Source organism: Bryobacter aggregatus MPL3, from assembly GCF_000702445.1.
GTDB lineage: Bacteria > Acidobacteriota > Terriglobia > Bryobacterales > Bryobacteraceae > Bryobacter > Bryobacter aggregatus.
The window spans coordinates 1-112,767 of the sequence record NZ_JNIF01000003.1 but is presented as its reverse complement, the minus strand read 5'-3'; the positions used below and the strand labels follow the sequence as shown (position 1 = coordinate 112,767).

Sequence of the window (112,767 nt, the reverse complement as noted above, 5' to 3'; positions counted from 1 at the left end):
GCCTTGAGCGCCGCGCGGCGCGCGATGGCATCGTCGTCAAGAAGTTCTCCTACCCCACGCCGCCCAAGTCTCCCAAACAACTCACCGAACTTTTCTTCGCCAACGTCACCCCGCGCACCAAAGCGATCCTCGTCTCGCACATGACCTACACCACGGGGCAAATCTTTCCCCTCGCCGAGATCTGTCGCGAAGCCCGCAAGCGTGGCATTCTGACCATCGTTGACGGAGCACACGGCTTCGCCCACCTCGTCTTCAAGCGCGACGACATCGATTGCGATTTCTACGCCACCAGCCTCCACAAATGGCTCACCGCGCCGCTCGGCACCGGCTTCCTCTATGTCCGCCGGGAACACATCCCCAAGGTCTGGCCGCTCGTCGGAACCCCGGCCGGCATGGCCAACAGCATTCGCAAGTTCGACAGCTTCGGCACCCAACCGGTCGCAATGCGCAACGCGATTGCTGACGCGCTCGCCTTCCACCGTGCCATCGGCGCGCACCGCAAGCAGGAGCGGCTACGCTACCTCCGGCGCCGCTGGGAAGCAGCGGTCCGCAATATCCCCCGCGTCAAACTCCTCAACGCCGATACCCCCGAACAATCCTGCGGCATCGGCGCGCTCAGCATCGACGGACTCACTGGGCCTGCAATCACAGACACGCTATACCGCAAGTACAAGATCCACGTCCGTGCCCGCACCCAGCCGAATGAATTCGATTGCATCCGCGTCAGTCCAAACGTCTATTCCTCGCTCGAAGACATCGATCGCTTCGGCCGCGCGATCGAAGCGATCGCCAAGTCCTAGCGCTTCTCTACCTCACCGGCAAAACCCCCAACGCCAAACTCCCCACTCCTCCCACGGACAAGCTCACCGGATAATCTCCCGGCGGCAGTGTTGGCACGGTCAGGTTCGCCTGAAACAGTCCCGTCCCCACCAGTCCGCTAAAGCTCACCCGCGCCGCTTGGTTCCCCACGCGAATCACTGTCTCCGCGACGGGCACAACGCTCGTCACCACCTGTCCGGCAGGTGCCACTGCAAAGCCAGTTCCAAAGATCTGCAATGTCTCTCCCGCCTGCGCCGCACGCAGCCCTGGAATCAGTGCCGGATCGGCCACTACGCTTCCATTGAGATGCACGGCCGCAACAAAGTTCAGGCCTCCCGCTGCATAGCGAAAGAACTCCGGTGAACTTGCGCGAATCTCCATCGGCTCCGGCTGGCTCGCCACCCCATTCCGAATCACCTGCAGCGTCGCTGTCCCCGTTACAGCCAACTCCGGAACCTGCGCATTGATCTGGGTCGGGCTGATGTAATAGACAGCGGCCGCCTTTCCGTTGATCTTCACTTCCACCCCATCGAGCACCGTCGGCAACCGATCCTCCTGAAAATCGGCTCCCGTCCACAACCGCGTCGTTGTGGCCAGATTCCAACCCAGAATCGTCACCCAGGATCCTGGCGTCACCCCTGCTTCAAACGAAGCCCCATGAACCACTCCCCGCTGCGCCCGAACCCGCGGACTCCCGATCGCCCCATCACTATACTTTGCACTCGCAAACAAGTCCCCAGCCTGCGCTGCTTGCTGTGACAGCACCGGAAAAGCGGCAGTCGACACTGCCGTCCCCGCATTCGGATCGGCCGGCGTCGAATTCACGATATAGGCAAAGCTAACGCCGTTCGGCAAGTAATAAACTTCCGAAAGCGTCCCCCGCAACTCTCCGGCAAATCGATAACGATATCCGGCCGCCACCGGAATCACCTGCCACCCCAATCCATACCAGTCTGTTGCACTCGCACTCTCATAGCCCGGCCTCGCCTGCAACTCTGCCAGCGTTGCTGCCTTGAAAAATGCCGGAATCCCGCTCCGTCCAAACACTCGGTCAATGAACCGCACCAATGCCGGCGCCGTCGCCACCCATCCTCCCGAACCCTCCAGCCCCTCCTGATACCACTCCCCATAAGGCCGTGGCGCCGGGTTCGTCAAATAAGGAAAGACGTTCACCGCCAAGCCCAACGAAGGATCGCTGCGATAAACACCCTCGGCGGCACGTGCATCCTCCGGATAGAGGCGGCCTTCCGGCAAGGTTCGTCCCACCCGCATCGACGTCCGAATCCCCATCGGCTCCAGCACCTTCTCTAAGACATACTGCTCATACGGCAGCCCACCCGCGCGTTCGACAAGCAGCGACAGCAGCCCATAGGCCACTCCCGTATAGCTCCCCTTGGTCCCGGGATCAAAATGCAACTTCTGCTGTAGAATCCAGCGCGCAACATCGCTTGTCGTCGCCGGTCCCCGAATGCCCAAGGCTTTTGAGATCGCGATGCTGTTCTGCGCCGGCTCTCCCCCGATCGCCCGGTCCCACCCCATCGAATGCTGTAACATCTGCCGAATGGTCACTGCATTCCAGCGGGCATCCCCCACACCCGCAGCCGGAATCAGATCCCGCAGATGCTGCACCAGCTTGTCATCGAGTCCAAGTTTTCCATCCTCATACAGCTTCAGAATCGCCATGGCGGTGATCGTTTTCGAGATACTCCCCACCCGGAGTAGGGTTCCTGAAGTCATCGCCCGTTGTGTCGACGCATCTGCATATCCCAGAGCCCCGGCACAAGCCAATCTCCCATTGGTGGCATAAGCAATCTGGATCCCATCGAGGCCTTGTTGGGTGCGCAGCGTCCCGGCCAACTCTTGGACCGCTGCCGGACAAGTATCGAACTCCGCTGGTGCCTGTGAAGCAGCAAAGGCTGGGAGTAGAAACAAAGCGAAAAGTTGTTTCATCTTGAAAGAGCTTAGCCGAAATCAAATCGGATCGATTGTCTCTCTGCAAAGAAGCCGGAAGATTTCATCTTCCGGCTTGGAGATCAACGCTAGATGCACCACAGTTAGTGTGCGAAGTTCACGCCCAATCCCGTTGTGTATAGCAGATCATTTGTCTTGCGCCCTGGTGCCGGATTGGTCAGATAGCGATCGCTGAAGGACACATTCCAGTTCAACCATTTCGCAATCTTCGTTGTCATTCCGATATCGAAATTGACACGGTAGTCGCCGAGGGAATTCAGATCGTTAAACATGCGGTAGGACTGCACGATCGAAGTCGATCCCTTGAGCTTATAAGTGAAGTCGTCGCCCCAATAGAGTTCCGCATTATTTCGGGTAAAAGTGCTGAACTTCGAGTAATTGTAATCGGCGCCCCCCAGCAGATCCAACATCATCCGATCCGTCTTGATCGCATGGAATCCGATGCCGCCGCCAAAGACAGCGCGCAGATCGAGATTCTGAAAACGATCGTATTCATAGTCATTGAAGACATTTAAAAACACTCGCGGCCGGATGTTTCGTGAGTACCCCACACCCCCACGAACAGCTTCTGCCGTGTCAGAGTTTTGCCCATTCACGAATGCAGAGGCGCGAATCGTATTGAAGTAGATCGAGGTCTTATCTGTGCGGGTGGCGCGTGCGGCTGTCACCGCGGTCGTAAAAGTGCTGGTCCGCGCGTTGCCGGCCGTGCCCGCAAAGCCAATTGTGGCCGTGCCCGCCCACAATTGAAGCCAGCCCGGATGATCCAGGCGTTGAAACGCCTTCTGCTCGTCGGCGTCACGCAGCGCCGTAATGTCTGCCGGCGCCACGGTCACTGTCCCGGTACCCGTCGCAATCTGTACTCTGCCGTTTTCTTCCCGCAGCGTTCCTGAAACCGTCTTGTCTGGCAGCACAACGGTGAGCGGCTTGTCCGCGATAATGGAGGCCACCTCATCCCACGCCGTCGTTACTAATCCGAACTTATCGGTCTTGATTGTGATTTCTTTCGCGTCCTTCTTGACGATACTACCTGTCACCCGGTCGCCATTTTTGAGTACCACCTGATCTGCGCAAAGCGCCGTCGTAAATGCCAGGATCAGCGCACCTTTCCGGCTTGCCCCCTGCTTCCCATAAACTGCTTTCAGCAGATGTAACATCTTCAAACTCCTGAGTCCGGAACCCGGGTCGCAAATGGAAATTCGACCGCTAGAAAGAGATTCCCGAAAAAATAAATACAATCGCTTTCACCGCGCGCAACAGAGCGAGCACAGAAAGACACGCTACCTGAAGATTCTTACGTCGCAAAAATGTTTCAACAACATAAATAGCGACACACCAAGCTCAAAAGGACAGCGTCACGCGTGCCCAATTTGGGCCACAAAGGCGATACAAATCATTGACGCGTGGAATATTCGTACGCGACTTTCCCATCGTGATTGAGATAAGTGAGCCAAACCTGACGCAAACGCGTTGCGATCGAGAAATTGCGTCCGAAGAGCTGTTTTCCATCAAAGTGGACGGCGGCAAGTCCTTCTTGGAACGGATTGACCCTCTCATCCCTTTCGGGAATCGTCTTTGCAAGGAATCCTCATTCGTGATCCAACGGATCAGGCCTCACCACTGTGCATAGCCACCCCAGCATCCAAGAGCAAACGGGAATAGCCGGCAGAGCTGAGTCATACGAACAAACGGAGACTCGGTCGGGGCGACGGGATTCGAATGCACCGCCCTGGCCCCAATTTGTTTTGATACCGTATCAGCGCTGCTTGTAACCCCCCCCGAATTTGTTCGAATGCGGCATTCAACTCACGCATCTTCCGCTCGGCAAGCTCCCGGAACTCTGGAGCCATGTGCGCTACTTTGTCAGGATGACTCTGCGCCGCCATGTTCTTGTACGCGGCTGAGGCTTCCTCGAAGGACGCTCCGGGTTGGAGACCCAATTTCGAGAGCGCTGAAGTGAAACTTGTTGGTGGCGTCGCGGTCTTGGGCGGCGGTGCCTCGGCCCGATCTGTGTGAGTCTCATGGGACTGGTCTTTCATTGCGGACTGGAGTGCCGTTGCGAACTCAGCCGCCGCATCAGCGCGCGACAAACAGAGCCGGATTCTCCATCTGCCACAGCGAATCTCTAGTTGTCCGTAGAGGTGTATCGGAATCTGGTGGTTGTGGTTGAAGCGGCGGTCGGGACCGCCAGACTGATTCACGTAGCGCCACGTTCGACCGATCACCTGCGCATCTCTCGGGGAAAACTCTTCCTCTCGAAAGTTCGTTTTGCTCGCGTTCACCTCAAGGTTTTTTCCAAGGGACTGGTAGTGCTCTCCAGTCCGAAGCACAACGCCGTCCGGAAGTAGAAAGAGAATCGGGCCTCCGAAGGAGAAGCCAAATGCCACGTTTGAATCGAACTCTGCAGATTGATCTACAAGCGCCGGAGATATCCGGGATCGGGTAATTAGTGCCCCGGCTCCTGCGTTGCGCTTCCAATCTTCTGCGCGCTCTTCACCCACATACCGCCAGACGCAATCGCACTGCTCAATAATCGAGAACGCCTCGCGAAGAGCCTGGAGCCGTCTGAAGCCTGATGGGTCCAAGTTGTAGAAGAGCGGTACACATGCGTCGAAATTCGTGTAAAGCGCCTCCTTTTCGTCTGCCGTTCCAGCCGGTTCCGGGCTGCCCGTTACCGCCTGCATTTGGGCCACGAACTCTTCAGCGCTTTCAACGCGCGATGTCATCAACCGCACCTCCAGGCCGGAGGCGGCAAGCTCCACAAGACCGTAGTAGAGCACCGGGATTGTGCTGCCTCCCGAGGGGGAGCGCCGCATTTGGCTTTTGACGATTGCATCCGGCGGCTGTCTCTCTCGCTCCAGAAAATGAATGCGCCTGAATCGCAGTTTGAGATCGTGGTAATCGATTGCGGCGAACCGGCCAGCATGCCAAATGAAAAGCTGGTCGGGAAAGAAGTAAAGAGTGCCGTCGCTCAGTTGCAGGGTTGCGGGCACGATATTTGTCCGAAGGTATTTCGGCAAAGGCGAAACGTTGCCGTCAATTCTTAACCGGCCCAAGGTCGGAGGGTGCGCAGTGAGTCCATTTGCGTGATTCACCTCTCGGATTGACCACAGAGAATCAGCGGAGCGCAAACCGGCGATTGCCCTGTGGACGGCCGCGAGCCGTTGAGTCGTTTCTTCCTCGCCACCATACAAGAGGGTGCTGTACCTGGACCGGCTATGCTGTAGCGCAACGAGAATCGTTACGAAGAGACCAACCACGGCAACAACCAGCCAGGGCGCGGAGGCTGCGAGTAACCCGCCGGAAACGACAACGCCAGCAGGTAGCGCGTAGTTCCGTCGATGAATCCGCCGGTTCATTGCGTCGACGACAGCATCCCGCCGGAATATCACCGAAGATCTCGGGGGTGGGAACCACAGTGGGCGCTTCTACTGACGGGCAGGGCGTTCAGTTGGTTCCTGTTGCCTCGGCGTGGGCTGCGAAGCTATGGGGTTCCGCCCTGGTGTGTCCACGCGCGTCCGGTAGGAAAAGCCTCCCTTTGAGAAGGAGACGTGTGTACCGCGCGGCCCTGCCGTGAGGCGCGTGCCTCCAGCGCCTGCTGAGAGACTGATGCCCGATTTCGAGAACGTCATCCGAAACGGACCGGAGCTGAAACTCTTGCGGAAACCAAAACTCATGGTGTACGGGATATCACATTGTGTTTCCGCGCGCACCGGTACAGGGGAAGAGGGGTTTTCGACGGATTGCCTAAAAACTCGATTCGGAGGCTCTAGCAAGCCTTCATTTTGAGCTTAGGTGTTGTAAGTTCAGGAATTGGTCGGGGCGGCGGGATTCGAACTCGCGACCCCCTGCGCCCAAGGCAGGTGCGCTACCAGGCTGCGCTACGCCCCGACTTTGCTGGTTCTTTGATTTTAAACCACTTTCTAAATTTCCGATACCGCTAGCCCCACCAAATTGGCATCAAATGGCTCAGTCTGTGTCAAACTCCCATCAGTTGGACCCTAATGTTGCATGCCAGATTGTCTTTGGCGTCTTCTGACCTGCTGCGGGCCTGGCCGTTTCGCTCTGGGCGAGCGTAACGGCGCGTCTGTGAGAGCGCGGCGGAAGGTCGAGGAGTGCAATAATAGCTCCGGTCGACGTTTACTCTCATTTGTGTGAGGTGTGCCGAGCAATGGTTGTAAAATCCCCGCTGTCCGATCCCGTACTGGCAAATCTCGATGGCTTGCTTGCAGAACTGGAGATGATCTATCAAGACATCCATTCTCATCCCGAACTCTCGATGCAGGAGAAGAGGACAGCCGGCCTAGCCGCGGACCACTTGCGGACCGCAGGCTATGAAGTGACCACCGGAGTTGGCAAGACCGGCGTCGTTGGTTTGCTGCGCAACGGCGAGGGGCCCACCGTGATGCTCCGCGCCGACATGGATGCGCTGCCGGTTCTGGAAGCCACCGGCCTCCCCTATGCCAGCAAGATCACTACGACGGATAGCAATGGGAAGAGTGTGCCGGTGATGCATGCCTGTGGTCACGACATGCACGTCACCTGGCTGATCGGTGCGGCCAGACTCTTTGCGAAGTCTCGCGATTCCTGGAAGGGAACGCTGCTCGCCGTCTTTCAACCGGCGGAGGAGACGGCCCAGGGCGCGCAGGCCATGATTGACGATGGACTGTTCCAACGATTCCCCAAGCCGGATGTCATCCTCGGCCAGCATGTGATGTGCATGCCCGCTGGCGTGATTGGCGGCCGCATCGGCGTGACGACCTCAGCGGCGGACAGTCTGCAAATCAAATTATTCGGGCGTGGCGCTCACGGCTCCATGCCCGAGGCGAGCGTCGATCCTGTTGTGATGGCCGCTGCAACAGTGCTGCGGCTGCAAGGCATTGTCTCGCGTGAAGTACCACCCACGGAGTCCGCCGTCGTTACGATCGGCGTCTTACAGGCAGGCACAAAGGAAAACGTCATCCCGGACGAGGCCATCATCAAGCTGAATGTACGCACTTTCGATGAGGGCGTGCGCAAGCTGGTGCTTGCTGCCATCGAGAGGATTGTGAATGCGGAAGCGGAGGCCTCAGGTGCGCCGAGGAAGCCCGAGATCACGCCACTGGACCACTATTCCCTGACAAAGAATGATCCGGATGCGGCCAGGCGAGTGCGGGATGCGCTGCGCGCGCATTTTCCGGCCGATAGCGTCGAGGAGACCAATCCCACGATGGCAAGCGAGGATTTTGGATGTTTTGGAGCCGAGTGGCAGGTTCCGTCGGTCTTCTGGTTCGTTGGGGGTGTGGATCGTGACGTGTACGCGAAGGCAGAGAAGGCTGGCACGCTTGGTGCACTGCCAACGAATCACAGCCCGTATTTCGCCCCGGTCCTCCATCCCACTCTGGAGGTTGGCGTCGAAACTCTGGTTGTCGCCACGCTGGCCTGGCTGGGAAAGTAAGGCGTTAGCGAAAAAGAATGGCGGAGCCTTTTCCCTTTGGAATCCGGATGGACACGTTTCAAGTCATCCTCGATCTCAGCGGCACCTTCGTATTTGCCCTCAGCGGAGGCATGGCTGGAGTCAAGCACAGGCTGGATCTCTTTGGCGTGCTCGTGTTGTCCTTCGCGGCAGCCAATGCGGGGGGAATCGCACGCGACATCATGATTGGGGCCACTCCGGTGGCAGCGCTCAGCGATTGGCGGTATATTGCGGTTTCGCTGCCAGCGGGGCTACTGACCTTCTATTGCTATCCGTTGATGGATCGTTTGAGTAGCTCGGTCCTGATCTTCGATGCTGCCGGTTTGGCTCTTTTCGCTGTCACGGGCGCGACAAAGGCCCTGGCCTATCATTTGGATCCGATCGCGGCGGCGCTGCTGGGGATGCTGACGGGAGTCGGCGGCGGCATGATGCGTGACATCCTCATCACAGAGGTTCCGGTGGTGTTACGCGCGGACCTGTACGCCGTTGCTGCTCTGGCTGGCGCTGCGGTTGTAGTGACCGGACAGATGTTACATCTTCCGTCCTCTGCCGCGGCGACGATTGGCGCACTGCTCTGTTTTGGTCTCCGTTTTATGGCAATCCGGTATCGCTGGAGGCTTCCGGTTGCCGCCGGAGGAGGACATCAATAAGGCAGAATTCCCTGAAATGATCCGCCGCCCCTCATGCGGAAAAGCGAAGAATGTTGCCTCAAGGTCGAATTGAGGAAACGACCTTGAGGCGAGAAACTTTGGAATCGACTCTCCTGCGCTCAAGGCAGGACGATCCTTCTTATTTCTGTACGATCGAAGACTTCAGCGGACCCAGAATCCCCAGCAGCTCGGCCTTCTCCTTCGCCGGAACCTTGTGATGATTGAGCACCCCAATCAGATCCTCCACCACGGCATCGAATGCTTCTCCGGTCACTGCCCGCCCCGTATGAGCCGACACCATATCGCTCCCTTTATACTTGCAAGGCCCGCCCGTATTCTGACAAATGAAATCCGCCAGTTTGGCCTTATAGGCGGCGGTATTGGCTGCACTCGAAGCCGCATGGGCAAACCAGCGGTTCACTCGATTGTCGGCCAGAATAGCATCGACAAGTCCGCCCGCCACGGCGCGCACCGCAGGCTCTCCTCCCAATCTCTGATATAGCGACTTCTCGCCATCTGCAGCCGAAAGACAAAATGCCATACTGGCACTAAGGATCAAGGCGACGCCAGTGGCGCGCCACGTTTTGTTATACATAACTGGACCCAATTCCACCCCGCGTCTGCAAATGCCGCATCGGAAGCGTTAAAGTGGAATATAGAATACCAGTTATCTCATCTGGCAAATGAAACTGTCAACTAAAATGCCACTTTAAATTGGAGTCTGGTTGCGTCTTTCTCTTCATTCCGAATACGCTTACCGCATGCTGATCCATGCGGCTCTCCGGGCGCCTGCCCTCACCACCGTCGGCGAGATCGCCGAAGACTTCGGACTCTCTTCCACACACCTCAATAAGGTGGCCCAAACCCTTGCCGCACACGGCTATCTCCGCACCCATCGTGGCCGTTCCGGTGGTCTCGAACTCGCCTGCGACCCCGAAACCATTCGGCTCGGCGCCATTGCCCGCGTCACGGAGCCAGACTTCTACATGGCCCCCTGCATGTCCCCCACAAGCGACGCCTGTCCCATCTACGATCCCTGCCTGCTGCGCGGCGCGCTCTCCCGGGCGACCGAAGCCTTCCTGACACAGCTCGACCAATGGACCCTCGCCGATCTGCTCCGCAAGCCCGAGCCCATGCTCATTGCAATCGAGAAGGCCCGCTCCTGATTTACGGAATCGTCACGACCTCGATCAAATCCAGATTCTTCCCCTTCTCAGCCCCACCCATCACATAAATCCGTGTCCCATCGGAAGCCATGCGATGCGCAATCCGCGGCGTCGTCTCCGCAACTTTCTCCCACTGCTTCCCCAGCCGATACAGCGCCCCATTCGCAATGCTCACAAACAAGCGTTGCCCATGCTCGACAGCGGCTGGCGCAAACGCTTCCTCTTTCCCTCCCGGCATCTCTGGACCCTTGCTCCACTCCCCCGTCTTCGGATCATAAATATTCACCTCGGCGCTAATGCTGGACCGGTCCGTGAAGCCACCCATTACATACACCTTGCCCTCATGCGCCGCGGCAATCAATGCCCGGCGGAGAAACGGCTGCTTCACGCTCTTCCAGGCCAGCGTTTTCGCCGACAGATCCATCACTTCCATCGTCTGCGGCCACTTCTGCCCGGCCTTCCCCTGCAGCTCCCATCCCCCTACGACATACAACTGATTCCCGATCACCACCACGTCATGCGACGAGCGTGGCTGCGGCAGCGGCGGCAAACTCTCCCATCGCTTCTTTGCAGGATCAAAGCGAGCACAATCGGCAGTTGAATAGAGGTCCGAAGGCGTCCCCGGCGCATTGCGTGGCTCCATCCCGCCGATGCGATAAATCTTCCCCTGATGTGCCGCCAGATTCATCCCCTGCAGTCCCGGACCCGCCTCCAGCCTCTCCCACGTCTCCGGTTGCGACAGCTGCAAACGATGAAACTGCCCCGACACAGCAGCGGTTGAATAGGAATGTGTCGGTGAGATATGGCCGCCATACACATACAACCAGCCCTCGCTCACCACTGCGCCAAAGCTCGAAGTCGCCTCGGGCAGGGAAGGGAGCTTCGCAACATTCTGCGGCGTATCAAAAACCAGCGTTGCGTAATGCCGCAACTGTACATACTGCTTCCCGTCCTGCTCGCCGCTCTTCGTCTCCCAATAACGGGACCACGCTCCATAGCGGCCCTTCTGGGTCAACACCTCGCTCAAGCCCTGCGCATTGGTGCGAATCTTCCGCTGCATTCCGTCCGGTTCAATCACTTGGATCTCAGCATCGGCGAGCGGCTTACCCAGCGCGAGCATCTGCAATTGCAACCCGCCCGTTGCTGGCACCGGAACCAGTTCCACCGGCACCGCAGCTGCCAGCCGGCTCGACGGATCAAAAGCATCGCCGACAATCGCCTTCGGGTAATAGATCAGAACATGCTCCGGAGAATTCCCCCGTTGCATCACTCCCAGATTCACCACCCCATGAATCACGCGCTGGCCGTGCCCACTCAGGCTCGCAACATACGAGTCGCCCGCCTTGGTGAGCTGCAAAGGGTTCTCCACCCCCTTCGCATCCCGAACGCTAAGTTTCGCGCCCTGAATGAGTGCGACATCCACTTCTGCAGTGGTCTTCAGATCCTCACTGAGGATCACCTTCGCGCGGGTCCCTCCTGCCTCAGATAACACCCAAACAAAATGCGCCTGCGCGAGGCTGATAGCGCAAAGCAGAGAGAGCACGAACAGAAGGCGATTCTTCATAGTTTCCTCGGAGCTGCGATCTTGGCGATGATCGATTAAAGTTGCAATCCACTTGCAACAGAAAGTCGTAGCGTAGCAGATTCCCAACCGCTCCGAAACCCAACCCGTCTACTCCCGCAGGCTCACATCTGCCTCCCTCGCCTGCGGATCACCCAGCCGGACAGCTGCGCTCTTCCCGTCAAGCGGCAGGCGAAACAATCGCAACTCGCAAGGCGGCAGAATCTGGCCAGTCGACGAGGGGCCGCCGCACCCCACCGGGCCCGCTGAGCAACTCGCCACCAGATGCCTCGCATCCGGCGTCCAGGCCGTGCTCCTGCACAACCAGCCTCGCGGCATCGGCACCGCTTTGCGTCCCCTGCCATCCTCTCGAATCACAAAAATCTTGCCCTCAGTCTGCGCACTGATCCACGCCCCATCTGGCGACCAGGCCACATTTCCAAGATCCGGTTCCGGCGCCGTCAATCGCAGATCTCCCGTCCCATCGGCAAGCGAAACCCAAACTGACCACTGCCCTCGTGGCCCCTCCTTCGCAAACGCGATCTTCTTCCCATCTGGCGACCAGGACGCTGTGGCAACAGAAGGAAACAGCAGTCGCAGCTTCCCCTTGCCGTTAGCAGGCAAAAGATACAACCCAGACCAGATCGGATCTTGCGAAAGTGTGGCCAGCGATGGCGTCCGTGCCACCATGGCGAAACTGCTTCCGTCGGGCGACCAGGTCGCGCTTCCGATCCAGGACATCCTCGCCAGCACCTGTCGCTTCTTCCCATCCGCATCCATCACCACCAGCTGAGAGGAATCCATCGCAAACGACTGTACAAAGACAATCCGTTTCCCATCTGGCGACCAGCGTGGGTTCCGGCTCTGCCCGTCCCGGGTCAGCGCGACACGTTCCGATCCATCGCCATTCATACGATAAAGATCGCTGTGCCACGGAGGCAGCCCATCGAACTTCGTGTACACAATCCGGCCTTCTTGCGCGATCGCTGTGGCAGTTACGACAATGGAGAGCAGAAACGAAATGCGGCCCATTCCCCTCCGACACCAGGCTGCTGCACCTTGTTCCCACAAGCAAGAGAGGCGGAAATATTTGCACCGGGCTCCTCGCCTCCAGTTGTTCCTCAGTTTCGCTGCTGTTTCCTTGCTGGCCGTCGCACTCGGCGCGATGACGATGGCGCTGTCCGGGCTGCCGCTTTCCTTATGGGTGCGCAACGGAGTCGCCTGGCTCCTCGGCCTCGTACTCGCCTTTGCTCTTTCAAGAATGCGCTCCAATTCGTTGCATGCGACGGCCCTGCTCGTTCTCGCCATGGCAACACTGGCAGCCACTCTCCATGAGGAAGGTATCTCTGGTGTCAGACGCTGGCTCGATTGCGGCCCCATCCAGCTCAATGCCGCCGCGCTGCTCCTGCCTACTGCGATCTTGATTCTGGACAGCACCCAAGTCCCTGGCCTCGGCAGGGTACTCAGTGCCGCGGTCATCGCGACAATCCTCCTGCTCCAGCCAGACGCCTCGCAAGCCAGCGGTTTCACGCTCGGCATGGGCATCCTTCTTTGGAGCAAGCGACTGCTGCTAGTCCACAAACTGCTCGGCACAGGAGCCCTCCTGGCTTACCTCGCCTGGGTCTGGATGCGACCCGATCCCTTGCTGCCGGTGCCGGCCGTAGAAGGCATCATCCAACTAGCCTGGGCAACCTACCCCGCAATGGCAATCCTGCTAGTCCTGGCGCTGGTGGCCTGCATGGCGGCGCCGCTACTCGACGCCCAACGGCCCGGAGCCGTCGCGTTGACAGGCTATTTTGCAGGCATCGGATGCTCTTGTTTCTTTGGCGCCTTTCCGGTGCCGCTCGCTGGCTATGGTGTCAGTTTTGTCTTAGGAGCCTGGCTCGCCATAGGCTGGCTTAGCCAGGTGGAAGGATCCAGTCAGGCTGAGGCCTAAACCAGAACTCATGAATCTCTCCCTCGCAGTGGACAGACGAAGCCTTGGTGGACTCACGCTGTTTGCCCGTTCCAGTTCCGAATTCTAGGCAAGAGTGAGTTCTGAAACGAGCCCCGAACTGGCTACGCTCGCGCCGTTTTCTGTGTTGCTCTGGAATCGTTCGCCGCAGCCGCTGATCGGATTTACGGTGGTGTGGGTCAGCACGGCCAAGGATGGAATGGTCAAACGTAGCTTTCAGATCTTTGCCGACACGAGCGACCTTAAGTCAGTGGTTGCAGCCGACGCAACAGAATTCATATCACTGGTGGGCGCGCTCTCTCAGTACAATGGCTCACTGGTCATGCCTGCGCAAAGTCGAGTGGAGAGCGCAATGGAATGGCTCTCAGAAATGGTTTCGGTCTCGATCCAGATAGACGCAGTAGTTTTTGAGGACGGCTCAGCCTTGGGGCAAGACGCTGGTCAGCTATTGGTCCGGATGAAATCTGCGGCCGCTGCGGAGCGGGCGTCTACAAGAGCCTAAGTCTTCTAAGCCACACTGCGAATGCATGGCTTGCGGTGCTCGACGCAATTTGCGGCAGAAGGCTGTCCATTGCAAAGGATCGTTCAATGGATGTGTATGAAAAGAGGTTTGAGTGGGCTCGTCCGACCGTGGTGTCCGACCTGACCACCTTGCTGGATGCTCGTGGGATCGAATATGCCACAACTACAGGCAAAGACCGATCCAAAGAACTTTCTTTCTTCTGAAAAATCATAAGTAGTTTGCCGTTGCGCATCAGGCGCAATGCGACCTACTCCCGCAAGCTCACCGCCGGAGCCGTCGCATCATGTTCCCCAAGTTGCCGAACTTCCCGCACTCCGGCAACCGTAGCGATCCCAAACAGCCGCCGCTCGCAATCCGGTAACACGGTGCCGGTGGACGATACGTTTCCCAGAAACCCGCACGGTTTGGAAGACGAATAGCAACCCAGCACCAGGCCATCTCCTTCGCCGCTCCAAGCGATGCGCTGGCAACTCCAGCCAGACGGCGGCGCCACCTCGCGCCTCTCTGTCCCATCCGGGCGCGACACAAACACTTGCCTGTCTGAAGCAAAAGCCAGCCACTCCCCATCTGGCGACCAGGCAGGCAAACCCGCATAGCGAGGCAGATCTTGCATCGGCACCGCGTCCGACCCATCCGCATTCCCAACATAGATCGACCACTCGCCTCGTGGTCGCTCCACCGTGAAGGCCAGCCGCTTCCCGTCCGGTGACCATGCTGCGCTCCAACCATTGGCATACAGCAACTTCGGTGTCCCCCCACTGGCCGGAATCAGGTACAGCCCGCCCCGCATCTCCTCGCCACTCTCACTCCTTTGCTGCAGCGCTGCACTCACCGCAATCGCCTTCCCATCTGGCGACCACCTCGCCGAGTAAATCGGCGCCTCGGTCCGCAGTAGCAGGCGGCGATTCTTGCCGTCCGCATCCATCACCTGCAACTCCACCGGATGATGAGTCGACGGCGGACCCTGCCGTGGTTCGCGCAGCGCCGCATCATGGACAAACAGAATCTGCTTCCCGTCTGGCGACCAACTCGGCGTATGGCTATGTCCATCTGTAGTCAGCGCCGTATCTCCCGACCCATCCGCATTCATCCGGTATACATCCCGCGCCGGCCAGACGGGTTTTCCGTCCGGGGCACGTTCATAAGCGATCCTTCCAGGCTGAGCAAATCCAATTGCCGAAGCAAGCAGCAACCAAACCGAGTAAGTGGAGAACCATGATCGAAGCATGTCTCCTACGATGCCTTCCGCCGCGCCTCGGTTACGGCAATCACACCCAACCCCAGCGTCGAACACAAGTAACTGAACCAAAGCAGTCCCACTGTTCTTGTGCCCACGCCGTTTGCCTCATGTACGGCGAACCTCTGGCAAATCTCCCCCCCCCATTGGCCCAATAGTGTCTTAAGATAAAACGGCTCTAAGCCGCCGGTACTGCGATGCGCAATCATTCCCCAGTAATAAGGTGCCAGTAGAAAGTGCATCACATACAGTCAAGAGCAACAAACAGCCAGCAGAGGCCAGGTACCCGGCGTCTGCCCACGAGTTCGTACAATCCCAATTCCACCAGGGCGGCCTCCGCCGCAATCACTGAGCACAGATACCAGCCAATCCCTGTTGTCACATGCTGTGGGAGAGCAATCACCAGCGAATGATAGGCCACCGGCGCGCTCAGCAGAATGCGCAACTCCAGGCTCACGCCGCGCCGCCAGGCCAAACGCAGCAATCCCAAGATCGCCAGAATCGCCGCCAGCCACATCCCCGGTACATCCAGCTCCGCACCAGCAGTCGCCGAGCCAATCAGATTCGTGGCGGGGGCCAATCGCGCAAGCCTCGCAGTGCCTCTTCGCGCCGCAAGCTTTCCTCTGGCGCAAGCTTCCAATAGGAGTCATGCGTGACCGTTTCGGCAGAGAAGGCTGCGCGCGAAGCGGCAGGCGGCAGGAGCAGCTGTGATTCCTGGATCTGGTTCGAAATTAGCGCATCCCGGGCAGGGAAGCATCCTGTTGCGGCAACTCCTGGGTGACGGCAAAATGCCCCACTCATCAAGGTCTTCCCAAAGCGGCTGTTCGACGCAATAGAAGAAGTCGTGCCAGCAGAACGCAAGCCAAACCAAAACCAGCATGCTGCAATTCTCGCCATGCCATCACTCGGTCACGGGCTAACAAAAATTAATAATACCGGGCTAAGCCCTGTGTTTCGAACAAAGAGAGCGGCCGGCAAATCCCAATGCGCAGCCGTCCCCTTTCTTCCGGCTGCTACTGTAATGGCGAGATCCCGCAAGCAATTGCGGGCTTTTCTATTTTGGACAACGAGAGGAAGCCCATGCCCACCCAAGAACAAAACGAAGCGAATCCAGGTTTCTTGGCCGAACAGGAACAGGCCTACCAGGCCTACGCGCTTGCACTGCGCAAAGATTGCCAACCCGATTCCGCCATCGAAGAAGAGGCCTTCGAGCGCTACGCTTGGGCCAGTTTCCAGGCCAAGCGGGCGAGAAAACTGGAGCTGCTGGCCGAAAGCCGTTCCTGTTCCAATCCCGGCGACGCGTCCCTCTTCTCCCACTGGGAGCGAACCCTCAAAATTGCCAACCTGCAGGAACGCCGCGCCGGCAGAGCCTTCAAGGAATTGCGCCAACTCCAAAAAGACCGTTTCGCCGCCTACGAAGTTTACGCGGAGCTCTGCGCCATGGGCCGCGAGGTTGAAATCCCGAAGAGCCTCCCCATCACCGAACTGCGCAAATCAAATTTGCAACGAACGAACCCAAATTACCTCGCTCAGTTCCTCCTCTACCAAACCGAGGAAGTCCAAGAGGCCGCCGAGCAAATGCGAAAAGACAGCGAAGCGGCCAGCAAACCGTTCTAGAGCTTCTTCGGCAACGCCTTCGCCGGAACCCCCGCCTCCATCCGCAAATATCCGGCTGCTGCCCGCAATCTTACTTTTTCTTTCTTATCGTTGAGCAACACGGCGAGCTGGCCTTTCAGCGCCGTCAGGTTCCGGGTCGCCGCCACATGCACGGCCGCCGCGCGCACCGTCCAATCCTCGTCGCTAAAGGCAGCGCCCAGCATCTCATTGCAGGCCTTGCCTCGATCGCCGCACAGCATCAGCAGGCTCACCGCCCGCGCGCTGAACTCCGCATCGCCAAAGATGCCCATCATCGCGTTGTAGCCGGCCCCAATGCCCGGCACCGGAACGAAGCCAATGCCCTGTTGCACCGTAAACAGAAACGCGCTCTTCGGCGACTTCAAGCGCCGCCAACTGTTCATCATCTCTTTCTTGACATAGTTGCTCTTCGCCTTGAGATCACCCTCATAGACAGACTGCAAGGCCTCGCGGCCCTCTGGGGTCTTCAATGCGTACAGCGCCTTTGCGGCCGCAAAGGCCACCTCCGGCACATCGTCCGAGAGCGCGGTCTTCAGCAAGCCAAGACGGCTCTTATCGTTCAGCTCCCCCAGCGTGTCCACTGCGGCTACGCGCACCAGATAATCCTTATCCCGCAGCATCTCGTCGAGCAGAGAGGCGGCGGGATCCTTCGCATATACAAGACTCAAGGCAAGTGCCGTTTCGCGTCGCTCGTCGCCATCCTTCCCATGTGCGGCGTCGCTCAACACCTTCCGGGCATCCTCAACGGTCCCAGCCCAGAGGCAGGCTCCAAGAAGAAAAAGGCAAAGACTTCTCATACGGACATCATCGCGTATACAGTCAAAGGAATGCTCCTTGCTTTCGCCCTTGCGGTGTCCTCCCTTGTCCCATCTCACCTCCAGACGGAGTACCGCGAGAATCCCATCGGGATCGATACCCCCAAGCCTCGTTTTTCCTGGTGGGCGCCCCATCCCCAAAGCAGCTACCGCCTCACCCTCTGCCGCGACCCCAAGTGCCAGGCCACCATCTGGGATTCCGGCAAGCAGGCCTCCGCCTCGAGTGTCCACATCGAATATTCCGGTCCCGCGCTCCGTCCATACACCCAATACTCCTGGCGCGTCCAGCTCTGGAATCAGGACGACGAACCCTCCACCCAATCCCCGGTCGCGCACTTTGAAACCGCCGCCCTTCCCGGCTCCACCTGGCAAGCCCAATGGATCTCCGGCGGCCGCATCCTCAAAGCAAATCTCCCGCTCGAGCGCATCCCCCGCAACGCCCGCGCCTACATCTCGGGCATCGGCTATTACGAGCTCCGCATCAATGGCCAACGGGTTGGCAAGAGCGTGCTCGATCCCGGCTTCACCAATTACGACAAGCGCGTCCTCTACTCCACCTACGACATCGCGCCCTACCTTCGCACCGGCGGCAACGAAGTCGAGATTACGCTCGGCAATGGCTGGTACGGGCAAGCTTGGGCAGGCCAGCCTGCGGCCATCGCCGAGTTCCGCATCGACGGAGCAGTGGCTTTAAAAACCGGCAACGGCTGGCAAGCCTTCGACGGCCCCCATGTCAGCGACTCGGTCTACGCCGGCGAAGACTACGACGCCACCCGCCCCCTCACGGCCAAGACTCTCACCCTGCCCAAGCTCAGCCCCATCCTGAGCGCGCAGCCCATGGACCCGATCGAGGTCCAGCAGATCCGCCCCGCGCTGTCCCTCAACCAACCCAGCCCTGGCGCCTATGTCTTCGACTTCGGCCAGAACCTCACCGGTTGGGCAAAGATCCACTTGCAAGCTCCCCGAGGCACGAAGCTCCGCATCCGCTACGCCGAAAGCCTCTACCCCGACGGCAACCTGAATGTCGAGAATCTGCGCTACGCCCGCTGCACTGACACCTACGTCTTCGCTGGCAATGCCGATGGCGAAGACTGGCAACCCCGCTTCACCTACCACGGCTTCCGCTACGCCGAAGTCTCCATTCCCGACGCCCCCCACCGTCTCACCCCTCCCACCCTCGACTCTGTGCAAGCCATCCTCATCCACTCGCAAATGGCCCCGGCCGCCACCTTCACCAGTTCAAACGCCCTCTTCAACCAGATCCACAGCGCCGCCCTCTGGACGCTCAAGGGCAACCTCATGTCGATCCCCACCGATGGCGCGCAGCGGGACGAGCGCATGGGCTGGCTTGCCGACGCGCACCTGGCCAGCGCCGCCTCGATGATGCACTTTGCCGCCGTGCCTCTCTATGAGAATTTCCTCCGCCTCATCGCCGACGAACTCGGCCCCAACGGCGAAGTCCCCGACGTCGCCCCGCACCGCACCTTCGGCCAGAAGTCCGGCGACCCCGCCTGGGCCGCCGCCTACCCCGTCATCGCCTGGAACCTCTACACCCGCCACGCCGACAAGCGCGCCCTATCCGATCACTACGCAAACATCAAGCGCTGGGTCGACTTCCTCTCCACTCGCGCGAAGGACAACCTCGTAGCCGATTCGCTGTACGGCGACTGGATGGCGCTCGAGAACACCCCCGGTGAACTCGTCTCCTCCTGTTACTACTACCTCGCCACCTCCATCGTCGCGAAGTCCGCTGCGATCCTCGGCAACGATAGCGATGCGAAGCTCTACAGCCAAAGGGCTGAGTCCATCGCCGCCGCTATCAACGCAAAGTACAGCGGCGGCTCCCAAGCCGCGAAGGTCCTCCCGCTCGCCTTCGGTATCACCCCTGCTGACCAACGCAAGCGCATTATGGATGAGACCAACAAGAGCATCATTTACTACCACAACACCCACCTCACCACCGGCATCCACGCTACGCGTTATCTCTTCCCGCTGCTGACAGAGATGTCTCACCCCGAGCTAGCCCACGACCTGCTCAACACCCGCGAATACCCCAGCTACGGCTACATGATCGACAAAGGAGCTACTACCATCTGGGAGATCTGGCAGTACAAAGTCGGCTCGCGCACCAACTCGCACAACCACCCGGCCTTCGCCGCCATCGCCGCCTTCTTTGTCGAATCCACCGCCGGCATCCAGCTCGACGAATCCAAGCCCGGCTACACCCACTTCACCCTCGCCCCACAAATCACCCGCGAACTGAAGCACGCCTCCGGCTCGCTCGACACGCCGCAAGGCCGCATCCAGATCAACTGGCATCGCACTGCAAGAGGCTACGAGATCGAGGCCCAAGTGCCACCGAACGCAACTGCAACGATGATCCTCCCCAAGATCAATCGCGACTCGCCGAAGGTTCTGCACAACGGAAATGAAGAGGCCGCCAGGCGATTCCTCCCCTACCCGAAGAACGGGCTGGAGTATGAACTCTCTGGCGGCCACCACCACTTCGTGGTCCAGCTCGACTAGTACTTGGCGAAGATCTTCTTCAGGCCCTTGATCGCCTTATCGACATGCTTCTCCTTGAGGATGTAAGCAGGCAGGAAGCGCAGCACCGTGTCGTGCGTGACGTTGAACAAGAGGCCCTGCTCAAAGCCGTCGGTCACCATCTTCTTGCACTCCATATCGAGTTCCACGCCGATGATGAGACCCGCGCCGCGCACCTCTTTGACAAAGCTATGCTTCTTCCCCAACTCGCGCAGCTCCTCACGGAAGTACTCGCCAGTCTTGCGGATATGCGGCAACAGGTCATCGAGGATGTCGAAGAACTCAAGTGCCACCCGGCAAACCAGCGGCCCGCCGCCAAAGGTCGTTCCATGCATGCCCGCGCCGAGCGAATCGGCTGCGCGCTGCTTCATGAGAATGCCGCCCATCGGCAAGCCGCAAGAGATTGGCTTCGCAAAGGCGACCACGTCTGGAAACACCGGACGCTCGAGGTTCTGATAGGAGAAGTAAGTCCCCGGACGCCCGACGCCGCACTGGATGCCGTCATGGATCAGGATCGCGTCAAACTGGTCGCAAAGCGCGCGCGCCTTCTCAAGGAAGCTGTTCGACACCGGCAACACGCCGCCTTCGCCTTGGATCCCTTCAAGGATGATGCCCGCCGTGTTCTCATGGAAGGCCGCCTCGAGTGCCGCCTCATCGTCGCGTTGGATGAAGGTCACGCCCGGCAACAGCGGTTCAAAGTCATGCCGATACTTCGGTTGCCCCGTCACGCTGAGCGCGCCAAAGGTGCGCCCATGGAAGGAGTTCTCAAGGGCAATCAGATGAAACTTCTCAGGACGGATCTTGCGCCCATGGGAACGGGCAATCTTGAGAGCGCCCTCCACGGCCTCGGTTCCGGAGTTGCAAAAGAAGGCGCGGTCCATGCCGCTCACTTCCGTCAATTTCTTGGCCAGCTTACCCTGATACTCGTGGTAGTAGAGGTTCGAGGTATGCAGCAGCTTTGCGCTCTGCTCCCGGATCACCTTGGTGATACGTGGGTGATTGTGCCCAAGGGAATTGACGCCAATTCCGGAGAGAAGGTCGAGGTACTTGTTGCCTTCGACGTCATAAACATACACGCCCTTACCGCTTGCCAAAGCCAGCGGATAGCGGGCGTAGTTTTGTAAGAGGTAGGATTTCTCTAGCTCTTGGATCTCATCCAGCTTCATTCTTTCACTGTAGCGAACCCCAGGTCGATGATCCGCTTGGGGAACGCCGGTTCGTCAAATTGATTGATCGCCGCCTTCTGCCGGCCGTTCTCAAGCAGCACCAGGAACGGCGGATCGCCAAACGGGAAAGCCTTCTTCAACTTGTCCGTATCATTGGAGATCTGGGCGACGCTGAACTTGGTGTCGGTTAGAAACTGTCCGGCAAACTGCTTCACTTCCGTTGGGACGGCCAGCACTTTCGTCCCATTAAAATCGAGCTTCGACATGGCCTGCGCCGCATGGAAGCAGTGCATGCACTGCGGATCGAAGAAGTAGATTGCCTGCCGGCCTTCGCGCAGATTGTGCGTCTCGCCATTCACCATCTGGACGCTCTCGGGCGCAACCGCGCCGCTCTGTTTGCTCAGAGCATAGACATAGCTCGATACCCCAAACACACTCAGCGCCACCAGCAGCACCGCAGGCAGCTTCCACTCTGTATTCCACCGCGCCCACCACCCGGCCGCTACCGCGCCTGCCAGCATGATGCCGTCGCCGATGAAGAAACCAGGACCCACCGCCCGCTTGATCCAGGGGAAGCAACTGCACTCCTTGCCCTGCAACTCCTGATAGAAGTAGCCGACCCAGATCATGAAGGCGACCAGCATCAAACCGATCAGATAAGCGCCGAGTTTGCGATAGCGCGGGATCAGGATCAGGATGGCGGCAAAGGTCTCGGCGATGCCAAAAGAGACGGCGGCAAACTCACTCAACATTCCTGGGACGCGGGCCTGTGCAAGGCGTGCTCCGGCCTCGATCGGATCGGTCATTTTCCAGATTCCAGCCAATAAAAACAGGGCTGCCGCGAGCACCGCACCCGTCCAGGCCACAGCTCCTTTCCATTTTTGGGGCTGTGGCATACTGTGTTCCATGTTTCTTATTCTAGTCCTCGTCGCCTTTTCGGCATTCGGTCAGGTAGCTGATCTTGTGATCGAAAATGCCACCGTCTACACAGTAGATCAGACGAAGCCTGGCGCGAAGAGTCTTGCCATCAAGGACGGGAAATTCCTCGCTGTTGGCGGAGACATGAAGAAGCATATCGGCCCGAAAACACAGCGCATCGATGCCCATGGCGCCGCGATCATCCCCGGCTTGATCGATGCTCACGTCCACCTTCGCGGGCTCGGCGATTTGCTCGAAACCTTCGACATGCGCTTTACCAAAACAAAGGAAGAAGTCGCGCAACAAGTGAAGCAGGCTGCGGCGAAACTGCCTGCCGGGGAATGGGTGCGCGGCCGCAATTGGGACCAGACAAACTGGGGCGGGGAGTTTCCCAACGCGGACGACATCAGTAAAGTGGTCAACGACCGCCCGGTCTATCTCACCCGCGTCGATGGGCATGCCGGTTGGGCAAACCGCCGCGCGCTCGAACTGGCTGGCGTCAGTAAGGCGACGCCAGATCCTCCAGGAGGCCAAATTGTCCGCGACAAAGACGGCAACCCGACCGGAGTCTTTGTCGACGCGGCGCAAGGCCTGGTCACTCGCAAGATTCCAGATCTCAGTTTCGAACAGGTAAAGCGCCGGCTGAAGCTGGCTGCTGAAGCCAGCGTGAAACTCGGGCTCACCAGCGTTCATGACGCAGGCATCGGCACGCCGGAGCGCGATGCCTACCGCGAACTGATCCGCGAGAATGCTCTCCCCTTACGTGTCTACGCCATGATCGGCGGCACGGGCAGCCTTTGGCAGGAGTACGCAAAGAGCGGCCCTGAGATTGGCGATCACCTGACCGTCCGTAGCGTGAAGCTCTATGCGGACGGCGCGCTCGGCTCGCGCGGCGCGGCTTTGTGGCAGCCTTATTCCGACGACAAATCGACGAACGGACTACTGGTCACCACCCAAGAGACCCTCGAAGACCAGATTGCCGAAGTGGCCGCGAAGCAGTTTCAAGTTTGCACGCACGCCATTGGCGACCGCGCGAACCGCATTGTACTGGACAGCTATGCGAAGGTCTTAGCGGGTAAGAATGACCGCCGTTTCCGCGTCGAGCATGCGCAGGTGATCTCGCTGCCGGACTTCCAACGCTTCAAGGACTTCGACATCATTCCTTCGATGCAGGCGACGCATGCTACGAGTGACATGCGCTGGGCCGCACAGCGTTTGGGCCCAGATCGTATGGCCGGAGCCTATGCCTGGAGGCGTTTTTTGAAGATGGGCATCAAGATTGCGAACGGCAGCGATTTCCCGGTGGAAGACCCGAATCCGCTTTGGGGCTTCTATGCCACCTTCACTCGCCAGGATCACAATGGAGAACCGAAGGGCGGCTGGATTCCCGAGGAGGCGCTCACCCGGGCCGAAGCTTTAGAGAGCTTTACGCTGACGCCCGCCCGGGCTGCTTTTGAGGAGAATCAGAAGGGTTCGATCACGGTTGGAAAGCTGGCAGACTTCCTCATCCTCGACCGCGACATCATGACGATTGCCCCGAAGGATGTCCTTGGCACCAAGATCCGTGCGACCTATGTCGGCGGCAAGCGGGTCTACGCGCTGAACTGAGCGGCAGCCTGCTTGGTGGCTTCGATGTCTTCCGCCGAGTGAGCGTAGCCGACAAAGCCCGCTTCAAACTGCGAAGGCGCCAGATAGACACCGCGTTCGAGCATGTGATGGAAGAATTGGCCAAAACGAACAGTGTTGCTCTTCTTTGCCGAGTCGTAGTCAAAGACCGGCTCGTTCGTAAAGAAGAAGGTGAACATCGACCCAACGCGGTTGACCGTTACTCCCGGGAGCGGATCGGCGCAGAGAGCCGCTGTGCGCTCTTCGATTGTCGTATACACTTCCGGATGCGCCTTCAGGTATTGCAGCATCGCGATGCCAGCCGAGACGGCGAGCGGGTTGCCCGATAAGGTTCCGGCCTGGTAGATGGGGCCGGTGGGCGAGACATGACTCATCACATCGGCGCGGCCACCGTAGGCGGCAATCGGCAGACCACCGCCGATGATTTTGCCGAGCGCGGTGAGGTCGGGCTTGACGCCAAAGCGGGCTTGCGCACCGCCATAGGCAACCCGGAAGCCAGTCATGACTTCATCGAAAATCAGCAGAGCGCCGTGACGGGTGCACAGTGTGCGTAGCCCTTCGAGAAAGCCGGGCGCGGGTGGGATGCAACCCATGTTGCCAGCCACGGGCTCGACAATGATCGAGGCGATCTGGCCGTCGTAATTGTCAAAAGCCTGCTCGACAGCGGCGAGGTTGTTGAAGGGGACAGAGATGGTGGTGGCGGCGAAGGCGGCGGGGACGCCAGCGCTATCGCTGAGGCCAAAGGTGGCCAGACCCGAGCCTGCTTTGACGAGCAGGGAATCGACGTGGCCGTGGTAGCAACCCTCGAACTTGATGCAGAGGTCGCGGCCGGTGAAGCCACGCGCGACACGCAGGGCGCTCATTGTCGCCTCAGTGCCGCTGTTGACCAGGCGGAGCATCTCCATCGACGGCACTGCATCGCGAATCGCTTCGGCGAGTACGATTTCCCGCTCGGTTGGCGCGCCAAAGCTGGTGCCGATCTCGAGCACCGCTTCGAGCGCTTCGATGACACACTTCGGCTTGTGTCCGAGGATCAGTGGCCCCCAACTGCCGACATAGTCGATGAAGGAGTTGCCGTCTTCGTCCGTCATGCGGCAGCCGTCGCCGCGCTTGATAAAGAGGGGCCCGCCGCCGACACTGCGGAAGGCGCGGACCGGCGAATTGACGCCACCAGGGATGATCTGCCTTGCTCGTTCGAGCAGGCTTGTGGAACGGGATTTATTCATGGCTAACGGGCTGGAACTCGAGCGCCCACCGGCGGCTCCGGAATGATGCGTTGGAAGATAAAGTTGACGACGGCCTCATTGACCGTGCCATTCAGATTGCGGAAGAGACGGTTGCGCAGGCTCAGATAGTCCTGCGTGCCGGAGAAGATGTCCTGCATCAACTCATAGAGCTTCGGACTGCGCTGCATGTACTGCACGATGCAATCGGGGATGCTCTTGAAGAAGAAGCGGCCTAAGTAGAGCTTCTGCGCGAAGCTGGCGCCAAACTCGAGGTCGTGCATGAAGTCTTCTTCGATGCGCGACCGGTAGGCGGCTCCTGCGGTAACGGGATCAAACGTGGCCGCGCAGACCACCTGGCTGGCGAGGTCGCCGGAACGGATCGCGTAGTAGATGCCTTCGCCGGTGATCGGGTCGACAAAGCCGGCTGCGTCGCCGACGGCCATCCAACGCTTTCCGGCCACGCGGTTGTTGCGCCAGTGGGCGCGCGACAGCGAGGGAAGCATGTGGGCGTAGAGTTGGCCCTGCTTCCAGTTGATTCCCTTTTCGTCGAGATAGCGTTCGAGGCGGGCACGCAGTTGGTGCGCCGTTTCTCCCCGTCCGCAAATGCCTGCCGAGAGATGGCCCTGGCGGGGGAACACCCAGATATAGCCTTCGAGACGATCGAGAAACTGGATGTCGATATGGGGCTGCGTGGTGGGGATGTAGTAGCCGAGGGCGACCATCGTATCGTCCGGCGTCCATTGGGTGCCGACATCGCGCAATGGATTGCGCGCGCCGGTGGCGACGATGACGTAATCGGCTTCAATCGAGCCTGAGCGAGTCTTCAGACTCCAGCCCTTCTCACGTTCCTCGATAGCGGTGACCCGTTCTTGTTCGATCTGCGCACCGGCGCGGTCTGCGCGTTCGAGCAGTAACTTGTTCAACTCCAGCCGCGAATAGATGAGGATCGGCTGGTTCAGATTCATCTTGATGCTGGGGGATTTGTGCGCCCCAATGTAGGTTTCAGTGACGACCTTTTTGGCCGTCTCGTTCTCAAACAGATAAGGGTACTTTTCGTAAGCCTTATAGGTGATGCCGCCGCCGCAGGGTTTTTCCCAAGCCAGTTTCTCGTCGATCAGGATCGTATTGACCCCGGCCGCAGAAAGCATTTCCGCTGCTTGCGCACCGGCAGGGCCGCCACCCAATACGGCGACTTTCTTCACTTCTGTCCGCCTGCAGCGGGAGGATGGCCTGCCGGCAGTTGGGAGGCTCCGCCCATGCCGCCACTGGAGGATTTCACTTCCCAGAGGTCGCCCTTGCGTTCGAGCTTGTAGCTCATGTTCAACATGGCTTCGCCGGAACCCTTTGCCTTGAAGGCTACCTTCGCATCGGCGCTATTGCCGCTGAAGCTGACACTCGTGATGTCGACATCCATATTGGCGAGGTTCAATCCGCTGACGCTTTCGAGACGTTTCAGCACTGCCTCTTTTACAGCTTCTTTATTGTTGATGTCCTTCGCACAGCTCTGTGTCAAAAGCGTGAACACGCAAAGGCAGAGCAGGGCAGTGAGTCGAAAAGCGAATCGCACAAAGGAATTATACATTCGGAGGGTGGCAGCTCAAGTTTTCTTTAGTTTGCAGCAAGGGTCATGAGCCCGCCGGTGGCGGCGAGCAGGGAAACACGAGCCCGATCGTAGAGATATTGGGCATCCCAGTAGGCCAGCCATTTCTCTGCTTCCAGAAAGCGAGACTCCTCCACCTGGCGGCGGCTGGCTTTGCCTTCTTCGAGTTGGACGAGGTAGATGTTGATCTGTTCACGGGCGACATCGAGATCGAGCTTCGCCAGTTCGCGGCCTTCGCGTTGGAGTTGGAGGTCGTCGAAGAGCTTACGGGTATCGATTTCAATGCGGTTGCGGACATTGGCCACCTGGAGGCGTAGCCGCGATACCTCGTTCAATGCCTGCTGGGCCTGGGCGCGTGGCGCGGTGCCGGGGATGAGCGGGAACTTGAAGCTGACGCCGAGCTGGGTGTTGTTCTGCTGGAAGTGTTTGAAGTAGACGTCGTAGTTGTTGAACCTTGAAAACAGGCCGTACTGCGCCACGAGATCCATCTGGGGGAGCCATGCCGCCTTGTTGGACTGCACTTCCAGATTTTTGGCCTGCAGATCGCTCTGCAGCTTCTTCAACTCGCGGCTGTTCTCGAGCGCTTCTCGAACCGCGATGTCCGGTTCCGGGGCGAGAGACATGTCCATCGCCACTTGCGAATTGGCTTCGACGGAATCCTGCGCGTCGTAGCCGAGCACATAGGCAAGGGCGTGTTCGGTCTGTTTCAGTTCCGTGGCCAGCACGCGCTGGCGCTGGCGCGACCGTTTGAGATTGATGTCGGCGCGTTGGACCTCGATTGCGAGCGCGCGGCCTTCGTCGCGGCGCGCGGTGACGCTGGCGAGGACGTTCTCCATATTCTCAATCTGCCCGCTGATGATCTTGAGGTTGCGGGCGGCGCGGTCGGCGTCGAGGTAGAGCTTGGCCGTCTTTTCGAGAACCTCATCCCGTTTCATCTGCACGAGCTGCTGCGCGCTCTTGGCATCGACCTTTGCCTTGGCCAGCAAATAGCTCTGCGGCCGGTTGATCAGGCTCTGGATGGCTTTGATCTGGACGATGGACGGGGCGCTGCCCTCGATGCTCATCGGGAAGCCGTTCGTGTACGCGAGGCCACTGCCGAGGATTACTTTCGGGAAGAACGGGTCGCGGGCGATCTGGACGCTTTGCTGTGAGTTCGCCTCGTCGATGCGGCTGAGAATCACTTCGGGGGACTGCTGGAGCGCGCGCTGGAGCGCGGACTTCATGTCCATCTTGTGGGTTTCGGCGGAGAGCGAGACGGCGAGAAATACGAGGAATGCGTTGGACTTCATGGTGCGATGGCCTACTCAGGCCATGCTAGCAAGCCCTTAGTTCGAAATTCTCCGGATCCAGATGTTCTTGAACTGGATGATGCTGAACTGGTCATGCAATTGCAAGCCGATGGGGCCGCTGGTGGCGCGCTTGGGGTCGGGGCGGTCTTGGCGACTTCGCGTCCGTTCAGCTTGACGGTGATCGAATCGCGGCGGACGGCGATGTCCATGCTGTTCCATTGGTTCTCGCGGAGCGCATCCTTGGGCGCGTCCATGAAGCTGTAGATGCTGCCGGTGGGGTGGGGATCGGGGTAGTTGTTGTTGATCTGGATTTCGTAGGCGATGCGCGCCGGAGTCTTAGTGAAGTCCGGGGTGGGGGCGATGGCGCCGGCGGCGCGGGAGGGGTCGTGCAGGCTGATGCCGCTGTTGCCGTGTTCCTTGGTCCAGAACTCGACGTGGAGGTCGAAGTTCTCAAAACTATCCCTGGTATAGAGCCAGGCCTGGGTGTTCAGCCAGGTGAGGTATTCCTTTTCGGTGGTGAAGCGCTTGCCGGGGGCGATGCTTTTCGGATCGACATCCCGCTGGCCGACAAGGATGCCGCCGTCGATGACATTCCAGATTCCATCGCCGCGGCTCTCCCATCCATTCAGGGTTTTGCCGTCGAACAGGGCCGTGTAACCCTTGGGCTGGCCGAGGAGGGAAAGCGCGAAAGAAAAGAGCAGCAGAATTCTCATGCACCCGACAGTTTATCCTTAGGGGGAAGCTGATTATTGATGCCAACAGGCAAACTGCAAGTTATCCCCCTCGGAGGCCTTGGCGAGTTCGGTATGAACTCCATGGCTCTCCGCTATGAAGACGACATTATCGTCATAGACGCTGGCATGATGTTCCCCGACTCCGAGTTGCTCGGCGTCGACATCGTCACGCCCGATTTCTCCTACCTTAAGGACCATCGAGAGAAGGTCCGAGCCCTGATTCTGACCCACGGTCATGAAGACCATATCGGTGGCGTACCTTATCTCATTTCTCAGGTCAACATTCCGGTTTACGGCACGCCCTTCACCTTGGCGATGGCCGAGCGGCGTCTTGAGGAGCACCACCTTCTCAAGCAGACCGATCTGCGCGAAGTGGAGGCGGGCGGCAAGTTCGAGATCGGGCCGTTCAAGATCCATTTCATCCGGGTGACCCACTCGATTCCGTCGACTGTCGCGCTGGCGATCACGACGCCGCTCGGCGTGGTGTTGCATACGGCGGACTTCAAGATCGACCAGACCCCGATCGATGACGAGCATTTTGACCTGCATGCTTTTGCCGAATACGGCAAGCGCGGTGTCCTGCTGCTGATGAGCGATTCGACGAACGTCGAGCGCACGGGGTATTCGGAATCGGAGCGTGCGGTTCGTCCGCGCCTCGAACAGATCTTTGCGACGGCAACCAAACGGCTGATCTTTTCGACCTTCTCCAGTTCGATCCATCGTCTGCAGCAAATCATGGATGTCGCCAAGAAGTATGACCGCAAGGTCGCCTTCCTGGGCCGGAGCATGCTGGCAACGACTGAGTTGTCGCACGAACTCGGGTTGCTGCACATTCCGGATAACATCCTGCTACGGCCGCAAGACATCATGGACACGCCGGCGCACCGGCTGTGCTGTGTCGTCTCTGGCACGCAGGGCGAGCCGATGTCGAGCCTGTCCCGCGTGGCCGTTGATAACCACAAGAGCTTGTCGGTGAAGCAGGGCGATACGGTTGTGTTGTCGAGCCGCATTATCCCGGGCAATGAGAAACCGATTGGCCGCTTGATGAATCACTTTGCCCGCCGTGGCGCCGAGATCATCTATGGCGGCGGATCGCCGCCGATCCATGTCTCCGGCCATGGGTATCGCGAAGAATTGAAGCTGATCCTGAACCTGGTGCGGCCGAAGTATTTCATGCCGGTTCATGGCGAGTACTTACAGTTGATCCGCCATGCGCAGTTGGCCAGCCATCTGGTGGGCCAGGGCCTGGAATCGACCTTTATCGTCGAAGACGGCGAGAGTCTGATGATCGATGAGCGCGGCGCGCGCAAGGGCGAGAAGATCAACGCGGGGCGTATCTGTATTGATTCCGGATCGCTTGGCGATGTGGTCGAAGACATGATCATCCGCGATCGCCGGCATCTGTCGGAAGATGGTTTCGTCATTATTGTGATTGGCATCGATCAGGGAACAGGCCAGATGCAGGGACCGCCTGAATTGATCAGCCGCGGCTTTGTTTCGCTGGAGGAATCGAGCGAACTGCTGCCCTTTGCCAAGCAGGTGGTGATCAAGACGATTGAAGCTTCGAACGCGGAAGAGCGCAAGGACTGGGGCGTCATGAAGGAGAAGATCCGGAATGACCTCAAGCGCTTCCTCAATCGAGAGACAAAACGCCGGCCGATGATCGTGCCGGTTGTATTGGAGGTTTAACGCCATGTGGGATTACCTCGAGGACGCCTCGAACTATAAGGGTTTCGCGGAGAAGATTCAAATTCCGCAAAACGAAGCGGAACTGATCGCGATGCTGACTGAGGCGCAGGCGAGCGGGATTCCCGTGACGATTGCCGGAGCCGGGTCCGGGCTGACCGGAGGACGGGTGCCGGAAGGCGGCTGGTCGATTTCGCTCGAGAAGTTGAACTCGATCGAGATCCGGGACGGCTCTGCCGTGTGTGGCGCCGGTGCGATTCTGCGGGATCTGCATGCGGCGGCGCGCAAGACGGGGCAGTTCTATCCGCCGGACCCGACCGAGACGATGGCCGCGATTGGCGGCACGATCTCGTGCAACTCTTCTGGGTCGCGGAGCTTTCTTTATGGAGCGACGCGGCGCTGGATCCTGCGGTTGCGGGTGGCGCTGATGGATGGGCGGGTGATCGATGTCCGGCGTGGCGAAGCGATCGATTTTGAGGTGCCGGCCGTCTACAAGCCGGCATCGAGCAAGCATTCGGCAGGCTACCCGCTCGCACCGGGCATGGATTGGATCGATCTGTTTACCGGAAGTGAGGGAACACTGGGCGTCGTCATCGAGGCGGAACTGAAGCTGTTGCCCTTGCCGAAGGAATTGTTGAACGGGATTGTGTTTTTCTCGAGCGACGAAGATGCGATCAACGCGGTGGAAGCCTGGCGGCATGTGCCGGGGCTGCGGATGCTCGAGTATGCCGATCAGGCTTCGCTTGAGTTGATTCGTGCAAAGTATGACGATCTGCCGCGCCAAGCCGCTGCTTGTGTGATCGTCGAGCAGATCCTGGAAGATGATTCCGCGCTCGATGCCTGGGAGGAGCGGCTGACGGCGCAGAAGGCCTTGGCTGAGCAGAGCTGGTTCGGTTCGACGGAGGCAGACCGGGAGCGTTTCCGGTTGTTCCGGCATTCGCTCGCCGAGCATGTGATTGCGCTGGTGCGGCAGTTGGGCTTTCCGAAATTAGGGTCTGACTTCTCAGTGCCGGTGGAAAAGAATCGCGAGATGATGGCGTATTACCGGAACCGGATTGCTTCGGGCTTCGGCGGCCGCTCGGTGATTTTCGGACATATCGGTGATGCGCATGTGCATGTGAATCTGTTTCCAGGCAATGACGAGCAAGTGGCCGAAGGCAAGAAGCTGATGCAGGACTTTGCGGCGAAGAGCGTGGAACTCGGCGGCACGATTGCGGCCGAGCACGGGCTGGGCAAACGCAAGCGCGACTTTCTGCCACTGATGTTTTCGCCGGCCGAGATTGCGGCGATGCAGGCCGTTAAGCTTCGCTTGGACCCGAAGTGGCTTTTGGGCCGCGGGAATCTATTCCCCACGTCTCCAGTGCATCCCGCAGCTTAACGAAGTCGATCGGCTTGGTGAGATAGGAATCCATGCCGCTGGAGATGCACCGTTCGAGGTCGCTCTCCATGGCGTTGGCGGTGATCGCGACAATCGGCATGTGCTGGCTGCCGCGTTCACTGGCCCGGATGCGCCGCGTGGTCTCGTAGCCGTCCATTTCGGGCATCTGGCAATCCATCAGGATCAGGTTGTAATCGTGTTTGGCCAGTTGGGCCAGTGCTTCCACGCCGCTATTGGCCACCGCGACGGTGCAGCCCAGGCGCTCCAGCAGGCGCACGGCCAGCTTCTGGTTCACGGTGTTGTCTTCGACAAGCAGAACGGCCAGGGATTCGGGCAACGGGCGGAGCGCCTGGCGTGAGGCGTCCTGCCGCTCGAGCGCGCTTTCTGGGGCGATGTCCATCGGCAGGTCCAGGCGGAATTCGCTCCCCTTTCCGATGCCGCTCGAGGCTTGAATCGTTCCTCCCATCAGTTCAGTGAGGCGGCGGCAGATCGAGAGGCCCAAGCCACTGCCCCCATAACGGCGGGTGGTGGAGAGATCGGCCTGGGTAAACTTGTCAAACACCAGCGGCAGCTTCTCGGGCGCAATGCCGATGCCGGTGTCGCTGACACGGATGCAGACGTTGTACTGGCTGCCTTCCTGATAGCTGATCTCCACCTCCATGCGCACCTCGCCCTCGTGAGTGAACTTGACGGCATTGCCCACCAGGTTGATGAGTACCTGGCGGATGCGCAGTGCATCGCCGTAGAAGCCGCGCGGGGCATCCTCCGGATAGCGTGTGATGAGGCGCAGGCGTTTCTGATCGGCGCGGACCCGCATCAGTTGCGCTACCTCTTCGACGAGCGCTTTGGCGTCGATGGGCGCGCGCTCAATGCTCAGCTTACCGGCTTCGATGCGGGAGAAGTCGAGCACGTCGTTGATCAGCGCGAGGAGGGACTGTGCCGAGTGGGCGATGGTTTCGGCGTATTCCTGCTGCTCTTTATTGAGCGTGGTATCGAGCAACAGATGACACATCCCTGTGATGCCATTCATCGGCGTACGGATCTCATGGCTGATCATGGCCAGAAAGTCGCTCTTAGCCTGATTGGCCTGCTCGGCACGGGAGCGCGCTTCGGCGGCTGCAAACTCGGCGCGGGTGGAATCGGTGACGTCGCGGAAGTTCGTCACAATCGCAGCGACCGCCGAGTTCTGCAGGAGATTGCGGTCTGTGATCTCAATCCAGCGGTATTCGCCGTTCTTGTGCCGCATGCGGACGCGTGAGCGCAAGGTCTGTCCGGGAATATCCACCAGGCTGCGAGAGCGGCTGTCGGCGCTATCGACGTCGTCCGGATGCAGAATATCATCGCGGTAGTCGCCAATCAGTTCTTCGGGCTCGTATCCCAAGATGGCGCTGACGGCGGGACTGACATAGAAAACCCTGTGATTGCGGTCCCGCAAGGTAATCCCGACCGAGCTGTATTCAATGAGCGCCCGGAAGCGCTCTTCCTTCTCGGCCAACTGCCGGTTGTGTTCGACCTTGCGTGCGATGAAGGCGAGGATCGCGATCAACGTAGCGGCAATGCTGATGCCCACCGGGACCAGGAAGATGGATTGTTGGTAGAACGGAGCGGGTACGGTGAACTCGAACAGTTCCGGGCGGTTGCTGCGGAGTCCGAACTGATCTTTCGCTTCGACTTCGAGACGATGTGATCCGGCGCCTAACGAAGGAAAGGTCACCTTGCCAGCCGAGATCCACTCGGACCAGGGCCCGTTGTCGAGCCGGTAGCGCGAAAAGCTGCGTTCCGTCGTCGCCGAGTCCCCAAACGTGAAGACGTGCCAACTGGTGGTGGCCGAGGTGCCATCCATGTGGAGAGGATCGAACTGGATGCGCGGCGGATGGCCGGAGGCCATTTTGTCATTCAGACAGAAAAGGCCATTGCCATCGGAACCGGTGCAGACGCGATTGTTCCAAAAGGCGACGGGCCAAAGTTCCTGATTGTCGAGACCCGCCGGTTGGCCGATCCAACTCCACTCGCCGTCTCTGCGGACGAAGAGCCCGCCGCGAGTGGAGACCCAGAGATTGCCGGACGGGGCGATGCGTAGTTCCCAGGCGGAGTTGGTGGCTGCCGTGGTCCCGATGGCGGTGTACCGGATCTGGTCCTTGCCGTCGATTTCACCAAGTCCGTTGGTGCGATCCAGAAAGTAAACGCCCCCGCCGGGGCGCTCCGTGATGAAGAACAAATAGGGCGATTTGATGCCTTGGCCGGTGCCCCAATGTTTCCATTGCCCATTTTTCAGGCGGCTGATTGCGGTGTGTGCGGCAAACCAAAGCGCACCGTCCGCAGTTCTGGTGACAGAGTAGACGTGTGGGTCGATCAAACTGGAGGTTCCAGACCACGGCTCAAAGCGCACGCCATTCCAGAGATAGGGGCCGGCAACCTCGTTGGCCCGGCCACCGCCAGTGGACAAGGCCCAGAGCGCCGCATGGGAATCGACCACCAGCTTATGGATGTGAGAGTCGGGGAGCCCCTCCTGGGGGCCATAGTGTCTCCACTGGCCCGCTGTCCGCCGGTAGACTCCAGTGAAGCTGGAACCGCTACTGAGCCAGACATCACGATTCGAGGTGTGGGCCAGTCCGGTGACAATGCCGAGACGCTGGCTACCGATCGTTGCCAATTCCTCTCGCGTGCCATCCGGCCGGAGAACAATCACCCCGTCGGCGGTTCCCATCCAAAGCGCCGCATCCCGATCGACCGCAAGCGACTCGAAATGATTCTTGAGGTCCGGGAAGGGATAGATCATCTTGAGCCAGCGCTGGTCATCGCCGCGCAGCAGCCGGAGTCCGTTGGTGCTGGTGGCCCAGAGCCGGTGGTGGCTGTCGAAATAGATGCCGGTGGCCGTGCGCAGCGCCATCGGAATCGGCTTGAGTGAAGTCCAGTTGCCTCCCTCACGCACCCAAACCTGATTCGAGTTATAGACGGCAACGGCGTCGCCGTTTTCGGCGATGGCGAGCAGCCGCGCGACCTGTGCGTTCGATCGCCGCACCAGTTGGAGGGGTTTGCCGGGGCTCCACTCCCAGATGCCGATCCAATCCTGAGGGAAGGAGAGTGACAGCAGCCCATCGCCTTTTGAATTCTCGGATAAGGCGCGTAGAGTTGTGCTCGAGAGCTGCATGGGGTGTTTCAGCGTGTCGCGGTTGAGCGCGACCTCAAACCCGGCAGGAGTCGAACGGATGAGTCCGTCGCGGGAGATGGCAAAGGCCGTGCCCCCATTTCCTCTCATTGTTCCAACGCTCGCCGTGAAATCGCCGGAGAGCACCGGAGGGCCCAGATCCAGACTGCCGCCGTTCCATTCGTAGAAATTGTGCGCGGTATCTTCAACGAGAGTTTTACTCTCACTGGCCTTGGTGAGCGGGCCGATCGAATAGACCTTGATCTTTTCTCCCGCCGCGGAAAGGGAGAGTTCGGAGCATTGTGCCGGCGTGACCACGAAGAGCCGCTCTGACCAGACCACGAAAATACGGTCCTCGCCATAGGGCTGGATCTGCCGGGGGGCGCGTCCGGAATGATTGAAGGGGCAGGCCTCTACTCCCTTCACCGGAAACCAGCGATAGCCGTCGTACCAAACAGGACCAGCGGCCGTGGAGGCCCAGATGGTGCCATTGCCGGTTTCGATGATCTGCAGGATGTCGACACTGGGCAGGCCGTCGGCCTTTGTGAACTCCACCCAGCGCCAGGACTCGAGGAGGGCCTCACTCAGGCTGACTTCCGAGCGGATGAGGGGCGCGCGCGTAGAAGCCGCAAACGCACCAACGCCCCCACCAGGCTGAGCCAGAGCAGGGGCGAGGAGCGCGAAGAATATCCAGTTGCGAATCGTGGCGGACAATCCTATAGAGGGCTTATCGACAGGTCAGCTATTCTCGATGATAAAACGTTAGCCAGTTTGCCGCCGCTGTTCATGAATCAGAACGAGAATTAATTCCCTTTACGGATATATATATTACCGTTGAAATTCTTAAAGCTATAATCGGGGCCGCCGCCGTTGATGGCTCCCGAGGTGAGCGACTCCATACGCACACGGTTCCGGTCCCGGTCGCTGGAGGCGGGCTCTGATTTTTCCATCTTGACCGTGTTGGGTTTCATCTGGACATCAAAGTCGGTGAAGACATCGCCATTATTGGTCTGCATCTTCAGATTTGCTTTGATTGAGGCTGGAAATGTGACGTCAATGGTGCCGTTCATGGAACTGAAGCTCATTGGCTTGTCCGAGTCGACGCGTTTGAACTTCGCATTGATCTTGCCATTGAGTGCATGGGCGACGACGCTGCCGGAGACATCTGTGAGGGTGATGCCGCCGTTGGTGGCGTTGAGTTCCATCTCGCCGTCCACTCCTTCGACGGTGATCATTCTGCCGTTGGTCGCCGAGAGTTTCAGCGAGGTCTTGGCGGGGACGAGGATGACGAAGTTTTCGCTCCGGGCGCGGATGCCAGTTGAGATGGTGACGACATTGTTTTCTTCCTCAAGCGTGATGGAGAGGCCGGTGGAGTTGAGGCGCCGGAGCCCACGAGCCGACTCTGGGACTTCACGCTCCCGCTCCTTTTCAGTACGCGCCTCGGTCTCGACGATGATGTCTTTGCCCGCGTGGACTTTGACGAGGATCGAGCCATGGATGGTGTTCATTTTGACGGTGCCGGGCCGGGACGGATCGCGCAACGCGATAGAAAGTTTTTCTCCGCCTTGAGCGGCGAGCGTTGCAGCGGCGATCAGAATTGCAAGCAGTGTATTTTTCATTGTGTTTTTGTTTTATGCCTTTCGTTCGAGGATGCGGATGTCGCCGTTGAGTCCTTCGATCTGGACCTCAATTCCCCCTCGGCCAACTCGTCCGCCCGCATAGCGGTTCCTGCTCACAATACGCTTCATGCCTCGCTCTGTTACCTGTGTTTCCGGCTCGATTGGCAAGTCGGACATGTCGAATGCCGAATAGATGTGGCCGTTCATTGTCTTCATCTTGAAGTCGGCGTTGAGGGGGCGAGGGAACTGGATCTCGATCTCTCCGTTCACGTTCTTGATGAAGATGTTGGTGGAGGGCGCGGCCTCATAGACCACCTGAACTTTGCCGTTGACCCCGCGCAGAATCAGCCGCGTGGCGGCAGGCATTTCGACCTGCACGTTGCTGCGGTAGTTGTAGTGCGACCAGCGCGAATCGGGCTTCTCCACTCCCACACGGAAGACATCGTTGTCGGGGCGGGGTTCAAAGCGGACTTCGCGTTTGGCGAGTTCGAGGTCCTCTGGAATGGAGGCGGAAAGTTCAATGTCGGCGGCGACCCGGAAGCTTTTCCGGTTGGTGGCCCGGACCGCAATTGTGCCATTGGGAACTTCGATGTCGATGGCGCGGGTTGCGGGGAACTCGCGGTCGACGCGATAGCTGTGGGTCTGTACGCCAAGCGCGGCCAGCGGGGTGAGCAGGATGCCACGACGGGTCATTGGACTTTCAACTCCTTGAGTGCTTTTTCGATGCGCTGCTTGACGGTGGGATCGATGCCGCCTTCGCTTGCGAGACGTTCGAGCTGGGGTTCGGCGCGGCGTTCGCGGAAGTCGACCAGCGCATCAATGAGCGCGAGTTGCATGAGCGGCGAATCCTGCATGGTCAGCGAGTCCACGATGGCCGAGCGGACCTTGGGACGGCCGCTGTATTTGCGGAGCGCGTCGGCGGCGGCCAGGCGTACGTCGACGCTCGAGTCGCCCCGGAGGGTCTGAATGAGCGCAGTGACGACCTCGTCGTCGGGGTTGTCGAGGCGGACGGAATAATTGACGCCGCGCAGCCGGTCGACTGCACTCTGCTGTTGGAGAAGGCTCATCGCCACCATACTGCGCATTCCTCGCATCTCCTCTCTGAGTTCGCCCAATTCCGATTTGGGCTTTTGACCGCCGAAGTAAGTGCCGGAGAAGAAGCCGCCAATCGCAAAGGCTGCCGCAGCGGCCCAGGCGATCATTGGCTGCTTCCAGAAGGGAATGGATTGGACGGCCACACGGCCGGTTTCCCGCGTCATCATGGCGTCGAAATCGCGGCGGAAATAAGGGCTGGGCGACGGAGTGGGGAGCGCCGACAGCTTTTCCCACAGCTCGATCTCTGCCTGGCAGATGCTGCAGGCAGCCGCGTGACTGGCGTATGCGTCACGGTCTCGCGGGCTCAAACGCTTCTCGAGATAGGCAGCCAACTGGCGTTCGCCTGTCGGACAAAACGACATTTCTTTCATGAGCTGCTTTTCCTTTCGTTCAACAGATTCAGATAGGTTTCGCGCAGGCTGGCAATGGCCCGGTGCAGGCGAACTCTCGCCGAACCAGGTTCGCAGCCGAGGATCTCGGCGATCTTCTCGTGTGGCATCTCTTCAAAGCGAGCCATGATGAGAATTTCTCTCTTGGACGGGGACAGGCGGCTCAACGCCTCATGCAGCAAGGCTGCTTCCTGTTTGCCCTCGAACAGATCGCCCGGAGGAGCCGGGGCATCGTAGCCCTCTTCCCACTCCGCTTCAAAACGCTTCTTGCGCCAATGATCCATCTGGAGATTGCGCGTGATCGAATACATCCAAGCCTGGAAACCGTGGCCCTCTTTGAAGCTGGAACGGAAGCGCAGCATGCGGCAGAAGGCCTCCTGGACGAGGTCTTCACTGAGACGGGAATCCTGGTTCATCCGCCAGCAGTAGCGATAAAGACGCTCTCCATGGCGTTCAAAGAGGATGCTCAGTTGCGCGCTATCGCCATCGCGCACCCGGGCCATGATCGATTCGTCCGATTCGATCGACTCAGATTGCGGAAGCTGGCGTTGTGGATTCAATCATTTGTGGTACGCGCCATGGCACGCTTCGTTACAAACTATTTGCCGCTGACGATTTTGTAGGCGTTGCGGGAAACCGGGAGCCGGTTGTCGAGCGCTTCGAGGTTGGCCAGCCAGACGAAGGCAAAGTTCTGATCCGGGCGCAAATAGAGAATCGTGCTGGCGCCTTGCTGGCCGCCGGTGTGATAGATTTCACGGTCGCCTTCCGGGCTGCGGGAGAGGCTCCAGCCCAGGCCATAGCCGGTGAGTTTTCCAGTCTTCAGCCGTCCGGAGGTCCACATCAGGTCGATGGTCTCGGGTTTTAAGAGGTGATGCTTTAGGATACCGTCGACAAAGAGCAGTAAGTCATCGACGGTCGAGACCAGGCCACCGCCGGGGATCTTCGCGCTATTGTCACTGAGCGCACAATCTTCGATTTTCCCTTTGGCGACTTTGCGATAGCCGAGGCAACGGCGGGAGGAGATGCCTTTCCCGTTGTCCGGGGCCGTGTTCTTCATCCCAGTGGGGAGCAGGATGTGTTCTTCGATCCACTTCTCGTAGGGCATTCCCGAGGCGCCTTCGATCGCACAACCGACCAGGCTATAGCCATAGGTGGTGTAAATGTATTTTGTGCCCGGTTCACTGGCGAGCGGGTCGCCGGCGAACTTGCGCAGGGAATCGGTGACGGAATTGTAGTGGACTCTATTGTCCATGTCAGAGGGGTCGGCGGTGTTGTAGTGGCGGATGCCGCCGATGTGGCCGAGCAGTTGGGCCAGCGTGATCGGATAGTCTTTGGGAGGAAAGGCCGGGCAATACTTGCGAACGTCGTCGCTGAGCGCAAGCTTTTTTGCCTCATAGAGTTCCAGCATCGCGACGGCGGAAATCGATTTTGAGATGGAAGCAAGCCGGAAGGGGGTGTCGCGCTTGACCGGGCGTTTGGCCTTCAGATCGGCGAAACCCCCTACACTCCCCCAGACGATCTCGCCTTTGTAATAAGCCGCCGCCGCATAGCCAGGAATCTTGTCTTTTACCTGCTCGGTCTCCAGCATGGCGTTCAGCCGGGAGTAATCACTTGCAGCGAGGAGGATCGGAATAACATTAAGAAAACAAAAGATATTCCTGAATAAAGGCATTGGCTTCGACTAAGAATTTTATCTTAGCCGCTAGCTTTTGCTTTCGCCATCAGAAACTGTTGCAAATTTAGAAGTTGAGAAGCGGAAGAGGTCTGCAAAACCTTTGGACTCCTTCTTCTTTTTCTCGGGCTCGGCGGCGGGACGCCGCTCAAGCATGGCGTTTGCCAATTGTGCGAAGTGTTTGCCGAGTTCGGAGTTCTGTTCCACTTCTGTGCCAACGGTCAGTGCGCGATGGACCCCGGCATAGTCATTGGGCATCGACATCGCGATGGGCAGGCCGAGGAGTTGCTCAATCTGCGCGGGTGCAATCACCGGACGTTTGGTCATGCGGTTGAGCAGAATACTGACTTTGTCGCCGAGATCCATTTGCTGCAGGAACAGATATTTCTCCCGGGCGAGGTGCAGGGAGGGAATCTCCGGCGTGCAGACGAGAAAGATGCGCTTGGATTCCTGCATGATCTCCATCGAGTATTTCTCCATGTTGCCGGAGAGATCGACGCAGATGGCCTTGTAGTGCTTGCGGGCATACTCCACCATGTGGTGGACCTGTGCCCCCTCCATGCGTACGCCGGGATTGATCTTGCCGGAATGCAGGACATCGAGGCGGCCACGGTGGGTGACCAACTGGGGCCAGAGATTGTCGTCCATGCTGAGCGCATGTTCCGCGGCATCGAGCACGGAATAACTGTTCTCAATCTTCAACATGAAGCGAACTAAACCGCTGTTCAAGTCCATGTCCATCAGGAGCGCGTTGGTGTCGGGCTGGCGGGCGATCGCAAGCGCGGTATTGACGGCAATCGTGGTGGTGCCCGAACCCGGCTTGGACGGCAGGAACGAGAACAACATATCGGTCATCGCTGAGACCGGCGGATGTTTCTCCGCATTGTCGCGAATGCGAATGAGAACGTCGGAAAGGGACCCATGGTGGAAGGGAGGCGCGATGAATTCGCGGATGCCCAATTGCATCAGCCGCAATAGCGCCTTGTTATCGACTTGTTGGTCAAAAACAGCAATCTGGACGCCGGGAGCTTCCTTTTCGAGCCACTGGACTACACCGATGCTGCGTTCAAAGTCGCTGATCCCCAGGAAAACGACGTGGGGAGAGTTTGTGCGGATGAGCCGCGAAAGTTCCTGCTCGTGAGGGTAGTGATCGATATCTTTCAGAATGACAATGCCGCCTATGTCCTGAAAGGCGAGGTCGAGTTGGTTGACCAGATCCCCATCCGGACTAATTACAATGCTTTTTAGAATCACAGGCACGCCTCCAAAATCAGATATTCCCCTGGAGTATTGGCCCTCCGGAATACCGCAAAAGTACTAAGAACATGCCCGAAGGCATTCTTCTGCACAGCCCTTTATCGGCGGTGCGATAGGATTTCTTTATGGCGAAACTATTGGAGCTGAGCTGCCCCTGCTGCGAGGCGAAGCTGAAGGTGGATATCGTCACCGAGAGCGTGATCACCTGGGAAGAAAAGAAGAAGGCCCCGCCGATCGAAGACTTTGCCAAAGCAGTGCAAAATCTGAAGGGCGAGGCCGCCAAACGGGAAGAAGCCTTCCAGAAGAGCTTCGAGGCGAACAAGAATCAGTCGAGTGTGCTGAATCGTAAATTCGACGAATTGCTCAAACAGGCACAGGCCGATCCGGACAAGAACAAGCCGAAGAAGCCTTTTGACTTCGACTAGCTAGCTGAGCGCCTGTTCGAGGTCCCAGAGCAGGTCTTCGATACTCTCCAAGCCCACAGAAAGCCGGACCATGTCGGGGCTCACGCCGGCGCTCAACTGCTGCTCGGTGGTGAGTTGCTGGTGCGTGGTGGCCGCCGGCTGGATCACCAGGCTGCGTGCGTCGCCCACATTGGCCAGGTGCGAGAAGATTTGCAGTTTGTCGACAAACGCGCGACCGGCTTCATACCCCTCTTTCAATCCAAAGCTGAAGACGGCTCCGGGACCTTTCGGGAGATATTTCTTGGCGGCGGCGTGGTAGGGGCTGGAGCTGAGGCCGGGATACTTCACCCAGGCCACCTTGGGATGAGCTTCGAGGTATTGCGCGACGGCGAGCGCATTGCTGACATGGCGATCCATGCGCAGGCTCAGCGTTTCGATGCCCTGGAGGAAGAGAAACGCATTAAAAGGACTGAGCGCGGGACCGAGATCGCGCAAGCCTTCGACACGGGCCTTGATGATGTAGGCGATGGGGCCGAGCGCTTCTGAGAAGACCATCCCGTGATAGGCCTTGGAGGGCTCATTCAATTGCGGGAAGTTGCCTTCTTTCCAGGGGAACTTGCCGGAATCGACAATGATGCCGCCGATCGAGTTGCCGTGGCCTCCCAGGAACTTGGTCAGGCTGTGCAGCACAATGTCGGCGCCGTGATCGATGGGGCGGCAAAGGTAGGGGGTGGCAAAGGTGTTGTCGATGATGAGGGGCAGCTTGGCTTCGTGGGCGACCTTGGCAACTGCTTCGATATCGAGAATATTGCCGCGCGGATTGGAGATCGTCTCGCCAAAGATGAGCTTTGTGTTCGGTTGGATGGCCTTGCGGAAGTTTTCGGGATCATCCGGTTCGACGAAGGTGGTTTCGATGCCGAGCTTGCGGAAGCTGACGTCGAATTGCGTATAGGTGCCGCCGTAGAGGGTGCTGGACGCCACTATGTGGTCGCCGGCCTGGCAGATGTTGAGCACGGCGATCATCTGGGCAGACTGGCCGGAGGCGACGGCGAGCGCGGCGACACCGTTTTCCAGCGAGGCGACACGCTGTTCGAGCACGTCCGTTGTCGGGTTCATGATGCGCGTGTAGATGTTGCCGAATTTCTGGAGCCCAAAGAGCTCAGCGGCATCCTGCGAGTCTTCAAACGCAAATGAGGTGGTCTGGTAGATCGGAACCGCCCGGGCATGCGTGGTGGCATCCGGGTCATAGCCTTTATGGAGAGCGCGGGTGTCGAAGCCGAGCGGCTTCTCAATCTTGGCAGTTTTCATGCTCTCCCATGCTATCGGAAGCGCTACTCTACCGGGATGGACGCACTCCCTGCATTACTGGCACTGGGAGCGGTGCAACTCGCCGCTGTGATGAGCCCAGGACCAACCTTCTTTCTTATCAGCCAGACTGCGGCGCGCCATGGCCGCGGCGCCGGAATGAGCGCCGTGTTTGGCGCGAGCGCAGCCGCGCTGCTGTGGGCTGGCGCTGCCATGCTCGGCCTGGAATTGCTGTTTGAGAAGGCGCGTTGGCTGCAACAGGCGATGCAACTCTTTGGAGGCCTGTATCTGGTCTGGATCGGGATCCGGCTTTGGCGCAAGAAGGGATTGGACGAAGACGTTGCTGTTGACACCAAGCATTCTGGCTTCTGGCAAGGCTTTACTACCAGCGTGGGCAACCCGAAGGTGATTCTATTTTTCGGCAGTATCCTGTCGGCTGTCTTTGACCCCGCACTGCCTGGTTGGGTGAAGCTGGCGGCGATGGGCGTGATTGCGACGAACGAACTCCTCTGGTATTCAACCGTTGCGACTCTGTTCTCGACGGAAACCGTGCGCCGGAACTACCGGCGGGCCGGACGCAAACTGGACCGAATTTTCGGCACGCTCCTGATCGGCTTTGGGACGCGACTGGCCTGGGGCTCCCGCAACTAGCGCTTGTATCCGAATTTCCGCAGCAGACCGTGGCGCCAGGCGATGCCGTCTGCCCCTTCGACACCGAGCGGGCTACCACCGTCGATCACGCCAAGCACGCCACGGCCCTGCGCCGATTGGGCGACGATGACTTCGACGGGATTCGCGGTTGCGCAGAATAGGGTGACCACCTCGGGCACTTCCTTGACACGGGTGAGGATATTGATGGGGAAGCCTTTGCGCAAAAAAATGAAGAAGGTATGACCCGCGCCGACCGCTTCGGCATTGAGGATTGCGGCCTCTTTCATGGTCTCGTTGTTGCCTTCGACGCGAATGAGCCGGTCTCCGGAAGCCTCGCAGAAAGCGATGCCAAATTCCATGTTGGGATTGGTGTTGATGATCGCTTCGTAGAGGTCCTCGACGGTTTTGACGAAGTGGCTTTGCCCGAAGATGAGGTTGGCGCCTTCGGGGATTTGGAGTGGAACGTTGAAGATCTCCATGATGATGGTCCTCTCTTTTATCCCATATCCACTATCCTGAAGGATCATGGTTGGTTTACCCGGCTTCGGCTTTTTGCGGAATTTGATCGAACGCCGCAGTCTTCTCTACCAGATGGTGCGGCGCGATTTTGAGCGGCGCTATGTCGGCTCGATGGGGGGCTGGCTTTGGGGGCTGCTGCAACCGCTGATTCTGCTGCTCAGCTGGACCTTTGTTTTTCACTGGTGCATGCAGATGGAGGTGCCGCCGGGGCAGGGAACCCGCAACTATACGGTGTTTCTGTTCACCGGATATCTGCCTTGGATGCTCTTTAATGAGACGGTGCTGCGGAGTTCGATGTCGCTACTGGAGAACGCAAACCTGATCACGAAGACCGTGTTTCCGAGCGAGATCATTCCGGTGAGCGTCTTTCTGTCCTCGCTGATCAACCACGCGCTGACTTTTCTGATTGCCGTGGCTGCCTGCATTTATTTCGATGGCGGCGTGAGCCTCTTTACCTGGATGCTACCGATCTATGTGGTGCTGCTGGGCCTGTTTGCGATCGGGATCTCGTGGATGGTGGCTGCGTTTCAGGTGTACCTGCGCGATACTGCGCAGGTGGTCACTGTCTTATTGACGTTCTGGTTTTGGATCACGCCGATCTTCATTGATCTGGAACGAGTGCCGGAGCGCTTCCGTTTTCTGCTGGTGTTCAATCCCCTCTCTTTCCTGGTCCGGGCTTACCGGGATCGCATGCTCACCTCACGCACTCCGGATTGGGGCGAACTGGCTTTGCTGACGCTGTGGGCCGCAACCGCTTTCCTCGCCGGTGGGCTCATCTTTAAGCAATTGAAAAAGGGTTTTGCAGACGTCTTATGAAGATCGCTTTCTTCGGTGCACATCAGTTTGAGCGCGAGTTTTTCGATCGCTATAACGCTCGCAAAGGCCATGAAATCACCTTTCTTGAGGAACATCTCCGGCCGGAAACCGCAGTGCTTGCCGCCGGACATGATTGTGTCTGCGTCTTTGTGAATGACACGGTGGATGCCACCGTGCTTGGTTTATTGGCAGAGCAGGGAATCCAATTGATTGCGGCACGCAGCGCAGGCTTCAATCACATCGATCTCGATGCCGCTAAGCGGCTGGGAATTCCTGTGGTCCGCGTTCCGGCTTACTCGCCCTTTGCCGTGGCGGAGCATGCAGTGGCGCTGATCCTCACCTTGAATCGCAAGACGCACCGGGCTTTCAACCGGGTGCGGGACGGTAATTTTTCGCTGGATGGCCTGCTCGGATTCGATCTGCATGGGAAAACGGTGGGCGTGATCGGTACGGGGAAAATCGGACAGGTCTTCGCCAAAATCATGATCGGCTTTGGCTGTGAAGTGCTGGCCTATGACATTGCGCCGAACTACAGCGTCCGCGAAATGGGTGTGCAATACCAGCCGCTGGGGGACGTGTTACGGAAGAGCGATATTGTGAGTCTGCATTGTCCGCTGGTGACTGCCACGCATCATCTGATCAACGGCGACAGTCTGGCCCGGATGAAGCCGGGGGCGATGCTGATCAATACCTCGCGTGGCGGTCTGGTGGATGCGAAAGCCCTGATCGATGCTTTGAAGTCCGGCCACATTGGAGCGGTGGGCCTGGATGTCTATGAGGAAGAGGCCGATCTGTTCTTTGAAGACCTGAGTGGCCAGGTGATTGAAGACGATGTCTTCGCACGGCTGTTGTCGTTCCCCAACGTTCTCATTACTGGGCACCAAGCCTTTTTCACAAAAGAAGCCCTGCAGGGGATCGCCATGACAACTCTTGATAACGTGAGTGAGTTTGAGGCGACCGGGGATTCCAAAAATAAGATTCGCGGCCGCTAATGGTTGCGTTATTGGAGGATCGCTTGTTGTTCACAGCCCGTATCGCGAATTACTTCCCGCACCACTGTTCCCACCTTTAAAAATTCATCCATGTTGATTGGCTTCCGAAAGTATCTGGCGATACCGAGAGCGGCCACCTGTGCACGATCCTCAATCGAGTCGGACGAAGTGACGATAATGACCGGGACATCGGCGCAGTTATGATTTTGGCGGAAAGCCCGTAATACCTGCGGTCCGTCGACTTTAGGAAGATTCAGGTCGAGGAGCATCACGTCCGGGCGAGGCGCTTCTTCTTGGGACCCAATGGATGCAATGTATCGAAGCGCCTCTTCTCCATCCCGGACGACGTGCAACTCGTGCCGGAGTTGATTTTCTGCCAATGCGTATCGTACGAGATACACATCGCCACTATTGTCTTCGGCTAAAAGTATATGCAACATAGTGTTGTCTACTGGTGAGAACGTATTTGGGCAAAATTGTTCCGAAGCTCGATTGATTTGTGTAAAGCTGCATACGTTTTCTATTGCCGATCTCGCCTTGCGCGGCATGGGAATCGATCATTCTTGTGCGGATCTGTCCGGAAATCGCCAGTGAAAACCGCTCACCTGTTACCCTCAAACCTGGATGGCTCAAGTCTCACCAGCGCGCCGTGTCGCCTATGAAGTTCTCCGCCGCGTGCATGGTGGCGGCTTCTCGGACGCGCTTCTTCTCGATATGGCCCGGCCTCTCGCTGCCCGCGATGCCGGTCTTGCACATGAAATTGTTTACGGCGTTCTGCGGCATCAGAATCAATTGGACTGGCTGGCACAGCATTTCTCGGGACGCCAGATCCTGACGGTTGATGAACCGACGGCAATCCTGCTGCGGATGGGCATCTATCAGATGCGCTATCTCACCAAGATTCCGCCCCATGCGGCGGTGATGGAAGCTGTGGAACTGGCCAAGCGCGCCTCGAAACGGGCTGCTGCGGGCCTGGTGAACGCGGTGCTGCGCAAGGTGCACAAGAAGGAACTGAAGTTTCCCGATCCGGCGATCGAGCTTTGCCTGCCCGAATGGTTATACCGGCGCTGGCTGCAGCACTACGGCAAGGAACAGACCCGGCTGATCGCGAAATCGTTTATGCAGGCTCCCGAGAAAGTGAATCGTGCCGGCTACCGCATGGATTCCGGCGCGCAGACGATCGTGCCGCTGCTTGATCCCAAGCCGGGACAGAGCTTTCTCGATCTGTGCGCGGCGCCGGGCAATAAGACGCGCCAGGCCGTCGATCTGGGCGTCAAAGCCATTGCCTGCGACCGAAGCTTCAAGCGTCTGCTGCCGCTCCAGCAGATCGGCATTCCGCTGGTGCATCTCGATGCGGCGGCACCTTTGCCCTTCCGCCGTCCTTTTGATTGCGTCCTGGCCGATGCGCCTTGCTCGGGGACGGGGACGCTGGGACGGAACCCGGAGATCAAATGGCGTCTGACTCCCGAGGATCTGCTGCGCCAGCAGGCTCGGCAGATCGGCATCCTCAAGCATGGTCTCGAAGCGGTTGCGCCCGGCGGCACGCTGGTGTACTCGACATGCTCGCTTGAAAAAGAGGAAAATGAAGATGTCGTTCGAGCCGTATGCGGGGAGTCGAGTGAAACGGCGATTCCCATGCATTACCGCATCCCCGGGCGCGACCCCGGCGACGGATTTTTTGCAGCCGTCATTCACAAGCCAGCATGAGCCACCCGATCCAAATTCTCCCCAGCCTTCTTTCCTGCGACTTCTCCCGAATGGGGGAAGACATCGCGATGCTCGAGTCCGCCGGAACCCATATGCTGCATTTCGACGTCATGGATGGTCGATTTGTGCCAAATATCTCAATGGGACTGCCGATTCTCGAGGCGGTGCGCAAGGCGACCAGTTGTCATATCGACGCGCACCTGATGATTGTGGAGCCGGAACGGTATGTTGAGGCGTTTCGCGACGCCGGTGCCGATTCGATCTCGATCCATCAGGAGGCGAGCCCTCATTTGCATCGCACTCTATCGCTGATCAAGTCGACCGGGGCGCAGGCCGGAGTGGTGCTGAATCCAGGAACTCCGGTGTCGACGCTCGAAGACGTTCTTGATTTGGCAGACTTCGTGCTTGTGATGAGTGTGAATCCCGGTTTCGGGGGCCAGAAGTTTATTCCCGGTGCACTGCATAAGGTGCGCCAACTGGACCAACTGAGGAGCCAGCGGAACCTGACCTATGCTATTGAAATCGATGGCGGAGTGGACCATACAAACATTGCGGATATCGCTACGGCCGGCTGCGACTGGTTTGTCGCCGGAAGTTCGGTATTCCGGAGTGAATCTCCCGCCACAGCCGTGCGTGGTTTGCACGCTCGCGCTTGCTCCGGCCGCCAGATCCTCGCATGAGCCCGTCGCCGCGAGTTAAACTACGAGAGGTAAATTGATGAGTTCTTTCTACGTCGTCCGCCTGAGTTGTCTTGTGCTGCTCACGGCACTTCTCACCTTCTCGACTGGTTGCCGCAAGCGCAAGTACGAGAATCCCATCACGAAGGATACGCAGCAACCCGATAAGGTTCTCTACGATAAGGCCGTTGCCGACATTGAGCGCGGACGCTTTGAAGTAGCACGCCTGACTCTGCAGACCCTCATCAATACTTACGACACCAGCGAATTTCTTGCCAAGGCGAAGCTTGCCATTGCCGATAGCTGGTTCCGCGAAGGCGGCACCAATGGTCTGGCGCAGGCGGAGGCCGAGTACAAGGACTTTATTCTGTTCTACCCGACTATGGAAGAGGCTGCCGAATCGCAAGAAAAGGTGTGCACCATCCACTATCGTCAGATGGAAAAGGCTGATCGCGACAACAACCATGCCTTGCGTGCGGAAGAAGAGTGCCGCCAGTTGTTGATCCAGTTTCCGAATTCGAAGTTTGCCCCGCGTGCCACCCAACTGGTGCGGAACATCCAGGAAGCACTTGCCGAAGGCGAGATGCGCGTCAGTGATTTTTATTACAAGAAGCAGTCCTGGGCATCCAGTTCCAATCGCTACCAGGCGCTCGCCGATCAGTATCCGCTGTATTCGCGTGCGGATGAGGCGAATTTCAAGCTGGGCGATGCTTATCAGAAGATGGGCGCCCGCTTTAAGGACCGTGCCGGCAAAGCTTTTGCAAAAGTCGTACGCGAGTTTCCGCTGAGTGCCTATGCCGATGACGCGAAGAAGCGGTTGCAAGAAATGGAACTGGTGGTTCCGGATGCTGACCCGACTGCCGTGGCGCGGATGAAGTATGAGCTCGAGAATCGCACCAAGCCCGGCCTCACCGCGCCGGTGATGAACATGTTGAAGCGCGGTCCGGACGTGCATCTGGCGGCCAAGTCGGGGACGCCTTCGATGACGCCGATTCGCCCGACGATTCCGGTGAATGTGCCAATTCCGGCTGCTGTGACGGCTGGAACGACTGATGTGACGGTGTCAACGGTGAACGATTCATCGACGCTTGACCAGAGCCCGGATGCGCGCCGCAATGCTCCTGGCGCGGCTGCTCCCGATGCAGCGGCTCCTGGCGCGGCCAGCGCGGAAACCCCTGCCTCGCAGGCCGCTCCGGCTGCGGAAACGCCTGCCGCCACGGACGCGAATGCGCCGATTATTTCGAAGGGCACGCTGATCAAGCCGAAGAAGCAGAAGAAGGCAAAGGCGCCGAAGACGCCCAAGGCCCAACAGGAAACCAAGAAGTCCAATTGATCGCTCGAGTCCTTCTAGCCGACGATAGCCCACACGCGCAGCGTATGGGCGCCCGCATCCTGACCGAAGAAGGCTTTGATGTGGAATTGATCGCCGATGGACAGCTTGTCTATCAGGCGCTTGATCATTTTGTGCCCGATGTGGTGCTGGTGGATGTCTTTCTCCCGACGCGCTCGGGCTATGAGATTTGCCACTGGATCAAGAGCAACTATCGCTATCAGGGGATGGGCGTGGTGCTCACAGCCGGCCTGCTGGAGCCCTTCAATGAAGAAGAAGCCCGTAACGCTGGCTGCGATGCATTCATCAAGAAGCCATTCGAGGCAAGCGAAGTCTTAAACACAATCCGCCCTCTTGCCGAGGCGGCACAATATTCCCGCGGGCTTTTTGCCGAAGAGTTCGACGATCAAATTCCTCCGATTTCCCGCCCCAATCAGCCTGTTCCTCCGGTGGCGAAACCAGAAGTGGATCCCGAACGCATTCGCGCTGCTGTATCCTTGGCGCTGAAGACAAGTATGCCCGCCATCATCAAGGAGGTCACCGAGCGAGTGCTCCTCGCTTTGGGTCATTAATCATGGCATCTGACAATTCATTCGACGTTGTTTCGAAAATCGAAATGCCTGAGGTGGTAAACGCCATCTCCCAGGCGCTCAAAGAAGTGATCGCCCGTTACGATCTGAAAGATTCGAAGTCTTCGATCGAGCTGAACGAGAAGGATCTGAAGATCACGCTGGCTTCTGCCGACGACTACAAGCTGAAGGCCGTCAACGATATTCTGCAGACGAAGATGCTGAAGCGCGGTGTGCCGATTGGCAACCTCGAATATGGTCCACTGATCCCGAGCGCCGGCTCGACGGTGAAGCAGGAGATCAAGCTGAAGCAGGGTTTGGAAACCGAGAAGGCCAAAGAAGTGGTGAAGATGATCAAGGATTCAAAGCTGAAAGTTGTTCCTTCGATCATGGGCGACTATGTCCGTGTCGCCAGCAAAGATCGCGACACGCTGCAGCAAGTGATTGCATTGTTGCGCGGTCATGATTTCGGCGTCGAACTGCAGTTCACCAACTACCGCTAAGCCATGCCGCGCCGCATCGAAACACTGCTCTTAGAGGGGCCGACAGGCAAGCTCGAAGCAATTCTCGAAGAGCCCGATGACATCGAGCCGATTGCGGCCGCGCTGGTGTGCCATCCGCACCCGCAGCACGGGGGCACGATGCACACGAAAGTGGTTTATCGCACCGCGCGAGCGCTCCGCAAGGCGGGGGCAGCGGTGCTTCGTTTTCACTATCGCGGGGTGAATCTGAGCGAAGGGGTTTATGATCATGGCCATGGAGAGATCGAGGACGGGCGGGCCTGTCTCAATTGGCTCCGTGGCCGTTATCCGAATCTGCCCTTTTGCCTGGCCGGATTTAGCTTTGGCTCCCGCATTGCCTTAAAGCTTGCCGTGGATTTTCCGCAGGCGACTAAGGTGATTCCGATCGGGTATCCGACCAGTTATCCGAATCGCGAATACATCCACGAGATCACGGTGCCGAAGGTCTTTATCCAGTCCACACACGATGAGTTTGGGCCGCGTCCGGAACTGGAAGCTTTCTATGAGACGTTGCCGGAACCGAAGCAGATCAAGTGGGTGGAGGCGAAGGATCATTTCTTTGTGGACAACCTCGATGGCTTTGAGCAGGCAGTTCTCGAAACGAAACCCATCTGACCCCGTCTGCGATAATGAGAGCTAGTTTATGACGGCAACCCACGCAGGCAACTCAGTCACTTCCTTGATTGAGAGCGCGCGCCGGCGGCTTCACCTTCAGATTCTTTCCACGCAGGCCCTGGTTGCCCTGTCGATTGGCGCCGGTGGTCTTGTGCTGCTCCTCATTCTGGGCACGCAGGTGCTCAATTGGTATTGGCCCTTGCTGCTCGGAGGCCTCTCTTTTGGCGTGCTGGCCTGGCGGGTGTGGAATCAACTTCCGAACTCGTATCGCAGCGCCCAGATTGTAGACCAGCGTCTGCAGACGGCGGACCTGTTCTCCTCGGCACATTACTTTCTGTCACAAGCGGATACCCCACAAACGCAGGAACTGATCGCGACCGCGGATGCCGCCGCGGCCAGTGTGAGCGCCTCTGCTGCCGTGCCTTTTCGGATGCCTTCGGGATGGGCCCGTGCCTCCGCCATTTCTGCTGTGGCATTGAGCCTGTTGGTCTTCCGTTACGCCTTCCAATCGAGCCTGGATCTGGAGCAGCCGATCGCTCCTGGTCTGTTCCAATTGCTAGCCTCGGGGGAGAAGCCAACGGCGCTTGCCAAGGGTAATCGGAAGGACCCGAACGCACCGCCGCTGGAAGGTTTCGGGATGACCGAGACAGCGCAACAGCGGAGCGATGAGAAACGCGCCGAGGCGAGTCAGGATCTCGAATCGCAGACGCCGAATTCAAACGAGTCTGCTGCCAGCGGGCAGAAGCCGGGGCAGTTCCAACAGGCGATGTCGCCCAGCGAAGATGGCGAGAAGATGCAGGGTGCTGAAAAGGGCGAAAAAGGCGATAGCGGCGCGGCTGGCGAGAAGGGCGATCAGGCGGGCAAGGACGGCGAGAAAAAAGATGCCGCCTCACAAGATAAGAAGTCTGGCGGGAAAGAGCAGCAGGGCAACCCGCAAGGTGACAAGAGCTCGCTCATGGACAAGTTCAAAGATGCCATGGCGAACATGATGAATAAGATGAAGTCCGAGGACAAGGGCCAGCAAGGCAAGCAGGATCAGCAAAAGGGCCAGCAGGACCAGCAGCAAGGCAACGGACAGCAACAGCAGGCACAGAAGGGCCAGCAACAGCAGCAACAAGGCAAGCAGCAGTCGGGGCAGCAGCAAGCCGATCCGAATGGACAGCAACAGGGCGAGGGCAGTGAGAAGTCCCAGCAGCAACAGGCCAAGGGCGGCGATCAGTCAAATCAGCCTTCGAGCGCCGATGCGAAAGCAGGGATGGGCAAGCAGGACGGGGCGAAGAACATCGAACTGGCCGAGCAGGAAAAGGCGATGGGTAAGATCAGCGAAGTGTTCGGGAAGCGCGCGCAGAATCTGCAGGGCGAGATCATGATCGAAGTCTCAAGCTCGAAGTCGCAATCGCTGAAGACGAGCTACTCCGGCAAAAATGCGGGCCATTCCGACACGAGCGGGGTGATCCAGCGTGACGAGGTCCCGCTGATTTTCCAGAACTATGTGCAGCGTTATTTTGAAGAGCTGCGCAAATCTCCCGCGCCTACGGCGCCACCCGCGAAATAACGCCAGTCAGAATCGCCACGCCGAGCAGTGCTACCGCGATTCCTGTTGCCACCCAGATTCGTTTGTCGCCAAACTCCACGCTGGTCTCCTTCGAACAGTGAAACGGTGGATGCGGTGCACCCACTCTTTCTCTGAATTTAGCAGTCTTCACTCGCTACTGACGATTTGGCTCTTCAACAAGGCAACGAGGGTGAGCGTCTCGTTGCGGACGCCAGGCTCAACGCCGAGATCCTCGAGCGTTATTCCCAGGTGTTCGGCCACGCGGTCAAAGTGCACTGCACGGATGCCGAGCTGTGCGTGAGCCTCTTTCATGCCACGTCCCTGATAGTGCGCCGCACCGCCGAGCGCCATTGCAAAGAAGGCCTTCTGGTGGGTCTTGATCCGTTCTACGCTCATCGGTGCAAAGAACGGGTTGAGTTCCGGATCTGCAATCACACGCTGGTAGAAGAGTTCGACTGCGGCATCGATCGCGGGCTTGCCGCCGATCCGGTCATAGAGAGTGAGGGTGGAAGCTGTCATAGAGTCGTCTTGTCATGCGTAGAAAACTGCGCGAGTCGATCAAGCTGCGCCACAATAAATACAAATGGATCGCCGTCACTTTTTACTTGCAGCCGCTGCTGCCAATCAGAGTTGGGCGCAGGCGAACGACCGGGTACGTGTCGCTATCGTCGGAGTGGGCTCGCGTGGAACCGCGCATATCAAAGAGATGCTGCCGGTGCCGAATCTTGAGATCGCTGCGCTCTGCGATGTGGATGGGGCACGCGCCGAAGCCGCTTCGCAGACGATCTTTGCCAAGACGGGAAAGCGGCCAATTCTTGAGACCGACATGCGCCGGATTTTCGATGACAAGAGCATCGACGCGGTGAGCATTGCCACCACCAATCACTGGCATGCGCTGACCGCCATCTGGGCCATGCAGGCCGGAAAGGACGTCTATGTCGAGAAGCCGGTCTCGCACAATATTTTTGAAGGAACCAAAGTGGTGGAGGCAGCCCGCAAGTACAAGCGAATGGCGGCCGGTGGGACGCAGCGCCGCTGGTGGGGCAAGTACCGCAAGGCGATTGAGGTGATTCATAGCGGCGCGATTGGAGAGATTTATCAGGGGAATTTCACCTTCCCGGGCAATCGCGATTCGCTGGGCTTCAAGCCGTTCAAGGAACCGCCGGCCAATCTGAATTGGGATCTGTGGGTGGGCCCGGCTCCAATGCAGAAGTACCACGAGAATCTGGTGCCCTATAACTGGCATTGGTTCTGGGACTTCGGCAATGGCGAACTGGGCAATAACGGCATCCACATGATCGACGTGTTGCGCTGGGGCATGAAGCAGAAGATGGCCGTATCGGTGCGTTCCACCGGTGGGCGCTTTGGCTACAAGGACCAGGGCGAAACTCCGAACTCGCAGAATGTCACCTGGACCTTTGCCGACGGTTCGAGTATTGTTGGGCAGTTGCGCGGACTCTATACGGATGAGCCAATGTCCTGGGACTTCTTTGGAAGCAAAGGCCATATGCACATGTTCAGCGATGGGCGCTTCCGGATCACGATGGGCCGCAGCAAGAAGCCGGAGCCGGAGATGGAATACTATTCCGACATCGACCACTTTGCGAAGTTCACGGAAGCGGTGCGGACGCGCAATTCGAAATTGATTGAAGCCGAGATTGAAGAGACGGCGATTTCGACGGCGCTCTGCCATCAGGGCAACATTTCCTATCGCCTGAAGCGCGAATTGAAGTTTGACCCGGCGACGATGCTGTTTGTGAACGACAAGGAAGCCAATGCGTTGGTAACGCGCAAGTACCGCGCGCCTTATGTGGTTCCGGAGCGGGTCTGAGCTTCGAGCGTTAGTTGGGTGAAGTATTTTCCGGAGGGCAGCTCGATGTTTTGTTCATCGACTGCCCTCCATCCTGTTTGGGTCGCCGCTGCGAGCAAGACTTCTTTTGAGACAGTCCGGTACTCCGCTCCGACCGGGGCGAGCGCCGCGCGGTAGGGCGAAGGAAGAATGTCTGGCGCGTTGGCGCGCACCCCGAGTAAGAGGAAGACGATCTTGCCTTGCGGCGACAGCACCGCCTGGAGCGCCTGTAGGAGTTGCTCGAGGGACACAATGTATTCGAGGATGAGCGCACCAAAGATGAGATCGGCGGGTGGAAGTTGTGGCACTCCAGTATTGAGATCCCAGGTGAGGAAGTCGGCATCGGGAAAGCGTTCGGACGCCAGGGCCAGATAGTTGGGATTCAGATCGAGGCCCAGGATGCGCGGGACCCTGGAGGCGGCTTCAAGACCATTGCCTCCCGCACAGCCCAGATAGAGCAGACTCGTTGGTTGATGGCGGGCGATGCCCGTTGCGAGCGCCGCGCGGATGGCGGCGGCCTGGCCAACGGAATCGAGCTCAACGTGGCGCTCGTAGTCGTTCAGCGCCACGCCGAGCCAGGCGCTAGCCACGAGGCGGAGCCGCTGGGCGCACGGGCGCCACGGGCGTGCCCGTCTGTTGGATGATGGTCATCGCACTGGCCAGCATGCCGCTGACATCGGCGACGTTGCTCGGCACGATCATGGTGTTGCCGACCTTGGCCAGATTGCCAAACTGTTCGATGTACTTCTCTGCGACGCGGAGTTGTACGGCTTCCATGCCACCGGCCATCTGGATGGTGTCGGCGACTTCGCGGATGCCTTCTGCTGTTGCCTTGGCGATGGAGAGGATGGCCGCGGCTTGGCCTTCGGCTTCGTTGATCTGCCGCTGCTTGTGCGCCTCGGACTTCTTGATGGTCTGCTGCTTCTCGCCTTCAGCGGTGTTGATCGCCGCGTCGCGCGTGGCCTCGGAGGTGAGGATCGTGGCTCGCTTTTCGCGCTCGGCACGCATCTGCTTTTCCATCGCGCCGAGGATGTCGGCGGGAGGGGTGATGTTCTTGATCTCGTAACGGAAGACCTTGATGCCCCAGGGCTCGGTCGCCTTGTCGAGCTCGCTGACGATGTTCGTGTTGATGTTGGTGCGCTCCTCAAAGGTGCGGTCGAGTTCGATCTTGCCGAGCTCACTGCGGAGCGTGGTTTGGGCGAGCTGCGAGATGGCGAAGCCGAAGTTCGAGATGCCGTAGGAGGCGCGTTCGGGGTCGATGATCTTCATATAGAGAACGCCGTCGACGCCGACCTGGACGTTGTCGCGCGTGATGCAGATTTGCTCGGGGATGTCGATCGCCTGCTCTTTGAGGATGTGCTTGTAGCGGATGACGTCGATGAAGGGGACGAGAATGTGGAAGCCAGCCGGGAGGATGCCTGAGAAGCGGCCGAGTCTCTCGACGATGTAGGCGTTCTGCTGCGGTACGACAACGGCAGTCTTGGCCAGGATGATGAAGAAGAGAACTGTGAGAGCAAGTACTGCAATGAGAGCGCCGGACATAGGTCCAATTCTACATGGCCCGGACGTAGAGAGTGAGACCTTCCATCCGTTCTACTTTGCAGCGCTGGGCTTTGACGATGGCGCTTTCGCCCAGATTCAAGGCACTCCAGCTGGTGCCGCGGAGCTCTGCCTTGCCTCGTTGCTGCGGGAGGATATCTTCGAGTGCGGTGGCCGTCTCACCGGCGATCGAATCGACGACTTTCGAAGGGCTTCGCCGTTCCATGTAGGCGATGAGACGTTTGCGAAAGAGGGCGAGCCAGAGACTGGACACGCTCAAGAAAATCAGGAGCTCCATCCAGAGATCGACGCCGGGAATGAGCAACTGGAAGAAGCCCATGAACACGGCGCCGAATCCAAAGAAGAGCAAAAAGAAACCTGGCACGACGGCTTCCGTGGCGAGCATCGCGAAGCCCGCCACCATCCACATCCACCAGGTGACCATGACTAAGCCTTTTTCGCGGGAGCCTTTGCGTCAGCCTTGCCCATATTGTCGATCTCGCTGAACAGGACCTTGCGCTCTTCGTACATGCAGCGGTTGGCGAGCATCACCGCGGAAGAGTCGTGGAGACCCACTTCGAGATCGGCCTTGGGCCGCGTGTTGTTGCGAACGTCGTTGAAGAAGCTCTCGAGTTCGATGTCGACAGGATTGCGGTCTTCTTCGGGAACGAGCACGCCCTTGCGGTACAGCCACTGGCGGGCGAACTTCATTTCACGATCGACAAAGCTGTCGTTGGAGGTGACGGTGTCCTTCTCAAACAGGATCGGCAGTGCCTTGCCACCCTTGCCGGTGGAGGCGAGCGAAGCGGAAGCCTGGAAGGTGGCCGATTTCTTTTCGGCGGCGTCGACCTTGGGGAGCGGCGGTTCCATGTACCACATGCCGAGGGCGGGCTCTGAGTCCGTGCCGACGGTGATGTGGATGGTGCCCTGGGTGCCCATGATGCACTCGCCAAACTCGGTGCGCTCTGCGTTGAACAGCGGGCAGTGGCGGTTGGTGGTGATCGAAGAGTAGTGCAGCTTCTGACCCTTGGGGTACTTGAAGATGAGCTGGATGTTGTCGAAGATGTCGCGGCCGTCTTTGATGTAATCGGTGCCGCCGACGCCGACGACGTATTCCGGCCCGGAGCCGAACATCCAGTCGGCAATGTCGATCTGGTGCGAGGCGAGTTCGGCGGTGAGACCACCGGAGAATTCGCGGTACTTGCGCCAGTTGACGTCCTTATCGGTACGGTCCTTGGGGAGTGGCTTGTTCCAGGGGTCCTTGGCAAAGGTGTTGCGATGCCACTGGCCACGGATGTGAGTGACGGTGCCGAGCATTCCCTTGTCGATCATCTGCTTGGCGGTCTGGTAGAACTTCGAATAGCGGCGCTGGAGGCCGACCTGCAGGGTCTGTTTCGGCTTCGAGTTGGCGAGCGCGCGGAGGGCGTGGATTTCTTCTGGCTTGAAGACCAGGCTCTTTTCGCAGAAGACATGCTTGCCGGCGTCCAGGGCGTCCTTGGTGACCGGGAAGTGCATGTACAAGGGGGTTGCGATGAGAACCGCGTCCACACTCTTGTCCGCGAGGAGCTCACGATAGTCCTTGAACTGCTTCGGTTTGTTGCCGATCAGTTCCGCGCCTTTGCGCATGTTGGGCTCGTAGACGTCGCACACGGCGACGCAAGTGCCGTTATCCAATCCCTTCAAGTGCTGCAGCAGGTATTGCCCACGGCTGCCGGTGCCGATAAAGCCGAATTGTACGGTGTTATTGGCGGCTTTCACTTTCGAGATGAACGGAGCACCTGTGATGCTCAACGCGGCGGCTGCTCCAACCGCGACTTTCGACGCCTCACGGCGCGTCAGGTCCTGCTTCTGACTCATGATGATCCTAGTCTATCAAGGGAATTAGTGCACGAATGCGGGGGCTACGAAAGAAGAGTCCTCCCCAGAGCATGGCTCCAAGGATGACAGGCGCGATGAAGGGGTCCCCAACCCGGACATGGGTGGCCGTTGCGCCACCGAGATAGCCGGTGAGGAGCACCGCTCCCAGAATTGCGGTTCGCGGAGTGAGGAAGACTGCCGTACACGCCAGTTCGAGGACGCCGAGGGGGATTGCAAGCGAAAGCGGCCAGCCCAAGTGAGCAAAGCCCTCTTCCAACTGCGTGCCACCCATAAACTTCAATGCGGCGCTGACGAGCAACATCAGAACTGGAATTACGGTCAGGAGCCAGCCCACGACCATCTGCCATTTGGGAATCAGTACGTTTGTCATGATTCTGTTGCTTCGAGGATATCAATCAATGGATGAAACGGTGAGATTCATTTCACGCGCCTTGCGCGCACTCCAATCCGCACCACCCAGAACCAACATGCTGAAGATGAAACTCCAGATGATGATGGTGACGGAGTGGGCAAAGGGCGCATATTCCCGCATCATCTTTTCGTTGAGCCAGGGCCAGATCAGCCAGTTCAGGAGTTTCATCGCTTCAATCGAAACTCCGACAAAAATGGCGGCGATGAAGACCAGCAAGGGCGGCACTCTTCCGTTGGGCAAGAGCCAGTAGGTGAGGAAGACGATTCCGATCGTCACCGGGAGGGAGGCGAGTTTGTACACAATCGCACTGAGCCAGCCGATTTTGACCACGGGCGAAGCCGCGACGCTGGTGGCCAGCCAGAGGAATCCGCAGCCGAGAATGAGTCCCTGGCTGACGAGCTGATTCTTGAGGAAGCTGCGGTTCTTTGAGATGCCCCAGATCCGGTTCAGCGCGACCTCGAGCGGCATGAAGATGCCATTGGCGGTGAAGAGCAGCAGGATCATGCTGAACATGCTGAGCGCCTGGCCGTGCTTGTAGATGGTAGCTTGCAGGTTGCGAACGATAAAGGCTCCGGTTTCGCCAGGGAAATAATCACGGAGCGCCAGATAGATGCCTTGCTCGACGCCGAACCAGTGCAGCGCGTAGCGGATGATGCTGGTGGCCACAACCAGGAAGGGAAAGAAGCTGAGCAGCACGTTGGCGGCGACGCTGAACGAATAGACATGGACTTCGGTTTCGGTCCAAAACAGAAGAGTGGGCTTGATGTCCGGCCAGAGACGTTTCAGTCTGTCCATGTGTTGTTCTGCATCAGGCGGACCATGCGCTCACTGGAGCGGAGCGCGAAGGCGAGGATGGTGAGTGTGGGGTTCTGATTGCCTGCGGTGACAAAAGGGGCTCCATCATTGACGAACAGATTGGGGACGTCGTGCGATTGGTTCCAGGGGTTGGTTACGCTGTTGCGTGGGTCCTTGCCCATGCGCGCGGTGCCGACGTCGTGGATGGAGTGGCCGTATTCATGGGGATTGCGATTGGGGAGCATTTCGGCGCCTGCCTTGTGGAGGATCTCGTTGCCGACTTCGATCATGTCTTTGAACATAGCGCGCTCGTTGCCATGCCACTCATAGAAGTATGTCGGAGCCGGAATTCCGGCGTCATCTTTGAGGACGGGATCGAGCTCAATCCGGTTGTCGCGGTAGCGGAGCACTTCGCCCTGGAACATGAGGCTGACACCAGCTGTGGAATAGTTGCGAATGGCTTCCATCCAATCCGTGCCATTGCCGGGGATCTGGTTGCCGACCAGCGTGAACTCACCGGCGCCGCCCATGGGGAAGATCTGGTAGCCGCGGATGAACTTCGTGCCGCGCCAGTTCTTGGTGCAGTCGGGGATGAAGGAATACAGGCCGCTGCCGTCTTCATTGGCGATCTTGCGGCCCATCAGTTGCGGGAGGTGGGCGCTGACGCTGGCATAGAGGTGTTCGCTGAGATAGCGTCCCACCAGGCCGCTTGAGTTTGCCATCTTCGAGTTGAGCAGGATGTGCGCGCTCTCGATGGCGCCGGGGCACAGCACGAAGGCCTTGGCCCGGAGCTCCTGCCATGCGCGCTTCTCGGTACCGAAATAGTGGACGGTCTTGAGCTGGCCGTCGGGGCCCGCTTCAAGATGGCGCACGCGTGCGTTGGGGATCAGGTGGAGGCGGCCGGTGTTCTGCGCGGCGAGGACGAAGACGCGCAGCGAGTCAAACTTTGAGCCGGAATCGCAGCCCTGCCAGCAGGGGCCGCAGTAGTGGCAGGCGGGACGCCCGTGGTGGTCCGCAGTGAGGACCGCTTTGGGGATCGGAATCACCTTGAGACCGCGCCCGATGCCTTCGCAGGCCTTGGGCGTGAAGGGCGCAAGGCCTTTGTTCCGGGGGAAGGCCCCAACTGCCTGGACGGTCGAAGAGACGCCAATTCTCTCTTCGACACGGTCATATACGGCGCGATCTCCTCGTAGCGGACCGGCCATTTTGCATTGTAGTCGTCGAGGGGTTGGAATTCTTCGGGACCAAAGCGGGGCGCGACGCCAACCCAGAACAGGCTTTTGCCACCGACAGCGCGTACCCGCCAGAAGGCGAAGTGATCTTGACCTGCAACCGTATAGGGCTCTTTCTTTTCGTCGGCGAGGAAGCCGGTTTCACTGAGCCATTCCTGAAAATAGTGGCCGTGGAGTCCGCGGCCGGGCAGATTCCAGCGCCGGATGCGATGGATGGGGAATTGCGAGACGGGCCGCATGGGGCCGGCTTCGAGCATCACGCAATCGAGACCGGCCTCGGTGAGGACCTGCGCCGTCATGCCACCGGAGGCGCCAGAGCCGATGATGCAGACGTCGTAGGTTTTCATCGGGACCTCAACAGCGGTTTGTCGTTGGCGGGTGTCTCGAAGGGCTGTCCATCGGGGGCGGGGAAGTGGTGGAGGTGGGCGAGGCCCTGGTATCCGAGCTCCTTGGTGATGCCTTCTTCTGAGGTATAAAAGGCGCTCACGAGCGCAGTCTTGAAGAGGATAAAGAACTGGTCGGCTTGGGTCTTGGGGGAGAATTCGTTGGCGGTCAGGGTGTGGAGTGTCGCCGCGTGGTCTTTCGATTGAGCCCATGCGGCGAGGCCGCGGCGCCAGGTGCGCTGCAGCGAGGGCGAGGCGGCAACTGCGGCTCCGCCGCTATGCGGGGAGGCGGGGATGATGAGGGCGGCGTAGCGATTCAGGGTTTCGAGTTCGTTGCGATTGAGGATTCCGCTGGGCGCGGATTGGCCCTGCACTTCCGCATCGGTCCAACGGGAAAGTGCCAGAGTAACGGCTGCACGACGGGTGCATTCCAATGAGGCTACTTTAGCGTGAGAAAGTTCTAAGGTTTTTTCATTTTTTTGCCGATAGCTCCTATTACGCATGAGTGAAGAACTGGAGTCTTACGCGTTTCTGGGGACGGAGGAACGTCAAGAAGCTGCGCCCTTTGTTATTCCAATTGGAACTCAGCCCGAGAAACGTGGCGATGGGCTGCCGACCCCAACGCCGCCCGGGACAATGGAAGAGACGGGCATCGCTGAGAGCACCGTCGAGCAATTGATTCTGAAGCAGCTCTATTTCAAGGGCGAGGCGCTGGGGCGGGACATCTCGAATGCGCTGGGATTCAAGTACAGCGTGATCGAGTCGCTGATGGAGACCCTGAAGCGCAACCATTTGATCCAGGCCAAGCGTTCGATGGGCATGGGCAACATGTCGAGCGTCTTTATCCTCTCTGAGGCGGGGCGCAAGCTCGCCCTGCAGTATCTTGAGGTCAATACCTACGCGGGCACGGCTCCGGTGAGTCTGGATGAATACTGTGAGCTGGTTCGCTTGCAGCGTCTGGAACCGGGCTGGCTGAATCGCGAAGCATTGAATCTGGCTTACCGGCACATGGTGGTGAGCGATGACATTCTGAGCCAGATCGGGCCAGCCGTCAACTCCGGCAAGAGCTTCCTCATCTATGGACAACCTGGGAATGGAAAGACCTTCCTGGCCGAGGCACTGTTCAATATCCAGACGACGCCGATCTATCTGCCCTATGCGATCGAATGCCAGGGACAGATCATCCAGGTCTACGATCCGCTGTATCACCAGCCGCTGGACCAGGCGACGGATAGCCTGTCGATTCTTGCTTCTGCGGTGAGCGATAGCTTCAGTTATGACAAGCGCTACTTCCGGACCAAGCGGCCTTTCATCACCACCGGAGGCGAACTGGCGCTGGAGAATCTCGATTTGAGTTTCAACAAGGCCAGCAAAATCTATGATGCCCCGTTCCAGATCAAAGCGAACAATGGCATCTACCTGATCGATGACTTTGGGCGGCAGCGCGTGACTCCCGCCGAAGTGCTGAACCGCTGGATTGTGCCGATGGAACGGCGCATCGACTATTTGAACTTTCAGCAGGGTGGCAAGATCACCGTGCCGTTTGAGTGCTTCCTGGTGTTCTCGACGAATCTGAATCCGGATCAGTTGGGAGATGAAGCCTTCCTGCGCCGCATCCAGTACAAGATGTACCTGAAGAGCCCGAGCGAGGCGGAATACGCCGAGATCTTCGAGCAGTTCTGTAAGAAGATCGAGATTCCATTTGGTCCAAACCTGATTGGGAAGTTCTTGACGAAGTACTACCGCAGTGGACGGAAGAAGATGCGGCGCTGCCACCCGCGAGATGTGATCACGCACGCAGCGGATCACATCAAGTTCGAGCGGCTGCCCTGGGTGTTGACCGAGGAAGTGCTCGATCATGCTTTCGCCAGTTGCTTTACGACCGTGAACGCGTTTGAAGACTAATCTTCACGGAAACGTTTGATCATTGCGGCTTCGATTTCTGCCCAGGACATTCCGGCAGAAGATGGGGACGCTTGTTGGCGGAGCTGCACGTGGACGGTGTCCTTCATCGTTTTCCAGTTGGCTCCGGCGTCAAGGCCCAGTTTCACCGCCTCTTCGGCATAGACCCGGTACCCCGGGTGCTTCGCGTCCCAAATGGCTTCGTTTTGGGAACCGGTGACATAGCAATCGACGGCTTCGCCCCACTGGTGCCAGCTCTGGCCCGGGAGCGCATTGGTGAGCAGCGGACCTGCCTTGGGGGGCGCCTGTAACAGACTGGCCAGCCAGGGGGCGCCGGCGGCGCGGAGTTTCGATGCCTCGGCGGCGATTGTCGGTGCGGAGCGGCTTTGGCACCAGAGTTGGGCTTGGATGAAGGGGGAACGGATCGTGAAAAAGGGTTGCATCCGGACGCCCCGTGCCTCGCAGGCGGCGAGGAGCGCGTCGATTTTGGATCGAAATTCGGGTGTCAGATCGTCAAGGTTTCTCGAGTCGGCTGTACTTTTCAACGGATTGGCTTCGTTTCGTCTGAACTAAAAGCGCCGGACATTCTCCGTGGGACACGGGTGCTGGCTCATAGAATTGAAGCTATTTTCTGTGCGAGTGCTCTTGTCGGTGTGTGGCCTCTATGTTGCTGAGAATGGGGGAGAAATAAAAATAAAAATACTGTGACTGTATTTTGTTGAATTGCTGTCACTGATTTTTAGGATTTATTTCTCTTTTGTTTTCAGGGCGATCCGTTTTGAGTGGGGCGGAATCGGCTTTTCGGGTGGGTAGCTTGGGATCGGAGATTTTGTTGACCCAAGGAAAGCGCCATGCCCGAAACCATCTATAAGCTGCAGCCGAACCGCACCATGCACCTGCGGGGCTTTGATTCCTTTGGAGCGGCGGCCGCCATGCACCATGCCACGGCCAACTCCTTTGCCGTGAGCGGGGTGTTTCGCGATGCCGCTGACTTTGCGGTTCTCATCCTCTACGATGCGGACAACTTCTACGAACATCCGCGGCTGAAGTATCTGCCGGATTTTGACTTTGAGGGGCTGACCCTCCAGTTCGATGTGCAGTATGAAGGGCTGCGGCCGCTCGATTCTCCCCGCTATGCGACGATCGATTGGCCTTATCTCGATGTCATTCGTGAGGACCATACGACCGGGCGGGTGCGCTTGAGTGAGCATGCGACGCTGGTTTCGGGTACGCCGGAGAAGGCATCGGCCGTTTTCACGATTGTGGACGACGGCTTGAAGGAGTACGATCGCCTGACGCTCTGGTTTCAGAACTTCGCCTTTGATTATGTGGTGCCGAAGGTGGAGTGCGCCTATGCATTTGCGGGCGCGGGAGCAGGCACCGTGCACCGGATCACGATTGGGACGACGGATTACGTGTACACCGAAACGCTGAGCGATACGACCACCAGTATTGTGATCGCGCTGGCGGCGCTGGTGAACGCGTCGCCGGAGTTGCAGGCGACCATCGATCCGCCCTGGCAGTTGAACCTGCGGGCGAAGATCGATAATGAGGCGGAGATCGAGGTGTCGAGTTCCGCCTCGCTGCTGACGCATACGCTGTACGGGATTGGACCGCATGCGGTGGCGGCGAACTTGGCCTGGCAGATCAATAGCGTCGATTGGACGGGGCTCGCGATTGCGCTACCGATCGAGGCGACGGTGTCCGGGGCGGCGTTGACGGTGCGTTGCGCAAAGCCGGGCGTGGATGGCAATGCGATCTCGATGTATTCGGTGGCGAAGAACCCGCGGCTGCGCACCGAGGCGTTGCGGCAGTTCAGCGGCGGGTCGTCTGATGGAATCTGGCGCGTGAGTTTGGACTTTACGGCGTTAGGCATTGGGAGCGTCCGGCAGATGTGGTTTACCTATGCACCGCCGCTGGCGGAAGCGGCTGTGCTGCCGGCGACGGAGTGGCAGGCGACTTATACGAACTGGAATCTGTCGGGGGACTTGGCGAAGCGGCAGTTGTTGGTGGCTGGACTTGATTCCGTGCGTGTCGAAGAGAACTCTTCGTGGTGCAAGTACACCAGGAAGTGGCGTCAGGTGGAGGGGTTCTACTCGGGAGCTTTTGCGATGCGGACGAAGAGGTGCGGGGCTCAGGTCGAGGTTTCCTATAGCTGCAATTCAACACACAATCTGTATCTGGGGACAACCTTGTTTCACGATCGGGGTAGAGTGCGAGCGAGTCTCGATGAGGATGAGGCGACCACTCACAATCTTGCCGTGAGTGCCGAGGCTCCGATTTATACACGGCGAAAATTGCGGAGTGGCGTCGCGGCAGGGCGGCATCGGGTGGTCCTCACGCTCGAGAATCATGCCATTTTTGATTTCGATTTTCTGGAGGCCGCGGTGGCTACCGATGTTCCGGACCCTCTGCCGGTTCGGACGCATGTTTCTCCGGCGCTGGATTATTCGACCGACCACACCTACAAACTGCCGCCACAGCGCATCCACTGGATCTTCGATCAGCTTGGCTTTGCAGGCCCGATGAATGAGTATGTTGGCGTGTTTTGGTGGAATCAGCGGCAACGGGTGGGGGCGATGGTGCCCTCGGCAACCGTCACTTTGAGCGGAAGCTTTGCCGAAGGGGATCAGATCATCCTGTGGATTGGCGGGAGCCCGATCGGCAAGACCGTCTTTGCGAATGAGACAAACGAGATTCTCGCGCAACACTTTGCTTCTTTCATCAACACGACGCTGGTGGGTGTGTACGCGGAGGTGGACGAGGCGACGCTGAGGATTACGAATCGCTCTCCCACGCCTGCCTACTCTTTCACGTTGACGAAGGAGTTGGAGTTGGGAGGCAGCTCAACTGGCGTGGTGAGTCTCGATGGATCTTTGACCGGCGGCACACCCGGCAAATGGGAGATCGATCTGAGCCAAAGCCCACCGCTGAACCGGGCGGCTCGCGATTGGCATGCGGACTTTTTCGGGGAAGCGGCGGCGCGCGCGCGGGATGTGGTCGTGGCCTGCTCGATGGAACTGGTGCATCCACCGAGCGGATTTGCGGCGAGATACCCAGACGGACAAGAGGTGATCACCGATGTGGGCTTTGCGAGTTTGAGTTCAACGCATTGCGCGTTCAATAGCAATATGCGCAACTACCAACAGGAGGTGTATCTGCAGTTGGCGGACTTGCAGGCTGAGGCAGGGCTGGTGCCGTACTTACAGTTTGGAGAGTTTCTGTGGTGGTTCTTTACGAATGAGACGGCGGAGAACCCGGACGGCGGGATGGGCTTTTACGATGAGGAGACGGCGGCGTTGGCGGCGGCTACCTTGGGGCGACCGCTGCATGTGTTCCGGAAGCCGACCGATTTGCCAACTGTAAATGATGGCGCCGATGCGAGCTTCTTGCGGGATCGTTTGCGGGACCACATTGCGGCATTGCGGGTTCATGTATCAGCGGCGCACTCCAATGCGCGGTTTGAGCTGCTGTATCCCTATGACGTCAATCATCCGACTCCGGCGGGCGTGCACAACTTGGGCGGCGCGCTGAACTACTTTGTGAACTTGCCTACCGAGTTCCTGATGAAGCCGGGCAGTGGCCTGGACAGCTTCAAGATGGAGGCCTTGGACTTTGGAGCCTGGTCGCGTTCGCTGGACCTGAGCCGTCTGGCGATTGAGTTCCCGATTGGACTTGGGTGGCCGAAGGATTCCTTACGCTATCTGGTCCCTGTGTTTCGCGGCGGAAGCGCCTGGCAGAAGGAGTATCTGGACGCCAAGGGCATGGGGATTCCAGTGATTCACTTCTGGGCCTTCGACCACTTCAATCTGTATAACCTTGATTGCCGCGAGCCGGAGAAGTTTGCCACTCTTAGCGGAGGACGCTGAGGATGAACTCTTCGGCCTTGGGGTCTGTCGAGCGCGCGAGCCAGAACATTGCTTTCTTCTGGCGTTTTGCATTCTTGCTGTCGCGAATCATCGCAATCAGGGTGGGGACGGCGAGCGGGTCTTTGTGGAGTGAGATGGCGTGGATACCGCTGTCGTCTTCGCGCTTGGCGAGATAGTGAATGCTGGCGGCAGGGCTGATGTTGGGGAGCATGATGAGTTTCTGCGAGCCGGTGTCAATCACGCAATCTTCACTGGCGAGCAGCATCTTGCTGCCGTTGAAGAGGATCTTCATCGTACGCGGGCCGTCGAGCATCAGCTTGGATTGGTAGGTGTGGATGCTGCTGTTGTTACCATTCCAGTTGCTGCAAATGGTTCCACGACCAGACTGCATGGGAACCTCATAGCCGACCCATGTTTCCGGGGGCGCGGCGGCGATGGCCGCGCCCAAATCCTGACCGTTTACTGTTGCGACGAAGGTGATCAGGAGGAGCCATTTCATTTGAGGATCTCCATCATAAAGTCTGTCGCTTCTTTGCTGTTCATCATGCTGAGCGAGCGGAAGGCTTCCTTCTTCAACTCCGGATCTTTTTCAGAGCGGGCCACCTGCACGAGTTCCTTGGCGGCTCCGCCGACGAAGAGGCCGTGCATGATCTGCTTCTTCACTTTTAGACTGGTTTCCGTGCCGTAAAGCTGGACCAAATACTCCTTGCCGCCGCTGATGCCGAGCTGGTGGATGGCCTGCGATCGCAGCGATTCGTCGGGTTCGCTCCTGGCCAGAGAGCCGAGACGATCCTTCTCTCCCATGATCATGAAGCTGTGCAGAATTTCCTTCTTGACGGCGAGGTCGCTGGAGCTTTTGTAGACGTCTTCGAGGATGGGGGCATTCTTTTTGCCACCGATACCGAGGCTGTGGATGGCCATCTTTTGCAGCTCGGGATTGCCGGTGCCTTTGGCGATGCGGCCGATCACTTCCTGCGCCTTGCTATTGCTACTTTGGCCCAGAACGAAGAGAGCCTGCTTCTTCAGCCGAGGACTCTTTTGGGAATTTAAGATCTGCTCAAGGAGCGGGATGCTGCGTTCGGGTTCGGCATTCATGAGGCCTTGGATCGCCATCAGCTTGAGGTCTTCGTCGGCCTGCTCTTCAGGGGAGATCTTCTTGCCGGAGGCCTGTTGGATTTCGAGCTGCAGAGCGCGTGCGTCGTCCATCCAGGAACTCTTGCCGAACTTCTGCTGCATGTCGGCGAGCAGCTTCAGCGCCTCGTTACGCTCGCCGAGTTTGTTCTTGATGTAGGCGCTCCAGTACATCGCTGCGTCGGCGCGGGAAGTGGCCGAGTTGATCTCTGTGCGCAACTTGGCAAGTGCGACGTTGTAATCGCGGCTATCGATTCTGGACAGGGCTTCCTGGTAATTCTTTTCGTCCGCAACGTAGCCCAGCAACAGGGCGCCGGTGAGGGTCAATGGCAATAGCAGTTTCATTCTGCGTCTAGCTCCTTGGGTTGTTTCTGTTCGTTTTCGAGAAGGCGCACGCGAAAGAGTAGACCCTGTTCACGAATGCGTGCCTGGAGTGCCGTGGCTTCCTCGCGGTTCATGGATTCGGGGCTGCGAGCGATCTCGACGAGGATTCGTTCGAGTTCTTCGAGCAGTTCCGCTGTTTGGATTTGTCCTGCCTGCACCGCGCTGCGGCGGAGCAGGCGATTGTTGGCAATGAGTTCTTCGGCCCGGCCCCGTGGCAGTTTGTGGCCGATGCTGTTGGTGGTTTCGATCAGCACCATCTTGCTGCGATCGAGGTGCTCGACGGTGGCGGCGCGCAGCATCTTTTCCTGCGGCAGATAGGCAATGGCGGTGATGCCGTCGGGGTCTTTGCTGACCCGTCCGGCGAAGAAGGCAATGGCGAGCGCCGCTGTTGCCAGCACGGGCACGGCAAACCACTTCCAGTTCCAGCTTTTCTTCGCTTCCTGATCGATCTGCCGGGAGACCCGGGCCCAGATGCGATCTTCGAACGCGGCATCGGGCTCAGGGATGATCAACTCTTCATCGTCCTGCTGCATAACGCCTCAATTTCTCCACTGCACGAAAGACACTATGCTTGGCAGCACTGATGCCGATCGCCAGTTTGTCGCTGATTTCGGGAATCGATTGCCCTTCGATGTGGCGCATCAAAAAGGCTTCGCGCTCCTGCTCACTCAGGGTTTGCATGCCGCGCTCCAGTTGCTCGCGCATGCGGCTGCTTTCGAGGAGCCGGTCGGGCTTGGGGGCCGCGTCGGCGTAGTCCGGAACCTCGCCGCCAGTGTCTGCCGTGTGCTTGCGTTTGCGGACCAGATCGAGCGAGCAGTTGGTTGCGATGCGTTGGAGCCAGGTGCCGAAGCTGGCTCGCTCGTCAAAGCGTTCCAAATTTCGATAGGCCCGTAAAAAGCTCTCTTGCACCACATCTTCGCTGTCTCCTTCGTTGCGAGTGATGCGGTAGGCAACCCGGAAGATCATCCGGCTGTGACGATCCACGAGCACCTTGTAGGCACTCTTGTCGCCATTGCGGATCAGACCGATGATCTCGGCGTCAGTCCCCTGCATCTGTCCAATAGACTGACGCATGGGGACGCGGTTAGCCTAATTTTCGAGCAATGTGAGAAATGATGTGATAGCCGACGATGAACTTGAAGGGCGTCTCGCCCATCGTGTAATGACCGCAGGGAAGGATGACCAATTTATGCGGTGCGCCGTGGCTCTTGACGTCGGCGAGGATCTCTTCCGAGTAACGCGGCAAGAAGGTGGTGTCGTAGGTGGTGTAAATAAAGAGGTTTTTCTTCTCTTGCTGCTTGGCAAACTGCGCCATATAGAAGCGGGGACTCATGACGTCCCAGACACCCTGGAGGCGTTCGAGGCTGAGATTCTCCTCGAGACTCTTCTTGATGTGGCGCGTGGAAAGGCCAGTCCAGACGACGTCGCCGAAGCGGGCCGAGCAATGGTTGAAGACATTGACCTTCAGCCGCTTGTCGTAGGCGCTAGCGAGGAAGGAGTAACAGGAGCCGAGACTGGTGCCGACGATGCCGATGTGCTCAATGCCACTTTGTTCGAGCCAATCGACGCAGGCGCGGATGTCGAGAACGGCCTGGCGCGTGGCGTGGATGGTGCGTCCGATATTGGAAGACACGGCGTAGTCGGCGCGGGTGAGCGGCGGCGGCATGCGGCGGTCATGATAGGGCAGACTCAGGCGCAGGGCAGGGATGCCGAGCTTCTGGAAGCCCTGGCAGAGGGCGACATGCTGTTCGGCGTGCGAGTTCCAGTGCGGTAAGACGATGACGGCGCGCTTGCGGCGGTTCTCTTTGCCCTCAGGCATCGGGAACCAGCGGGCTTCGACGAGATTGTTTTCGGGATAGGGCGAATCCACCGGAGAGGTGAAGCGCAGCCATTCGCCGTCGAGCGTGAAATCTTTCGGCGTTGTGTGCTGGAAGAAGTCGCTGCCGTTCTTGATCGCAGCCTGGTTCACTTCGCGGATCCAGGCTTCGGGGTTCTGTCCATCGTAGGCCCGGAGACCCGGCAGATTCAGATCGGTGAGCCATTCCGTACCCCATTCAAAGGGGCGCACCACGCGGTCGGTGGACCGGGTAGCCAGATCGGTCTCCCAGCGATCGAGCCACCGTTCATACTTCGCCTTCAACATCCTTTAAGCTGCCTTCTCCTTCGCGCCGGCAAGCGGCACGTTGTCTTTGACGTGTTCCATTGTGGCCATCTCGGAGATGGCGGCGGTGAGATTCGGGTTGCGCAGATTCCAGAGATAAGCCTTCATCATCGGCTTCAAATCGCCGGGAACCGCGGCGTGCAACTGGTTCATCTGCGCTGCGGGCGTTTCGCGCGGGGCTCGGAAATTGAAGGGCCGGGCGCTCTTCATTGAGATGATGCCCATGCCGGACTGCTTGGCCGCGGCGATTGCGCCACTGACGTAGGGCGAGTTCACCATATTGTAGGCGACCATCGCCACCGAATACATTTTCGTTTTGGCGGCGGCTTCGAGAACGCCGCCGGGGTCTGTGTGCGAGGACAGGCCGAGATGACGGGCCTTGCCAGCCTTCTTCAAGGTCTCGAAAGCCTCGAAGATCTCCGGGTGATTCTGAATTTCGTAAGGTGTATTGGCGCCGTGCGGGCACATCAGCAGATCGAGGTGATCGGTGCCGAGAGTCTGCAGCGACTGGTCGACGCTATCAAGGATGAGCTGCCGGTAATTTTTTGCACGATCGATCTTGCTGCCATACTGCGCGGCCATGACATTGGCGAGCGAGGCCTGGTCGAGTTCATCGCGCTGGCCGTTGAAGTAATTGATGAAGTAGTCGGGCGCGTCCGCCTTGCGGCGGGCAATCTCATCGAGCGCCAGATGGCGCAGGCGCTTCTGTTCGGTGTCGTCGAGGCTCTTGTAGATGTCCTGATAGAGGCGGTTGCGATTGATATCCCAGAGCGAGACTTTGGAGTTCAGGAAGAACTGGTCGCGCTTGCGGATCTTCAGGACCTCGGCGTAACCAAGCTCACTTTGGCCGCCCCCGTAGGCGGGCGCGGTGTCCAGATAATTGAGCCCCATGTCGATCGCGGCGAGCACATGATCGTAGTTTTTCGGAGAGATGGTGTTGCCGCCCATCACGATCTCGCTCACCATGTAGCCGGTGCGGCCCAGCTGCCGGTAGGCCATGCCGGATTGCTGGTTGCGCCACTCACCCTTGGTTTGGGCAGTTGCTGGACTGGCCTTCAGGGCCAGCGCAGACAAGAGCAGGTCGCGACGTCTCATTCTTTCAGTTTAGCTGGCTAACCGGAAGGCAGGTGCCCTGTCTAGGAGTTCTGCGGATCTTCCTGATGCTCCTGATCTCGATGGCGTGTCTGGCACAGCCGAGTCGATTGAACGAAAGAATGCCGGTTTGGCTCAAGGCCTTCCAAGTGACGGGTGTTGGGATTGGATGGATTGAGGATGGCAAGCTGGTGTGGACTGCGTTTTATGGAGACCAGGTGCCGGGCGGGCCGCCAGCGAATGCACGGACACTTTACAACGTTGCTTCCCTGACGAAACCCATTACAGCCGAACTGTTGCTGCGTCTGGCAGCGGCGGGCAGATTATCACTGGACGAACCTATCTCTCCCTATTGGGTGGATGAGGATGTGAAGGACAACCACTGGCATGAATTGCTGACGACGCGCCTTTGCCTGTCTCACCAAAGCGCCTTTCCGAACTGGCGTTACCAAACCAAGAACAAGTTGCAGTTCCAATGGCAGCCAGGCACTGCGTTTGGATACTCTGGCGAGGGTTTTGATTATGCGGCGCACTTTGCGGAGAAGCGTCCAGCAGTATGTGTTCGAGCCCATCGGGATGCACGAGACTTCGTATACGCCTCGGGAATGGTGGAAGGACAGACAGGCGAAGCCGGTGGAGGACGAATCGCGTACGAAGTGGTCCGCGGCGGATCTGCTTCGCTCCACCGTTGCGATTATGCGAAGTTCCTGATCGAGGCGATGCGGCGCGACCCGGAGAGATGGAAGATCACCCGCAATCAGACGACGCGCGAGATGTCTTCGGTGCTTTGCAAAGCAGCGAAAGACCCGAAGCGTTGCAGCGTAGCCAGCGGCTTTGGCCTCGGTTGGCATGTCGTCAAGATCAATGAGGAGATCATCGTCGATCATACCGCTGCGGACAGCGATGTGAAGACCTTTGCCTTCTTTCACCCGAAGCGCAAGTAGGGCGCGGTCATCCTGACAAATGGTCCGAATGTCGGCCATCAGATCATCGATAAGATTCTGAGCGTCCTCTATCCAGACCCCGTGTATGCTCCGACAATTTGGCCTAACTGAGCTGTTCCGAAACTGATTCCCATTCGGCCATCAGTTGCTCGATCGCAGAGCGTTCGAGGTCGGCGGCGCTCGAGACACGAAGACTTTCTTCGGCACTCACGTAATTGCTGAGTTCGGTGTCGAGCTTCGCTAGAGTGCCTTCCCGCGTGGCGATTTCTGCTTCCACTTGCTTCAAGCGATCCTGCAATTGCTTGAGCTTCATCGGATTCACGCGCTTCGAATTGGAAGTCTTCTCTTCGGTGGCGGCGATTTTCTCTACTGGTGCGGCGACGACGGCTTCGGGCTCTATGACGCGAGTTTTTGCGCGCAGATACTCTTCGTAGTTGCCCGGATAGATGTTCACCGTACCATTGGCGACTTCGAAGACTTTCTTGGCCAGTTCGTCGATGAAGTAGCGGTCGTGGCTGACGAAGACGACGGTGCCTTCGTAGTTCTTCAACGCGCCGAGCAGGATGTCTTTGGCGCGCATATCGAGATGGTTGGTGGGCTCGTCGAGCAGCACGAAGTTCGAGGGCTGGGTGAGCAGCTTGCAGATGGCGTAGCGGTTGCGTTCTCCACCGCTCAGCACGCCGATCTTCTTGAAGACATCTTCTTCGCGGAACAGAAAGCAGCCGAGCAGGCCACGGAGTTCGGTTTCGGTCGCCTTCGGAGCAGTGGCGCAGAGGTCATCGAGAAGGATCGAGTCGGGGTCGAGGGCCTTGTATTGATCCTGGGCGAAGTAGTCGAACTCGACGTTGTGGCCGAGCTTGTATTCGCCTGCCGTCAGGCCTTCGAGACCAGTGAGTAGTTTGATGAGCGTCGACTTACCGGCGCCGTTGTGGCCGACCAGCGCAATGCGGTCGCCGCGCTCGATCATGAAGTTGGCGTTCTCAAACACCTTCTTCGAGCCATAGCTCTTGGCGACGTTCTTGAACTCAGCAACGACACGGCCGCTGGGCTTGGGGTCGGGGAACTTGAAGTGGATGATCGGTTCCTCCTCAGGGATCTCGATCATCTCCATCTTTTCGAGCTCGCGCAGACGGCTCTGGGCCTGTTTCGCCTTGGTCGCCTTGGCGCGGAAGCGATCAACGAAGGCTTCGATCTGAGCGACGCGGTCCTGCTGGTTGCGCTGGGCAGCGCGCATTTGCTCGAGTCGCTCTTCCTTCTGCCGCTGGTAGTGCGTGTAGTTGCCCGAATAGATACTAACTTTCTTGTTCCACACCTCGACAATTTTCGAGACGGTGACGTCGAGGAAGTAGCGGTCGTGCGAGATGAGGATGAAGGTGTTCGGGTAGTTGTGGAGGTACTCTTCGAGCCAGTTGCGGGCTTCGAGATCGAGGTGGTTGGTGGGTTCGTCGAGCAGGAGGGCTTCGGGCTTCTCGAGCAGCAACTTCGCGAGCGCGATGCGCATCTGCCAGCCACCGGAGAACTCTTCGCACGGCTTGGCCCACTCGTCCTTGCTGAAGCCAAGGCCGGTGAGGATGGTGCCCACCTGCATGTCGATGGTGTAGCCGTCTTTGGCGCGGAATTCGGCATCGAGACGGGTGAATCGATCGGCCGCGGCAGTGTAGGCTTCGGTGGTGGGATCCAGATCGGACATGTCGTGGAGAGCCGCTTCCATGTCGCGCTCAATCTGCCGGATGGGCTCAAAAACACTGGCGCATTCATTGAAGACGCTGCGGCCCACCATCTTCAAGCCGTCCTGCGGCAGATAGCCGATGCGCATGTTGCGCATGGTGGACATCTCGCCGGAATCGATCTGCTCGATGCCGGCAATGATCTTCATCAACGTGGACTTGCCGGTGCCATTGGCGCCGACCAGGCCGATGCGGTCCTTGGTGCCAATCAACCAATTGACGTCATCAAAAAGGACCTTATGTCCAAAGCGTTTCCCAACTCGACTGAACTGAATCATCTACTGTCTTAACAACACCTGTCCGCCGCGTTGCGCGGTAATTTTGCCGCCATCGACGGCAATCTTTCCATTGACCAGAACGACATCGAAGCCGCTGGAAAACTGATGGGGATTTTCAAAGGTCGCGTTGTCGCGCACCTGTTCGGGATCGAAGATCACGAGGTCTGCCGCATAGCCTTCGCGCAGCAGTCCGCGATCGCGGAAGCCGAAGGTCTGAGCGGGCAGGGAAGTCATCTTGCGCACGGCCTCTTCGAGCGAAAGCAGCTTGCGCAACCGCACATACTCGTTGATGACACGCGCGTTGGTGCCGTAGTTGCGCGGGTGCGGACGCCCGGCGCCCATCGCGACCACGCCGCCGTCGCTGGCGATTGCCGTGTTGCGATAGCGCATGATGCTCGCGACATCATCTTCGCTCATCGCCTTGGTGACGACGCTGACGCCGCCGCGCTGCATCAGATGCAGCACGGTGTCGACGTCTGATTCATGTGATTGCGGCAAGCGGCGCAGCGCGGAGATTTGGCGGATGTTCTTGCCTTCGTAGCTCGGCTCAAAGCTGCAACGGGCGACGGTTGTGTATTCGAAATCGGAATAGCCGCGCTTTGTGTTGAAGTCGAGCGTTTCGTCGAAGATCTTCTTGCGGGTGGCCTTGTCTTGCAGCCGCTCCACTAGCTTCTCCTGCCCGCCGGCGAGCGCCCAGGTGGGCAGCGTCGTTGCGAGGGTGGTGGAGTAGGCGATGTAGGGATATTGATCGACGGTGATGTCGACGCCTGCGAGCCGGTTCTTCTCAATCAGCTCGATCATCTGCGGCGTGTTGCCCCAGAAGGCTTTGGTGTCCTGCTTGAGGTGCGAGATCTGGACCCGCGAGCCAGACTGCCTGCCCACTTCGATCGCCTCTGCGATGGCCTCGAGCACCTTGTCGCCTTCATCGCGCATGTGCGACGCATAGAGTCCGCCGTAACGCGCGGAGACTTGCGCCAGTTCGATCAGCTCGGCGGTGGCTGAGTAGGTGCCGGGTACGTATTCGAGACCGGTGGAGAATCCGACCGCGCCCGCGTCCATGGCCTTCGAGACCAGCGCTTTCATTCGCTCCATTTCGGCCCGAGTCGCCTTGCGGTCTTCCGCCCCGATCACCTCGCGGCGAATGGAATTGTGGCCAATGAGTGTGGCGAGATTGATGCCGATCTTTGCCTGGTTGAGCTTCGAGAAGAAGTCTTTGAGGTCGAGTTCGCTGCCGCCGCAGTTGCCGGTGACGACGCTGGTGACGCCGTCGCGCAGGAAGTTTTCGGCCTGGGGCTGATGGAGGATGCCTCCTTCAGAGTGCGTGTGGACATCGATGAAGCCAGGGGTGACGATGCGGCCTTGGGCTCCAATGGTTTGCGAGGCGGTTTTGCCGGTGAGGTTCCCGATCTTGGCGATCTTGCCGCCACTGATCGCCAGGTCTGCATGGAACCATGGGTTTGCGCTGCCATCGACGATGCGCGCTCCACGGATGATGAGGTCGTAATCGGCGGCAAAGGCAGAGATCGCGAGAAGGCTGGAGGCGAGGAGTCTAGCCATGCCGTGTCAGTTCACGAAAAAGTCGAAGCTGCGTGCGAGATAGGGGCGAAGATCCTGACGGGAGACGATGGCGTCGAGAAAGCCGTGGGCCACCAGAAATTCGCTGCGCTGGAAACCTTCGGGTAGTTTCTGGCGGATGGTCTGCTCGATGACGCGCGGGCCGGCAAAGCCGATGAGCGCGCCGGGTTCGGCAATATTCAGATCGCCCAGCATGGCAAAGGAGGCGGTGACGCCGCCCGTGGTGGGGTCGGTGAGGATGCTGATGTAGGGGATGGACGCCTCGTCCAGACGCATCAGGGCGCTCGAAATCTTCGCCATCTGCATCAGGCTGACGGCGCCTTCCTGCATGCGCGCGCCACCGGTGGCGCTGACCACAACCAGCGGCTGCCGGCCTGCGAGCGAGCGCTCGACGGCCCGGGTGATCTTTTCTCCCACCACGGCGCCCATGCTGCCGCCAATGAACTTCAGCTCCATGGCGCAGGCGTTAACTGTGTGTGTGCCGATACGGCCCTGGCCGCTGAGGACAGCGTCCTTACTGCCGGTGCTCTCCTGCATGGCCTTGAGCCGGGCCTTATAGGGCTTCGAATCGGAGAAGGTCATCGGATCGGTGGAGACCAGATCGGCGTCAAACTCCGTCCAGACCTTGTCGAAGAGGAGATTCATCCGCTCTCGTGCATCGATGCGGAAGTGATAGTTGCATTTGCTGCAAACGTTATGATTCTCTTCAAGATCCTGCCGGAAGATGATCTGCTTGCAGCCTTCGCATTTGACCCATAGGCCTTCGGTGCGTACCGTGCGATCGGCATCGCTTGGGGTATCGACGCCGGGCTTGTCGCGCTTAAACCAAGACATGAACTTTCAGTTTAGCGGGGATAGGGATGCCCGCGCAGGGTGGCGAAGGCGCGATAGATCTGTTCGGCCAACATTGCCCGGGCCAGTTCGTGCGGAAAGGTCATTGGTGACAGCGATAAAAGCAGGTCGGCTTTGGGCTTCCAGGCGGGCGGAAGACCGTCGTGGCCGCCAATCAGGAAGACGATATCGCGGGAGAGACGTTCGGCATCGGCGGTGAATTCGATGAAACGGGCGGAATCCCAATTTTTGCCAGCCGGGTCGAGGAAGACTTTGTGGGCGGCAGAGTGTTTGGCGAAGAGGTCGTAGCGGCCGGGGTGGATCTCGCGCATGGAGACGGTGGCCCAGCGGCCGGTGCGCTTCAGGAATTCTTCTGCCATCGCGTTGGAGTGTTCGTCGCGAGCTTTGCCAATGTAGAGCAGATCAAGGCGCATCATCGTTACTATAAAGAGTCAGCCCATGGCATTGGAACTCAGCATTCGCACGCAGGACGGAGCAACTCGTAATTTCCCTCTTCAGGGAGCACTGGTTGGCTTAGGCCGTGCGACCACCAATGAGCTTTGTTATGCGGAAGATTTTGGGCTTTCGCGCCAACATCTGAGCTTTGAGAAGATTGATGGCGTCTGGCATGTCCGGGACTTGGGGAGCAAGAACGGGACGACTGTGAACGGGTTTCGCATCGCCAACTCGACTCCTTTGGCCAACGGCGACATCATTCATGCCGGGCATCTGCAAATCAGCTTTGGCGGCGAGGATGAGCCCGCTGCGATCAACCAGACGGTGATGTTTGTCGAGCATGCCGATGTCGAATCGGCGCCGGCCAATACCGTGGTTTCGAGCCTGAAGGACGTCACTCCGGCGCAATCGATGTCGAATGAGCGGCACGCCGCGGCGCTGGTGCGGGCTGGCCGGGAGCTGGCCGGGCACCGGGATCTGAGCGAACTCTTCCAGTTGATTCTCGATCTTTCGGTGGAAGCGGTGGGGGGCTCGCGAGGTGTATTGATGACCCTCGAAGGCGAGGTGCTCGAGCCGCGGGCGAATCGCGGAGAAGGCTTTCGCATCTCAAAGACGATTCGCGACCAGGTGATTCGCGATAAGAATTCGCTGCTGGTTTTGGACACGACGATGGATGAGGTGTTCAAGATGCAGGCCAGCATCGTGATGCAGCGCGTGCGCAGCTTCATGGCCGTGCCGCTGCAGACGAATGAGAAGGTGATCGGGCTGTTGTATATCGATATGCCAGATATCACGCGTGAGTTCTCGAAAGAGGATTTGAGTCTGCTGACCGTCATGTCGAATGTGGCCGCGATCCGGATTGAGCATGCCCGCCTGAACGAGGTGGAAGCCCAGGAACGGATGATGGCCAAGGAGCTTTCGCAAGCGGGCGAGATCCAGCGCAGTCTGCTGCCCACACGGCCGCCCGTGGTGCCGGGCATGGATGTGGCGGGCTTGAATCTGCCCTGCCGTACGGTGGGCGGTGACTACTACGATTTCTTTCAGCTCTCGGACGGCAAGGTTGCGATTGCGGTGGGCGACGTCGCTGGCAAGGGGATGCCGGCGGCGATGTTGATGTCGAGCTTGCAGGCGCGCTTGCAGATTCTGGTAGAGACCGACGAGAATCCGGCGAGCATCGTCACGCGCCTGAATCGCAGCATCTCCCCGAATTGCCCGGACAATCGCTTCATCACTTTCTTTCTCGCGATTCTCGATCCGGCGAGCGGCGAGATTCGCTATTGCAATGCCGGCCACAATCCGCCGCTGCTGGTGAAGGCGAGCGGCTTGACGGAGAGGCTCGAAGGCGGCGGCATCATTCTGGGGATCCTGCCCACCGCCCAGTACACCGAGCACCGCAGCGCCATCCACAAGGGCGACACGCTGGTGATGTACAGCGACGGAGTAAGCGAGGCGATGCCGACGGGTGTCGATGAGGAATTTGGCGAGATGCGGATCTCGATGGCGATTCTGAACCGCTCGAGCCAGAGCGCGCTGCACATGATCGAAGGGGTGATGCAAGACCTCCATAGTTGGTGCGCCGGAGCTCCTTATGCGGATGATGTCACCTTAGTGATTGCCAAGAAGCCTTAGCTTGCGCTAACGTCTTTCTCAGCACATGTTTCCCTTTGGGGTCAGCGTATTCTTTCCTGCTTTTAATGATGCACCGTCCTTGCCTGAGTTAATTGGCAAGACCTTCCGTGTGTTGGCAGCCAATGTTGTTGATTATGAAGTAATTGTCATTAATGACGGCAGTGCGGATTGTACCGGCGCGGTGCTTGAGGAGTTAGTTTCTCTTCATGGTCCTCGGCTGCGTATTGTGACGCATCCGGTGAATCGCGGCTACGGCGCGGCGCTGCGGAGCGGCTTTGCGGCGGCGACGAAAGAGTTTGTCTTTTATACCGACGGCGATGGGCAATACGATGTCGGTGAGATGACAAAGCTGTTTCCGTTGATGCGGCCGGGAGTGTCCTTTGTCAACGGCTACAAATTAGAACGCAACGATCCCTGGCATCGCATTGTGATCGGCAAAGCGTATAACCAGTTTGCGCGTTTCTTATTTGGCGTTCATCTTCGCGATATCGATTGTGACTTTCGCTTCATCCGGCGGAGTTTGCTGGCGGACTTAGAGTCGACCTCGGGGACGGTCTGTGTCGAACTGGTTCGCAAGCTGGAACTGTGTGGCATGGAGGTGGCGGAGGTGGGAGTCCATCACTATCCGCGCCAGCATGGCAGGAGCCAGTTTTTTAGGATTCGAAGCCTCATGACGACCTTCTACCAGTTGTTCCGGCTGTGGTGGTGGTTGCTGGTGATGCCTCGGCTGGGAATGAAGCGGGCCGATGCGCATTCCAATAGTTAATCTGAAGCCGGCGATCGAAGAAACGCGCGCCGCCTGGGAAGCGAATCTGGCTGCGCTGTATGAGCGCGGCGTGTTTATTCTGGGGCCGGAATTGGAGCGCTTTGAGAGGGATCTCGCAAAGAGTCTGGGCGCGGTGGATGCGGTGGGGGTGAGTTCCGGGTCGAGCGCGATTGAGCTATGTCTGCGCGATGCCGGGGTGACGAGCGCGAAGCAGCAGGTGATTGTGCCGGCGCTGACGGCGCCCTTTAGTGCGGTTGCGGTGCTGGCTGCCGGGGCGACGCCGCGCTTTGCCGATATTGACCTTGAGACTTTGCAGGTGGACCCGAAGGACATCGCTGATCGCATCGGCTCAAAGACCGCCGCCTTGCTGCCGGTGCATCTGTATGGGCAGCCGTGCGCGATCGGGAAGATCGCGAAGCTCGCGAAACAGGCAAAGCTGAAGCTGGTGCAGGATGCTTGCCAGGCGCATGGCGCGATGCCTTTTACCGAATATGGGAACTACGTGGCTTTGAGCTTTTACCCGACCAAGAATCTGGGTTGTCTGGGGGACGGTGGTGCGATTCTGACGGCGAAGGAGAGCGTGGCGCAGCGCTTGCGCCAGGCGCGCGATGGCGGGCGGGGTCCGAATCAGGTGGCCGTTGTCCCTGGCATCAATGCCCGTCTTGACGAGATGCAGTGCTGTTATCTGAACGCGTTTCTGCCGCAACTCGAGGTCTGGAATGAGAAGCGGCGCCGGCTGGCGGCGATCTACGATGAGATGTTGCGCGGCCTGGCGGGTGTGCAGTTGTTGCGCCGCGCGGCGAACAGCGTTTGCCACCTGTATGTGATCCGCGCCGAGCGCCGGGATCGCTTGCGGGAGCATCTGACACAAGCGGGAATTGGCGCGGGGATTCATTATCCGGTGCCGTTGCATCTGCATCCGGCCTTCTCCGGGGCCAAGCAGAAGAAGGGCGATCTGCCGCATGCGGAACGCGCGGCGCGCGAGATTCTGTCCCTGCCGCTTTGGCCGCAGTTGCCGGAAGATCAGGTGCGGGAGACGGCCGAAGCGGTAATCGGCTTCTACAAGCAATGAGCCTTGCCGCCTATCAAGGAATGCGGGTGCTGGTGACTGGGGGACTGGGCTTCATCGGCAGCAATCTTGCGTTGCGCCTGGAAGAATTGGGCGCTTCGGTGACGGTGGTGGACTCGCTGGTTGCGGGCTGTGGCGGCAACCGGGCGAATCTAGCGGGCAGCGGAGTGCGGGTGATCGAAGCGGATCTGAGCGAGCCAGCGGCAATCGAAGAGGCGCTCGCGCGGGCGCAGGTGGTGTTCAATCTGGCGGGCGAGATCAGTCACATCCATTCGATGGAGTATCCGGAGCGGGACCTGCACCTCAATACGCTGTCGCAGTTGAGGTTTCTCGATGCTTGCCGCCGGGTGAATCGCGGGGTGCGCATTGTCTATGCCGGAACGCGCCAGACCTTTGGACGGCCCCGCTACCTTCCTGTCGACGAGCAGCATCCGATCCGTCCGATCGACTTCAACGGCGTCCACAAGTACGCCGCGACGATGTACCACCTGATGATGAGCGAACTGGGCGAACTCGACGCGATGGTGCTGCTGCTCACTAATGTGTACGGTCCGCGGATGAGCTTGAATATCGCGGGGCAAGGCTTTCTGGGTGTCTTCTTTCGGAAGGCGTTGTTGGGCGAGCCACTGGCGGTCTATGGGGATGGCGAGCAACTGCGGGACCCGGTTTATGTCGATGATGTTGCGGAGGCTTTTTTGCTGGCCGGGGTCGCCCATGGTTGTGTCGAACGGGAGTACAACATCGGTGGCGCGGAGCCATTGATGCTGCGCGAGATTGCGGAAGAGATTGGCGGCGAGGCGCGGCGGGTTCCGTTTCCGGCGCATCTGCAGCCGATCGATATCGGAAGCTACTACACCGACAGCCGGAGGGCGGAGCGAGTGCTCGGCTGGCGTCCGCGGACGAGCTTTGGCGAGGGAGTACGGCGGACGATGGACTTTTATCGATTGTGGTTTGCGGCCTATCTCGACCCGCAAGAGGAGCTGCGCCGCGAGTTGCCGGAGCATGCCGGCATCCGCCGCCGGCTGGAATTCACCATAAGCCGATGAATCCAGCAGAGTTTCAGAACATCGCCGCCGCCGAGCAGGAGATGTGGTGGTTTGCGGGGATGCGCCAGATCCTCGAGGCCTGGATCGCCCGCTTACCGGGAGATCGATTGACCGACGTCCTTGAGGCGGGTTGCGGCACCGGCTATCTGTCGCAATGGTTGGCGCGGCGTTATGGCTGGCGCATGTTTCCGGTGGATCTCGATGAGGCGGGCCTGCGCTATGGCTTGGAGGCGGGCCTGCCCCGGCTGGTGCAGACCGATATCGCGCGGCTGCCGTATCGCGATGCGTGTTTTGACGGCCTGGTGTCCCTTGATGTTCTTGTACATTTTCCAAGGGGTGGCGAGCGCGAGGCGCTCCGGGAGTTTGCCCGGGTGCTGCGGCCCGGGGGCAAACTGATCCTGCGCGTGTCGGCGTTGGATATTTTGAGAAGCCGCCATTCACAATTTGCTGGGGAAAAGCAGCGCTTTGACGCGGCGCGGCTGCGCGGCGTCTTGGAGGAGACGGGGTTTCGGGTGCTCGATCTGAGCGCGGCGAACTCGCTGCTGCTGCCGGTTGCGCTGCTGAAGTTCCGAGTCTGGGAAGAATGGACGCAGCAGGCGCCACGCAGCGGCGTCGAGATGCCAGGCCAGTTGCTGAACCGGCTGCTGCGGCTGCCGCTTGAAATCGAAGCGGGCTGGATCCGGATGGGGGGCCGTTTTCCAATTGGCCAAAGTCTGCTGGTTTTGGCCGAGAAATCATAGGACTCAGGTCGAACCCTAAAGACCCTGAGGCGATTGGCCGATCATGACCTAAGACCGGAGTACGAGAAGTCAGGCTCGTCCGGCATGTTGCCTCATGAAAAAGAACGTCCTCCCCCTGGTGATTATCGCGCTCGTTATCGCGGTGGTGTCGACAGGCATATTCTATGGTTTGATCGTTTCCCGCATGGACGGGTCGGCGAGAACAGCTTCTACTCTTCGTTATGTGGCGGTGAAGGATCTGGAAAAAGGGCATGTGGTGAAGGCTGAGGATTTCCGCCTGAGCGCGGCTCCTGATCCTGGCTCACCGGCGCCCAGTCATCCGGAAGATCTCATCGGACGCAGGCTGACGGAAAATCTTGGCCGTGATGTTGTGCTCACGGAACATGTGCTGACGCCTTCTGCCCAACGAGGGCTGCCGGCCGGCATTCCAGATGGAATGCGCGCGGTCACGCTTCATATCAGTGATTCTTCGAGTGTGGTTCAAATGCTGCATCCCGGCGATAAAGTCGATGTGCAGGCCTTGATCAATCGCAATCGCAACGGAGAAACAGATCTCGAACTCCGCACCCTTCTGCAGAATGCGACGGTGTTCAATATCGTGCCGCCTGAACCGAATCAGAATTTGCAGGGCCGCACGGTCCTCACTGTTTTGAGCTCACCGCAGGATTCCGAACGTCTGAGTGTGGCCGATGCAGGCGCCCGGCTGCGGGTGGTGCTGCGCAATCGGGGCGACGAGAAGATTGTGCCTCTGGGCTCCACCTCGGTGCTGAGCTTGGCCGCGCCTCCGCGGCCTGTGGTGACCACGAAATTCGCGGTGGCTAAGCCTGTTTCCCGGCCCGTAGAGCTGGACTTCCGGTTATTTGAGGTGGCTGCGGACCAAGTGGCTTCGTTTGCGCCCGGGGCAGGGAATGATGCCTTGTCGGTGAAGGTGGGGCAGAATCAGAAAGCGGAAAAATCAACCTTACTGGCCTCATCACGCATGATGGCGGACCGTTCCGGGGAATTTATCTGGAAGGCTGCCGATCTGTCGTCCGTGAAGGTCCGGGTGGAAGCGCTGGACGGACAAACGGATGGGGACGTGCGCCTACGGATCCAGCCGGAATCGAGTTCGACGGACGCGGCCACGCAAAAGGCCGATTCGAAGGTGCAACTGAGCGGAGAGCAGTCCGCGGTGGTGAGCGGCTTTCATGCCGGGCACAAGGGTAGGGGCGGGCAACTCGTGCTGGTGATTACGCCGGTTCGCTCCAAGTAGAGATCCATATGTCGGGTCCATTCCTTCTGCTGCTGATTTTTACCGCGACCTTCGCTTTTGTGGTGGCAGGGCTTTACTTTGCTTCTGGATGGTTCAAAACAGAAGCGTTAGTGGAAGGGGAATCGGACGGCTTTGCGGGGAGAGACGGCGAGCCGCTTCTGTTACGCACAGAGACGGTATCAAGCATCTCTTTCTGGGCGACCTTGCTCGAACGCTTTCGATTTGTGCCGAATTTGAGGCGTCTCATTTCGGAAGCAGGATTGAGTTGGTCCGTCGGGCGCTTCACGGCGATGATGCTGTTGGCCGGCGCGTCGATGGGGGTGATTTTGTCTCGTTTGGCCTGGCTGCCGCTGTTGGGGGTTCTTTGCGGCGCGGTGCTAGCGATGCTAGCGCCCTTCTTTTATGTCAGAAGTAAGCGCCAGAAACGTTTTTTGCTCTTTGAAGAAAACTTCCCTGATGCACTCGACACGCTCGGGCGCGCTATGCGGGCCGGGCATGCACTGGCGGCCGGCATCGAACTGGTGGCCTATGAAGCAGCACAGCCGGTGAGTGGAGAATTCAGAATTGTTCTTGAGGAGTGGAAGCTGGGCCGCAGTTGGGATCAGGCTCTCGATCATTTGGTACAGCGGATCCCTCTGGTGAGCGTCAGCCTGTTTGTGGCTGCCGTACGGATGCAAAGCCGCACAGGCGGCAAGCTGCACGAGATTCTCACACGCATCTCGGAGGGGGTGCGAGATTCCGGGGCGCTGGAGGGCGAGGTCCGCGCGATTTCCGCGCATGGCAAGCTCACTGGCGCCGTGCTGACCGTGCTGCCGATTGGTATTGCAGTCATGCTGCACTCTACTGCACCTGGCTATCTCGATATTCTGAATGACAATCCGGTGGGCCGCTATATGGTGGTGGCTGCTGTGATCCTGTTGATCGCGGCACATTTTGTGATTCGTAAGATTCTCGATATTCGCATTTGAACGCTATGGAAATCCTACTTTTAAGCGGATGCTTCCTGTTTGTACTGCTCGCGGTGCTGGGTGGTGGTTATTGGTTTTTGCGAGAACCGGCTCCAGTGGCCGAGTCTGTGCTCCGGGTGGATTTGAACCAGGATGACGGCCCGATCCGGCAGACTCTCGAAAAGATCGGTAGCATTCTGCCGGCTGCGAATGATCTTGCTCATCCGGTCCGCCGGCGTCTGATCGCGGCAGGCTACCGGGAGCCGGATGCGTTACAGGCTTATTTCGGGATTAAGGCGGTGTCGGCTCTTTTATTCGCCATGCTCTTTCTGCTGCTTGGGGTCGAGCTGGAGGTCGACCTGCTGGCGGCGCTTGTTTTCTCGCTCTGTGGCGCCGGAATTGGCTATCTGATTCCGGATCGTGGCTTGCAGAGTATGGAAGCGAACCGCCGGGGGCGCTTGCGCCAAGCTCTTCCGGCAGCGCTGGACCTTCTGGTGCTGAGTCTGGAGGCTGGGCAGGCGCTCGACAGCGCCATGCTGGAGACCAGCAGGGAATTGCGTCATGTCTATCCGGAACTCAGTGAAGAATTGTCGCTGACTCACCTGGAGATGCGTGCGGGGCAATCGCGTAGCGATGTTCTGGCCCGGTTGGTGATGCGTACGGGTGAACCAGAAGTGAAGAAGCTGACGAATCTACTGCTGGACGGGGATCGATTTGGCGCTTCGCTTGGGCCGGCTTTACGGAATCATGCGAAGTATACGAGATTGCGCCGCCGGCAAGTGGCGCAGGAGCAAGCGCGAAAGACCAGTGTCAAACTGATTTTCCCAGTGTTCTTTCTGATCTTCCCTTGCGTGTTGCTTGTGACCTTAGGACCCGCCTTACTCAGACTGTTGCAAGGAATGAGCCAACTGGCCGGAGGCTAGGTCGTGTCGCTCCTCTCACCGAAATGGTGTCGATAGAGCTGGGACAGGAGGCATAGGCCCTCGCCTACTCAGTGGTCCGGTGTTACAGGTCGAAAATGCTGGACTGCTGCAACGTCCGCGCCGTTTTTCAGTTCTCGATCAGAGGGGGAGCCGATTGAAACATGGTCGGGTAGATATCGTCATTCGACTTTCAAATGCACGCGGCGTGCGAAGTAGTTTCCCAACATGCCTTTTTTGGGGTCGCCCTTGACTGATTCGCCACGGGTGAGCATGACCTGAAGTTCGATCTCGGCATCACTGGCGTCATCCCCGGCACGTAAGGTCATCGGAAGGGAGGTCAACTGCGCACCCGCGTAGGCTTCTACCGTGTCGCCTACGATACGGCAAGACGCGGGGAGATTCACCATCCAGCCTGGTGCGAACTTGTTGAGAGAACTGGGGTCGGGGATTTTCTTTGGGTCCACATAGATCCAGGCGTTGCGGTACGGTGAGAGTTCTTCTTTGGCGTCCTTCCAGCCGATGACTGTGAGAACTGTCTTCAGTTCGCCACGCTTCGCCGAAATTAAGAAAGTCCCATCCTCTTGCTTCAACGACTTCCCCGAGGACTTGTCGAGGATATCGATGATCAGGTTTGCCGAGTCCTTCCAAGGCCCTTCACTTTTGTGGCAACTCAGGCAATTCCGGGACGGGCTCAGAATGCCGACTGCTGGTGGATACGCCAGCGCGCAGGGGGTGCCCATCACCACCAGCAAGGCCAGCGAGCCGAGGGTGGACGGTCTCCAGTTGTGGATTCGACGATTTTTCATAGCGTGATTTCTTTCAAGAAGTGTTTGTATGTGTCTCAGGCGATTGGGCTTGGGACGAGGACTGGAGTTGCTTCAGATATTTGTGTGGCGCCCTCCGTCGCAGGCGGCTGGGCCGTAGGAAACACGGAAGGATTCGTTTTCGCAGATCCACGATTCCTCTGTCCAGTTGCCTCCGAACGGTTGCATTGCGATCGGGAAGGTCTTCCGCCTGGCCCTCCTCTGGGCGCGTGCCTGCTCGATACCTGTCATTGTGGAGCCGGCTTGAGCGGCAGGAAATGCGAGTTACCCTGGGCCGCATGTCGTCTCCGACATCTCCATCGATTTCAGGCGGCCTTCCAGCGCTTCCATTTTGGCTGTCATCGCCATATGAATCTCTTCTGTTTCTGCTTTACTCCGCGCCGGGTGTCATAGAATTCTGGGCTGGCTCTGCCGGATAGCCCTTGGTTGTCCAGTCACTATGCAAATTCGTTGGAATGTTAAGCACGCGGATGGCCTTGAAGCCGAGCCGCTTCAACGTGGTGTAAGCCGGGCGGATGTTGGGGCAATCTTTCAATGGACAGCATCCGCAATAGATCACGACCTCAGCATCTTTTGAGAGAGTGGCTGCGAGTCTTTCGAGATCCTGAATGCCTTCCGGCTTGTTTGCGGGGCCGGCAAACTTCGCGCCACGAATGTGCCGTTGCCGATACAGGAACGGAAACGCAACGCAAATGATCGGCGGCGCGATCTTGGCTTCGATTTGTTTGGCTAAGTCTGCTGGCGCAAGGAATTCGCTCGTCTTCCAGGGTTGTTCTGCAAAGAGGACAGGCGCGAGATTTGTCCAGCCCAGTCCGCATGCGGCACCGGACATGAGTTGTCGTCGATTCAACATTTTTTACGTTCTCCTTGAACTAAATTTGAGTTTGAGGCGCATCAACAGGTTCTCTACCCGCCATCTCTCCAGAAACGAATCGCATCTTGACTCGAATCTCCGGGTGTATGGAGAGGCTGACCGGGCAAAGCTTTGCCGCACGCTCCAACCGGCCGCGCTCCTCGACGCTGCAGTGTTGCGGGAGATGAATAGTGAGCGTGATCGAGCCAATCCGGCGGGGGCTTGCTTCCATTTCTTTTTCGATCTCGATATGGATTGCGGCTGACAGATCCTGTCGCTCCGCAACGAGTCCGATGGTGGTCAGTACACAGGACCCCAGTGCCGCAGCGACCAGGTCCGTTGGTGAGAAGGACAAGCCCTGACCGCCCCCACCCTTCGGTGGATCGGTAGAAAAGCTCACTCCCGATCCTTCGTGCTTCAGGCTGACCTGGCCTTGACCGAGATAGGTACCCAAAATCTTCAACTGGAATGTCCTCTCATTTCTTCTCAATTCTCAGTGTGTGACTGCCTAAACTCACCTGCATCAGGTGAGCTCCGGTACCGTTGTAGTTCTGGCAACGTCGCGAAGCACTTCCCTGCCGGGAAGCGTTTCTCTCATCATGACGACCGCGACCAAGCCAGACAGTATGGTGAGCGCTCCAACGGTGCCAATGGCCCAGCGGAGACCAAGCAGGTCGGCGATGACACCGGCAAGAAGGGCGCCAATCGCGTATCCACCATCTCTCCAAAGCCGATAAACGCCAACGGCGGTAGCACGCCATGAGGGGTGCGCTACGTCGCCGATGGTAGCGAGGAGAGTTGGATAGACCATCGCGGTGCCAATGCCTAGCAAGACGGAAGCGGCTGCCCAGGGAATCAATCCGGTCATGAGCGACAGACTGAGAATCGCCACTCCCTGGAGGAGCATTCCAGAACTAATGAATATCTTTCTTCCCCATCGATCACTCCATGCGCCAGTGAACATTTGGAAGATTCCCCACACCGCCGGATAAAGCGCGCCGATCATGCTGACCTCGCCAAGGCTCAGCCCTCCCCCTACGAAAAATAACGGCAGGAGACCCCATGCCATCCCATCATTGAGGTTGTTGACCATCCCCGCCTGACTCACGGAGAAAAGAGTGCGATCTTGCCAACTCGTCAGAAAGAAGATCTCCCGAAAGGAACGGTCTGCAGTGACCTGCCCACGGCCTTCCAGCGCAACGTGTGCGTGCGATTCCCGCACAAACACCACCGACAGAAGGAGCCCTAGAAGAGCTGTGATTCCTCCCACCCACAGCAACGCATAGCGTGCGCCATACACTCCGGTGAGATAACCGGTGAGCAGCGCTGCCCCGGAAACCGCGAGGTAACCGGCCGCCTCATTCAGGCCCATCGCCAGGCCGCGGCGCTTTGCGCCCACCAGATCGATCTTCATGATGACCGTCGTGGACCAGGCAAAGCCCTGATTCAGACCCAGGAACATGTTGGCGAGGATGATCCACGACCACGACGGTGCGAAGTAGAGGAGGAAGGGGACTGGAAGCCCGAATAGCCAGCCCGCAATCAGCACCCGCTTTCTGCCGAACTGGTCGCCGAGCCGGCCAGCGAACAAATTCGCTCCGGCCTTGACGAGCCCAAAGCTGGCGATGAAAGAGAGAATCGCGGCGCGTGACGCTAAACCGAAATCGTCCTGGGCGAGAAGAGGCAGAACCACTCGCTCCGCTCCAACCATGACGCCAACGAAGCTGTTGACGAGGACCAGGAGCGTGAACTGCTGCCAGTTCTCCCGGAGGCCGAGACGCACTTCGACTGGTGCGCTATCCAATGGCACAGCGATTGGCTCCTGCTTCCAGCTCCGTCAGGTCCCCAGCTGGTAGTTCCGCGCCCTCATTGAGTTCGACGATTCGTATGTAGTTCGGCGGAGTGGGCGGAATATGGGCCAGGATCTGTTCGACAAAGGATTCCTCTGATTCCATCCAGTGCCGAAGCCGTTCTGCCACCACATCGAGGCGCTCACGGATCGCTACGCCGTCGAACGCGGCAGGGGTGCCAGTATGTCCGGGAAAGACAAGCACGCCAGGGGCGAGAGCTAACAATTGCTGGACGGAGGTGTAGAGACGAGACGCGCGCGCACGGGCCTGGCCAGGATCGGCGTGCAAGTCTGGACGCCCGACGCTCGAAGTGAAGAGTGTGTCTCCCGTAAATAATGCCTCTCCATCCAGGAGGAAGGACATACTCTCCATGGTGTGTCCAGGCGTTGGGATTGCTTCCAGCTTCGCTGCGCCGATCCTGATCACCTCGTGAGCCGCTATGGAACGGTATCCAAAATGGACACGGTTCTGGGGCGGTAACAACAACTCGGCGCCCATTGCGTCGGCGAGTTGGCGTGAACGCGAAACATGATCGGCATGAATGTGGGTGTCAATCACGTAGCGAATCCGGAGACCCTGGCGTTCCGCCAGGGAACGATAAACATCGATTGGCAAAGAGGCGTCAATGACGGCGGCCTCTTGATTGGAGGAGATCAGATAGGAAAGACAACCCTTTCCTGTGCGCCGAACTTGAGTGACGTGAGCGTTGGTCAGGGCGACTTCGGCCGTATTCCAAGCCAGACTCCATGCCTTCATCCCGCCCGAGAGAGAAAATACATCCAGTCCTCGGCTCGTGAGTTCATCCGCGGCTCGCTCACTCATCTTGCCCAAATTGCACACCGTCACAATGGGCTGGCTGGCAGGAAGGATTGCATCGGAAAGCGCACTTGGTTGGTTGGCTTTCAGTGCTTCATATGCGTTGATGTGCAGGCTGCCGGGAATGGACCATTGTGCCCTGTCTTCTTCGTTTCTGACGTCGATGACTGTCACGGGACGCTTCTCTTCCAGCCACATACGGAGTAACTCCGCATCGATCTTTCTAGGCATGTAACTTCCCTCCGTAGTTTTCCACTCTGAGTGTTTGTGTTACTGCGCCTCCTGCGATTTTCCAATCAGGGAAACCACCATCCAGGCGATAGGCCTGGAATCCTCTGCTCGAAAGGAGGGCCGCTGCTTCATCAGCGAATACGCAGTACGAACCGCGACAATAGGCGATGATCGTTTTGTCTTTGGGGAGTTCCTTGAGACGGCCTGCGAGTTCGCCAATGGGAATCGAGCGTGCCCCGGCGATGTGACCGGCCTGGTACTCCACTGTTGGCCTGACATCCAGCAACACCGTGTTGCCATCTTTCAGACGGCGCTTCAGCTCACGTGCATCGATACCCTGCAACTTGCCGCGATCGACCAAATATGTGTCGACCAAGCGGCCTACTTCTGCCAGACGCGTCTCTCCAACTTCTCGCAACATCAACCAAAGACGGGTCACTCGCTCGTCCGCCAAGCGGTAGCGAATGAAGGTCCCATCCCGGCGTGTTTCGACAAGATGAGCTTGCCGGAGAACCTTAAGATGCTGGGAGGTATTCGCCACGGACTGAGAAGTCTCTGTGGCTAGTTCCTCAACCGACCTCTCTGCCTGCGCAAGCAAATCGATGATTTCCAGCCGCCGGTCGCTGGCCATCGCTTTGCCGATTCGCGCAAACTCGCCGAAAAGAGAATTCTTAAAGTCGCGCTTTGACTGAGCATCCATGTATCTATATTCAATAGAATACTTGAATAGATGTCAAGCACTCTAAAAGCTGCTCCATCTGTTGGGATTCGTAGTGGGGAAGGGCACAAACTCAGATCCATTTGCCGCTTCCTCGTTGCTAGTCCAGATGGTGCGTCAAATCAGAGTGAAAAGGAGCCCACCTTGATGCCTGTATGAGAACGTTCTTGTTCGATTCTGTGAATGAAGGCTGCCGAGCTGTGGAGCCTCAACAGGTTGTTCCCTTCAAATAGCTCACTCGGCTCACGAGGTGGGCCGATGTGATGGACCTGTACCTGACGGGCACTTAGGCTTCAGTACGACGCGGCGCTTGCGCTTGTTCATCCAAGGGAAGAAACGGTTCGAGAAGGAATGAGGAGGTGCAGCGTAGGCAAAAATCCGGGCACAGTGCTAAATCGAAGGTGGTTGGGATCGAGAGGGAAGGCGTTGTTTGGTGCACCCGGAGGGATTCGAACCCCCGACCCTTTGGTTCGAAGCCACTCCGTCTCGTCGAATCAATGGTTTAGCTATGAATCTACAAACTGCCCCAATTCACTATGGCTATTTCGTAATCGAGTGTTGGGCGAGATGACAGATACCACTTGTATCGGTGCATCTATGCAGAGAGTAGGCACAAAATCCGGCACAGTCGAGAATCTCAATAATGATGCCGTCCTGCACGCGCAATCTGGTCGATTGCTTGGGGCGGCAAGCAGTCGCTATTTATTTCTTCGGCTTAGGAGAGGTATTTTTTAACTGACCTTGGGTGAGTCTTTCGGGGTCTTTCTTTCTCGAATCCTCTAGAAAATTATGCCGAGATACAACTTGGCTATTCAGCTGCCGTTCTAGGTCGCGTCTCGCATCTCCTGCTACTCTTCCGCCAGATTCCGCGGCCTTGGCATTAGCGTTGAAGCCTTGAGCATTTGAGGCCTTCGCAATAGCGGTCGTGGATTTTTCGCCAAGCATCGTGAAAACCAACTCCAGGTCGGTCATATGGTCGCGCAGATTATGTGATGGCGATAGCCCCTTGAGGCGTTTGTGCTGGTCGGCGTCAAGATCGAAGGTTTTTTTTTGCAATGATGTTTGTGAGCCGACCGTATTCTCGGCCAGTGATCCCGCCTTTTTGCCATTGGTCGGTCAATTCCCGACGAACGACGATGCAACGGAGCCTTGCTTCAATCCAGTCGCTTGTGCGTCCCTGCGCCTGCCATAGCAGAATCGCTCGCTTGACTGCGATTTCAGGGTCTTGATACTCCTGAATGCGCTCATAGCCAACAGTCGCGAGCCACCGCTTGAAAGGCTCAGCTTTTCTGCTGGGAATAGACTGAATGATGCGAAGCGCCGTTTCCACTGTGACCGCATCTGTGAGGTAAAATTTCCCATCAGTTGACGCCATTTTCAGTTGTCCGATTTTAGCGGACAACTCAGTAAACCCTTCATTCTTAACGAGTTTTGCTTTTAAGTCACTCCAGTACTTGCTTGGGCGATCCGATTCGGACAACGCAGCAATAATGTCCACAATGGCAAAATGCCACTCGTTCTCGTGGAAGACTTTCCTTATGGTAATTCCCTCGAATAGAACTAGCTGGGCGTCTCCCTGTTCCACGGCTGCACCATTATCTTTCCCGAGGGGGCCCATATCTTTTGCGGCCCGACGCCGTATTTCTTCGATGGGGGTGTCTTCTGGCAGCAGGCTTGAAATGTCGATCGGTTTATCTGCCATAGTTAGCTCCTGATGCCGTCAGTGGTCTGGCGTGCAGCAATATTATTATGCCAAAGCGCCATACAGCGGAGGCAGGGTGCGCTTTCCTCTCCTCGCAGGGTACTTTCGTCGCACCGCTCTCTACTTGAGAGTGAAGCGGTGGACGTCAGGCTTAGAACTGCCACCTTGCGTCCCCCTTCCGGAACGGCTGACTGTGAGGGAACTATTGAGCTTGTCGACTACGCTGCGGATATTAGTTGAGCCAGCAAGTCATGATGGTCTCGACTTCCTCAGCGCACGGTAACGACGAGAGGGGGCCAATGAGCTAGCCTTCGGCTGCTATTGAGATTCAGATTGAAAAAACTATCTATCGATGCCTCTACGACGGTCCTCGTAGAAAATCACAGGATATTCACAGAACATTTCTCACTAGTATTGTTCTATTCTGCGGATGAAGGCCGCCTAGCTCCTGCAGGGCGAAGTGCGCGTGAACCTGACGCGCTGGCGGCTGATTCACATACAGGTTTCGGTGAGGTGCCGATGGGAAGTGTTCCTGAACTAGATGCCCGCGCAAAGCGGCAATTAGAACTTGATTGGAAGCTGCTGGTTGAAAAACATGGGATTCGTAATGGTTCGACAATATCGAGTGTTCGAATTCATTCCAGATCGCGGTTCGTTACGCCGGATGGTCCAGATTATGCCGGCGATCAAGCAAAAGTTGAAACGTCGATTTCGATTTCAATTGATAGATTCAATCAAGTCAGTCGACTCTACTTGGTGCTTTGGCGATCTTGCAATCTGCCTTACGAAGTGTTTGAGGGGTGGCTCTCAGGCGTTCAGGGACTTGTTGAAGCTGAAGTGTCTTCCCTCTGGGGCACAGATCTCCAACAATATGAGGAATGGTGGGCCCAGGCAGCGTGTGATGCTGTCCGGGTAGCCCTCAATAGCCTTCTCGACTTTTGGACGTTGAAAGCTCTTGAGATGGAGCGAGCTCGGTTTGACGCCGCACCTACTTCGACCCAACTGAGCCCTCGTGCGGTGAAGGAGGTTGAGCGAATAACAGGTCAAAAATTCCTCCAGGCTGAACGGACTTCGTTCCTGAAATGGGATGTAGCTGCTGAGTCGAAAGCTGTAAATGCTGCATGGAATGCCGCGGGAAAGCTATTCCCGAGGAAGTCCTATGTGAAACTTCCAGCGCCAGGGACGCCTATAGGGGGATTTGCGCTTTGCGCGGTACCTGTTCACTCAATTAATGCAACCCGGGCCGATGAAGCAGGTGAAGTCAGTTTGATCGACCCGCCGAGCAAAATTGATCATGTACAAGCTTCACTGCCTTCTAGATCGCTTGTGATTCATCTCGATTCAGAATCGCTAGTTAAGCAGGAAGCTTCGATATTCGATAGGACCCCGTCAGGCTCGCAGAGTCCAGAGGCATACAAAGACAAAAGCGACCGGGAGCTTTGGAGTGACTATCGCGAGACTGTCAGACTAAGGGATGGGAAGGCCCCGTCAAATCGTGTCATCGCCGGGTTGGTGCACCACGAATGGACCTCAGATACCTATCTGCGCCAATTCGCGGGCCGCAGTAAGAAGATGAAAAATGCTCTAGGGAAAGCACAACGCCAGAAGATCCGTGCATTTTTTATTCGAGAACTCACTACGAAGTAATTTCCTGATTTTCCTATTTTTCCTGATTTTTAGTGCTTGCATTCCCTTTCAGGAAAGTCAGTACAACCGTAGTCATGAGGAACAACTCATCTACGAATCCATCGATCAACGGCAGCCCTGAGAGGCTCCGATTCATTGATATTTCAGAAGCAAAGTCAATCTATGGCGGTTCACTCGCATGGTGGCGCAAAGCTGTCTGGCTAAAGAAGATGACTAGCTACCGGCGAGGTGGTCGAGTTGTATTCAAGCGCGAAGACTTGGACGCCTATTTCGAGGCCCATCGCATCCCTGCTGCTAGTGAGGCGGCATAGCGAATGGGAAAAACAAAAGACCCGCGGTGCGAACGCGGGCCATATAGCAACCAGACCTCTATTTTTCGCCAAGAATATTTCGATGTCAATGGCGCGGCTCTCTATCTACAAGATCGACATCAGCTCAGTTACACTCCCGAGGTACTTTCCGAATACGCTAAATTGCGCCGGTTAGGTCTCGGGCTATGGGGGCCGAAGCTTGAGGCCTCGGGGAAGTACTCTCTTCCAGCCCTGGATGAATTTGCGCGCGAGATTCGGAACGCGAAACGACGGCAAGGACTTCGCGTTGCCTAACCGCATTGTTCGCGAGAGCATTCTGACTTCCAGTGCAGTGAATGGTCTGTCTATCGAGTCAGAACTTGTCTACAGGCGCCTGATGTCAGTTGCTGATGATTTTGGCCGCTTCGATGGTCGGGCAGGCGTGATTCGAGCGTCTGCGTTTCCACTCCGCCTTGAGGAGTTTCCTGAAGCTCGTATTGAGCATTGCCTCGAAGAGATCGCCGCTGCGAAACTCATTCTGCGATATGAGGTCGACGGCAAACCCTTCATCGAGGTTCTGAAATTCAATCAGCGGACACGCGCGAATACCTCCAAGTTTCCGTCGCCTAGCAGACAGTCGACTGTCACTGGTCATACGTCTGACGGTCGCGTGACTGCCCCATGCCGGTCACCCGCGCACGGAGACGGAGACGGAGACGAATACGACTCTTCATTGAGAGTCCGTCAGTTCTTGGAACGGTACCCGAGGAAGACGGACATGGATGCCGCAGCCCGCATGTGGATCAGTATCGTGACAGCTGAGGATGAGCCTCGCGTTCTTACAGGCTTGGAGCGCTGGATCGATTCCGATGAATGGACTAAGGATGGTGGTCAGTGGATTCCGTCACCGGTCAAGTTCCTCGAGAAACGACGCTGGAAAGATCTGCCGAAGGATCGGCTGAACTCGACCCCCTTAATCGCCGCGGAGCCAATGATTGTCCGGGAGGAGCTGCGATGAAGGAATCTGCACTTGACCGAGTTGGGCTCCCCGCGAGCATCGATGCGGAGCGGATGACTCTGGGCTCGGTGATGGTGGATCCGGAGGTCTTGCCCGGAGTGGTGGCTGAACTCACTACTGACCACTTTTCAACGGAAAAGCATCGAAGGATCTTTCAATCGATGCTTCGCCTTTCAGAATTAGACGAGCGTATCGACCGGGTCACTTTGGCGAACGACTTAATGCGCCGCGGCGAACTCGAAAGCATCGGCGGTCTAAGCTACCTGATGGAACTCGATGAGGGAATTCCGCAGCGTTTGAACGTTTCTGGATATATCGGAATCCTTCGAGAGAAGTCTGCGCTTCGGGCGCTGTGTCATCTCGGAGCCTCGCTTTCTGAGCGGGCGGCCCTGGGCATCGAATGCGCCGAGGCGATCGCAACAGATACCGCAGAGAGGCTCACAGGACTTGTTGCAACGAACTCGTCAGGGATGCCTGCAACCGTTGCCTCCATCATTGAGGGCGCCGGCACGCAGATGCTGGGCCGCTCAATCGAGGAATCATCGAGAGGGATAGGACTGGGTCTCTGGCCGGAACTCTCCCGCCGGATGCCTGCGCTGCTCCCTGAGACGCTCTGTATCCTTGCTGCACCGCCGGCGGGAGGCAAGACTACCTTGCTTCTCAATCTCGTCATGCATGCCTCGCTCAGTGGGAAACACGCTATTGTTTTCTCGCTTGAGATGAGCGGAGAGGAACTCATCCGGCGGTGGGTGTGTGCTGGCGCGAAGATCAATTCACAGCATCTGTCGAAAGGAACGCTGAACGAGCAGGAGCAGCGAGAAGCCATCTTCCAATTGGGAGAGATCAGCGGACTCGCGATTCGCATCGATTCGGGCAACTCGGATACCCCAGCGAAGATCCGGGCCGCGGTACATAAAGTCCGACAAAAACAGCCCGTTGATTTGATCGCGATCGACTTCCTTCAACTCGTACAGCCAGGGAAAGGTGGACTGCGGGGCACAGAGGCGGCAGACTATGTTGCCTACCAGTTCAAATCCCTGGCGCGAGAATTCAAATGCCCGGTAATCGCGCTTAGCCAGTTCTCGAATGAAGGACTGGACGCCATGAAGGAAGGGCGGGTGAGCTTACGCTATGCCCGCAATAGCGGAGCCATTTACCAGGCCTGCGACTACGGGCTGATCCTCTATCCAAAGAAGCTGGGACCGGGCGAAGTAGTTTCTGAGTCCCGCATTCCGATGAGGCTCAAGATTGACAAGCACCGCAACGGGCCTGAGGGGGAGATCGACCTCCTCTGGGACAAGCCAAGATATCGCATCTTCGAGGCTGCTGAATGAACGCGAAGCGCAAAGGTACGAGGAACGAACATCGATCGATTCGTCTCCTTGAATCCCTTGGATATCAATGCACGCGAGCGGCTGCATCCCTGGGCGTTTGGGACATCATCGGCATCGGGAGCGCTGACCTGATCCTTTGTCAGGTCAAAACAAATGCCTGGCCAGGATCTGTCGAAATGTCTGTCCTCAAGAGGTTCAAGGCTCCAGCGAACGCACGAAAGATCGTTCACCGATGGCGGGACCGGCAAAGTCTGCCGGATGTCCGCGAAGTTTGAAAACAGAAAGGTAAAAGAACACAATGGCTATCGATCCAACAATTGCACTGAATACTCGCGGCATCGACCTGTCAAAAGGCATCGCTGGCGTCGCCAACGCCTACGATCAAGCCGCCGACAACAAGCTACGGCGCGAGTCCATGCGGCAGACTACCGAACTGCATGGCGCGCAGATGCGAAACATCCAGGCACAGGAAGAGGAGCGACGCCGCAAGCAGGCCCGAGAGACCGAGCTGCGGCAGGCGATGGAGCGCGGCGCGACGCCGGAGCAGATCACCGCGATCGATCCAGAGACCGGCCTGAAACTTGCCGAGGATAAGCGCAAGGCGGATCTGTCGGCGCTCGATCAGCAGATCAAGAAGCTCGAAGTTGCCAAGAAGCAAGCCGGAGCATTTGCGTCACTGGTTGGCGGCATGACCGAGCAGAACTATCACGAGACAGTTGGGCGTGCGGTGAGCATGGGCGTTATTCCTCCCGAGGTAGGCGCGAAGTACTTCCAGATGCCATGGACTGAAGTGCAGGGGCAGCTTCCGGCGCTTCAGAAACAGGCGCTCGACGCCAATCAGCAGATCGAACTGGGGTTCAAGGAGGCCGAGGAGGCGCGTAACGCAGCGGAGCACAAGGCCAAGTTGCCGGGGATGGCCGCTGACTCGAATCTGAAGATCGCAGAGTCTCAGGGGCAGAGGCCGATCCAGCCCGCCGAGCAGGCACGCCTGAATCAGTTGTCGAGCAACATGAGTGCTACCAAGCTTGCGATGCTCGCCGCTAAAGGTGATCCCGATGCTTTGAAGGCAATGGACCTCATCACTAAGCAGCACATCGCGGCGAGGCCGCCAGCTTCTCCGGGAATCCAACTGAGTTCCGATGCAGTTAATATGCTCGCCAGCAACGTAGCGGCAGGCGGACAGATGCCGAATCTTGGAAGGAACGCGGGCGGGGCAATTGGCCAAGTTCTGAATACTGCGGCAGCATCCAATCCCTCTATCAACCTGGCAGGAGCGAGAGCAGGTAATAAGGCTGACTCAGCATCACTGACAAATCTCCAAAAGCAGCAGGACGCGATAACGGCTTTTGAGAACACTGCGGGTAAGAACCTGGATCAGTTCCTTGAGACTGCAAAGGGAGTCATTGATACCGGATCACCTGCCCTTAATCTGCCAATCCGGATGGTGACTGAGAAGCTTGTAGGTAGTGACAAGATGACGGCTTTTCATGTGGCGCGGCAAGTCGCCGTGACTGAGATTGCAAAGGTCCTCAGTAATCCGGGTGGAAATGCTGTGCTCTCAGATTCGGCTCGTCATGAAGTGCAGCAGCTGATCGGACCCAACGCGACGCTGAAACAGATCTACCGTGCTGCTGAGATCCTCCGGAGAGACATGCGCAATCGACACGAATCAAATGAGGACCAGCTCAAAGAGATTCGAGGCAGGATCGGCTCGGGCGGTGGAGGGGCTTCTCTAGCTCCCCAGTCCGCTCCGAATTCGAAGAGAAAGCCACTTGCCGCGTTTGAGGGGAGCAAGTGATGACAGAAGGATTCGATATTGAAGCGGCGCGTCGAGAAGGATACTCCGAGAATGAAATCCTTGCGCACTTATCTAAATCCAGGAACTTTGATCTCGACGGGGCAAAGCGAGAGGGCTATTCGGCAGAAGAGATTCTCCGTCATCTGGCCAGGACGCCGCTTTCCCAGGTCTCGAAGCCATCTGTAACGCCGAAGGAAGAACCAGGTTTTGGCAGCAGACTCTACGATTCGACGATAGCGCCGCTGAAGGCAGTCGTAGATCGCTATGCGGAGACGCCGGGTAGTAGCCCATACGTGAGGGCTACGAAGACGACGGGTGGCATCGCTGGCAATATTGCCCAGGCAGCTTTCGATCGGTACAAGGAGAACCCGCAGAAGACCAACAATCCTTTTGCCCGGGCGACAGATGCGGTGTTTGGGCCGACAGTCGATCTCATCTTCGATGACTTGAAATCCGGAAACTACGCCGGCGCTGCCGGTACGCTCACCGGTGGGTTACTCACTGCTGGGCTCCCGAAGCTTCTTGGCAAAGTCGGCGCCAAAGCGGGCCCGCTTCTTGAGAATACGAGCGAGGCACTGAAGAGCTCAGCTTATGGCCAGTACGCAAAGGCGTTGAACCCGACGACCAAAGCAAACAAGTTCCTTTCGAGTCGTGAGGTTGCACCGGGGTTAGTGGATCGAGGCGTCACGGCGCTGAGCCTGAAGGGGCTCAAGGGGCGAGCCGAAGGCCAGCTCTCCCGCTTGGGTGCCGCAATCGGCGACGCCTGGGATGATCTTCCTCCTGGCTCAGCGACCGAGCTCGAGCCGTTGATGAAGAAGATCCAAGCGGAGGTTGATGGTACGCATACGGTCGAGGCTGCTGGAAAACGTATCCCCAAAGGCCCGGAAGCTCGGAGAGCGATCGCGAACCTCAACGACCTCCAAGAAACACTCCTGGATGTCGCTGAGTTGAGCCCCTCAACTGGGCGTCTTGAGATTGGAGTCGACAAGCTGCGCAGTCTAAGGCAGTACTTTGACGGAGTCGCTGCAAAGAGTGGGCGATATGAAGGCCGGGCCCTGGCAGATGCAAGTACTCAAGAGGCCCACGGATTGGCAGCAGACGCGATTCGTGAAGAGCTTGCAAAGCAGTTCCCGGACATTGCCGTCATTAACAAGGAGTATTCCTTCTGGAAGAATGTTGATCGCGTCGTTGGGGATACATTACTGCGGCGCGAGGGGCAGGCGAAACCACTTGGGCAGAAACTTGCTGCTGGCGCTGGCGCAATTGTAGGTGGCGCGAAGGCTGGACCGAAGGGCGCGATTCTTGGCGGCAAAGTTGGCCAACTCTTTGAGGCAACCGTAAGTAGCCCAGGGTGGGCAACAGCCAGCGCAGTCCTGAAAGACAGATTGGCAAAGGCTCTTGGGAGTGGCAGTTCGGCCCAGATTGATTACTACCTTCGTCGGATCGGGAGTGGCGCGCGAGCTACTGCCGTTGCTGGCGCGAAGTCGGATGGAGCCAACTTGAGGACGGAAGGACAAGACAAATGAGTCGACGATCGATAATGGCACCGCAAAAGCCGGAGCCGTCTCATCCTGAAGTAGTCCAACTGGACGATAACTGTAGACTCAAGAACCGGTGCCAGACGGCGGAAAAGTTGCTCCTCGACATCCCGGAATCATTTGGAATTCGAAATCTGGACGTGGCTCAGTATCTCTATGGACAAACATTCAGTGCGCTTGCAACCGTGGGGCGAAGTGATCCGGCAGACATCGAAGAGCTCGATAAGGTCGCATTGTCGGTTCGACTGTTAGTGGAGATGAAACCCGAAGGCGTGCTGGAGGCGATGCTCTGCAATCAAATGATTGCGACCCATGATGCGGCGATGGCGATGATGCAGGCAGTTCCCCACAGGGATGGCGGGATTCACAGGCAGGAGTCAGGATTGACCAACGGAGCTAAGTTGATGAAGCTCTTCGCGGAGCAAGTCGAGGTCTATCAGAAGTTGAAGGGCCAAGGCACTCAGCAGCGAGTCACCGTCGAGCACGTTCACATCCATGAGGGCGGTCAGGCAATGGTAGGCAATTTTGAGCAGCCTATCGGGGGGCGGGGGAGGGGTGACAAGGAGAAATGAACGAAACACCCTACGAAACCCGGAATGGCTGGCTCAAGAACGGAAATCGACCCGGTCAGCCAAATCTATCCCCGCGATGCGGCGCGCGGACTCGGGCTGGTCGGTCATGCCGTTCTCCTGCAATGCTCAATGGCCGTTGCCGGATACATGGAGGACTTAGCACGGGCGCGCGGACTGAAGATGGCAAACAGCGGATCCGCCGAGCGGTGACAACGCACGGCCTACGGACGAAAGAATCGCTTCGGCAGCGGGGAATGGTTCGGCGGCTACTTTCTGAGTGGGCGCACCTACAAAAACTGCTTCAGTGATGAGTGCTTGCAATGCGGGTCACGTCAGATGTCGAAGCGCCGCTCCAACTCTGCCCAGGAACGCCAGGGTTCACGCCAGTTCTTCTGCTTCGCCAACCAGGCATAGTAGCTCCCTCCGGTATCGGCGGGTAGATTCATCCACTGGTCGTAGAATGGGCCCTTCGGATTTGGCCATTGGTCCAGGCCCTTCCGATATCTGGCGCGCTTCCGAATCCATGCCATCCCCAGAACCATTGACGCTACAAGTAGAAAAAGCACGACGAGTTTGCCTAACACTGGTGGCTCCAGTCTGATTCAGGCTGTTCTGTCATGGTGCGGTGACCGTACAGTCGCGTGCTCCTAAGAGTTGCCGGTCGCATCGCTCGTTGCCTTCGAGGGCTTCTTTCGGGCGCGGACCTCTCCAGTAGCTTTCTTTTTTGGCGTTGCAGGACGTTTCGCTTCACGGGCGGCCACGGCGCGTTTCGCGCGCTCGCTTCGCTGCTCTGGGGTCATCGTCTCCAGCGAGCGCTTTCCGCCAATCTTGCCGCCTCTGGAGCCCATCTCTCGCATCACTGCGGAGATTGTCTTCTCGTCCATGACCCCAGTCTAAAGCGCTTTTGATTTGAATACAATTTTTGCCATTGACATCTAAAGCGCTTTAGATAGAATCTAAGCATGAAAGTGATCGGCTATATCCGGGTGAGTACAGACAAGCAGGCTGACAAGGGCGTGTCGCTAGAGGCACAAGAAGCCAAGATCCGCGCAATGGCTGCCGTGCAGGATTTGGAAGTCTCAGAGATCATCGTCGACGGCGGTGAATCGGCTAAGAGTCTCAGCCGTCCAGGGATGGACCGATTGCTTTCAATCGTGGATCGCGGAGAGGTTGATTGCGTGATCATTGCAAAGCTCGATCGGCTAACGCGTTCCGTAAAGGATCTGGCCACGCTTCTCGAACGTTTTCAAAAGCGAAACGTCGGGCTTGTAAGCGTATCCGAGAGCCTGGATACGAAGAGCGCGGCTGGTCGACTCGTGCTCAACATCATGGTTTCTGTCAGCCAGTGGGAACGGGAAGTGATTGGAGAGCGAACCCGTGATGCGATGCGTCACAAGAAGTTGAAAGGCGAGAGAATTGGCGCGATTCCGTTTGGCTCGCGCCTGGCGGCAGATGGCAAACACCTCGAAGAGGATGAACGCGAGCAGGCAATGCTCCAGCGGATCAGGAACCTGAAGGCCGCAGGGCTATCACTTCGCGCGATCGCCGCTGAGCTTAACTCGCAAGGATTCCGCACTCGCAAGGGTACGGCCTGGCAGCATACCTTCGTTGCGGCGATGGCCGCCTGATGCGTGCCTTCAACTGAACGACGAAATGCACCCTACTCAAGTTTTCAGTCCTGCCGGGAGTGCATTGCCTACACCGGCAAATATTCACATCCAAATTAAAGACCAACAAATCCAGAGAGAGACTAATGAGCCAACAGCAAAAGGGCGGACTTTTCCTTCATTTCAATCCCGAGTGTGAAGACTGGGCGACTAACCACCTATCCAAACGGGAGGCCGATTTCCTCATGGCTGCCTACCAAACCTATGGCCTATGCAAGGAGGACCGCGCAACAGACCGGCATGAGAACCTTATCGTCTCCCTTGTCGAAGCCTTTCAATCGGGCGAATTGAACGCAACATTTATCAGAAGGAACTTTGCCGAGTTCTGCCAGCTTGAGAAGATCGCGGTCGAACACGAATCAGAGACCCATCAGCCAGCACGCGAGAGTGCAGGGCGAGGCGGCGTACTGTGGGAAGTCGGGGGAAGACGGTGGGACCTGAACGACAAGGTATTGCAGCTTTGCTTCGCCTCAAATTGGGCTTATCTTAGATGCACCAACGAAGCGAGTGCTGAGGAACACTTCATCCTCGATATGCTGACTACTTTTGAAGCACGACGGCTTGACCCGAACATGGTCGCCTCGCTCTACGGTCAGTACGTCAATCGGTGCAACCTGAGAGATGAAACACAAGATCCAATCCCTCTCTTCCTAGTTCCGGAGGATTCTCAGCGCGCCACCGGTGCGCTATCCAGCAGTGATATCTCAAATCTCTTTGCCGCGACGGTCGGCTCCGGGGCTGGACAGTTGAAAGAAAGCTCTGGACGCTGTGAGCAATTGAGTACTGCTGAACTTGTAGTTCTCAGAAATGTGCTTGATACATTGCGTACCGAGGGTTCAGCGGAGTTGAGTGACGAGGGTGACAAGAGCGACTGGGGATTCTTGATTTCGCGCAGCGGAATTGTTCAGTTGGCGAGTGCTGAGGTCATGGGACATCTGCGCGCTGCATTAGATGCGGTATGCTCCGACCGCGGATGCTTAACGCCGATGGAGGAGCTCATCAGTAACCTGCTTTCCTTTTATTCTGATGGTCGGCTTGATACAAGGCGCATTGAATGGGCATTCAAGGAGTACCGTTCTAATGCGAGGCTACAACAGGAAACCCTCCAAACACTCGCGAAGACCTGCCCCCAAATCTTGCGTCAGGCGCTTGCCGAGGTCGATGCGGTGACCGTTTGATGAGTGTCTATAAGCGAGGCAACACCCAGTGGTACCGCTTCGTTTGGGAGGGCCGGGAAATCCGGCTCTCCACGAAGCAGGGGAATAAGCGCATTGCGGAGCAGATGGAGGCTGCGCACCGTACGAGTCTTGCAAAGGGTGAAGTCGGTCTCCGTACCGCCAAAAAATCGCCCGTTCTGCGTGAGTTCGCAGAAGGCGAGTTCCTCGCCCATATCCGTTCCCACTTTGGGGAGAAGCCTGCCACGATCCAATACTACGAAGCTGGCGTGAAGATGCTGATAGGCTTCAAGCCGCTTGCAGGACTTCGCTTAGACGAGGTCAGCGCTGAAACCGTGAACAAGTTTGTGCAGCACCTTAAGGGCTTGAATTTTGAGGTGTCGACAATGAACCGAAAGCTGCAGGTGCTCCGACGTGTGTTCAAGCTTGCACGAGAGTGGGAACGCTCTGCTCGGGCTCTTCCGATCGTGAGGATGCTGCCTGGTGAGAAGCGCCGGGAACGCGTTCTCTCTTTGGAAGAGGAACAGTCCTACCTGAAAGCGGCCGCAGATCTTGGCGACGGCATGATTTCCGCGCACGAAAGAGCTTGCAAAGGAATTCGCGCGACGCAGAGAGGGCTGGAGCCGATCAAGCCGCGAGATCCATACCTACTCCATCACTTGGCTGTCGTTCTCGCAGATTGCGCACTGAGGCCTGAGGAAGCGTATCGATTGAGATGGTCGGAATACCGCGATGGCTCCCTATATGTTGCTCATGGAAAGACTGCAAATGCACGTCGCGTCATTCCTGTGACGGAGCGAGTGAAAGCAGTACTCGACATGCGCACTCGTTCAGAGACTAGTGAATGGGTGTTTGCCGCGCCGACGAAATCCGGCCACGTCGAACAGTCAACCGTAAAGAAGCAACACGCCAAGGCTTGCAAGGCCGCGAAGGTCGTTCCGTTTGTCTTGTACACCTTCCGGCACACCCGACTTACGAGGTGGGCTGAAGTGATGGACCCCTACACGCTGGCGCACTTGGCGGGGCATTCAGACTTCAGTACAACGCGGCGCTATGTGCATCCGAGGGAAGAAACGGTACGGGAAGCGATGAGAAAGGCCGAAGAGGTGCAGACTAGGCACAAATCCGGGCACAGTGCCAAGTCGGAGGAGTTTGGGGCTGAGAGGGATGGGGAGCTAATCAACTGAAGGGGAAGGGGTTGAAATGGTGCACCCGGAGAGATTCGAACTCCCGACCCTTTGGTTCGAAGCCAAATGCTCTATCCAACTGAGCTACAGGTGCACGTAGATTTAATATAGCGAAGTGTTTGGACTTCGGCCAGCGAATCTCCATTGCGTTCGATTTCGCTGTTGCGATCCCAGAAACGGACAACACTTTTGATTGCCTCTCTCCTCCTTTCAGTGACTTAGCTTGGTGACGAAGGTGCATGTGCAAGCAACCACAATGTTTGCCCAAGAATTTCGCCATTCTCTCCGAGCACTCCAGCGTAGTTTTGGGTTTGCTTTGACTGCCGTACTGACCCTTGCCATGGTATTGGGACCAGTACGGCCATGTTCATGATCGTTGATTCCGTACTCCTGCAGCCGCTGCGCTATCGGGATAGCGGACGGTTGGTCGCAGTCTGGGAACAGGTTCAGACACTAGCCTTGGGTCCCATTGGTCCGAATCCGCGCCATGTGGATTTCTGGACGAAGCGTTCGAAAACGATCGAATCCTTTGCCTTTGGTGCAGCAGGCTTCCATCCGGTCTCTCCATTCCCGGAGCGGATCATCCGCAGCTTGGTCGGCGTGGGTGAGTGCTTCTGCCGAACTCTTCAATACCCTGCAGGTGAAGCCCCTGCTCGGACATGGCTTTCTGCCCGAGCAGGGATTGGAGGCCCGGATTCTGTGGCGGTGTTGGAAGCTACTCTCTTTGGCAGAAACTCTTTTTGGTGGTGATCCTCAGATCATCGGGAAGACCGTCAGGCTTGGCGAGGTTTCGAGGCAGGTGGTGGGCGTGCTTCCCCCTCAGTTTCACTTCCCCAAACCGGAATGCACTCCGCGCCTTCCAATCGAAGCAAACAGCCAGCCACGTGCCGGAGCCGTCCATTTTCGTCCCGTTGCTTTTGATTGGAAGGGATTCAGCTGGAACGGCGAATATGGGAACTGGGTGGCGCTGGCCCGGCTGCGGACGGGAGTCCGGATGCAGACCGCACAATCGGAACTGGATGCGATCGAGGCACAGTTGGTTGCCTCGATCCCGACTAGCCGCCCGGGGGCCCTACGGGCTTTCCTGCAACCTTTACAGCATGCCGTCGTCCGAGCGTCATCGGAGATCGCACGCACAGTTCCCATATTCGCCGTTCCAGCTGAATCCCTTCCAATCAAAAGCAAGGGGACGAAAATGGACGGCTCCGGCACGTGGCTGGCTGTTTGCTTCGATTGGAAGGCGCGGAGTGCATTCCGGTTTGGGAAGTGAAACTGAGGGGGAAGCACGCCCACCACCTGCCTCGAAACCTCGCCAAGCCTGACGGTCTTCCCGATGATCTGAGGATCACCACCAAAAGAGTTCTGCCAAAGAGAGTAGCTCAACACCGCCACAGAATCCCGGGCCTCCAATCCCTGCTCGGGCAGAAAGCCATGTCCGAGCAGGGGCTTCACCTGCAGGGTATTGAAGAGTTCGGCAGAAGCACTCACCACGCCGACCAACTGCGGATGATCCGCTCCGGGAATGGAGAGACCGATGGAAGCCTGCTGCACCAAGGCAAAGGATTCGATCGTTTTCGAACGCTTCGTCCAGAAATCCACATGGCGCGGATTCGGACCAATGGGACCCAAGGCTAGTGTCTGAACCTGTTCCCAGACTGCGACCAACCGTCCGCTATCCCGATAGCGCAGCGGCTGCAGGAGTACGGAATCAACGATCATGAACATGGCCGTACTGGTCCCAATACCAATGGCAAGGGTCAGTACGGCAGTCAAAGCAAACCCAAAACTACGCTGGAGTGCTCGGAGAGAATGGCGAAATTCTTGGGCAAACATTGTGGTTGCTTGCACATGCACCTTCGTCACCAAGCTAAGTCACTGAAAGGAGGAGAGAGGCAATCAAAAGTGTTGTCCGTTTCTGGGATCGCAACAGCGAAATCGAACGCAATGGAGATTCGCTGGCCGAAGTCCAAACACTTCGCTATATTAAATCTACGTGCACCTGTAGCTCAGTTGGATAGAGCATTTGGCTTCGAACCAAAGGGTCGGGAGTTCGAATCTCTCCGGGTGCACCATTCAACCCCTTCCCCTTCAGTTGATTAGCTCCCCATCCCTCTCAGCCCCAAACTCCTCCGACTTGGCACTGTGCCCGGATTTGTGCCTAGTCTGCACCTCTTCGGCCTTTCTCATCGCTTCCCGTACCGTTTCTTCCCTCGGATGCACATAGCGCCGCGTTGTACTGAAGTCTGAATGCCCGCCAAGTGCGCCAGCGTGTAGGGGTCCATCACTTCAGCCCACCTCGTAAGTCGGGTGTGCCGGAAGGTGTACAAGACAAACGGAACGACCTTCGCGGCCTTGCAAGCCTTGGCGTGTTGCTTCTTTACGGTTGACTGTTCGACGTGGCCGGATTTCGTCGGCGCGGCAAACACCCATTCACTAGTCTCTGAACGAGTGCGCATGTCGAGTACTGCTTTCACTCGCTCCGTCACAGGAATGACGCGACGTGCATTTGCAGTCTTTCCATGAGCAACATATAGGGAGCCATCGCGGTATTCCGACCATCTCAATCGATACGCTTCCTCAGGCCTCAGTGCGCAATCTGCGAGAACGACAGCCAAGTGATGGAGTAGGTATGGATCTCGCGGCTTGATCGGCTCCAGCCCTCTCTGCGTCGCGCGAATTCCTTTGCAAGCTCTTTCGTGCGCGGAAATCATGCCGTCGCCAAGATCTGCGGCCGCTTTCAGGTAGGACTGTTCCTCTTCCAAAGAGAGAACGCGTTCCGGCGCTTCTCACCAGGCAGCATCCTCACGATCGGAAGAGCCCGAGCAGAGCGTTCCCACTCTCGTGCAAGCTTGAACACACGTCGGAGCACTGCAGCTTTCGGTTCATGTCGACACCTCAAAATTCAAGCCCTTAAGGGTGCTGCACAAACTTGTTCACGGTTTCAGCGCTGACCTCGTTAAGCGAATGTCCTGCAGCGGCTTGAAGCTATCAGCATCTTCACGCCAGCTTCGTGTATTGGATCGTGGCAGCTTCTCCCCAAAGTGGGAACGGATATGGGCGAGGAACTCGCCTCTGCGAACTCACGCAGAACGGGCGATTTTTTGGCGGTACGGAGACCGACTTCACCCTTTGCAAGACTCGTACGGTGCGCAGCCTCCATCTGCTCCGCAATGCGCTTATTCCCCTGCTTCGTGGAGAGCCGGATTTCCGGCCCTCCCAAACGAAGCGGTACCACTGGGTGTTGCCTCGCTTATAGACACTCATCAAACGGTCACCGCATCGACCTCGGCAAGCGCCTGACGCAAGATTTGGGGGCAGGTCTTCGCGAGTGTTTGGAGGGTTTCCTGTTGTAGCCTCCATTAGAACGGTACTCCGTTGAATGCCCATTTCAATGCGCCTTGTATCAAGCCGACCATCAGAATAAAAAGGAAAAGCAGGGTTACTGATTGAGTCCTCCATCGGCGTTAAGCATCCGCGGTCGGAGCATACCGCATCTAATGCAGCGCGCAGATGTCCCATGACCTCAGCACTCGCCAACTGAACAATTCCGCTGCGCGAAATCAAGAATCCCCAGTCGCTCTTGTCACCCTCGTCACTCAACTCCGCTGAACCCTCGGTACGCAATGTATCAAGCACATTTGCTGAGAACTACAAGTTCAGCAGTACTCAATTGCTCACAGCGTCCAGAGCTTTCTTTCAACTGTCCAGCCCCGGAGCCGACCGTCGCGGCAAAGAGATTTGAGATATCACTGCTGGATAGCGCACCGGTGGCGCGCTGAGAATCCTCCGGAACTAGGAAGAGAGGATTGGATCTTGTGTTTCATCTCTCAGGTTGCACCGATTGACGTACTGACCGTAGAGCGAGGCGACCATGTTCGGGTCAAGCCGTCGTGCTTCAAAAGTAGTCAGCATATCGAGGATGAAGTGTTCCTCAGCACTCGCTTCGTTGGTGCATCTAAGATAAGCCCAATTTGAGGCGAAGCAAAGCTGCAATACCTTGTCGTTCAGGTCCACCGTCTTCCCCCGACTTCCCACAGTACGCCGCCTCGCCCTGCACTCTCGCGTGCTGGCTGATGGGTTCTCTGATTCGTGTTCGACCGCGATCTTCTCAAGCTGGCAGAACTCGGCAAAGTTCCTTCTGATAAATGTTGCGTTCAATTCGCCCGATTGAAATGGCTTCGACAAGGGAGACGATAAGGTCTCATGCCGGTCTGTTGCGCGGGTCCTCCTTGCATTAGGCCATAGTGTTGGTAGGCAGCCATGAGGAAATCGGCCTCCCGTTTGTATTAGGTGGTTAGTCGCCCAGTCTTCACACTCGGGATTGAAATGAAGGAAAAGTCCGCCCTTTTGCTGTTGGCTCATTAGTCTCTCTCTGGATTTGTTGGTCTTTAATTTGGATGTGAATATTTGCCGGTGTAGGCAATGCACTCCCGCAGGACTGAAAACTTGAGTTAGGGTGCATTTCGTCGTTCAGTTGAAGGCACGCATCAGGCGGCCATCGCCGCAAACGAAAGGTATGCTGCCAGGCCGTACCCTTGCGAGTGCGGAATCCTTGCGAGTTAAGCTCAGCGGCGATCGCGCGAAGTGATAGCCCTGCGGCCTTCAGGTTTCCTGATCCGCTGGAGCATTGCCTGCTCGCGTTCATCCTCTTCGAGGTGTTTGCCATCTGCCGCCAGGCGCGAGCCAAACGGGAATCGCGCCAATTCTCTCGCCTTTTCAACTTCTTGTGACGCATCGCATCACGGGTTCGCTCTCCAATCACTTCCCCGTTCCCACTGGCTGACAGAAACCATGATGTTGAGCACGGAGTCGACCAGCCGCGCTCTTCGTATCCAGGCTCTCGGATACGCTTACAAGCCCGACGTTTCGCTTTTGAAAACGTTCGAGAAGCGTGGCAGATCCTTTACGGAACGCGTTAGCCGATCGGCTTTGCAGATGATCACGCAATCAACCTCTCCGCGATCCACGATTGAAAGCAATCGGTCCATCCCTGGACGGCTGAGACTCTTAGCCGATTCACCGCCGTCGACGATGATCTCTGAGACTTCCAAATCCTGCACGGCAGCCATTGCGCGGATCTTGGCTTCTTGTGCCTCTAGCGACACGCCCTTGTCAGCCTGCTTGTCTGTACTCACCCGGATATAGCCGATCACTTTCATGCTTAGATTCTATCTAAAGCGCTTTAGATTGTCAATGGCAAAAATTGTATTCAAATCAAAAGCGCTTTAGACTGGGGTCATGGACGAGAAGACAATCTCCGCAGTGATGCGAGAGATGGGCTCCAGAGGCGGCAAGATTGGCGGAAAGCGCTCGCTGGAGACGATGACCCCAGAGCAGCGAAGCGAGCGCGCGAAACGCGCCGTGGCCGCCCGTGAAGCGAAACGTCCTGCAACGCCAAAAAAGAAAGCTACTGGAGAGGTCCGCCGCCCGAAAGAAGCCCTCGAGGCAACGAGCGATGCGACCGGCAACTCTTAGGAGCACGCGACTGTACGGTCACCGCACCATGACAGAACAGGCCTGAATCAGACTGGAGCCACCAGTGTTAGGCAAACTCGTGTGCCTTTTTCGTACTTTGTAGCGTCAATGGTTCTGGGGGATGGCATGGATTCGGAAGCGCGCCAGATATCGGAAGGGCCTGGACCCAATGGCCAAATCCGAAGGGCCCATTCTACGACCAGTGGATGAATCTACCGCCGATACCGGAGGGAGCTACTATGCCTGGTTGGCGAAGCAGAAGAACTGGCGTGAACCCTGGCGTTCCTGGGCAGAGTTGGAGCGGCGCTTCGACATCTGACGTGACCCGCAGTTGCAAGCACTCATCACTGAAGCAGTTTTTGTAGGTGCGCCCACTCAGAAAGTAGCCGCCGAACCAATTCCCCGCTGCCGAAGCGATTCTTTCGTCCGTAGGCCGTGCGTTGTCACCGCTCGCGCGCGTCCGCTGTTTGCCATCTTCAGTCCGCGCGCGCCCCGTGCTAGAGTCCTCCATGTATCCGGGGAAAAACAACGGCCATTGAAGAAACACTGCATGTGACGAACGGCATGACGCGACCAGAGCCCGATGTCCGCCCGCGCCCGCCATGCGCGGGAAGAGTTGTGGCTGACCGGTCGGATTTCGTTCTTGTGATGCGCACTCTCTTCACCAAAACCCTGGTTTCGTAGGTTTCGGTTCATTTCTCCTTGTCACCCCTCCCCCGCCCCCCCCGATAGCCTGCTCAAAAATTGCCTACCATTGCCTGAACGCCTCATGGATACGCGAAGCCGGCTCCGCTCGACTGGCTGAACTCCGGCTGCCTGAGCTTCGTGAAGCCCGTCCTCCTTTCATGGACACTCAACTTCTGATAGATACCTCGACTTGCTCCGCGAAGAGCTTTCATGCAACTTAGCGTCCGTGGTCCAATCCTGACTCCTGCCTGTGAATCCCGCCATCCTGTGGGGAACTGCCTGCATCATCGCCATCGCCGCATCATGGGTCGCAATCATTTGATTGCAGAGCATCGCCTCCAGCACGCCTTCGGGTTTCATCTCCACTAACAGTCGAACCGACAATGCGACCTTATCGAGCTCTTCGATGTCTGCCGGATCACTTCGCCCCACGGTTGCAAGCGCACTGAATGTTTGTCCATAGAGATACTGAGCCACGTCCAGATTTCGAATTCCAAATGATTCCGGGATGTCGAGGAGCAACTTTTCCGCCGTCTGGCACCGGTTCTTGAGTCTACAGTTATCGTCCAGTTGGACTACTTCAGGATGAGACGGCTCCGGCTTTTGCGGTGCCATTATCGATCGTCGACTCATTTGTCTTGTCCTTCCGTCCTCAAGTTGGCTCCATCCGACTTCGCGCCAGCAACGGCAGTAGCTCGCGCGCCACTCCCGATCCGACGAAGGTAGTAATCAATCTGGGCCGAACTGCCACTCCCAAGAGCCTTTGCCAATCTGTCTTTCAGGACTGCGCTGGCTGTTGCCCACCCTGGGCTACTTACGGTTGCCTCAAAGAGTTGGCCAACTTTGCCGCCAAGAATCGCGCCCTTCGGTCCAGCCTTCGCGCCACCTACAATTGCGCCAGCGCCAGCAGCAAGTTTCTGCCCAAGTGGTTTCGCCTGCCCCTCGCGCCGCAGTAATGTATCCCCAACGACGCGATCAACATTCTTCCAGAAGGAATACTCCTTGTTAATGACGGCAATGTCCGGGAACTGCTTTGCAAGCTCTTCACGAATCGCGTCTGCTGCCAATCCGTGGGCCTCTTGAGTACTTGCATCTGCCAGGGCCCGGCCTTCATATCGCCCACTCTTTGCAGCGACTCCGTCAAAGTACTGCCTTAGACTGCGCAGCTTGTCGACTCCAATCTCAAGACGCCCAGTTGAGGGGCTCAACTCAGCGACATCCAGGAGTGTTTCTTGGAGGTCGTTGAGGTTCGCGATCGCTCTCCGAGCTTCCGGGCCTTTGGGGATACGTTTTCCAGCAGCCTCGACCGTATGCGTACCATCAACCTCCGCTTGGATCTTCTTCATCAACGGCTCGAGCTCGGTCGCTGAGCCAGGAGGAAGATCATCCCAGGCGTCGCCGATTGCGGCACCCAAGCGGGAGAGCTGGCCTTCGGCTCGCCCCTTGAGCCCCTTCAGGCTCAGCGCCGTGACGCCTCGATCCACTAACCCCGGTGCAACCTCACGACTCGAAAGGAACTTGTTTGCTTTGGTCGTCGGGTTCAACGCCTTTGCGTACTGGCCATAAGCTGAGCTCTTCAGTGCCTCGCTCGTATTCTCAAGAAGCGGGCCCGCTTTGGCGCCGACTTTGCCAAGAAGCTTCGGGAGCCCAGCAGTGAGTAACCCACCGGTGAGCGTACCGGCAGCGCCGGCGTAGTTTCCGGATTTCAAGTCATCGAAGATGAGATCGACTGTCGGCCCAAACACCGCATCTGTCGCCCGGGCAAAAGGATTGTTGGTCTTCTG

General features: G+C 58.0%; 111 protein-coding genes and 3 tRNA genes (1 of these 114 only partly in view). 48 read left to right on the top strand and 66 right to left on the bottom strand.

Annotated features, from left to right (window positions below; translation table 11 throughout):
* Positions 1–800, top strand: the 3' portion of a protein-coding gene (locus M017_RS0100910; RefSeq protein WP_051669396.1) for an aminotransferase class V-fold PLP-dependent enzyme. The gene continues 415 nt to the left of window position 1, outside the view; the window shows 800 of its 1,215 coding nt (coding positions 416–1,215); its start codon lies off the left edge, out of view; it ends in the stop codon at positions 798–800.
* Between the two features lie 7 nt (positions 801–807).
* On the opposite strand, the gene M017_RS0100905 is transcribed toward M017_RS0100910, so the two are convergent.
* From M017_RS0100905 to M017_RS0100890, 5 genes are all read right to left on the bottom strand, one after another.
* The gene (locus M017_RS0100905) at positions 808–2,769 is read right to left on the bottom strand and encodes a serine hydrolase (protein WP_031495054.1); all 1,962 of its coding nucleotides are present in this window, start codon (positions 2,767–2,769) and stop codon (positions 808–810) included.
* Between the two features lie 104 nt (positions 2,770–2,873).
* Positions 2,874–3,944, bottom strand: a complete 1,071-nt coding sequence (locus tag M017_RS0100900) for a DUF481 domain-containing protein (RefSeq protein ID WP_031495052.1) — start codon at positions 3,942–3,944, stop codon at positions 2,874–2,876.
* A 519-nt stretch (positions 3,945–4,463) separates the two neighbouring features.
* Entirely contained in the window at positions 4,464–5,780 is a 1,317-nt protein-coding gene (locus M017_RS0100895; protein WP_155121151.1) for a J domain-containing protein, read from the bottom strand.
* A 435-nt stretch (positions 5,781–6,215) separates the two neighbouring features.
* The gene (locus M017_RS30520) at positions 6,216–6,464 is read right to left on the bottom strand and encodes a DUF4236 domain-containing protein (protein WP_080507432.1); all 249 of its coding nucleotides are present in this window, start codon (positions 6,462–6,464) and stop codon (positions 6,216–6,218) included.
* Between the two features lie 137 nt (positions 6,465–6,601).
* Positions 6,602–6,678 (bottom strand) — tRNA-Pro (locus M017_RS0100890).
* A gap of 280 nt (positions 6,679–6,958) precedes the next feature.
* On the opposite strand from M017_RS0100890, the gene M017_RS0100885 reads away from it, so the two are divergent.
* Together M017_RS0100885 and M017_RS0100880 are read left to right on the top strand one after the other, a co-directional pair.
* Positions 6,959–8,224, top strand: a complete 1,266-nt coding sequence (locus tag M017_RS0100885) for a M20 family metallopeptidase (RefSeq protein WP_031495050.1) — start codon at positions 6,959–6,961, stop codon at positions 8,222–8,224.
* Between the two features lie 47 nt (positions 8,225–8,271).
* Positions 8,272–8,892 carry a trimeric intracellular cation channel family protein gene (locus M017_RS0100880; RefSeq protein WP_031495048.1) on the top strand — a complete coding sequence of 207 codons (621 nt, stop codon included), beginning with the start codon at positions 8,272–8,274 and terminating at the stop codon, positions 8,890–8,892.
* Between the two features lie 139 nt (positions 8,893–9,031).
* Here the strand turns inward: M017_RS0100880 and M017_RS0100875 are convergent, their stop codons facing one another.
* Positions 9,032–9,487: a group I truncated hemoglobin gene (locus M017_RS0100875; protein ID WP_031495046.1), complete on the bottom strand. Its 456-nt coding sequence runs from the start codon at positions 9,485–9,487 to the stop codon at positions 9,032–9,034.
* A gap of 130 nt (positions 9,488–9,617) precedes the next feature.
* Between M017_RS0100875 and M017_RS0100870 the strand changes: the two genes are divergently transcribed.
* The gene (locus M017_RS0100870) at positions 9,618–10,058 is read left to right on the top strand and encodes an RrF2 family transcriptional regulator (RefSeq protein ID WP_031495044.1); all 441 of its coding nucleotides are present in this window, start codon (positions 9,618–9,620) and stop codon (positions 10,056–10,058) included.
* A gap of 1 nt (position 10,059) precedes the next feature.
* Here the strand turns inward: M017_RS0100870 and M017_RS0100865 are convergent, their stop codons facing one another.
* Both M017_RS0100865 and M017_RS29620 read right to left on the bottom strand, forming a co-directional pair.
* On the bottom strand, positions 10,060–11,622 hold the full coding sequence (locus tag M017_RS0100865) for a hypothetical protein (RefSeq protein ID WP_031495042.1): 1,563 nt from the start codon (positions 11,620–11,622) through the stop codon (positions 10,060–10,062).
* Between the two features lie 108 nt (positions 11,623–11,730).
* A complete protein-coding gene (locus tag M017_RS29620; RefSeq protein ID WP_031495041.1) occupies positions 11,731–12,651 on the bottom strand; it encodes a TolB family protein in 921 nt (306 codons plus the stop codon).
* A gap of 58 nt (positions 12,652–12,709) precedes the next feature.
* On the opposite strand from M017_RS29620, the gene M017_RS29615 reads away from it, so the two are divergent.
* Both M017_RS29615 and M017_RS0100850 read left to right on the top strand, forming a co-directional pair.
* The gene (locus M017_RS29615; protein WP_162179796.1) at positions 12,710–13,555 is read left to right on the top strand and encodes a hypothetical protein; all 846 of its coding nucleotides are present in this window, start codon (positions 12,710–12,712) and stop codon (positions 13,553–13,555) included.
* A 94-nt stretch (positions 13,556–13,649) separates the two neighbouring features.
* Positions 13,650–14,075, top strand: a complete 426-nt coding sequence (locus M017_RS0100850) for a hypothetical protein (RefSeq protein ID WP_155121150.1) — start codon at positions 13,650–13,652, stop codon at positions 14,073–14,075.
* Positions 14,076–14,343: 268 nt separating this feature from the next.
* On the opposite strand, the gene M017_RS0100840 is transcribed toward M017_RS0100850, so the two are convergent.
* Both M017_RS0100840 and M017_RS0100835 read right to left on the bottom strand, forming a co-directional pair.
* Positions 14,344–15,324 carry a TolB family protein gene (locus tag M017_RS0100840; protein ID WP_080507429.1) on the bottom strand — a complete coding sequence of 327 codons (981 nt, stop codon included), beginning with the start codon at positions 15,322–15,324 and terminating at the stop codon, positions 14,344–14,346.
* Positions 15,325–15,574: 250 nt separating this feature from the next.
* Positions 15,575–15,913 (bottom strand): hypothetical protein, encoded by a 339-nt coding sequence (locus M017_RS0100835; protein WP_031495032.1) that lies wholly within the window; start codon positions 15,911–15,913, stop codon positions 15,575–15,577.
* Between the two features lie 500 nt (positions 15,914–16,413).
* Here M017_RS0100835 and M017_RS0100825 point away from each other — a divergent pair, with 500 nt between their 5' ends.
* Positions 16,414–16,950 carry a hypothetical protein gene (locus M017_RS0100825; protein ID WP_155121149.1) on the top strand — a complete coding sequence of 179 codons (537 nt, stop codon included), beginning with the start codon at positions 16,414–16,416 and terminating at the stop codon, positions 16,948–16,950.
* Here M017_RS0100825 and M017_RS29020 read toward each other — a convergent pair.
* Positions 16,947–17,765 (bottom strand): HEAT repeat domain-containing protein, encoded by an 819-nt coding sequence (locus tag M017_RS29020; RefSeq protein ID WP_162179795.1) that lies wholly within the window; start codon positions 17,763–17,765, stop codon positions 16,947–16,949. The genes M017_RS0100825 and M017_RS29020 overlap by 4 nt on opposite strands.
* 30 nt (positions 17,766–17,795) lie before the next feature.
* On the opposite strand from M017_RS29020, the gene M017_RS0100815 reads away from it, so the two are divergent.
* Positions 17,796–20,309 carry an alpha-L-rhamnosidase gene (locus M017_RS0100815; RefSeq protein WP_162179794.1) on the top strand — a complete coding sequence of 838 codons (2,514 nt, stop codon included), beginning with the start codon at positions 17,796–17,798 and terminating at the stop codon, positions 20,307–20,309.
* Here M017_RS0100815 and M017_RS0100810 read toward each other — a convergent pair.
* Both M017_RS0100810 and M017_RS0100805 read right to left on the bottom strand, forming a co-directional pair.
* Entirely contained in the window at positions 20,306–21,493 is a 1,188-nt protein-coding gene (locus M017_RS0100810) for an aspartate aminotransferase family protein (protein WP_031495024.1), read from the bottom strand. The two genes, M017_RS0100815 and M017_RS0100810, sit on opposite strands and share 4 nt — an antisense overlap.
* The gene (locus M017_RS0100805) at positions 21,490–22,389 is read right to left on the bottom strand and encodes a MauE/DoxX family redox-associated membrane protein (protein WP_162179793.1); all 900 of its coding nucleotides are present in this window, start codon (positions 22,387–22,389) and stop codon (positions 21,490–21,492) included. The genes M017_RS0100810 and M017_RS0100805 overlap by 4 nt, the downstream gene beginning before the upstream one ends.
* 10 nt (positions 22,390–22,399) lie before the next feature.
* Here M017_RS0100805 and M017_RS0100800 point away from each other — a divergent pair, with 10 nt between their 5' ends.
* Positions 22,400–24,019: an amidohydrolase gene (locus M017_RS0100800; RefSeq protein WP_031495020.1), complete on the top strand. Its 1,620-nt coding sequence runs from the start codon at positions 22,400–22,402 to the stop codon at positions 24,017–24,019.
* Here the strand turns inward: M017_RS0100800 and hemL are convergent.
* Genes hemL through M017_RS27245 form a run of 5 tightly spaced genes read right to left on the bottom strand, consistent with a single transcriptional unit; the run spans position 24,004 to position 28,865 of the window.
* Positions 24,004–25,263 (bottom strand): glutamate-1-semialdehyde 2,1-aminomutase, encoded by a 1,260-nt coding sequence (hemL, locus tag M017_RS0100795; protein ID WP_031495019.1) that lies wholly within the window; start codon positions 25,261–25,263, stop codon positions 24,004–24,006. The genes M017_RS0100800 and hemL overlap by 16 nt on opposite strands.
* Positions 25,264–25,265: 2 nt before the next feature.
* A complete protein-coding gene (locus tag M017_RS0100790) occupies positions 25,266–26,465 on the bottom strand; it encodes an NAD(P)/FAD-dependent oxidoreductase (RefSeq protein ID WP_031495018.1) in 1,200 nt (399 codons plus the stop codon).
* Positions 26,462–26,830 (bottom strand): hypothetical protein, encoded by a 369-nt coding sequence (locus tag M017_RS0100785; protein WP_155121146.1) that lies wholly within the window; start codon positions 26,828–26,830, stop codon positions 26,462–26,464. The genes M017_RS0100790 and M017_RS0100785 overlap by 4 nt, the downstream gene beginning before the upstream one ends.
* 41 nt (positions 26,831–26,871) lie before the next feature.
* Positions 26,872–28,152, bottom strand: coding sequence for a TolC family protein (locus M017_RS0100780; protein ID WP_031495014.1), 1,281 nt, complete (start codon positions 28,150–28,152; stop codon positions 26,872–26,874).
* A gap of 11 nt (positions 28,153–28,163) precedes the next feature.
* Positions 28,164–28,865 carry a 3-keto-disaccharide hydrolase gene (locus tag M017_RS27245; protein ID WP_031495013.1) on the bottom strand — a complete coding sequence of 234 codons (702 nt, stop codon included), beginning with the start codon at positions 28,863–28,865 and terminating at the stop codon, positions 28,164–28,166.
* 39 nt (positions 28,866–28,904) lie between these two features.
* Between M017_RS27245 and M017_RS0100770 the strand changes: the two genes are divergently transcribed.
* Entirely contained in the window at positions 28,905–30,575 is a 1,671-nt protein-coding gene (locus M017_RS0100770) for a ribonuclease J (RefSeq protein WP_031495012.1), read from the top strand.
* Positions 30,576–30,579: 4 nt separating this feature from the next.
* A complete protein-coding gene (locus tag M017_RS0100765) occupies positions 30,580–31,950 on the top strand; it encodes an FAD-binding oxidoreductase (RefSeq protein ID WP_031495011.1) in 1,371 nt (456 codons plus the stop codon).
* Here M017_RS0100765 and M017_RS27240 read toward each other — a convergent pair.
* The 7 genes from M017_RS27240 to M017_RS0100730 all read right to left on the bottom strand — a co-directional run bounded on the left by M017_RS27240 (position 31,871) and on the right by M017_RS0100730 (position 41,127).
* Positions 31,871–35,812: an ATP-binding protein gene (locus M017_RS27240; RefSeq protein ID WP_051669394.1), complete on the bottom strand. Its 3,942-nt coding sequence runs from the start codon at positions 35,810–35,812 to the stop codon at positions 31,871–31,873. The two genes, M017_RS0100765 and M017_RS27240, sit on opposite strands and share 80 nt — an antisense overlap.
* An 89-nt stretch (positions 35,813–35,901) precedes the next feature.
* Positions 35,902–36,717 (bottom strand): DUF4097 family beta strand repeat-containing protein, encoded by an 816-nt coding sequence (locus M017_RS0100755; protein WP_031495007.1) that lies wholly within the window; start codon positions 36,715–36,717, stop codon positions 35,902–35,904.
* A 12-nt stretch (positions 36,718–36,729) separates the two neighbouring features.
* On the bottom strand, positions 36,730–37,410 hold the full coding sequence (locus M017_RS0100750) for a DUF4097 family beta strand repeat-containing protein (protein WP_031495006.1): 681 nt from the start codon (positions 37,408–37,410) through the stop codon (positions 36,730–36,732).
* A complete protein-coding gene (locus tag M017_RS0100745; RefSeq protein ID WP_031495005.1) occupies positions 37,407–38,183 on the bottom strand; it encodes a HEAT repeat domain-containing protein in 777 nt (258 codons plus the stop codon). Before M017_RS0100745 ends, M017_RS0100750 begins: the two co-directional genes overlap by 4 nt.
* The gene (locus M017_RS0100740; RefSeq protein ID WP_031495003.1) at positions 38,180–38,761 is read right to left on the bottom strand and encodes an RNA polymerase sigma factor; all 582 of its coding nucleotides are present in this window, start codon (positions 38,759–38,761) and stop codon (positions 38,180–38,182) included. The genes M017_RS0100745 and M017_RS0100740 overlap by 4 nt, the downstream gene beginning before the upstream one ends.
* A gap of 38 nt (positions 38,762–38,799) precedes the next feature.
* Positions 38,800–39,789: a serine hydrolase domain-containing protein gene (locus M017_RS26085; RefSeq protein WP_162179792.1), complete on the bottom strand. Its 990-nt coding sequence runs from the start codon at positions 39,787–39,789 to the stop codon at positions 38,800–38,802.
* A 114-nt stretch (positions 39,790–39,903) separates the two neighbouring features.
* Positions 39,904–41,127: a CpaE/TadZ family protein gene (locus M017_RS0100730; protein ID WP_031494999.1), complete on the bottom strand. Its 1,224-nt coding sequence runs from the start codon at positions 41,125–41,127 to the stop codon at positions 39,904–39,906.
* 128 nt (positions 41,128–41,255) lie between these two features.
* Between M017_RS0100730 and M017_RS0100725 the strand changes: the two genes are divergently transcribed.
* A complete protein-coding gene (locus tag M017_RS0100725; RefSeq protein ID WP_031494997.1) occupies positions 41,256–41,555 on the top strand; it encodes a hypothetical protein in 300 nt (99 codons plus the stop codon).
* On the opposite strand, the gene M017_RS0100720 is transcribed toward M017_RS0100725, so the two are convergent.
* Positions 41,556–42,842 carry an O-acetylhomoserine aminocarboxypropyltransferase/cysteine synthase family protein gene (locus M017_RS0100720; RefSeq protein ID WP_031494996.1) on the bottom strand — a complete coding sequence of 429 codons (1,287 nt, stop codon included), beginning with the start codon at positions 42,840–42,842 and terminating at the stop codon, positions 41,556–41,558. It lies immediately after the preceding gene.
* Between the two features lie 36 nt (positions 42,843–42,878).
* Between M017_RS0100720 and M017_RS0100715 the strand changes: the two genes are divergently transcribed.
* Entirely contained in the window at positions 42,879–43,490 is a 612-nt protein-coding gene (locus tag M017_RS0100715; RefSeq protein WP_051669393.1) for a LysE family translocator, read from the top strand.
* Here the strand turns inward: M017_RS0100715 and M017_RS0100710 are convergent.
* A complete protein-coding gene (locus M017_RS0100710; protein WP_031494993.1) occupies positions 43,487–43,969 on the bottom strand; it encodes an adenosine-specific kinase in 483 nt (160 codons plus the stop codon). The two genes, M017_RS0100715 and M017_RS0100710, sit on opposite strands and share 4 nt — an antisense overlap.
* Before the next feature lie 46 nt (positions 43,970–44,015).
* On the opposite strand from M017_RS0100710, the gene M017_RS0100705 reads away from it, so the two are divergent.
* The gene (locus tag M017_RS0100705) at positions 44,016–44,825 is read left to right on the top strand and encodes an ABC transporter permease (RefSeq protein ID WP_031494992.1); all 810 of its coding nucleotides are present in this window, start codon (positions 44,016–44,018) and stop codon (positions 44,823–44,825) included.
* On the top strand, positions 44,822–45,817 hold the full coding sequence (locus M017_RS0100700; protein WP_031494991.1) for a 2-hydroxyacid dehydrogenase: 996 nt from the start codon (positions 44,822–44,824) through the stop codon (positions 45,815–45,817). The genes M017_RS0100705 and M017_RS0100700 overlap by 4 nt, the downstream gene beginning before the upstream one ends.
* 8 nt (positions 45,818–45,825) lie before the next feature.
* Here M017_RS0100700 and M017_RS0100695 read toward each other — a convergent pair whose 3' ends face one another.
* Positions 45,826–46,365 carry a response regulator gene (locus M017_RS0100695; protein WP_080507425.1) on the bottom strand — a complete coding sequence of 180 codons (540 nt, stop codon included), beginning with the start codon at positions 46,363–46,365 and terminating at the stop codon, positions 45,826–45,828.
* Positions 46,366–46,441: 76 nt separating this feature from the next.
* Here M017_RS0100695 and M017_RS0100690 point away from each other — a divergent pair, with 76 nt between their 5' ends.
* Genes M017_RS0100690 through M017_RS29015 form a run of 7 tightly spaced genes read left to right on the top strand, consistent with a single transcriptional unit; the run spans position 46,442 to position 52,791 of the window.
* The gene (locus M017_RS0100690) at positions 46,442–47,524 is read left to right on the top strand and encodes a transcription antitermination factor NusB (protein WP_031494988.1); all 1,083 of its coding nucleotides are present in this window, start codon (positions 46,442–46,444) and stop codon (positions 47,522–47,524) included.
* Positions 47,521–48,204, top strand: coding sequence for a ribulose-phosphate 3-epimerase (gene rpe, locus M017_RS0100685; RefSeq protein WP_031494986.1), 684 nt, complete (start codon positions 47,521–47,523; stop codon positions 48,202–48,204). Before M017_RS0100690 ends, rpe begins: the two co-directional genes overlap by 4 nt.
* A 37-nt stretch (positions 48,205–48,241) precedes the next feature.
* On the top strand, positions 48,242–49,534 hold the full coding sequence (gene bamD / locus M017_RS27235; RefSeq protein ID WP_051669391.1) for an outer membrane protein assembly factor BamD: 1,293 nt from the start codon (positions 48,242–48,244) through the stop codon (positions 49,532–49,534).
* Positions 49,531–50,103 (top strand): response regulator, encoded by a 573-nt coding sequence (locus tag M017_RS0100675; protein WP_155121145.1) that lies wholly within the window; start codon positions 49,531–49,533, stop codon positions 50,101–50,103. The genes bamD and M017_RS0100675 overlap by 4 nt, the downstream gene beginning before the upstream one ends.
* 2 nt (positions 50,104–50,105) lie before the next feature.
* The gene (locus M017_RS0100670) at positions 50,106–50,603 is read left to right on the top strand and encodes a YajQ family cyclic di-GMP-binding protein (RefSeq protein ID WP_031494981.1); all 498 of its coding nucleotides are present in this window, start codon (positions 50,106–50,108) and stop codon (positions 50,601–50,603) included.
* Between the two features lie 3 nt (positions 50,604–50,606).
* Complete coding sequence (locus M017_RS0100665; protein ID WP_031494979.1) at positions 50,607–51,236, top strand: alpha/beta hydrolase; 630 nt, start codon at positions 50,607–50,609, stop codon at positions 51,234–51,236.
* Between the two features lie 28 nt (positions 51,237–51,264).
* Positions 51,265–52,791 (top strand): hypothetical protein, encoded by a 1,527-nt coding sequence (locus M017_RS29015; protein WP_051669390.1) that lies wholly within the window; start codon positions 51,265–51,267, stop codon positions 52,789–52,791.
* A 147-nt stretch (positions 52,792–52,938) separates the two neighbouring features.
* Here the strand turns inward: M017_RS29015 and M017_RS0100650 are convergent, their stop codons facing one another.
* Positions 52,939–53,310 (bottom strand): group I truncated hemoglobin, encoded by a 372-nt coding sequence (locus M017_RS0100650; protein WP_031494976.1) that lies wholly within the window; start codon positions 53,308–53,310, stop codon positions 52,939–52,941.
* Between the two features lie 64 nt (positions 53,311–53,374).
* Here M017_RS0100650 and M017_RS0100645 point away from each other — a divergent pair, with 64 nt between their 5' ends.
* On the top strand, positions 53,375–54,622 hold the full coding sequence (locus M017_RS0100645; protein WP_031494975.1) for a Gfo/Idh/MocA family protein: 1,248 nt from the start codon (positions 53,375–53,377) through the stop codon (positions 54,620–54,622).
* Here the strand turns inward: M017_RS0100645 and M017_RS0100640 are convergent.
* The 9 genes from M017_RS0100640 to M017_RS29610 are packed head-to-tail and all read right to left on the bottom strand — an operon-like array spanning position 54,598 to position 61,313.
* Complete coding sequence (locus M017_RS0100640; RefSeq protein ID WP_031494973.1) at positions 54,598–55,230, bottom strand: class I SAM-dependent methyltransferase; 633 nt, start codon at positions 55,228–55,230, stop codon at positions 54,598–54,600. The genes M017_RS0100645 and M017_RS0100640 overlap by 25 nt on opposite strands.
* Positions 55,223–56,182, bottom strand: a complete 960-nt coding sequence (locus M017_RS0100635) for an SPFH domain-containing protein (RefSeq protein ID WP_051669389.1) — start codon at positions 56,180–56,182, stop codon at positions 55,223–55,225. Before M017_RS0100635 ends, M017_RS0100640 begins: the two co-directional genes overlap by 8 nt.
* Positions 56,183–56,192: 10 nt before the next feature.
* A complete protein-coding gene (locus M017_RS0100630) occupies positions 56,193–56,624 on the bottom strand; it encodes an NfeD family protein (protein ID WP_031494971.1) in 432 nt (143 codons plus the stop codon).
* Positions 56,625–56,626: 2 nt separating this feature from the next.
* Positions 56,627–58,036, bottom strand: a complete 1,410-nt coding sequence (locus M017_RS0100625) for a Gfo/Idh/MocA family protein (RefSeq protein WP_031494969.1) — start codon at positions 58,034–58,036, stop codon at positions 56,627–56,629.
* 7 nt (positions 58,037–58,043) lie between these two features.
* A complete protein-coding gene (locus M017_RS0100620) occupies positions 58,044–58,427 on the bottom strand; it encodes a DoxX family protein (RefSeq protein ID WP_031494967.1) in 384 nt (127 codons plus the stop codon).
* A gap of 21 nt (positions 58,428–58,448) precedes the next feature.
* Positions 58,449–59,264 (bottom strand): YihY/virulence factor BrkB family protein, encoded by an 816-nt coding sequence (locus tag M017_RS0100615; RefSeq protein ID WP_051669388.1) that lies wholly within the window; start codon positions 59,262–59,264, stop codon positions 58,449–58,451.
* Positions 59,252–60,415: a GMC oxidoreductase gene (locus M017_RS0100610; protein WP_238325955.1), complete on the bottom strand. Its 1,164-nt coding sequence runs from the start codon at positions 60,413–60,415 to the stop codon at positions 59,252–59,254. The genes M017_RS0100615 and M017_RS0100610 overlap by 13 nt, the downstream gene beginning before the upstream one ends.
* Entirely contained in the window at positions 60,307–60,843 is a 537-nt protein-coding gene (locus tag M017_RS30055) for an FAD-dependent monooxygenase (RefSeq protein WP_031494963.1), read from the bottom strand. The genes M017_RS0100610 and M017_RS30055 overlap by 109 nt, the downstream gene beginning before the upstream one ends.
* On the bottom strand, positions 60,840–61,313 hold the full coding sequence (locus M017_RS29610; RefSeq protein WP_031494962.1) for a gluconate 2-dehydrogenase subunit 3 family protein: 474 nt from the start codon (positions 61,311–61,313) through the stop codon (positions 60,840–60,842). Before M017_RS29610 ends, M017_RS30055 begins: the two co-directional genes overlap by 4 nt.
* A gap of 67 nt (positions 61,314–61,380) precedes the next feature.
* Between M017_RS29610 and M017_RS0100595 the strand changes: the two genes are divergently transcribed.
* On the top strand, positions 61,381–62,784 hold the full coding sequence (locus M017_RS0100595; protein ID WP_051669387.1) for an ATP-binding protein: 1,404 nt from the start codon (positions 61,381–61,383) through the stop codon (positions 62,782–62,784).
* On the opposite strand, the gene M017_RS0100590 is transcribed toward M017_RS0100595, so the two are convergent.
* Positions 62,781–63,326 (bottom strand): M15 family metallopeptidase, encoded by a 546-nt coding sequence (locus M017_RS0100590; RefSeq protein ID WP_031494958.1) that lies wholly within the window; start codon positions 63,324–63,326, stop codon positions 62,781–62,783. The two genes, M017_RS0100595 and M017_RS0100590, sit on opposite strands and share 4 nt — an antisense overlap.
* A 306-nt stretch (positions 63,327–63,632) precedes the next feature.
* Here M017_RS0100590 and M017_RS0100585 point away from each other — a divergent pair, with 306 nt between their 5' ends.
* Complete coding sequence (locus M017_RS0100585) at positions 63,633–66,650, top strand: non-contractile tail sheath protein (RefSeq protein ID WP_031494956.1); 3,018 nt, start codon at positions 63,633–63,635, stop codon at positions 66,648–66,650.
* Here the strand turns inward: M017_RS0100585 and M017_RS0100580 are convergent.
* From M017_RS0100580 to M017_RS0100555, 6 genes are read right to left on the bottom strand one after another with little or no spacing between them, the layout of a single operon-like run.
* A complete protein-coding gene (locus M017_RS0100580) occupies positions 66,634–67,149 on the bottom strand; it encodes a hypothetical protein (protein ID WP_031494955.1) in 516 nt (171 codons plus the stop codon). The genes M017_RS0100585 and M017_RS0100580 overlap by 17 nt on opposite strands.
* On the bottom strand, positions 67,146–68,126 hold the full coding sequence (locus M017_RS0100575) for a HEAT repeat domain-containing protein (RefSeq protein WP_031494954.1): 981 nt from the start codon (positions 68,124–68,126) through the stop codon (positions 67,146–67,148). Before M017_RS0100575 ends, M017_RS0100580 begins: the two co-directional genes overlap by 4 nt.
* Complete coding sequence (locus M017_RS0100570) at positions 68,123–68,698, bottom strand: hypothetical protein (protein WP_031494952.1); 576 nt, start codon at positions 68,696–68,698, stop codon at positions 68,123–68,125. The genes M017_RS0100575 and M017_RS0100570 overlap by 4 nt, the downstream gene beginning before the upstream one ends.
* Entirely contained in the window at positions 68,682–69,239 is a 558-nt protein-coding gene (locus M017_RS0100565; protein WP_031494950.1) for an RNA polymerase sigma factor, read from the bottom strand. Before M017_RS0100565 ends, M017_RS0100570 begins: the two co-directional genes overlap by 17 nt.
* A 10-nt stretch (positions 69,240–69,249) precedes the next feature.
* Positions 69,250–70,308: an RcgR family putative quorum lactone hydrolase gene (locus M017_RS0100560; protein ID WP_031494948.1), complete on the bottom strand. Its 1,059-nt coding sequence runs from the start codon at positions 70,306–70,308 to the stop codon at positions 69,250–69,252.
* Between the two features lie 3 nt (positions 70,309–70,311).
* Complete coding sequence (locus tag M017_RS0100555; protein ID WP_031494947.1) at positions 70,312–71,421, bottom strand: aldo/keto reductase; 1,110 nt, start codon at positions 71,419–71,421, stop codon at positions 70,312–70,314.
* Positions 71,422–71,453: 32 nt separating this feature from the next.
* Between M017_RS0100555 and M017_RS0100550 the strand changes: the two genes are divergently transcribed.
* Positions 71,454–72,362: a serine hydrolase domain-containing protein gene (locus M017_RS0100550; protein ID WP_155121143.1), complete on the top strand. Its 909-nt coding sequence runs from the start codon at positions 71,454–71,456 to the stop codon at positions 72,360–72,362.
* Positions 72,363–72,465: 103 nt separating this feature from the next.
* On the opposite strand, the gene M017_RS0100545 is transcribed toward M017_RS0100550, so the two are convergent.
* From M017_RS0100545 to M017_RS0100530, 4 genes are read right to left on the bottom strand one after another with little or no spacing between them, the layout of a single operon-like run.
* Positions 72,466–74,367: an ABC transporter ATP-binding protein gene (locus M017_RS0100545; protein WP_031494945.1), complete on the bottom strand. Its 1,902-nt coding sequence runs from the start codon at positions 74,365–74,367 to the stop codon at positions 72,466–72,468.
* Positions 74,368–75,924: an N-acyl-D-amino-acid deacylase family protein gene (locus M017_RS0100540; RefSeq protein ID WP_031494943.1), complete on the bottom strand. Its 1,557-nt coding sequence runs from the start codon at positions 75,922–75,924 to the stop codon at positions 74,368–74,370.
* A gap of 6 nt (positions 75,925–75,930) precedes the next feature.
* Positions 75,931–76,776, bottom strand: a complete 846-nt coding sequence (gene accD, locus M017_RS0100535) for an acetyl-CoA carboxylase, carboxyltransferase subunit beta (RefSeq protein WP_031494941.1) — start codon at positions 76,774–76,776, stop codon at positions 75,931–75,933.
* Between the two features lie 11 nt (positions 76,777–76,787).
* Positions 76,788–77,210 (bottom strand): 23S rRNA (pseudouridine(1915)-N(3))-methyltransferase RlmH, encoded by a 423-nt coding sequence (locus tag M017_RS0100530; protein WP_238325769.1) that lies wholly within the window; start codon positions 77,208–77,210, stop codon positions 76,788–76,790.
* Positions 77,211–77,232: 22 nt separating this feature from the next.
* Between M017_RS0100530 and M017_RS27230 the strand changes: the two genes are divergently transcribed.
* The 8 genes from M017_RS27230 (at position 77,233) to M017_RS0100490 (ending at position 85,601) form a co-directional block, all read left to right on the top strand.
* On the top strand, positions 77,233–78,858 hold the full coding sequence (locus M017_RS27230; RefSeq protein ID WP_051669386.1) for a SpoIIE family protein phosphatase: 1,626 nt from the start codon (positions 77,233–77,235) through the stop codon (positions 78,856–78,858).
* Between the two features lie 25 nt (positions 78,859–78,883).
* The gene (locus M017_RS0100520; RefSeq protein ID WP_031494936.1) at positions 78,884–79,624 is read left to right on the top strand and encodes a glycosyltransferase family 2 protein; all 741 of its coding nucleotides are present in this window, start codon (positions 78,884–78,886) and stop codon (positions 79,622–79,624) included.
* The gene (locus M017_RS0100515; protein WP_031494934.1) at positions 79,605–80,696 is read left to right on the top strand and encodes a DegT/DnrJ/EryC1/StrS family aminotransferase; all 1,092 of its coding nucleotides are present in this window, start codon (positions 79,605–79,607) and stop codon (positions 80,694–80,696) included. Before M017_RS0100520 ends, M017_RS0100515 begins: the two co-directional genes overlap by 20 nt.
* Positions 80,693–81,739, top strand: a complete 1,047-nt coding sequence (locus tag M017_RS0100510; protein WP_051669385.1) for an NAD-dependent epimerase/dehydratase family protein — start codon at positions 80,693–80,695, stop codon at positions 81,737–81,739. The genes M017_RS0100515 and M017_RS0100510 overlap by 4 nt, the downstream gene beginning before the upstream one ends.
* On the top strand, positions 81,736–82,479 hold the full coding sequence (locus tag M017_RS0100505) for a class I SAM-dependent methyltransferase (protein WP_031494931.1): 744 nt from the start codon (positions 81,736–81,738) through the stop codon (positions 82,477–82,479). The genes M017_RS0100510 and M017_RS0100505 overlap by 4 nt, the downstream gene beginning before the upstream one ends.
* 94 nt (positions 82,480–82,573) lie before the next feature.
* The gene (cpaB, locus tag M017_RS0100500) at positions 82,574–83,731 is read left to right on the top strand and encodes a Flp pilus assembly protein CpaB (RefSeq protein WP_031494930.1); all 1,158 of its coding nucleotides are present in this window, start codon (positions 82,574–82,576) and stop codon (positions 83,729–83,731) included.
* An 8-nt stretch (positions 83,732–83,739) separates the two neighbouring features.
* Positions 83,740–84,699, top strand: coding sequence for a type II secretion system F family protein (locus M017_RS0100495; RefSeq protein WP_051669384.1), 960 nt, complete (start codon positions 83,740–83,742; stop codon positions 84,697–84,699).
* Between the two features lie 5 nt (positions 84,700–84,704).
* Positions 84,705–85,601, top strand: coding sequence for a type II secretion system F family protein (locus M017_RS0100490; RefSeq protein ID WP_051669383.1), 897 nt, complete (start codon positions 84,705–84,707; stop codon positions 85,599–85,601).
* Between the two features lie 179 nt (positions 85,602–85,780).
* On the opposite strand, the gene M017_RS0100485 is transcribed toward M017_RS0100490, so the two are convergent.
* The 8 genes from M017_RS0100485 to M017_RS26075 form a co-directional block, all read right to left on the bottom strand.
* Entirely contained in the window at positions 85,781–86,407 is a 627-nt protein-coding gene (locus tag M017_RS0100485) for a hypothetical protein (protein ID WP_031494924.1), read from the bottom strand.
* 388 nt (positions 86,408–86,795) lie between these two features.
* Positions 86,796–87,278: a rhodanese-like domain-containing protein gene (locus tag M017_RS0100480; protein ID WP_238325767.1), complete on the bottom strand. Its 483-nt coding sequence runs from the start codon at positions 87,276–87,278 to the stop codon at positions 86,796–86,798.
* A gap of 19 nt (positions 87,279–87,297) precedes the next feature.
* Positions 87,298–87,741 (bottom strand): OsmC family protein, encoded by a 444-nt coding sequence (locus M017_RS0100475; protein ID WP_051669381.1) that lies wholly within the window; start codon positions 87,739–87,741, stop codon positions 87,298–87,300.
* Positions 87,742–87,801: 60 nt separating this feature from the next.
* Positions 87,802–89,088: an MFS transporter gene (locus tag M017_RS0100470; RefSeq protein WP_051669380.1), complete on the bottom strand. Its 1,287-nt coding sequence runs from the start codon at positions 89,086–89,088 to the stop codon at positions 87,802–87,804.
* Positions 89,075–90,175, bottom strand: coding sequence for an MBL fold metallo-hydrolase (locus tag M017_RS0100465; RefSeq protein ID WP_031494919.1), 1,101 nt, complete (start codon positions 90,173–90,175; stop codon positions 89,075–89,077). Before M017_RS0100465 ends, M017_RS0100470 begins: the two co-directional genes overlap by 14 nt.
* The gene (locus tag M017_RS0100460; protein ID WP_051669379.1) at positions 90,168–90,875 is read right to left on the bottom strand and encodes an ArsR/SmtB family transcription factor; all 708 of its coding nucleotides are present in this window, start codon (positions 90,873–90,875) and stop codon (positions 90,168–90,170) included. The genes M017_RS0100465 and M017_RS0100460 overlap by 8 nt, the downstream gene beginning before the upstream one ends.
* 720 nt (positions 90,876–91,595) lie before the next feature.
* Positions 91,596–91,949 carry a hypothetical protein gene (locus tag M017_RS29805; protein WP_202901591.1) on the bottom strand — a complete coding sequence of 118 codons (354 nt, stop codon included), beginning with the start codon at positions 91,947–91,949 and terminating at the stop codon, positions 91,596–91,598.
* The gene (locus M017_RS26075; RefSeq protein WP_202901590.1) at positions 91,924–92,595 is read right to left on the bottom strand and encodes a BRO-N domain-containing protein; all 672 of its coding nucleotides are present in this window, start codon (positions 92,593–92,595) and stop codon (positions 91,924–91,926) included. The genes M017_RS29805 and M017_RS26075 overlap by 26 nt, the downstream gene beginning before the upstream one ends.
* A 333-nt stretch (positions 92,596–92,928) precedes the next feature.
* Here M017_RS26075 and M017_RS29005 point away from each other — a divergent pair, with 333 nt between their 5' ends.
* The 8 genes from M017_RS29005 to M017_RS30515 all read left to right on the top strand — a co-directional run bounded on the left by M017_RS29005 (position 92,929) and on the right by M017_RS30515 (position 101,100).
* Positions 92,929–94,242: a hypothetical protein gene (locus M017_RS29005; RefSeq protein ID WP_155121142.1), complete on the top strand. Its 1,314-nt coding sequence runs from the start codon at positions 92,929–92,931 to the stop codon at positions 94,240–94,242.
* Between the two features lie 546 nt (positions 94,243–94,788).
* Complete coding sequence (locus M017_RS27225) at positions 94,789–95,550, top strand: hypothetical protein (protein ID WP_031494913.1); 762 nt, start codon at positions 94,789–94,791, stop codon at positions 95,548–95,550.
* Positions 95,547–96,884 (top strand): replicative DNA helicase, encoded by a 1,338-nt coding sequence (locus M017_RS0100430; protein WP_031494912.1) that lies wholly within the window; start codon positions 95,547–95,549, stop codon positions 96,882–96,884. Before M017_RS27225 ends, M017_RS0100430 begins: the two co-directional genes overlap by 4 nt.
* Positions 96,885–97,182: 298 nt before the next feature.
* Complete coding sequence (locus M017_RS0100420) at positions 97,183–98,682, top strand: hypothetical protein (RefSeq protein WP_031494908.1); 1,500 nt, start codon at positions 97,183–97,185, stop codon at positions 98,680–98,682.
* Positions 98,682–100,208: a hypothetical protein gene (locus M017_RS0100415; protein WP_031494906.1), complete on the top strand. Its 1,527-nt coding sequence runs from the start codon at positions 98,682–98,684 to the stop codon at positions 100,206–100,208. Before M017_RS0100420 ends, M017_RS0100415 begins: the two co-directional genes overlap by 1 nt.
* Before the next feature lie 14 nt (positions 100,209–100,222).
* Positions 100,223–100,792 carry a hypothetical protein gene (locus M017_RS27220; protein ID WP_051669378.1) on the top strand — a complete coding sequence of 190 codons (570 nt, stop codon included), beginning with the start codon at positions 100,223–100,225 and terminating at the stop codon, positions 100,790–100,792.
* A gap of 24 nt (positions 100,793–100,816) precedes the next feature.
* On the top strand, positions 100,817–101,002 hold the full coding sequence (locus M017_RS30050; protein WP_031494903.1) for a hypothetical protein: 186 nt from the start codon (positions 100,817–100,819) through the stop codon (positions 101,000–101,002).
* A complete protein-coding gene (locus M017_RS30515) occupies positions 100,915–101,100 on the top strand; it encodes an HGGxSTG domain-containing protein (protein ID WP_420313846.1) in 186 nt (61 codons plus the stop codon). The genes M017_RS30050 and M017_RS30515 overlap by 88 nt, the downstream gene beginning before the upstream one ends.
* 24 nt (positions 101,101–101,124) lie before the next feature.
* Here M017_RS30515 and M017_RS0100400 read toward each other — a convergent pair whose 3' ends face one another.
* On the bottom strand, positions 101,125–101,322 hold the full coding sequence (locus tag M017_RS0100400) for a hypothetical protein (protein WP_155121140.1): 198 nt from the start codon (positions 101,320–101,322) through the stop codon (positions 101,125–101,127).
* Between the two features lie 117 nt (positions 101,323–101,439).
* Complete coding sequence (locus M017_RS0100395) at positions 101,440–101,676, bottom strand: hypothetical protein (RefSeq protein ID WP_031494899.1); 237 nt, start codon at positions 101,674–101,676, stop codon at positions 101,440–101,442.
* Between the two features lie 78 nt (positions 101,677–101,754).
* On the opposite strand from M017_RS0100395, the gene M017_RS0100390 reads away from it, so the two are divergent.
* The 3 genes from M017_RS0100390 (at position 101,755) to M017_RS0100380 (ending at position 104,821) form a co-directional block, all read left to right on the top strand.
* A complete protein-coding gene (locus M017_RS0100390) occupies positions 101,755–102,420 on the top strand; it encodes a recombinase family protein (protein ID WP_031494898.1) in 666 nt (221 codons plus the stop codon).
* Positions 102,421–102,545: 125 nt separating this feature from the next.
* On the top strand, positions 102,546–103,637 hold the full coding sequence (locus tag M017_RS0100385; protein WP_031494897.1) for a hypothetical protein: 1,092 nt from the start codon (positions 102,546–102,548) through the stop codon (positions 103,635–103,637).
* Entirely contained in the window at positions 103,637–104,821 is a 1,185-nt protein-coding gene (locus tag M017_RS0100380; RefSeq protein WP_031494896.1) for a tyrosine-type recombinase/integrase, read from the top strand. The genes M017_RS0100385 and M017_RS0100380 overlap by 1 nt, the downstream gene beginning before the upstream one ends.
* A gap of 17 nt (positions 104,822–104,838) precedes the next feature.
* On the opposite strand, the gene M017_RS0100375 is transcribed toward M017_RS0100380, so the two are convergent.
* The 3 genes from M017_RS0100375 to M017_RS0100365 form a co-directional block, all read right to left on the bottom strand.
* Positions 104,839–104,915, bottom strand: a tRNA-Arg gene (locus tag M017_RS0100375).
* 359 nt (positions 104,916–105,274) lie between these two features.
* On the bottom strand, positions 105,275–105,451 hold the full coding sequence (locus tag M017_RS28995) for a hypothetical protein (protein ID WP_155121139.1): 177 nt from the start codon (positions 105,449–105,451) through the stop codon (positions 105,275–105,277).
* A 195-nt stretch (positions 105,452–105,646) separates the two neighbouring features.
* Complete coding sequence (locus tag M017_RS0100365; protein ID WP_155121138.1) at positions 105,647–106,654, bottom strand: ABC transporter permease; 1,008 nt, start codon at positions 106,652–106,654, stop codon at positions 105,647–105,649.
* A gap of 162 nt (positions 106,655–106,816) precedes the next feature.
* Between M017_RS0100365 and M017_RS0100360 the strand changes: the two genes are divergently transcribed.
* Positions 106,817–106,893, top strand: a tRNA-Arg gene (locus tag M017_RS0100360).
* Positions 106,894–107,004: 111 nt separating this feature from the next.
* On the opposite strand, the gene M017_RS0100350 is transcribed toward M017_RS0100360, so the two are convergent.
* Both M017_RS0100350 and M017_RS0100335 read right to left on the bottom strand, forming a co-directional pair.
* Positions 107,005–107,532, bottom strand: coding sequence for a tyrosine-type recombinase/integrase (locus M017_RS0100350; RefSeq protein ID WP_238325954.1), 528 nt, complete (start codon positions 107,530–107,532; stop codon positions 107,005–107,007).
* 2,139 nt (positions 107,533–109,671) lie between these two features.
* Complete coding sequence (locus M017_RS0100335) at positions 109,672–109,980, bottom strand: recombinase family protein (protein WP_031494886.1); 309 nt, start codon at positions 109,978–109,980, stop codon at positions 109,672–109,674.
* Positions 109,981–110,059: 79 nt separating this feature from the next.
* On the opposite strand from M017_RS0100335, the gene M017_RS0100330 reads away from it, so the two are divergent.
* Entirely contained in the window at positions 110,060–110,296 is a 237-nt protein-coding gene (locus M017_RS0100330) for a hypothetical protein (RefSeq protein WP_031494885.1), read from the top strand.
* A 169-nt stretch (positions 110,297–110,465) separates the two neighbouring features.
* The gene (locus M017_RS28990) at positions 110,466–110,615 is read left to right on the top strand and encodes a hypothetical protein (RefSeq protein WP_155121137.1); all 150 of its coding nucleotides are present in this window, start codon (positions 110,466–110,468) and stop codon (positions 110,613–110,615) included.
* Between the two features lie 524 nt (positions 110,616–111,139).
* On the opposite strand, the gene M017_RS0100320 is transcribed toward M017_RS28990, so the two are convergent.
* Positions 111,140–111,598 carry a hypothetical protein gene (locus tag M017_RS0100320; RefSeq protein WP_031494884.1) on the bottom strand — a complete coding sequence of 153 codons (459 nt, stop codon included), beginning with the start codon at positions 111,596–111,598 and terminating at the stop codon, positions 111,140–111,142.
* Between the two features lie 14 nt (positions 111,599–111,612).
* The coding region (locus M017_RS29605; RefSeq protein WP_035957559.1) for a hypothetical protein at positions 111,613–112,767 on the bottom strand (1,155 nt) is incomplete at its 5' end.

Bases quoted from the DNA above. Each gene is read 5' to 3' on its own strand.
- M017_RS0100905 (WP_031495054.1), bottom strand. From the start codon at position 2,769: ATGAAACAACTTTTCGCTTTGTTTCTACTCCCAGCCTTTGCTGCTTCA.
- M017_RS0100900 (WP_031495052.1), bottom strand. From the start codon at position 3,944: ATGTTACATCTGCTGAAAGCAGTTTATGGGAAGCAGGGGGCAAGCCGG.
- M017_RS30520 (WP_080507432.1), bottom strand. From the start codon at position 6,464: ATGAGTTTTGGTTTCCGCAAGAGTTTCAGCTCCGGTCCGTTTCGGATG.
- M017_RS0100885 (WP_031495050.1), top strand. From the start codon at position 6,959: ATGGTTGTAAAATCCCCGCTGTCCGATCCCGTACTGGCAAATCTCGAT.
- M017_RS0100880 (WP_031495048.1), top strand. From the start codon at position 8,272: ATGGACACGTTTCAAGTCATCCTCGATCTCAGCGGCACCTTCGTATTT.
- M017_RS0100875 (WP_031495046.1), bottom strand. From the start codon at position 9,487: ATGTATAACAAAACGTGGCGCGCCACTGGCGTCGCCTTGATCCTTAGT.
- M017_RS0100865 (WP_031495042.1), bottom strand. From the start codon at position 11,622: ATGAAGAATCGCCTTCTGTTCGTGCTCTCTCTGCTTTGCGCTATCAGC.
- M017_RS29620 (WP_031495041.1), bottom strand. From the start codon at position 12,651: ATGGGCCGCATTTCGTTTCTGCTCTCCATTGTCGTAACTGCCACAGCG.
- M017_RS0100840 (WP_080507429.1), bottom strand. From the start codon at position 15,324: ATGCTTCGATCATGGTTCTCCACTTACTCGGTTTGGTTGCTGCTTGCT.
- M017_RS0100825 (WP_155121149.1), top strand. From the start codon at position 16,414: ATGCCCACCCAAGAACAAAACGAAGCGAATCCAGGTTTCTTGGCCGAA.
- M017_RS29020 (WP_162179795.1), bottom strand. From the start codon at position 17,765: ATGAGAAGTCTTTGCCTTTTTCTTCTTGGAGCCTGCCTCTGGGCTGGG.
- M017_RS0100815 (WP_162179794.1), top strand. From the start codon at position 17,796: ATGCTCCTTGCTTTCGCCCTTGCGGTGTCCTCCCTTGTCCCATCTCAC.
- M017_RS0100810 (WP_031495024.1), bottom strand. From the start codon at position 21,493: ATGAAGCTGGATGAGATCCAAGAGCTAGAGAAATCCTACCTCTTACAA.
- M017_RS0100805 (WP_162179793.1), bottom strand. From the start codon at position 22,389: ATGCCACAGCCCCAAAAATGGAAAGGAGCTGTGGCCTGGACGGGTGCG.
- M017_RS0100800 (WP_031495020.1), top strand. From the start codon at position 22,400: ATGTTTCTTATTCTAGTCCTCGTCGCCTTTTCGGCATTCGGTCAGGTA.
- hemL (WP_031495019.1), bottom strand. From the start codon at position 25,263: ATGAATAAATCCCGTTCCACAAGCCTGCTCGAACGAGCAAGGCAGATC.
- M017_RS0100780 (WP_031495014.1), bottom strand. From the start codon at position 28,152: ATGAAGTCCAACGCATTCCTCGTATTTCTCGCCGTCTCGCTCTCCGCC.
- M017_RS27245 (WP_031495013.1), bottom strand. From the start codon at position 28,865: ATGAGAATTCTGCTGCTCTTTTCTTTCGCGCTTTCCCTCCTCGGCCAG.
- M017_RS0100770 (WP_031495012.1), top strand. From the start codon at position 28,905: ATGCCAACAGGCAAACTGCAAGTTATCCCCCTCGGAGGCCTTGGCGAG.
- M017_RS0100765 (WP_031495011.1), top strand. From the start codon at position 30,580: ATGTGGGATTACCTCGAGGACGCCTCGAACTATAAGGGTTTCGCGGAG.
- M017_RS0100755 (WP_031495007.1), bottom strand. From the start codon at position 36,717: ATGAAAAATACACTGCTTGCAATTCTGATCGCCGCTGCAACGCTCGCC.
- M017_RS0100750 (WP_031495006.1), bottom strand. From the start codon at position 37,410: ATGACCCGTCGTGGCATCCTGCTCACCCCGCTGGCCGCGCTTGGCGTA.
- M017_RS0100745 (WP_031495005.1), bottom strand. From the start codon at position 38,183: ATGAAAGAAATGTCGTTTTGTCCGACAGGCGAACGCCAGTTGGCTGCC.
- M017_RS26085 (WP_162179792.1), bottom strand. From the start codon at position 39,789: ATGCTGGAGACCGAGCAGGTAAAAGACAAGATTCCTGGCTATGCGGCG.
- M017_RS0100725 (WP_031494997.1), top strand. From the start codon at position 41,256: ATGGCGAAACTATTGGAGCTGAGCTGCCCCTGCTGCGAGGCGAAGCTG.
- M017_RS0100720 (WP_031494996.1), bottom strand. From the start codon at position 42,842: ATGAAAACTGCCAAGATTGAGAAGCCGCTCGGCTTCGACACCCGCGCT.
- M017_RS0100715 (WP_051669393.1), top strand. From the start codon at position 42,879: ATGGACGCACTCCCTGCATTACTGGCACTGGGAGCGGTGCAACTCGCC.
- M017_RS0100710 (WP_031494993.1), bottom strand. From the start codon at position 43,969: ATGGAGATCTTCAACGTTCCACTCCAAATCCCCGAAGGCGCCAACCTC.
- M017_RS0100705 (WP_031494992.1), top strand. From the start codon at position 44,016: ATGGTTGGTTTACCCGGCTTCGGCTTTTTGCGGAATTTGATCGAACGC.
- M017_RS0100700 (WP_031494991.1), top strand. From the start codon at position 44,822: ATGAAGATCGCTTTCTTCGGTGCACATCAGTTTGAGCGCGAGTTTTTC.
- M017_RS0100695 (WP_080507425.1), bottom strand. From the start codon at position 46,365: ATGCCGCGCAAGGCGAGATCGGCAATAGAAAACGTATGCAGCTTTACA.
- M017_RS0100690 (WP_031494988.1), top strand. From the start codon at position 46,442: ATGGCTCAAGTCTCACCAGCGCGCCGTGTCGCCTATGAAGTTCTCCGC.
- rpe (WP_031494986.1), top strand. From the start codon at position 47,521: ATGAGCCACCCGATCCAAATTCTCCCCAGCCTTCTTTCCTGCGACTTC.
- bamD (WP_051669391.1), top strand. From the start codon at position 48,242: ATGAGTTCTTTCTACGTCGTCCGCCTGAGTTGTCTTGTGCTGCTCACG.
- M017_RS0100670 (WP_031494981.1), top strand. From the start codon at position 50,106: ATGGCATCTGACAATTCATTCGACGTTGTTTCGAAAATCGAAATGCCT.
- M017_RS0100665 (WP_031494979.1), top strand. From the start codon at position 50,607: ATGCCGCGCCGCATCGAAACACTGCTCTTAGAGGGGCCGACAGGCAAG.
- M017_RS29015 (WP_051669390.1), top strand. From the start codon at position 51,265: ATGACGGCAACCCACGCAGGCAACTCAGTCACTTCCTTGATTGAGAGC.
- M017_RS0100650 (WP_031494976.1), bottom strand. From the start codon at position 53,310: ATGACAGCTTCCACCCTCACTCTCTATGACCGGATCGGCGGCAAGCCC.
- M017_RS0100645 (WP_031494975.1), top strand. From the start codon at position 53,375: ATGGATCGCCGTCACTTTTTACTTGCAGCCGCTGCTGCCAATCAGAGT.
- M017_RS0100635 (WP_051669389.1), bottom strand. From the start codon at position 56,182: ATGTCCGGCGCTCTCATTGCAGTACTTGCTCTCACAGTTCTCTTCTTC.
- M017_RS0100630 (WP_031494971.1), bottom strand. From the start codon at position 56,624: ATGGTCACCTGGTGGATGTGGATGGTGGCGGGCTTCGCGATGCTCGCC.
- M017_RS0100625 (WP_031494969.1), bottom strand. From the start codon at position 58,036: ATGAGTCAGAAGCAGGACCTGACGCGCCGTGAGGCGTCGAAAGTCGCG.
- M017_RS0100620 (WP_031494967.1), bottom strand. From the start codon at position 58,427: ATGACAAACGTACTGATTCCCAAATGGCAGATGGTCGTGGGCTGGCTC.
- M017_RS0100615 (WP_051669388.1), bottom strand. From the start codon at position 59,264: ATGGACAGACTGAAACGTCTCTGGCCGGACATCAAGCCCACTCTTCTG.
- M017_RS30055 (WP_031494963.1), bottom strand. From the start codon at position 60,843: ATGAAAACCTACGACGTCTGCATCATCGGCTCTGGCGCCTCCGGTGGC.
- M017_RS0100595 (WP_051669387.1), top strand. From the start codon at position 61,381: ATGAGTGAAGAACTGGAGTCTTACGCGTTTCTGGGGACGGAGGAACGT.
- M017_RS0100585 (WP_031494956.1), top strand. From the start codon at position 63,633: ATGCCCGAAACCATCTATAAGCTGCAGCCGAACCGCACCATGCACCTG.
- M017_RS0100580 (WP_031494955.1), bottom strand. From the start codon at position 67,149: ATGAAATGGCTCCTCCTGATCACCTTCGTCGCAACAGTAAACGGTCAG.
- M017_RS0100575 (WP_031494954.1), bottom strand. From the start codon at position 68,126: ATGAAACTGCTATTGCCATTGACCCTCACCGGCGCCCTGTTGCTGGGC.
- M017_RS0100570 (WP_031494952.1), bottom strand. From the start codon at position 68,698: ATGCAGCAGGACGATGAAGAGTTGATCATCCCTGAGCCCGATGCCGCG.
- M017_RS0100565 (WP_031494950.1), bottom strand. From the start codon at position 69,239: ATGCGTCAGTCTATTGGACAGATGCAGGGGACTGACGCCGAGATCATC.
- M017_RS0100560 (WP_031494948.1), bottom strand. From the start codon at position 70,308: ATGTTGAAGGCGAAGTATGAACGGTGGCTCGATCGCTGGGAGACCGAT.
- M017_RS0100555 (WP_031494947.1), bottom strand. From the start codon at position 71,421: ATGAGACGTCGCGACCTGCTCTTGTCTGCGCTGGCCCTGAAGGCCAGT.
- M017_RS0100545 (WP_031494945.1), bottom strand. From the start codon at position 74,367: ATGATTCAGTTCAGTCGAGTTGGGAAACGCTTTGGACATAAGGTCCTT.
- M017_RS0100540 (WP_031494943.1), bottom strand. From the start codon at position 75,924: ATGGCTAGACTCCTCGCCTCCAGCCTTCTCGCGATCTCTGCCTTTGCC.
- accD (WP_031494941.1), bottom strand. From the start codon at position 76,776: ATGTCTTGGTTTAAGCGCGACAAGCCCGGCGTCGATACCCCAAGCGAT.
- M017_RS0100530 (WP_238325769.1), bottom strand. From the start codon at position 77,210: ATGATGCGCCTTGATCTGCTCTACATTGGCAAAGCTCGCGACGAACAC.
- M017_RS27230 (WP_051669386.1), top strand. From the start codon at position 77,233: ATGGCATTGGAACTCAGCATTCGCACGCAGGACGGAGCAACTCGTAAT.
- M017_RS0100520 (WP_031494936.1), top strand. From the start codon at position 78,884: ATGTTTCCCTTTGGGGTCAGCGTATTCTTTCCTGCTTTTAATGATGCA.
- M017_RS0100515 (WP_031494934.1), top strand. From the start codon at position 79,605: ATGCGCATTCCAATAGTTAATCTGAAGCCGGCGATCGAAGAAACGCGC.
- M017_RS0100510 (WP_051669385.1), top strand. From the start codon at position 80,693: ATGAGCCTTGCCGCCTATCAAGGAATGCGGGTGCTGGTGACTGGGGGA.
- M017_RS0100505 (WP_031494931.1), top strand. From the start codon at position 81,736: ATGAATCCAGCAGAGTTTCAGAACATCGCCGCCGCCGAGCAGGAGATG.
- cpaB (WP_031494930.1), top strand. From the start codon at position 82,574: ATGAAAAAGAACGTCCTCCCCCTGGTGATTATCGCGCTCGTTATCGCG.
- M017_RS0100495 (WP_051669384.1), top strand. From the start codon at position 83,740: ATGTCGGGTCCATTCCTTCTGCTGCTGATTTTTACCGCGACCTTCGCT.
- M017_RS0100490 (WP_051669383.1), top strand. From the start codon at position 84,705: ATGGAAATCCTACTTTTAAGCGGATGCTTCCTGTTTGTACTGCTCGCG.
- M017_RS0100485 (WP_031494924.1), bottom strand. From the start codon at position 86,407: ATGAAAAATCGTCGAATCCACAACTGGAGACCGTCCACCCTCGGCTCG.
- M017_RS0100480 (WP_238325767.1), bottom strand. From the start codon at position 87,278: ATGTTGAATCGACGACAACTCATGTCCGGTGCCGCATGCGGACTGGGC.
- M017_RS0100465 (WP_031494919.1), bottom strand. From the start codon at position 90,175: ATGCCTAGAAAGATCGATGCGGAGTTACTCCGTATGTGGCTGGAAGAG.
- M017_RS0100460 (WP_051669379.1), bottom strand. From the start codon at position 90,875: ATGGATGCTCAGTCAAAGCGCGACTTTAAGAATTCTCTTTTCGGCGAG.
- M017_RS26075 (WP_202901590.1), bottom strand. From the start codon at position 92,595: ATGGCAGATAAACCGATCGACATTTCAAGCCTGCTGCCAGAAGACACC.
- M017_RS27225 (WP_031494913.1), top strand. From the start codon at position 94,789: ATGAATTTGCGCGCGAGATTCGGAACGCGAAACGACGGCAAGGACTTC.
- M017_RS0100430 (WP_031494912.1), top strand. From the start codon at position 95,547: ATGAAGGAATCTGCACTTGACCGAGTTGGGCTCCCCGCGAGCATCGAT.
- M017_RS0100420 (WP_031494908.1), top strand. From the start codon at position 97,183: ATGGCTATCGATCCAACAATTGCACTGAATACTCGCGGCATCGACCTG.
- M017_RS0100415 (WP_031494906.1), top strand. From the start codon at position 98,682: ATGACAGAAGGATTCGATATTGAAGCGGCGCGTCGAGAAGGATACTCC.
- M017_RS27220 (WP_051669378.1), top strand. From the start codon at position 100,223: ATGGCACCGCAAAAGCCGGAGCCGTCTCATCCTGAAGTAGTCCAACTG.
- M017_RS30050 (WP_031494903.1), top strand. From the start codon at position 100,817: ATGGCTGGCTCAAGAACGGAAATCGACCCGGTCAGCCAAATCTATCCC.
- M017_RS30515 (WP_420313846.1), top strand. From the start codon at position 100,915: ATGCTCAATGGCCGTTGCCGGATACATGGAGGACTTAGCACGGGCGCG.
- M017_RS0100400 (WP_155121140.1), bottom strand. From the start codon at position 101,322: ATGGCATGGATTCGGAAGCGCGCCAGATATCGGAAGGGCCTGGACCAA.
- M017_RS0100395 (WP_031494899.1), bottom strand. From the start codon at position 101,676: ATGGACGAGAAGACAATCTCCGCAGTGATGCGAGAGATGGGCTCCAGA.
- M017_RS0100390 (WP_031494898.1), top strand. From the start codon at position 101,755: ATGAAAGTGATCGGCTATATCCGGGTGAGTACAGACAAGCAGGCTGAC.
- M017_RS0100385 (WP_031494897.1), top strand. From the start codon at position 102,546: ATGAGCCAACAGCAAAAGGGCGGACTTTTCCTTCATTTCAATCCCGAG.
- M017_RS0100380 (WP_031494896.1), top strand. From the start codon at position 103,637: ATGAGTGTCTATAAGCGAGGCAACACCCAGTGGTACCGCTTCGTTTGG.
- M017_RS0100365 (WP_155121138.1), bottom strand. From the start codon at position 106,654: ATGTTTGCCCAAGAATTTCGCCATTCTCTCCGAGCACTCCAGCGTAGT.
- M017_RS0100350 (WP_238325954.1), bottom strand. From the start codon at position 107,532: ATGATTTCCGCGCACGAAAGAGCTTGCAAAGGAATTCGCGCGACGCAG.
- M017_RS0100335 (WP_031494886.1), bottom strand. From the start codon at position 109,980: ATGAAAGTGATCGGCTATATCCGGGTGAGTACAGACAAGCAGGCTGAC.
- M017_RS0100330 (WP_031494885.1), top strand. From the start codon at position 110,060: ATGGACGAGAAGACAATCTCCGCAGTGATGCGAGAGATGGGCTCCAGA.
- M017_RS28990 (WP_155121137.1), top strand. From the start codon at position 110,466: ATGGCCAAATCCGAAGGGCCCATTCTACGACCAGTGGATGAATCTACC.
- M017_RS0100320 (WP_031494884.1), bottom strand. From the start codon at position 111,598: ATGGCACCGCAAAAGCCGGAGCCGTCTCATCCTGAAGTAGTCCAACTG.